We start from the raw sequence: 115,343 nt of genomic DNA on the forward strand, positions 1-115,343 counted from the left end.
CAAAAAAAGCAATGCAGAAGAAATTGAATCTGTATGGAATTTAAAAAAATCGGAAATACCAAATTTACAGGAAGAAAAAGTTCTGCCCAAAAACCACCGCGGGCTGGTTACTGCACCGCACACGTCGCAAACCTTTTATCTTGATTTCGACCGCATATATTCCGGCTACGCCGCATTTACTGTAACAGCGGAGGGCGATTGCCGGATTTCTATAAAAACCTTTGAGGCGCCGGAGAAGGTGCTTTGGGAAGAGGAGCTTCATATAAACGGCAGCATGCCGTATCGCTCGTTCCGCTTAAACTCCATTGGCGGCATGGAACTTACCGTGGAGAACAACAGCGAAACAAACGTTTCTATTTCTGACGCAGGGCTTATTTTCACCTGCTATCCCGTTGATACCGAGGGTTCCTTTTCGTGTTCCGACGAATTGCTCAACAAAATTTATGATGTGGGCAAATGGACAACGAAAATCTGCCGTCAGACCATTCATTTAGACAGTCCCAAGCATCAGGAAAACTTAGGCTGCACGGGGGACTATTATGTGGAAAGCTTAATTTCATATTATTGCTTCGGCGACCCGTATCTCACGCGGTTTGATATTCTGCGGACAGCGGATTTGCTGAAACAGCGGGGTGGGTTTATGTTTCACACCTCTTACAGCCTGATTTGGGTGCAGATGTTATATGACTATTATCTGTTTTCCGGCGACAGCGCCGTTTTCGGCCAAACGAAAGACGCGCTCCACCTGCTGATGGACCGGTTTTTCGGATATGAAGAGAAAGACACGGGTCTGATTGACACTCCGCCCAGCTTTATGTTTATCGACTGGATTCCGGTAGACGCGTATAATCTGCACCATCCGCCGAAAGCGCTGGGGCAAACAGCCCTTTGTGCCTTTTACTACCGTGCCTTATGTTTGGCGGCAAAAATTTCGGACAGTTTACTCGACTCGGAGCACGCCCGAATTTACAGTGACCGGGCAAAGCGGTTAAAAGCGTCTTTCCACAAAGCGTTTTTTGTGCCGGAAAAGGGGCTTTACAAAAGCGGGCTGAACTCCCTCACGCCGGAGGCGCTGGTGAGCCAGTTCATGCCGCAGAATACGGATAAGGTTTATTTTGGAAAGCATGAAAATTCCCTTGCGGTTTTATATGGCCTGTGTCCGGAAAACCTTTCTGCTCCCATTATGGAAACGGTGGTCAACAGCTCTTCTCTTACAGACGTTCAGCCCTATTTTATGCATTTTGTGTTAGATGCGGTGTATAAAGCGGGACTGTTCGCAAACTATGGCCTTTCGCTGATTCGGCAATGGAAAAAACAGGTTGACGAATGCAGCAAGGGCATGAAAGAGATGTGGGGCGACTTTCCCGGATATGGCTACGACTACAGCCACGCCTGGGGCGCAACGCCCTCATACCAGCTTCCCGCAAAGCTTTCGGGGCTGACGATTTTAGAACCGGGGTTTAAAAAAATTACCCTTGCGCCCAACCTGTTTGGGCTTGATTGGGCTGAGATTGACATTCCTACGCCCTTTGGCAGCATTCATATGAAACTAAAGAAAAATGAAACGCCCGTCATTTCTGTGCCGGACGAAATTGAATATCAAGTGATTTAGAAAGGCATTGTGTTTATGAACAATTCTGACAGCCAATATAAGCAAATGATTGAAACGCCCATACCGAAGCTTGTGGGAAGCCTGGCGGTTCCAACGGTTATCAGCATGCTTGTCACCAACATTTATAACATGGCCGATACCTTTTTTGTGAGCCGGTTAGGCACCAGCGCCAGCGGCGCCATTGGCATTACCGCCACGCTGACGTTAATGCTGCAGGCTATTGGCCTCATGTTCGGCCACGGCTCGGGCAGCATAATCAGCCGGGCGCTGGGCAGCCGGGACGAAAACCGGGCCGACAGGCTTGCCTCCACGGCGTTTTTCGTGTCTGTCATTGCCGGGGGCGTAATCGGTATGGGGGGACTGCTTTTTTTAAGCCCGCTTTTGCGGCTTTTGGGCAGCACGGAAACAGTTCTTCCCTATGCCCGCGCCTATGGGTTTTACATTTTAATGGCCGCGCCGTTTATGGTTTCGAGCTTTGTTTTAAACAACATTATGCGCTACGAGGGCAAGGCGCACCTTGCCATGGTGGGGCTGACCACCGGCGCGGTGTTAAACATGGTGTTAGATCCCATTTTTATTTTTGGCCTTAAAATGGGCGTTTATGGCGCCGGTTTAAGCACAGCGCTCAGCCAGGTCATCAGTTTTGCCATTTTGCTCTACATGTATCTCTCCGGCAAAACCCGGTGCCGCATTGCCTGGCGCATGACGGCTGTTTATGAAATCCCGCTGATTTTGAAAAACGGTCTTCCCACTCTGGCGCGGCAGGGTATGAACTGCATCTCCTCCATGCTCTTAAACCAGGCCGCCGCGGTGTATGGCGACACTGCCCTTTCTGCTATCAGCATTGTGAACCAGATTTGTAATTTCATTGCGTCGATTATGATTGGAATCGGCCAGGGATTTCAGCCTGTGGCAGGCTATAACTTTGGGGCGGGGCGCACCGACCGTTTGCGCCGCGGTTTTTATTTCACGTTTCTTTTGGGGGAATGTGTGCTCACGGCGCTTTCCATTCTCTTTTTCTTTGCCGCAAGAAACATTGTTGCAGCGTTCCGCGACGACCCTGAGGTTGTGCGCATTGGCATTTCCATGCTGCGCCTGCAGTGTATTTCCCTCATTGCACAGCCCTATGCCACCTGCGCCAACATGATGTTTCAGAGCATTGGCGAAACCGGCCGGGCAACGCTTTTGGCCACCACGAGAAACGGACTTTACATGATTCCCGCGCTGTTAATTCTGCCCTGGCTGCTGGGCCTTTTCGGAATTCAGATTGCCCAGCCTGCGGCGGACGTTGCGTCTTTGCTTACCGCCGTTCCCCTTGTCACCGGGTTTTTCATTCGGTGCAAACGGTCAGAAACAGCAGAATCGTGAAGGTTCTGACGAACCGTTTAAGTTTGCAACGCTGTCGCGGACAATTAACCGGCTTTTTAACGTGATATCCTGCCGGGCAAAATAAAACTGGTTGTCCATTTTTTTAAAGATTAAATCCACCGCTGTTTCACACAGTTCTTCGGGGTGCGAAACAATGGTGGTGAGCGGAACATCTAAATAGGCCGCGGCGGAAACGTTGTTCATGCCGATAACGGACACGTCTTTTGGAATGCTTAGCCCCGCCTCTTGGGTGTAACGGAGCGCGCCCATTGCCATATAGTCATACGCCGCGATCACCGCGGTGGGGCGGTCTTTTTGTTCCATCAACTGTTTCATGGCGTCAAATCCTGCCATCTGAAACCGCATTTTGCTGTTCACCATATACGCCTCCTCCAGCCGCAGTGCATTCTTTCGCATTGCTTCACAAAACAGGCGGTGTTTCGACGCGGTGAGCGTTTCTCCGATGTATCCGATTTTTCTGTGGCCGTTTGCTTTCAAATATTCCACAGCCTGGTCAATGCCTGAGGCAATGTCGATATCGATATAATCTGCCTTTTCTGTTTTATATTTGCCTCCGATTTGCACAACCGGTATGTTCGGTTCCGTTTTCAGGCGCAGCGAGCCCGATACGAAAATGATGCCGTCGGCGTGTCCGAAAGAGCCGTAATAACGAATTAGGTCTTCTTCCCGTTCGGCGGAAAATCCGCTGACTGACAGCATCATCATGCCGCCTCTTGCTTCAATTTTGTCATTTAGGTCCGCGGCAAAGTCCGCGTAGAATTCCCCCCGAATTTCAGGACAAATCACTGCTACCAATTGTTTTCCGAACTTCCCTTTATAATATTTTTCAAAGCATCCATGCTTTTTTGCAAGCGACAGGATTTGCTCTTTCGTTTCAATGCTGATTTCCCTGCTGTCTGAAAATGCTTTTGAAACGGTGGAAACCGAAACCCCTGCCAGCTTCGCCAGCTTTTGCAGTGTCATTTTTTCGCCCCTTCGCATTTTTGTTTGTTTCATTGTAGCACAAAGTGTCTTTGTCTGCAATGGGTTACGAAAATTTTTCGTTTTTAAATTCATTGACAATATGATAATTTATGCTAAAATAGCATTAGCGAGTTTAAAAACTACGAAAAATTTCGTATTTTTAGGAGGATTCAAAAAGTGGCAAGCCTTTATATCGGAATTATTTTACTCACACGTGTTGCACAGCAGATATGCAGTAAATACAAAAGCATGTTGTTTCCAAAATCAATATACGGCGTGGCAAAGCTTATGGCGTTTACCAATTTACTTTCAGCAATTCCCGCGGTCATTCTCATGCTGCTGGGCGGAAGCATGGCCATAAATCTGAATACCGTAATCACTTCGGCACTTTCCGGAATCAGCATTGTGGTAAGTTCCATCTGCGGGCTGGTATCTATGAAAAGCGGCACCATGGTGTTAAGCTCCATGTTCTCCGCCGCCGGGCTGATTGTGCCGTGCATTGCAGGAGTTTTCCTTTTTGCAGAGCCGATGTCGCGGCTTCAGTGGCTTGGAATTGTGGTGCTCATTGCTTCGTCCCTGCTTTTAATTTCGTCTGCTAAACAAATCAATCCCCAATTTTCATTCAAAACCGTTTTTTGTTTACTCGGCTCGTTTTTGGCCAACGGTCTCACCATGCTAATGCAAATGATTTTTTCCCGCAGTTCGGAAGGCGGCAGCGTGTCAATGTTTTCGTTTTTTACATTTGCCATTCCCTGTCTGGCCATGGTTTTGCTTTCCGTGGTTTTGCACCGGCAGCCCCCGGCAGATAATGAAAAGCTGCCGAAAAAGCTGCTTCTCTTTGCGGCAGGGGCAGGAGTTGCGGTGTTCATTGTGAACCAGCTTGCAACGCTGGCCTCGGGCTTTGTGCCCCCCGCCATTCTGTTTGCCTTTATCAATGGGGGAAACACCATGATTGCTGCATTGGTCGCGGCCATTTTGTTCGGCGAAAAGCTAACGGTGAAAAGCATTACCGGCCTTTTGCTGGGTGTTGCGTCGCTGATTATTATTAAAGCGTTTTAAAGAAATAGCCCGGCCTGAAAAAAGCAGGCCGGGCTTGACTTTTTTATGCTGGTAACTGTATAATAAATATGACATTTGTATGAAAGCAGGTTTTATTATGCAGATGAAAAAAGTTATTATTTTTGCTTCTACCGCTATGATTCTGATTGCTGCAACAATTATTACAATTCGCTATAAAATGCCAATTTACAGATTAAGCAGCACTGCTCCCTATGAAAAGTTTTACGGCAGCGAAACCATAGATGAACTAAAAACCTCCGGCACACAGAAAGACCGTGATGCAGTTACGCCTGTTTTAGAGCAGGCAGAAAATGCGTTTTCTGCTATTGTCCCAACGAACGAGGCGCGCACGGAACGGTTTGGCAAACTTGCACGGTATGCCTGGTCGTTAGAAGACTATCCCGCAATTGTGTCTGAAAAACATAAGCTGAAACTGTATACCGCTCACTGCGAAGGGAACACCGGTTATGTTTGGATTTGCTATTCTCAGATGGCTTATAACGATACGGGAAAAGCTTTGTCCGGCAGCTATGATATTTTATCAAGATGGGAAATCCACAAGGATGTACACGGTAAATGGCATGTAACCCAAATTAGGGAAGCGCCGTAAAGGAACTTACACCACATATTTCCTCGTTATTGGGTTCAGCCGCTTTCCGATTACTGCGGCAACAAGACACGAGATAACATCGCCGGGGATTGTTGCCAAAAAGCAATATAAAAACAAATTCCGAATGGTGATGTTTGTGCCAAGGTACAGATGGCTAATTAGAAAATAATAAACCATGCCAAACAGATAGATAATCGCAAGGCCGGCCAAGTTTGCGCCTACCAGCCGCCGAAACGTGGGCGCCGCTGTTTTGTTTGCAATGGCGCCTGTAACATAAGTGCCCACTGCAAAGCCAATTAAGTAGCCAAAGGTGGGTTTTAGCACATACGTTATGCCGCCGCCCTGGGTGAACACCGGCAATCCTGCAAGTCCAATGGCAACATATACGCATACGCTTATCGCGCCGAGCCTGCCGCCCAGCATAAGCCCTGCAAGCATGGTAAACAGCGTTTGCAGCGTCAGCGGAATGTATGGAATTGGAATTTTAATAAACGCCCCAACTGCAATCAGCGCCGCAAACAGCGCACATAAAACCAGTCGCACGGTTTTCTTAGAATTATTTTTTTCCATTTTTACCCCTCCTTTTATTTGACAATATTTTATCAAATATCGCCCATATTGTCAACCTAATTTAATTAAAATGTTTACAATATTGTGATTATTAACAAAATTGCTTCATTAAAATCAGTAAATCGTAACAAATTCAATTATTTCAAAACGCTTGTATCGAATCACATTTTATGATAAAATAAGTTTATCCTAAAATAAAGGAGAGGAAGAATATGATGAAATTTAAATTGTCCGCGGTTTTTCTTGCGGTAATCATGGCCTTATCCTTGTGTGGCTCTGTTATGGTCTTTGCCGAAGATGGCTGCGTTCAGAAAAAAATTGACAACAACGCCATTCGTTTGGAGATGACAGGGGCCGCTTATACGGATTTTGAGGCAGGCGGAACAAAGACCTTCACCTTCACCGTTCCCACCACCGGAACCTATGGCATGTGGTTTGACAATGCAAACTATACAGCGTCAAAACTGACTGCGGTAGTTCAAAACGGCGATGAAACTGTTTTTAACCAGTCGTACACCTCTGAAACAAAAGAACCGGTATATTCCACCCGTGGTCATGAACGGTTCGGTGATGAAAACAACTTAAATATGAAGCTCACCGCAGGCGTTAGCTATACCCTGTCCCTAACTTCGGAATCGGCATTTTCCGGCATGAATTATATTGATTTCAGGTGTTTAGAGCTTCCGGTACTGTCAGACCTTGGCGCGAAAACTGCCATTCACCCGGCTGATTTTTATACCGGCAGCACACTTTTAAATGTTCACAACCACCAGCAGTATCAAACAGGCTCAGGCTTTGTCAGCGGCACATCGCTTGTCGGGGATTATACCAAAGCGGAAGACGCTTTAAGAACACCCCTGTTTACAGAAAATTCCCTGGCTTCAAAATATTTTGGAATTGTTTTAAACGGGGGACGCACAGCTGTATATCATTTAGTGGCGCCGCAGGCGGGCTGGTATAGCCTCTCTTTTAAGGCAAATGCATATCCCAGCGGAAGGCCCATAGATATCCGCCTTTATGTTGGCGGTGCACGGGCTGCCCTACTCCACTATTCGGGAAACGGCGATGCCGACGTTCAATCTCCTGCGTTTTGGCTGGATGCGGGCGAAAACGAAATTAAACTGCATGCAATTACCAGCGATTTATATGTAAAAAATCTGATTATCACAAGCCTTGGCTCTGTGTATTCCGACACTTCCACAGCCATTGCTCCGGTGGGCGAAACCAATGTAGAGTTAATCAATGCGCACAGTGTCTCCGCCGTTTCTAATTTTGCAGGCGGCTTTAAAGCACAGGCCGGGCACTACAGTGAGCAAGATATTACAATTGCTGAAACAGGCTATTATAATATTTATACTTACATGAAAGCACACCAAGCGTCGTTTAATGTTTTGGTAGGCGAGGTTGGACAAGACGGAGCCGTTGCAGACTATGAAAATGTTACCAGCAGCTTCTATACTGACCGGTCGTCTGCAAACTTAAACTCTACCGGCCGCGGCTGGAGCAGCGACGGTTTTCTGCGGCTTTTAATGTATAACGCCCATCTTTTTGAAGCTGGAAAAACCTATCGAATCCGCATTGAGTTTATCGACGTTGACCCCAGCAAATATACAATTGATTTGGATAAATATCCCGGATATGAAGTTACCACCGATTATGAGGCTTTTGTCAGCGCGCCACTGACCGTGAAGCGTACAGACGGCGTTCTGTCAGACACGGAAACCACCTATTTAAGCGGCTGGGACATCATTCCGGAAAGCAACTGGGGCTATGTTACCTGGTCTCCCGCAGAGCAGGCATATCAAGGCTACAATTCCACCACGCAGCCGGTTTATGACAGTGTGCTTTTTGCGGGCGAAACAGGCAGACTCCGCAATGTATTGTTTAATAAAGGCGGCAATAATACATATAAATTCCGCCTTTTGGCTAAAACCGCCGGCCGTTACAACATCAATGCATTTGTTAATTCCGGAACGACAAACTCCGCAATTTACACCTATCAGATCGACGGAGAGGCCGCCCAGGAAAAAAGCATCACCGACGACGGCAATGTAATGAACAATCCATTTTATGTTGATTCTGTTTATCTGACAGAAGGCGAGCACACCATAACAGTTACACCTGTTTCCAACACCGGCGGCACATGGAGATTTTACGGTTTTGGTGTTGACTATGTAAACGAAACTTTCGTGGCGCTGAACGAAGCAAACAGCCAGTGCACCTACAACGCGGCGCTTTCAGAAACCGACGGCACCGTGATTGTTGCGCTCTATTCCGGCAGCGAGCTTGTGGGAATTGACACGCAGACTGTTACATCTGCGCAAAACAAGGTGAGCGGCACTGTTGCCTATTCCGGCGAAAAACCTGAATATGCAAAAATATTTGTGTGGTCTGATTTGAAAAACGTGACGCCTCTGTTAAAACCTGTTACAATTGACAGCGGCAGCTGGCACTAAAAATTTAAACAATAAAGCGGCACAGCAAATTTGCTGTGCCGCTTTTATTTTACTTGTTCAGGTTCATTTTTCGCCTGATATAATCTTCAATGATATCTGCTGTTGCAATTAGCCCTAAACGGCTGCTGTTAATGGAAAGCTCGTAGTTTCTTGAGTCGCCCCATTGTTTCGTGCAGTAATAATTGTGGTAATTTTTTCTCTTTTTGTTTGTGGAAACCACAATGTTTTCCGCCTTTTGTTCCGAAACCTGATAAAGTTCCATAATGCGGGCGACTTTTGCTTCCATGTCTCCCAGAACAAAAATGGTGGTTAGGGCCGGGTTTCCCTTTAACACTTCCTCTGCACAACGGCCGACAATGATAAACGACGCGCCGCTGTCTGCCTTTTGGCGCAGATAGTCGAACTGCAGATTGGCAATTGCCTCCTCCGGCGAGTTGGAATAACCCATTACGTTTCTTGAAAACAAGCGGTTTTTGGGAATTTCGTCATACTTTTCCAAATGCTTTACATTTAAGCTTTTGCGCTCTGCGATTTCCTCCAGCAGATTACTGTCGTAAAGCGGAAGGTCAAAACGCTTTGCCAGCAGTTCCGCTATGGCGTGTCCGCCGCTGCCAAACTCACGGCCGACAGAAATGATCAACTGTTTTTCCATAAAAATACCTCCCCGTTAAATTTAAATATGAATCAGCCAAATTGCTCCCATTGAAATTGTCAGCACAATCAGCGTGGCTGGCACCATTGCTTTGCAGTATCTGCCCCAGCCAACGGGATATCCTTCCTTTGCGGCAACCGAAGTTCCCACAACGTTGGCCGACGCACCGATCGGTGTGGCACTGCCGCCGATATCCGTTCCCATAGACAGCGACCAGGCCAGAACAGAAAGATCTGCGCCCTGCGTTGCCGCCAGCGATTTGATAATCGGAATCATGGTAGCGGCAAAGGGGATGTTGTCCACAAATGCGCTGGCAATGCCGGACACCCAAACGATAATTGCCACCATTAGATAAAGGTTGCCGCCGCACGCCCTGCCGATAAGGCCTGCCAAAAGCTCTAAAACTCCGGTCTGCTCCAGTCCGCCGACAACAACAAACAGGCCGATGAAGAACAGCAATGTTTTATAGTCCAGTTTTTTCAGCAGCGCAAGGGCCGATCTGCCCGCAGTAATCAGCGTCAACAGCGCGATAAACAAACCGATAAACGCCACAGTAAGCCCCGTGGACCCGTGGGTGATTAACAGCACCACCGCAACGGCAAAAATAATGCAGGACATAACGAAGCTTTTCTTATCCGCAATCATTTCCTTTGGATCCGGATAAGAGTTTTGCTGTGCCTGGGCGGAACGGGGAAAGGATTTGCGGAAAATAAGAAAAAAGTAAAGAACAACCACAATCAGCGAAATTCCCGCAATTACGCCTGTGTTGGTCAGAAAATCGCCGAATGTGTACCCCAAAGACGTTCCGATGATAATGTTCGGAGGGTCTCCGCACATGGTGGCGGAGCCGCCTAAATTCGCACAAAACACCTCGGACAATATCATTGGAATCGGGTCAAACTTTAACAGCTGCGCAAGCTCCACCGTAACCGCCGCCAAAAACAAAATGACGGTAATAGAGTCGATAAACATGGACAAAACCGCAGACATCACCATAAACGTAATGAAAATGGCCGTGGTTTTATAGCGCACCAATTTTGCAATGGCAATGCACAGCCAGCGGAAAAAGCCCGCTTTTGCCATGCCCTCTACCATAACCATCATACCCGCAATAAAAATTATGGTAGCCCAGTTAATTCCGCTGGAGCTTTCCTCGGCCTGTCCTGCCGTGTGCCAGAACGATGACGTAAAAATACTTTTTAAGTTTAATGTTTGTGTAATTGCCGAAAAGCTATGCATGCACACCCCAAAAACAATGACAAGCGTAGCCAGGGCGCAAAGCAGCGTTACAACATGGCGCTCCAGTTTTTCTGAGATAATCAGGCCAAACATGAGCACAAATATTGTTACTGCTAAAATTTGAGACAGCAATGTTGTTTCCCCCTATGGATTTTATTTTAGCTTCATTATTCTATCACAAATCGTGACAAAAATCATGTTCAAAAGTAACTAAAAATTATGTCAAATCCAGGAAATTTTTAGGGGCTTTTTATACACTGTGTCACTTTAAGACAAGCGTGCATATAATGGTATATATCCTATTAGATGCAAGGTGATTCATATGGAAGCTATGAATGATAAAAACAATCCATTCAATCAAAAATGTCAAAGGTGCTGTTGCTGCTGTTGCTGTCCGCACCCTTATCCGCCGCCTCCCCCGCCTTCGGGCCTGGGTTCGTTTACGGCTGTAAAGCGTGACGGCGACACCAACCTGCCGCTTGCAGGCGCGGTATATTCTCTTTACCGCCTAAACAATGCAGAGCTGGCTGCCACAGCTGCCTCTGACATAACCGGCGCACTGCGCTTTACCGATTTAGAGCCGGGGGAATATATCCTTTCTGAAACCACCGCGCCGGAAGGGTATCAGTCGAACCCGGAAACGTTTATGGTCGTTGTTGATGAACAGGGAAATGTTACCATAAACGGTGAAATTGCCGAAGGGTTTTCTATTTACGACACCCTTGCGCCGCAGCCGGCCCGGTTTTTGTTTTTAAAAACTGACGGCCAAACCGGGCAGCCCCTTTCCGGTGCGGTTTTCAGGCTGTCCAGCGGCGAAACTGCCGCATCAGATGATGACGGCGTTGTAGATTTCGGATTTCTTTTGCCGGGAACGTATACTATGACGGAGGTTTCGCCCCCGGATGGGTATGACCCAAACACGGAAGAATATACCGTAACGGTGAACCCGGACGGAAGCATTTATGTAAACGGCGTGCCTCTTGCTGACTTCACCGTTGCCAACACACCATCTCTGCCTTTAAGCCCCACACCGGTTATATATTCTATTACCGAGGGGGATATGTTCATTCTTGGCGAGGGCGTGCCCGGCGCAGAGCTTGTCGTTTTATTGCCCGACGGCACAAAAGTTACTACCACAGTAAACGAAAACGGCATTTGGCTTGTTCCCGTTCCCTCCGGCATTGTGCTTTTTGTCGGCCAAACAGTTTATGCTTATCAAACTGTGCCCGGCTATGCCCCCAGTGAAAATGCTTCTTTCGTTGTTCAGCCAAGAAACTAAAAAATGAAAAACAAAAAGCTCCTGCCTCATTCAGGAGCTTTTTTTGTTTATTGCTCGGGCAAACGCGCCAAAAGCGCAGCCATTTCTCCCCGCGTCAGCGCTCTTTCCGGCCGGAAGGTGTCGTCTTCATATCCGTTTAAAATTCCCGCCTGGGCCAAAGCGGTGATTTCCTGATAAGACCAGCGTTCTTCTAACACGTCGGAAAAGACCGGCCCGGCGCCCTGCACGTCGGTTTGAATCATGCGAAACAGCAAGCTTGCCATCTCCTCCCGGGACATCACCCGCTCCGGCTGGAACGAGCCGTCGGGATAGCCCATGAAAAATCCCGCCTCGGCCGCCGCCGCAATTTCCCTTTCCGCCCAGTGGCCCTTTGTGTCTGAAAAGGCCGTGTTGGAAGAGGGCGAAAGCTTTAAAACACGAGAGGCAATTGTCGCCGCCTGTGCCCGCGTCAGGCTGTCATCCGGCGAAAAATGTGTGTTGGAGGTTCCAATCATGTGCCCTTCTTTCACCGCCTGAATAATATCGTCCTTGGCAAAATGATGAAAAATGTCTTCAAAATATTTGCTGTTCAGCCACAAATCATAATAGTCCCACACGTCCCGGGTTTCCTGCCCGCTGCTCCAGTTACCTGCGCCTTTTAAGTCATATTTGTCTACCAGCGCCAGCTTTTCTTTGATGGAATTGCTGTTTTCATACCAAATTTCATAGTCACCCGGGCCCAGCTTTGTTCCGGTAACGGTTAAACTGTCTGAAGCTGTCAGCGTAAATTCTGCTTTGGGGCTTCTCGCCGTTTCGCTGTATGTTACCTTCCCGCCATATTTGGCAATGATGTCCTCCACTCTGTTAATGGAAACACCAAGCCCTTTTACGCTGCCGTCGGCGGCCCACAGCCTTCCGAAAAACGGAATTCCCAAAACGATTTTTGACGCGGGAACCTGATTGTTCAGAGCATACTGTACAGACCGTTCCACAAAATTTAAGGAGGCAACCGGCCCGTCGGCTCCGCCCTGGTAATGTTCGTCGTAAGACATTATAAACAAATGGTCGGCATATTCCGCCAGGCGGCGGTAGTCGTAGGAGCCGTGCCACCCGGTGTTCCACCCGTTGGGGTTAGCCGCAACGGCCACAGAAACTTCTTTTCCGTTCGGAATTTTTTCGCGCAGCAGCCGCACCAGCTCCGTATATTTATCGCGCTCTGTGTGGGTAACATTTTCAATGTCCACATTTACGCCGTCTAATTGATAGCGTTCAACAGCCAAAGCGATTTCGTCTGTGAGCTGGTCTAACCGGTTTAATGCATTTACGCCGGAAGCGCGGTCCCAATGGTTAGACAGAAACGGAACAACGCGAATTCCCTTGTCGTGAACGGCGTTTACGAAGCTTTCTGAAATATAATTTTGCTTCAAGCTTCCGTCTGCATTTAAGTCGAAGTAGCTGGGGGAGATTACCGCCAGGGTATCCTGTGCCAATGAAATGTATTCCAGCTGCGAGGCGTTTGAGCCAAAGTAGATATATGACATGGCATAACGGGGACCTTTTGCCGCGATTTGGGAAAATGGGATGCTGAAAATCAGCGTGCCGGCTAACACAATTTTAATAAACCGCATTTTTTTATTGTTTAGCCAGCCTTTCTTAAAAACAGAAAGCTCTTTTGCAAATTCAAGCTTAAAATCTTCTGCTTGGTCGATGTATATGACAAGGTCAAACGAACCATCGCTGTTTTGCTGCATAAGGGTTCCATAACGAAGCATTTTGAATCCACCCTTTCTTAAATTTGGCTTCATAGCAATAGCATACCCAAAATGCAGATGATTATATAGATTAGAGGATTCAAACAAAAAAATCCAGGAACATTTTGTTCCTGGATTTTTTTGTTTGTATTTTTTACTGAAAACGTTCACTGTGCCAATCTTAATGCCGTTTATGCTCTTTTTCCGACCTCTTTTAAAATGTCTGCTGCCGGGGCGGGGAGGCGGCCAAGCCCGTCCGGCCCGACGTTTAACAAATAGTTAATGCCCCGGGAATTTAAGTGGTTTTTCAGCCTTAACACCTCGTCTGCGCTTTTCCAGTTATCGTCAAAATATTTAAAGCCCCACGTATCGTTCAGCGTAGTTGGGGCCTCTGCCAAAATGCCGCTCATGTCTTCGTCTGGAATTTCATTGTCGCCCATGGACCGATAGTCCCCCAGGCCGTTTCCGATGCGCGTGTTGATTAAGCAGTTTGGCTGGAGGGATTTCACCAGGTCGTAAAGCTCCTGGCTTTGCGCAGGGGTGATGACGTGGGGCGTGTCGAACCAGATGAGGCACAAATTGCCGTAATTGGTTAAAAGTTCTTTCACCTGGGGCAAAGTTTTTGCCCGAAAGCACTGTTCAAAATTTTTGTGTTCGTTGTCAGGAAAGTCCCAGCAGTTTGTCCAGGACATTTCGCCGCAGTTGGTTTTGCCCGACTTGTAGCCGCCGCCGTTTGGCTCGTGCCAGTCTAACTCCTGGGAATAATAAAGTCCGAACTTTAAACCGTGCTTTCGGCAGGCTTGGGACAATTCCCCGATAACGTCCCGGCCGAAGGGCGTGCTGTCTACCACGTTAAACGTGTCGTATGCAGAATGAAACAGGCAAAACCCCTCGTGGTGCTTGCTGGTTACCACCATATAGTTCATGCCCGCCGCCTTTGCGGCCAGCACCCACTCCTCCGGGTCGAAATAAATGGGGTTGAACGCCTCTGCCAGCTTTTCATATTCCGCATTTGGAATTTCAAAATAAGACTGGGCCCACTCGCCGATATGGGGAATTCGTTTTCCCCGGTATTCCCCTGCAAGCAGGGTGTAAAGCCCCCAATGTATCATCATGCCGAATTTGGCCTCTTCTTGAAACCACTGTTTGTTGTTCATTTGAAAGCGTCCTCTCTTTTAAATGTTTTGTTTATTTTATCACAGGAAAATAACAGCGTCAAGTGCCGGGATTTCGGTTTCTTTCATATAATAAAAAGAAAGGAGGCGTGCAATTTGACTTATCAACGCGCAAAAGCCGTGGCTTATGCCCACAAGTGGGCGTTTTTGCGCAATCCGGCCTATTATAATTTTGACGATTTGGGCGGGGACTGCACAAACTTTATTTCCCAATGCCTTTTTGCCGGGGCGGGCGTGATGAACTACACCCGCGAAACCGGGTGGTATTACAGCTCTGCAAGCAACAGGGCCGCCGCCTGGACGGGGGTGGAATTTTTATTCCGCTTTTTGACAAACAACCGGGGGCCCGGCCCCTTCGCCGAGGAGCTTCCCCTTTCGCATGCCGCGGCAGGGGACGTAATTCAGCTCAGCTTCGACGGCGCGGTGTTTTCGCACTCGCTTTTGATTGTGGAAGAAAGCGGCCTGCTGGTTGCCACCCACACCCAAGACGCCGATTACCGGCCTTTGAACACATATTCCTTTGTCCGCAGCCGTCTGTTACATATTGAGGGGGTTCGGAGGTAAACAAACAGAAAAAGACGCACATGTTTTGTGCGTCTTTTTTATTTTTTGGCGTTTGCAATGTCTTTCGCTATGAATTGCAGGTGCGTGATTTCCTCGTCGGTCAGGTTTGTGATTTCAATGAATTTTCGTGTGTCCAGGCCCAGTAGGCAGTCTGTGCTGACGGAAAACACAGATGATAGTTTCATCAGCATTTCAATGGAGGGTTGAATGTAGTTGTTTTCCCAATTGGAAATGCTTTGTTTGGTAACGCCCAGCTTCCTTCCCAGCTCCACCTGGCTTAATCCCCGTTGGCACCTCAGTTTTTTTATGTTTTCATTCAACATGGCGGTACCTCCCTATGCAAAATATTACTATACTATTATATAATTCTGATTGACTTTTAAAAAATACTATGGTATATTATTAATTGACTTTTAACGAAACGGAGGGGCAGGTTTTGCGGGAAAATTTTTCGGTTTCAGTTTTATTTGCGGCACTCTCCGGGCTTTTTTGCATTGCCGCCGCCCTCCTTGTAACAGTATTATATGAAAAACACGGCAGTTTCATTATGCTTCTTTTGGCATCTGGGCTAACAATGGTGTTTTTTGCGTTTTCTACTGTGCTTGCCAATCGGGCCGCCCGAATTGCAGCCCGCAGGAAAGAGCAGCAAAACAAGGAAAAAGAAAACAGAAAAAAGAGGCTGATGGAAGCCTTTCAAAAATTCAGTTAAAAAAAGCGCCGGCGGCAATATGAATTCCGCCGGCGCTTTTTATTGTTGTTTTACGGTCTGTGTGGTATAATATCTTTATAAGAAAAACCGGGAGGGAGTCAGGATGCACGAAAAACAGGTGAAAGGAATTTTGTCCGCCAAAAACGGCATGAATTTATACCGCGGCTGCTCCCACGGGTGCATTTACTGCGACTCGAGAAGCGCGTGCTATCAGTTTGACCACGCGTTTGAAGATATTGAGGTAAAATCCAATGCGCTGGAGCTTTTGGAACTGGCGCTTCGTAAAAAGCGAAAAAAATGCATGATCGGCACGGGCTCCATGTCGGATCCTTATATTCCCTTAGAAATGGAGCTGGGCCGCACCCGCCGGGCATTAGAGCTGATTTTAAGCTATGGCTTCGGCGCTACGCTGATTACCAAGTCTGACCGGGTGCTGCGGGATTTGGATTTGCTCAAAAAAATAAACGAAACAACAAAGTGCGTTGTGCAGATGACGCTGACCACCTATGACGACGGGCTGTGCAAAATTTTAGAGCCCAACGTGTGCGTCACCAGCCGCCGGGCTGAGGTTTTAAACATTTTGCGGGACAACGGAATCCCCACCGTGGTGTGGCTTTCGCCAGTGCTGCCCTTTATGAACGACACAGAAGAAAACCTTTTGGGGATTTTAAACCTGTGCAGGCAGGCAAAGGTGTTTGGCATTTTGTGCTTCGGCATGGGCGTAACCCTACGGGAGGGAAACAGGGAATATTTTTATCAAAAGCTGGACGAACACTTTCCGGGCATGAAGCAGAAGTATTCCGCCGCCTTTGGAAACCGCTATGAGGCCGCCAGCCCCAACAACCGCGCGCTTATGCCGGTGTTTTACCGGTTTTGCCGCCGGCACGGCATTGTTTCGGACAGTTCGAAAATTTTTGAATTTTTGAGAACTTTTGAAGAAAAAGAAACTGCACGGCAGATGAATTTATTTGAATCATTTGGAGGAAAAGCATGAACATTCGCACAGCATTGAAACGTGATTATGAAACCATTTATGAATTAGTAAAAACCGCCTTTGAAACAGCCCAAGTGTCAGACGGCACCGAGCAGGATTTTGTTTTAAGGCTTCGTGACAGCTCTGCCTTTTTGCCAGAGCTGGAGTTTGTGGCAGAGGAAAACGGTTTGCTGATTGGGCATATTCTGCTGACCAGGCAGCCGGTTTTGCTCAGCGCGGGCACACTTTCGGCGGTTTTGGTGGCGCCGCTTTGTGTGGCGCTTCCCTACCGAAATCAAAACGTTGGGGGCAGGCTTCTGCGCCATGCAGGCGAGCAGGCAGTTAAACTGGGTTTTACCGCGTCGTTTCTGGTGGGAAACCCAGACTATTACGGCCGGTTTGGTTACCGCAGAGTGGGCGATTTTGGCATTCAAAATCAATCGGGTATTCCAGACCAGTTTGTGTTGGGCTGCGAGCTTGTGCCCGGCGCATTTCGGGGTGTTTCGGGAACGCTTTCTGAATTTGCACAGTAACCACGAAAGGAAGTTTTTCCCATGAAGATAGACCGTTTGATTGGAATTTTATCCATTCTGCTCCAGCAGGAGAAAGTGACCGCTCCTTATCTGGCCGAAAAGTTTGAGGTAACGCGCAGAACCATCAGCCGCGACATTGAAAACCTATGCAAGGCCGGAATTCCCATCGTTACCGCCCAGGGAAAGAACGGCGGCATTTCCATTATGGACGGCTACCGGTTCGACCGGACGCTGCTCACCTCCTCGGACATGCAGGCGATTTTGGCGGGGCTCAGAAGTCTGGACAGCGTCAGCGGCACCAGCCGCTATCAGCTTTTGATGGACAAGCTTTCGGTGGGAAACAGCGAAGTGCTCGCCTCCAACAGCCACATTTTAATTGACCTTTCCTCCTGGTATAAATCTTCCCTGGCGCCGAAAATTGAGCTGATTCAGTCGGCCATTGACGCAGGCAAAATGATTTCGTTTACCTATTATGCCCCCGGCGGAAAAAGTCTTCGCACCATTGAGCCCTACTGTTTAGTTTTCCAGTGGGCTTCTTGGTATGTGTGGGGCTATTGCACGGCGCGGACGGATTTCCGCATGTTCAAGCTGAACCGCATGGTGGAGTTAACCTGTCTGAATCAGCGGTTTTCCCCCAGAACGCTGCCGCCTTTTCAGGCAGACGCAGAAACCATATGGCCCCGCAGCATTCAGGCGGAAGTGGAGTTTGCGCCGTCTATGAAATGGCGGCTTGTGGAGGAATATGGTCCGGAGAGCTTTTCTGTTTTGCCCGGAGGGAAGCTTTTGTTTCAGGCCGGATTTTCAGACAAAGAAAACCTGTTTTCCTGGCTGTTAAGCTTTGGAGACTGCGCGGAACTGACTGCTCCCGCCGGCCTTCGGGCAGAATTTTTTGCCCTGCTTCAAAAAATGATGAAATTTTATGATAAAACATGACACATACCTGTCTGGTTTTCTGTGATATGATTTGTCTATCTTAAAAAGAAAGAGGTAAGGCAAATGGATTATGAATTGGTAACATTAAACGAAAAAACGGTTGTGGGTTTGTGTGCAAGAACGTCGAACCGGTCGCCGGACATGGGGGCCGTTATCGGCGGGCTGTGGCAAACCTATTATCAGGGCGGGATTTATCCGCAGATTTCCGGCAAGAAAAACGGAAAGGCCCTCGGAATTTATTCCGATTACACCGGCCCGGACAAAAGCGAATATAAAGTGACTGTGGGCTGCGAGGCAGACGGTTCCTCTCTCCCCCAGGGAACGGAACGCATGGCGATTCCCGCAGGAAGGTATGCCAAATTTGTGGTACGCGGCCATGTGCAAAAGGCCGTGGGGGAATTTTGGGAGCGTCTTTGGACAATGGATTTGCCCCGGTCGTTTGTTTGCGATTTTGAAGAATATCAGGACGGGAACTTTGAAAACGCCGAAATTCATATTTACATCAGCCTGACAGAGTGAGGAGTGAACGTTTATGGCCTCGAAAGCATAAAAAAAACGGTATGGCAAACTGCCATACCGTTTTTAACACCGCTTAATCCGGTTAAAAGTGCTGTAGACATCTGTGTTAACCCCTAAGCTGCTCTAAATATTTTGTAAAGTTTTTGCACACCGGCACGTTCATTCTGCCTGCGTTCTCCAAAACGGAAATCCCCTCGTTTGCTATGTAGAAACCAATTACAATATCCCGTATGCCTGTAATTCCCGCAGCGTTTTCAACCATATGCGCCAAAACCACAATCAGTAAAATAACGACCTTTTTTAATATGCCGCGGAAACCCACTTCGCTGTTGAGCCGCTTTTCATAAAGCGCCGCCAAAACTCCCGTGATATAGTCCACCGCCATGCACACCAGCAGCGCCGTAAACAGCATGTCCAGCCCTCCGAATAAATATGATAATAAACCGGTTATCACACCGGCCACAAGCTTAATCCATGTAATGATATTGTCCATATGTAAAACCCCTACTTTCCCGTGATATACCGCACGACGTTTCTTGCGATAATTGCCGCCTGTGCTCTTGTCACTGGTTCATTCGGGTTAAAATGGGTTTCGTCCACCCCGTTCATAATCCCCATTTCAAACACTTCCCGAATCTGCTTTTCTCCGTAGTGCCCGCTGATGTCTGTAAATTTACATTCTGCCATTTTTATTTCCTCCTTAATCAACTGTTTAAACTTTTCCCACAGCGCCCAGTTATTTGCGCTCATTGAGGCCGGACAGTTCTTCCTGCTTGCATCATAGTGACGCACAACATGGGACGCGCCAATCCCTAACTGCTTCATCAAATATTTCGTCAGCTCCGCAGCTTTCAGGTACGCCGTGTCGTAGTTTCCGTCAGCGTTTACACAAATTTCAATGCCGACGGAATTTGCGTTGGTAATGCCGTATTTGCCCTTGCCGTCCCCCACGTGCCAGGTGTAATATTTTGTGTAATCATTCACCTGCAAAACGGTTTTGTCGTCCACAAAAAAGTCCGCCGAACTGTTTCGGTTTCCGCCGTTAAAATAACGGAAATGGGAGTCCGCATCTGCGCCCTTTGATTTGTTCCCCGTGTCATGGATAACAATATAACATATCGCACTATTTCGTGTGACGCGGTTATATGCGATCTGCTTTTTTTCAATCTGCATGTTTTACTTCCCTCCTAAACCGTGGGAATCCTTACCCACTTTGTGCCGACCCAAATTAAAATATCCCCAGCATGATATATTGTTTCTATTGCCGAAGGTAAGCCCGTCCCGTCGTAAATACCCAAATAAAATGTCACGGTGTCGTCAGCAGACGTTACGCCAAGCTCAGAAAGGCTGAAAAACGGCGGCGCCGAACCGGGTTGAGGATTAATTGACAAATAACCGACGTTAGCCCCGGCCTCATCGTAAATATTAACAATCGTGTCATAATAAGGGGAGTCCATTAATGGCGGCAAACAATATTCAGGCGGGGTAAAATTAAGCGTATCCGACTGAAGCATTTCATTATCATAGATACGAAACAAATCCGAGACTTTTCCGGTATATTTTACACCGTTTGCAATATCCGCCGATACATAACAGTATGTTCCCGCTTGCGGCGATTTTGGAAGCTCTTCATAACTTGAAATGCTCCCGCCCCAGCGAGAAGATGCGCTTATTTTCTCGTTTACCTGCGTTTTGGTGTAATAGTTCTCCCTTGCCTTAGGCCCGGCAATGCAGATCCACTGGTTGTTTTTCATAAACACAAAATCGCCGGCCTGGAACGATTTCAGTGTTTCCGGGCGCGTATTATTTTTATATATGCCCAGATAAAATGTCACGGTGTCGGATGGGCTGGATATTCCAAAAATAGACAGTGGATAACCAATGTCTGATTCCGGCAAAGGATTTAAAATCAACTCCTGAAGATAGTTTCCCGAAGCATCGTATAAAGCTACGATGTTGTAGGTATGGAGATAACTGCCATAATTTAAGTAGCTTTTTCTAATGCAGGATTCAGGCGGGGTAAATTTCAATCCGTGGAACCCGTCCTCTTCAATGTTTAAAAGGTCCGATGCTTTGCCGGAATATTTCACCCAATTGGCCGAGCTTGTCTGAAGCTGGTAGAGGCTGCCGTCAATTGCATCGGGCAGGTCTTCATATTGATTCACGCTGCCTTTCGGGGTCATTTTAGCGCAATGAAAGCTTCGAACATCTTCCCAGCCGGTTCCGTTCCAAACCATGATATGCTCATATTCTGTGTTTTGAAACGTAAGTTTGCTCTTTTTCTGTTTGCAGATGTAAAACGATATGATGTCCGTGTCGTTTCCGTTATAACCGATTGAATAGGCGTCGAATGCAGATAGGGCCGATGTGTTGCCGGCATTCACTTTCACTTCTGCCAGAAATGTGCCGGACGCAGTGTATAAATACGTGGCAGTTTGGTTGTCCGTGCCGGTAAACGTGTAGTTTTTTATGTTGGCAATAATTGAATCACGCAAATTGCACAAAGCGGGCGCAAGGCCGGTTCCTGCCGTTTCGCCTGCACTTGTAAAATAATCGGAGAACATGCCTTTTGCAAACAGGGCGTCCTCCTGCGGTTTTGAAACGGTTTCCATTACGCCGTAAATGTCTCCCGTTTCGGCATATCCCGGCAGGTCGTCTGCACTTGACACACAGCCGCAGTAGCCGGGCAGCCTGGCGGCCGTAATGCTTCCGTCCTGGTCCATAATTCGATAGTCATACACCTGCAATGTGCCCGGCGCTTCGTTTGTGCCTGCTCCAAGCTGAATTGCGTCGATATATTTTCCGTTGCTGCCCAAAGCGACGGCAGCCTGATTGCCTCCCGAAAAGCCTGCCCCGGCCTTTGCCTTGTTCCCAACGGCTCCGCCATAGCCGGTAACAGTCGTTGCACTTCCCACGGCGCCGCCGGCGTTTGCATTTGCATTGCTTCCAATTGCTCCGCCGCCGTTTGTGGAACTGGCCCCCAAGCCTACCGAACCGCCGCCGCCTGTCGCCGCAGCTCCGCTTCCAATCGCTGCTCCGTTTGTTGTGGAGGCGCCTTGTCCTCCCGCGAACCCACCGTCTTCCGTCTGCTTGTCGGCTTTTAATTCCAGCTTGCCGTCTATTAAGCTTTTTGCATCTTCCGTCAGTTTGTTCGCGGCTATAATCTGCTCCTGAATGCGGTTCAAAAGCGTAACATAAACAGATGCGCTTGTCTGCGCCACATTGTCTGCGTCGCCCAGCCCTTCCACAACCGTGGCCAGCAGAACTTTGGCTGTAATGTAGTTTTTCGCGGCATCTGCCAGGGCCACCTCTAAACGAAGCTCTCCTGCTACGGCATAGATGTCGTTTTTTGGAACGAACACGCCCAGGTTGTCTTGCATTTCACCTGCGTCTGCAAGAACCGTTCCGTCAGACCGCTTCGCCTTAACCGTGAGAACGCAATCTGTTAAGTCCACCCGCGCACCGTTGTCATAAAACTCAAACTCTAACCGGTATGCGCCTACATCCCCCGTGACGAACTCCATATCCGAGGTCATTACCCTGGGGTCTTGATAATTGATTTTTAGTTTGTATGTAATCATGTTTTAAGCCTCCTAAAATAATAAGAATGAAAAGCTGATGTCCCCTTGCTCGGTGGAAGTCATTTGAATGGTAAGCAGACCATTTTCGTTGTGCATCTTACAAAATACAAAGCTATCGGCTGCTTCGCCAACCTTTATACACATCCTGTCGTAAAGCCATTTATTTTCATTGTCGTGTCCACTGGAATCTTTGAAAGAATAGTTACTAGCATAAGCAGTATTTTTTCCCATGTCACAAAAGGAATATGCAGAATACTCTCGATTTAAATGATCCTTGCCGGAACATTCGGCAAAGGCGAACCGGTGCTGCCCCTGGTCGTTTAAATTGATGGTGGTTTGTCCAAAATATTCGTTGGGATATATTCTTTCCTCGCATCTTGCATGGACGGTTACGTTCATGATATATCCGGCATTGCTGGCATAGCCGTTATTTTTACATTTTGCAAAGGGCCTGCGGTCTGTAAATTCACCGGATTCTGAAATCTCGGCCAGCGGAATGCAGCTTCCGTCTGTGGCGGGCGCTGTCTGTCCGCAAACAGGAAAACATTCCCCCGACTGCTGCTTTAAATAAACATAGTTTTTTACATTTTGCAAATAGGCGAGCTCATGGCCGCCGGGCTCCACATCCATCACCATGCCGTCTTCAAAGACCGCCGTGCCGGGATTAATTCGCAGTTTGTTTTCTTGCGGAAGTTTCACTGCCTTTAGCGTGTAGCCCGAGTCGCTGATTACGCCCGGGCTGCACAGCGTTTGCGTCAGGGCGTTTAAGTGCGAGGCTTCATATGCGGCCGTTTGACCTTCCGCCCCGGTTTCAGAAAAAACCTGCCCGGCAGAAGGGTTATACATAAGCCTTCTGTAAATGTTGTTTAAATCGGCCGCCTGATAGCTGCCGTTGTCAATAAAACTGTTTTTTATTGGCATGAAAATTTCTCCTTTCTTATATCAGGATAAAGGAAAAGCTGTATGGAAAGCTTTCGGCTGAGGAAAATTCATTTTTAGGATGATACATTATATCAAACGAAAGTTGTTTATCACTGGTATTTACACTGATGGTGGTAGATACATAATCAGAGTCTGTCCTATAATAAAGATACAGCTTTTCAGCAGAATAAGTTTTAGGAACACCTTTGTAATCTAAAACGCTGCATTTATGAGTTAGTTTAACAAGGTCATAAACTCCGGCTGTCCGGTAGAAGCTGTCATCATAAATATAGACAAACCGCCGGTCTTTTAAGTCTTCATCGTCCCCAAACGTTACAGTTGCCTGGCCTTTGGCGCTGAAGTAACGGTAATATTCACCGTTTGCTGACGGTGTGGACTGCGGCTCACACATCACCGTAACCTCATATTGCTTCGGCGCATAGCCGCTGTCTTTCGACGGCAGTTTTCCAACGGCATATTCCCGCCTGTCGGTAATGGCTCCGTCTGTTTCAATTTCTGCCAGCGGCACAAAGTCGCCGGTGGGCGCGTCGGTTGTGCAGACGGGGTAATAGGAGTTGGAAAAGATGTAATCGTTTTTTAAATATACGTAGTGCTTCACTCCCGGCACGTAAGAAAGCACCACGTCGGATTCGGCCGAATCCTCCGGCAGCGTCACCTCAAACAGGGTGCCGTCGTGAAAGAATGCCTTGCCGGGGCAAATGGAAACAGCGCCGTCCTGCCCCTGTGTTTTTACAACCTGCAGAGAGGCGTCGCCGCTTTTTACGCCGGACTGAAACATAAGCGCGCCGTTTTCGTGAAACGAGCTTAAATTATAAGGCGCCTGGCTGTTTTCGGTAAAGGTTTGCGCAATTCCGGCTGTGACGAACCGGCTGGTTATTTTGTTAACGTCTTTGACGCCATAGGTGGCGCCGCTGTCAAAAGTATAATGATATGACATTTATTCATTCCTCCTTAAAAATCAGCTTTTCACCAATATTTCCGTTTTCCCACCAGATTTCCGCGCCGGTTATGCGCTTGGAAACGGTTTCGGCAAAACCGCCCTTTTCTACCTGAACGCGAACGGTGTCTCCCAAACCGTAGTCCGTGCCCAATTTCAGGCGGGAGCTTTCGCCGGAAATCTCATGCCGCCAAATTTTACTTTTTAAGTCGGTCTTTGCCTCCGACTCTGTGGCAGAGGAAAGCACGGCGTCCCATTTGCAAATACCCTCAGCATCGCCGGGCAGATATTCCCACAGCTCCGGCATGTCATTGCACACCTTCCACGTTCCGGTTTCCTTGTCGGCACACACCAGATAAGAACCGGCTGGATATGACTTTTTGGGAGACTGCTCATCCTCATAAGTAATCGTGTAATACCAGCCGTAAGACGACGGACGGCTTGCAGGCACGCTGTTGTCATAAGGGTTCCAGTCCCCCTTATCCACAAGCTCCTTTTTATACCAGCCTGCGGTATAAAAATTCTGGCAGTCGTCTGTTATGGTTACGTTTTTTAAATTGCGGTTGGCCTCTGAAACGATTTCAACCCTGTTTTCCCCCTGATATATTTCAAAATTCCATTTGTTTTCCGTTACGTCCAGCACCACCCGGTGCCCCAGCAAATCGTTATCCAAACGGTCCCGAATCACGTCGCTCACCGGGTTTCTGGTATCTCTCCAAAACTCCTCGCCCTCAAGCCCCAGCGCGGGTAAATCGTGAAACGTAAAGTCGCTTTCATAAATATCTGAAAACCCGGTTTGCAAAACATACTGCACCACCGACGGATAGTCCGTAAACTTTAATTCCGAGGTTTTAAAAGGCCCAATGGTTCTGCGGGACAAAATCCAGTTGGGCGTTTTGCCGTAAATTTTCACGGCGCTGTCCACGGTTTTTCCCGTAATAATGGCCTGAAGCATTTTCCCCTGGGTCAGGAACAAATATTGATGATTCATCAGGATGTTCACCAGCCCGTTTGAGAGGGGAAACGTGCCCTCAAAGGTGCCGATTTCGTTGAAATAGAGCGTCCAGTAGCACGATTTTATGCTGTGCTCAATGTGAAGCAGTTCAAAATTGCCGGTGTCGAACCGGTAAAACCGAATATCTTCCATTAATACATCGCCTCCAGATAGTTGTTTTGAAACAGGATATAGGCGTTAATGCGCACATTTGTTCTGCACTCAATTTCGTTTGCACCGCTTAAGAGAACAAAACTGCTGAAAAAGCTGTCGTCTGAAAGATACTGAAACATTCTTTCCCGCAGGTTGGATGTAATTTCCCGGTTTGGAATGTCAATTTTAATTTGCTCCCCGTAGGAAATTTTGTAATTGAGTTTTAAAAACGCATTGGCCGTTTTGTTCACTATGGTGATGGAGTTGTCGTCGTAGTCCGTATTCTCCGGGTCGTCGCCGAAAATATAAATCACAGGCTCCGACGCCTCTTCTCCGGAAACCACAAGGTCTGTGCTGTTTACGCGTTCAGAAAACGTCACCGGAAGATGGAACGGAAACGTCAGCTTGTCGTTCTTTCGGGATATTACCACCCGCTTCTCTTCACAGTCGTGAAAATAGGGGTTGTCGGCCACAAACTGAAGCGTTGCCTCAAAAAAGGCCGCCTTTTTTTCGGTTTTGGTGAAAGACGTGCATCTGCAGGAAATCGCCCTGTGTTTCGTGCCGTGATGAATGGTCAGCACGCCGTCTGCGTTTAAAATGCAGGCGGCGCGGGACATGGAAATCTGCGGGGAGCGGCAGTCGATATCCACGTTCATGGTAATGGTTCGCGCCAAAACCGAAACGGAAGACAGTTCCTGCCCAGCCACACCGGCAAAGGTGTTATAGGCAAAGCTTTTTTCGGGAATGCCCAGCCCCGTAATCTCCTTAATTTTCCAGGCGGGGCCTTTGCCGCCGCCCGTCATCAGAATTTTTCCAAAATCGTTTTGAAATGTAATGTTCATCAATGTCAATACCCTCCTGCCATTCGGTGTTGCTCAGAAATTGCCTTTGCCGACTGAATTCTTTGAACGTCTGTTTCGCCGCTGCCATATAAGTGATAGGTCGGCGAAAAAACACGGCTTTCGCCGTTAGCCGAAGCCCCCACAACCTGGGGAACCAGCGTAAACGACCAGCCGGTGATCTGCGTTTTTATGTCTTCCATTTGGGTTTGGAGTTCCTCTAAAAAGCTGCGGCTGAACTCCATGGCGGCGTCTTCGCCAATATCCGAAAACGCCTCCGGCACCTCAAAGCCCGCTTCCTTCAGTTCTGAAACAATATCCTCCGTTGCCTCCTTCCACTCCTCGCGGAAGGGATTTTTCGAAACCTCGTCTAGCAAATCCATGTTTTCTTTATAGTCGGCGAGATATTTTTCAAATTCCTCGTCGGTGGCCTTTGTTAAAAGCGCCGCGAAATCAGAAGCCTCCTCCGGCGACATTCCCAAAAGCTCGTCATAAAGCTTTGCAGCCGCGGCTTCGTCTAAGCCCGAGGCCTTCAGCCGCTGGGCCGCCGCAGTGATATTCTCGTTATATTGTCTTAAAAAGTCGTTGTCTTTTGATATATCGTTTAACTCATTGAACTGCAGGTCGCTGCCGTCTTCATAATAGTTTTTCACGGTTACGGTTTTCATCAGGCTGCCATAGCCGTCAAGCTTACCGTAAAGGGCCTCCTGCTTGGAAAGAAGATCGGAAAGCTTCTCGCCGGCATATTCCGCAATTTCGTCATAGGCCTTCTGAATCTGGCTTTTGTTGTAACTGCAAATTTTCTTGGTATATTCCATCCACTCGGCAGAGCCTACGGCAAAGTGCTTGTCGCGGTATTCTAAAAGCTTTTGATAATAATCCTGCTCGGTTAACAGCCCCATGTCATAGTGAAAATCCAGCATGTCCAGCTCGTTTTCCCGTGAGAGCTTGGCAATGTCCTCTGTCATTTCGGCATATTCTTCTGTGCCCTCGGCATAATAACGGTCGCGAAAAGCCGTCAGCTCCGCAATATACTGCGCCTCCGACATAAGTCCCTTGTCGTGCTGCTTGTCCAGCTCGTCTAACGCTTTGTCCCGGACTTCCTCCGCCATTTCTTTTTGGTGGTCATAAATTTTTTCCGTAGCGTCAAACCACTCTTTGGTATAGGCAGTTAAATACTGGTCCCGCAATCGCTCCATTTCAGCATAATAATCTTCGGTAGAAAGGCCCCCGAAAGCCTGCTTATAATCTAAAATCTCCAGCTTATCCTGATATTTTTCCGTGTTCCCCTTGTCGTTTTCCTTAAGTCCATTAATAAAGCTGTCGCTAAGCTTTGCTAAAACGTCGGCGGCCGAAATAGAGGACGCGGCCGAAATGGCAGCATTTGCTACGCCTTCAGCCGCAGAGACAACCTCGTCTTTTCCGTCGGTAATGCCCAGTGCAAGACCCTTTGAAAACATAAGTCCCACTTCGTCACGCATAACGTGTGAAGGGGATTCAATAACGCCTTCGTCTTTCGCGGCATTGATTGCATCCCTTACAATTTTTCTCATAGCCGCGTTTAAAATTCCGGACTCGCTCTGCGCTCCGACCGTGATTCCCTGCACCATGGGCGCGCCCACCTCGCTGGAAAAGGCGTTGGTTGCCGGATTGAGACCGAGCGTTTGTTTGAAGGTATCAACAGACGTTCCGGCAATTGTTGCCAGCGTTTGATATAACTCTTCATCGCTGGTTTCGAACCCAGAAAGCAGTTCCGCCATAGCAGTTCCGCCAATCTCGGCGTAACCGTCGGCGGCATTGATTAAATCTGTTCTATATTTTTCCAATTCCTCAGGACTCAACTTATTTTTCAAAAACATGTCTTTCGCAATTTTATATGCTTCTTTACAATTTTTAAGCCGCAAACCGGCATCATCAATGGCTTTAGAGGAACTTGTTATAACGCTGTCGCCGGATTTCATTGTTTCCTGAAATTCCGAAACTGCTTTATTGATGTCTACCGCCGACCCATTGGCAATGGCCTCTTCAATGGCTCCATACTTTTCTAAGGTATCACCATATGCGTCTGCTTGTGCTTCTGTTTCGTTATATGTCTTCTGTTGGTCTTCGTATACGTCATTTAATTCACTTATAACAGTCCCTAATTCAATCGCTTTGCCAACTTGTCCGTCTTTTTCAAGAATATCTTTTTCAGCTGTAAGCGCAGCTTTAGCTTGAAGTGTATCTTCCATTAAAACCCGTTGTTCTGCAAGTTCAATTATTTTCTGTTCCTGACCCATTTTTGCCGCCAATGCAACAGCCTGATTTGCCTCCAAAACCGCACGCGCCTTACTGGCATCAGATACTTTGCTGATGGTTTGCGCCATAGTTCCATACTGATCAATGACGTTCCCCGTCATGGTGAACTCTGTTCCCAAAGCTTGGTTCATCTCGCCTAAAATATAGCTTGCCCTTGCCTTGTCGGCATTTGAAACTTTACCGGTTTCATCTGCTATTTTGGCAAGTTCCCCTTGCAAGGCAATCGCACGGTCAATTTTAGCTGTTTCAACGGCAGTGTTTTCTTCCGATACTAATTTTAAGTTCTTCCAAGCCTCTTTTTCCTCACCAAGAGCCTGTATTTTATTTTTTTCTGCTTCATAAAAATCGTCAAGCGTGGTCATATTGTCATTTAACTGCACGCTAAGTTCCGTAAAGCCAACGCCGGCGCCTGCTACTAAGGTTGCAAGAGTGGCCAATTCAGGGCCGGCAAGAACAGCAACAGTTGCAAACGTTTTCAACATAGTTGTGGCGGTGTCCGCCAATATCGACATGCCGTCAAATTCCTCCCCGGCCTTGTCAAGCCCTGAGGTTAACTTAGATATGTCTGTGTCTTTATAAATATCTTTGACAAGACCCGCAACGTTGGCCAATCCTTTTGCAGTTGAATTGTTTGAGGTATCCGCCATTTTTTTTAAAAGGTCTACAAAAGCACTCACAGTATTAATCATGGGCTGTTTAGCCTTTTCAGTTCCTTCTGCTGTACTTTTAGATAGCTCAGCAATTCCTTTTTTAAATTCGTCTGTGTTTATTTTAGTGTCAAATTTTATGCTGCCGTCATACTCTGCCAATATATTCACCTCATTTAATAAAATGTTTATAAAACAAAACCGTCCGCGAGTTTCGCGGACGGTTTATAAATATTAATTTAATCTGGCATTCTTGAATTTTCAATATTAAGAGACTTCCCTGTTATTTTTTCGAGCGCGTCACTATATTCTGAAAACAAATTTTTATCTTCACTTGATAATTGTATAATCATATTACCAGAGACAAGCATAGATTCTTGAATTCCAGCTTTATCATTTGCAGTATTTATTGTTTTTGCAAAGTCCACCGCCTCCTCCTCAGAATCCATTACATAGATTGTGCCTGAAGTGGAATTGGCTTTATCTGCAGTATCCCAAAAGATGATATGTTCCGATTTCTGGTTGTAGCTGTATGAATACATTCCGAATTCAATGCTGCCGATCTCTTTTTTCAAAGCCTCATAAGCTTCATTTGCTCCAAAGCCGTTGGGCGGCACAAAGGTCTTTTCCCGCTTCGATTCCTTCGGCGTTGGATTTTTACTATTCCTAAGGCTAACCTCTTCCTTTGTAACCGATTTTAAAGTCTCTGCATATTTTGCTGCTGCATCGGAGGTAACATTTCCGTCAATCCGAAGAAGCACATTCCCGGAAGAATATAGCCAAAACAGATCATTTTCGTATTGACCAACCGACTTCTCCAAATCTTCTTTTGACGGATATACTTCAATGTAACATGCCCACTCCTGATAGGAATTAGCCATCCGCTGTTCCTTTGGCATACGAAAAACAATCATTTCTACATTCGGCACTTTGGCAGAGTTGTAAGACACCGTGTCGTCGTGCTTGGTATCTAAAACCAGCTCCCCCTCTTGCGACAATGCTTCGAACACCTTATCGGCATTTGTTTTTCCAGAATTTTCCTTTTCACCGCACCCAACAAACCCCAAACACATCACCGCGGCCAATACAAACGCAATCACTTTTTTCATAAATAAATCCTCCTAAAAAATAATGATAAAAATATTTTACCATAATTATCCTATAAAAGCAAGGAAAAATTGTTTTCCAATTTAACAAAACCGCCCGCAAAACTCGCGGACGGTATCAATCATTTCTTTAATTTTGATTTTGCGGTATCAATCGGCTGTCCCGTAATTTTTTCGATTTTTTTAACATATTGTGAGAGTCTTTTTTCTGATATATCTCCTAAAAAATCCATATATACGTTTCCGGAAATAATTTTAAAATCTACAGCACCATTTGATTTCATTGCATCATCTATTGTAGCTCCTACACAAATGTTTACAATCACCGTTTTTCCCGCTTCATCTTTCTCAAAAAAAGAAGTATTATCATAATCACGCAGTCTTAAATATGAAAAAAATTCTAAACCATCAAGGTCCTTTTTTAGTTTATCATAAATCTCTCTGCTTCCAACGCCATTTGGCGGAATAAACGTTCGGCTAATCGAATATTTTTCAACAGGTAATTCCTCGCTGTTACGGTAAACAACCTCTTTTCCAATTGCCCTTTGGAACGCTTCGGCATATTTTGATGCCGCATCTTTTGTAAGACTTCCATCCAATCGTAAAAGCGTGCTGCCCGCCGTGTATAATATGTAGGTTCTTTCTTTATACAGTTCTTTCATGTCTTTATTTAAAACGCTGATTGCTTTTTCCAAGTCATCTGCCGAGGGGTAAATCTCAATATAACACGCGTGCTCTCCTGATTTTTCCCTTTTCTCATTAATTATGCGAAAAACCAGTTTTTCTGAAATGGGAACTTCTCCGCCAAAATCAGAAACAACATCTTTATATTTTATTTCAAGCGACAAATTCCCAAACTTCGATAGCTCTTTAAACACCATCTCTGCATTTACGCCAACCGTCTTCCCAACAAATTTCCGCGCAAGCCCCATACCCGGAAGCTCGCACCCAACAAATCCCAGGCACATGACAGCCGCCAACAAAAACGCAATCACTTTTTTCATAAATAATTCCTCCTTAAATTATGATAAAAATATTTTACCATAACTTTTGCGGAAAAACAACTACAAGCGAAACATTTGTCACACCAATTAAATAATCTTTGCCAGACTCTCAATGGTATCCTGTTCAATCTGCTCCGGCGTACGCAGATCCGGCAGCTTGTAAAGGCGTTTCATTTTCCGGTAAAAGGCGCGCTGCTTTGGATCCTTAACGTCCGAAAGGCGCATGGCCCGATACCCCATAATTTCGCTGATTTTGTGCTCTTTCGTAAGCCCCTCAAACATGGCGCGGAATAAAAACCAGTGAGGGTTTTGCGCGGTTAAATCCACGCCATACTGGGCCAGCACGGCCGCGTAAATATAGGGCGCATCTTGGGTAAAGCTGAGCACCCGCTGGGCGGGGGCGTCTTTTTTTCCGTTGCCTGATTTTTGGGCTGAAGAAAAACACGAATAAAAATCAAACAACGCAGAAAGTGTCTTTTCCAAATCCGGCGGAAGCTGTTTTTCGGTGAAACAAAGCGTAAACACTGAAACAATTTTCTGAGGCAAGGGCAAATCGCTTTCCGTCATCAAATGGTCAAAGGCAATCCATGTTTTAAAGTCCGTGCGAACGGGGAACTCCGCGCCGTCCACCGTAACGCACGAAGGCAGCGGATCTGTGAACAAGCTTCTCATTTCTTCCCTTTTTTGCCGGTTTTCTGTGCAACGCCTTCATATTCCGCAAGCTTCTTCATGGTAAAATCATTCACCTGACTCTGCACAAAAAAGTAAAGGTCCATGCAGTCGAAAAAGTTCACCTCGCGGCCGGCAAAAACCGCTGCGCTGGCGCCCTTTCCCAGCATGTCGTCAATCGCGCCGCAAACCGTCTTGCAGGAAGTTTCAATAATATTGCCGTCTAACGTTTCAGCCCCGGCGTTTTTCACAATCTCATTCATCTTTTCCCGGATGGCCGGCGCCTTTGCCTGAACCTCCATAGCGTCAATTTTAAATGGATGGTTCTCAATGTCCAGTTCAATCAAGTTGCTGTTAAATGTAAATTTTGCCATTTTCATTGCTCCTTCTTTGTTTTTATTTTACACAAAGGAGGGCAAAACTGCCCTCCCCTGATGTAAAAAAATGTTATGCGCTTGCGCTGTCTTCTGTAAATGTGCAGGTTTCCCAGTCGTCTTCTGTTGCAGCTGTGCCAACCACCGTGTCGCCGGCTGTTTTCAGCGTGCCGGAATAGGTATAGGCGTCCATAGAGTCGCCCTCGCCGTCAGGAATCACCGCAAAATCGCGTTTTCTCGCAACAAATGTCTTGTCAGTGGAACCCTTCTTTGTGAAATCCACAATGATAATGGAACGAACTGCATCTGTACCCAAAAGCTCGCTGTCGTGAACGGCGGCAATGTCTTCGTGCACCGCGTCGCCAATGTGCTGGTCAAAGCCATAAGACATGGAGGTCGCATACCCCACAACGTCAGTGCGCTCAAACTCCTCGTCCACATACTGCCTGGAATACTCCTTCGGGTTTCTGCTGATGGAAATATCCGTAAATCCTTTCATTCTGTGATACGCAACGGTTTCACCGTTTGCTACGCCGTAAAAGGCCACCTTGTCACTTCTTTTCACTACTTCGCTCATCTTAAAAACACTCCTTCTTTTTCATATAATAATTTACATTGAATTTGATACCGCGCGTCGCCAGACTCCGCCTTGAACAAATACCCGCCGGATACCACCTCAAACCGCAGGGCGCTGAGATGCTCCCCCAAATCCGGAAGCGTCCCCGTGCGGTTCACTTCGTCAATCCAGTCGGAAAAAGCCTCATAAAAGGCCATCACGTCTAAATTGCTCCACACCTGTGCGTCGTAAAACTCCCGGGAGGCAAACACGAAAAGATATTGCCGAAGACTGCCCCCGTCGGGATATTTGCGCACAACAGGATTTGCCGGCACGGTGTCCACCGTGTACGACTGGGGCTTTTCGCCCAGATAATTCACCTTAATTTTTTTCCCCGAAACCAGCGGGCATTCTTCTTCAATAAACTGTTTTAACACATCTAAAATCATGTTTTCGTCACCTCGCCTCCGCAGGCAGCGGCAGTTATGGAGAGCAAATCCCCCAGCCTGTCCGCCTTCATGCGTTCAAACCACATTCTGCCGCGAATACCGCTGTCTTTTCCTTCATAATACTGTTTTCTCGCATAGGGCACGCCATAGCAAACCTCGCCGCTGCCAATCACAGAAGAAGCCGCGCTTTGCATCAGCGCCCCGGTTTTAAACGGCACATAGGGCATGCAAAAGTCAACCGCCGCGCGGTCTAACGCCTGCTGGGCGCGGCCGCCGTCGCTTAATCCCCGCTCCGCCAGCAGTGTGGAAGCATCTTTAAAATCAGAATTTATGTCAAGCACAATGGAAAAGGCCATCTCACTTCGCCTCGATTCTAACATGGGGGTTTGCCCCCCGCAAATTGTGGGAAAAGCCCAAAACTTTGTGGCAGCAGGCCCTGTCCGGCTTGCTGAATTCCGATTTCCCAATAAACACGTAGTCGCCCACGTCCACCTCCACCAAATCAGCACCATCGTTGTAAAATATATCCGTAGCGCTATCCGAAGCTGCCGTGCCGCTGTTCAAACCGGCCGTGCCGGCGGCTTTGCCGGCGATGGGAATTCTAATTTTCACCAAAGAATCCATCACCAGGCCGCCCTCGCTTACCGCGGCCAGAACCGCCTTGTGCACAGAGGCGCGCGGAAAATACACGCGGGAAAAACGCTCGCTTTCCCCGTCATAGTGGTAAAGCGTAATGCTCTTGTTTGTACGCATAAAAAACTCCTTTCCGCCAATAGCTCAGCGGGAACCATCTATGTCAAATCCCCCTGTATAAAAGCCCGGTCTGCTCTAAAAATCCTGCGGCAACGGCGGCGGCAGCTTTTTCCACAGCCGTATTGCTGTAAGAAACGCTGTAGCCGTCGTTGTTCTCCGAGGCAATGCCAAACCGCGCGCTTTTTAAATAGAACAGCTCCGCAATTTCACAGGCGCACCGTGCAAGATTTTCCGTGTCCTTCGCCTCGCCCAGCCGTCCCATGGTCAGGGCGGACAAAAACGCCTCGGCTTTACTGAGACAGGCCGCAAACTTCCCTTCGGGAATCAGGGCCTCCGTGGAAACGTTGTAAAGCTGTTCATAATCGCTGTACGATATGGAAATCATAACGCCCCGCCCCCTTAGGTAGTGGACTTATGAACATAAACGCCGGCTTTTTTGTTGTCGTAAACAAAGCTGTCGTGGTAGAGCCTGAACTGGAACTTCCACATGTCCATTGCCTGGTTCTCGTCAGGAGAGAAAATTTTCGGCATACAGAACTTTTTCGCCTGCAAAACAGCGGAGGGCTGCACAATCATAAAGTTAATGCTCTTCGCACTTGTCGCCTTATCATAACCCCAGTCGGTTGTGCCGTCGTTTAAGGTAACCGCGGTGTAAAACCTGGATTTCGGAACATACACAATGGGCATGTTGTTATAGTTGAACAGCAGGGAATTAATCGCCGCGTCGCTGCCCCAGGTGCGGGAAAACGCCTCGTTAATTTTGGGCTTTAATTCCGAATTGATGAACAAAATTCTGCCGTCCTCCGGCACTTCATTTTCGTCCATTGCACGAACTGCCTCGTCTAACGCCGCCACGATGGTGTCTTTGGTAAGCACCGCCGCGTCGGTTGTCAAAACGTCTTCGGTAGACGCATATTTCGCAAACCGATAGGCGTCTAATTCCGGGCACACCCAGTCGCGCATAAACTGTCCTGTCACAGCGCCAAAGGCAAGCCCTAAGGTCTCCTCGTCGTCCATGCGGTCAATGGAAAACTCCTTGCCGCGTTCCTCCGTAAGCTTTAACGTCTCCCAAACGGCAGTCACATCGCCTTTCGGATATCCTGTTGTTCTGGAGTAATCCCCCAGCCCCGTTGTTGAAACCTTCAGCACCTTCACTTCGTTGGCCCCTGTAAAATCAGCCTGAGAAGCGGTGTCCATCAACGCTGTTGCCGACGCCGCCTTATAGGTTTCGTCAATAACAGGCAGAAATTTTTGTGCCAGTGTAATTGAATTTGCCATAATACATCATCATCCTTTCTAACTGTAATGTTACTTTTTCGTCAGCCCGGCCGCCTCCCGGGCGGAGGCAACAAAGCCGTCCGTCACGGGAAACGCCGCGCCCTGGGCAAGGGCGGTAGAAGCGGCCCCCCTGCCAAACAAAAAACCATTGTCTGCACGAAGAGACTCCAGCTGCTGGGAAAGTCCCGAAAGCCCGCCGTTTTCATCCAGCTCCAAGCTGTCTAAATCCAGCAGCGCACGAACTGCCTTTGTGTTTTTCGCGCCGCTTCTTTCCAGGGCCAAATCCAGCGCGCCGTTAAACTTTGCCTGCTTAAGCTCTGTTTTCAGCGCCTCCGTGTCCTTGTCATACTTTTGTTTCAGCTCTGCCAGCTTTTGCTCCGGCCCGTCCGGGTCGTCCTCAGAATGTTGTGAAGACAGCAGCTCCTTAAGCCGCTTTGCCTCGGCTTCCAAATCGCAAAACTTTGCCTTGCTGACATACTTTCCCTCCGAAAGGTCGGCCAGCTTCACTTGGTTTTCCGGGTGCTCCCGGTTATACCTGCCAATCCTCTCAGAAACGTCGGCGAACGAATCGCCCAACACATTTTTTAAAAACTCCATATGTCCTCCATGCCGCTGTTTTTAAACGTGGTGCCCCCACAGACAGCAAAAGTTTATATCCCATTTTGCAAGGGAAAACTAAATAAAATCTAAAAATTTTTGTAACAAAAATTTTTTTAACGGTTGGTTTTGTTTTTTCCGCCAGTCTTCAAGCCGGCTTTTCCGGTTTTTAACTCGCCTTTGTCTGCATGCAGCCCGGCTGTGCCGGAACTCAAACCGGCCGTGCCGGAACCCAAACTGGCCGCGCTGCTGTCGGCAGACTGTTTTGGCGGCTGCGCCTCACAAAGCGGCCTTGCCGCCCGCTCCCTTGCCTGCTCTTCCGACTCGTTAAACCACCACATGCGAAATTCAAAGGGCTGCATCAGCCCGGCAGAAACCAGCTTTAAGTTCTGTTCGAACTCGGTAGACGTGTCGTGAATAATGCTGTCGTCAAAATCCACCTTCACTGTAAGACCGCGCGTATCCTTGCCGTCTAAAAACAGCACCGCCCGCACAAGATCGCAAATAGCGCGGTTTAAAATAATTTCATGCTTTTTCAGGTTCTGATAAAGGGCGCTCTCCTCTGAAATCACCTCGGTGGCGGTTTTCACACCGCCCCGGTCGTAGGTGTAGCGCTCCGACCCCAAACCGCACAAATCCGACAAAAGATTTAAATTCTGCTTCAACCCCTCGGTGTGCTCCGCGGCCCGAATTTCCATGTTAATCTCTTTTAAATCGGTAATATTCTTATCTGTAAAGGCATAAAACTCGGTGTCGTTGTCGTCAAACACCGGGGCAAAACCAGTATCGCTGCTGTTTAACTGGGCCATGCCCACCGGCACCACAATCCGCTTTTTGCCCAAACGAAACTCGTTCTGATAGCTGTCATAAACCAAATCCACGCCCTTTAACACGTCAACGGCGTTGGCAAACACCGAAATTCCCATGGGATTGTCCAAATTCACGCTGTTCACAATGTTCGGCGTCACAATCTGAAACAACGGCGCCTCCGAGCCGGTGTAAAAATCTGCCTCCACCTGTTTCGGAAGCGGCAGGGGCTGATGGTTTTTCGCGTCAAACAACCGGTTGTGAATCACATAAGCGCCGTCCTCCAGCACATGAATCTGCAAATATAAACTTGTCTTTCCGTCAATCACCTTTAAGCTGCCGAAAGCGCACTCGTTAATCTCACCGTTGTCCCAGGACAAAGGATAAATCATATCGGCCCGAATATAGTCAATGCCAATCGTTCCGTTGTCAATAAACTCCACAAACGCGCCGGTGCCCAAAGCAAAGGAAAGCTCTAAAAGCTGGTTGCCGCACACCCTGAAATTGTTTTCCTCCAAAATCTCTTTTGCCCGAAGGGTCAGCGCCTCGTTTTCTGTGGAAAACTCCACCTTTTCATTTAAAAGCAAATTGGCCCAGTCCTCACAAACCTTTTTGGCCATTCCCAGGGTAGCGCGCTCCCGGCGCACCTTTTTCTTGCCGTTATACTGGCTGTAGCTGTGAAATTTCGCCACCTTCCCCTTATACCACTGAAGCCATTCCGAAATCTGCTCTCCAAAGCCCAAATCAACGGTTTCAAATCCTAATTTTCTTAAACATTCCCGCATTTCTTCACCCCATGTCAATTAAATCGTTCCTATAGTTTTCTGTTGCATACTCCAAAGCGTCCAAGCTGTCCACATTGAAAGACCCGTCGTCCAAACGCCTGTCCTCCAGGCTGTTGTCGTCCCACACGGCGGAGCACAGCGCGTCTGTCACATGCACGCAGTGCTCCAGCACGAAAAACCGCCCGTAAGACATCAAACTGTTAAAAAGCCGAATCCGGTCAACAATCGGCCCTTTGATGGCGTTGCGCACGTTTAAGGCCAACCTTTCTTTCGCCGCGGCGTTTTCCAGCCCGCGAATCAACGTGGTTTCGGCGTTGTCGCACCAGGCGTCGTAAAGCCGATAGCTCTCCTTGCTTTTCCGAATAAAGTTAACAAAATGCTCCTCTAATTCCGCGGGACTGATTTTGTCCTTCAAATAAAACTCGTCCAGCACCACAACCTCTTTTAAACCCTTCGTAAACCCGGTTAAAACAAAGGCCGTGGCCGACTTGTTTCCGCCAAAATCCACCCCAACCGAGGCAAAGGCAATTTCCGGCGGCTCGGCGAGCAAAAACCGATTGGTGCTATCGGCAAACAGTTTATATATCGCACCTTCCGCAGCCACCCAGCGGCCCAAAATGAACCGCTCATAAAACACGCCGGTAAATTCCTTTTTCAGCCCCGCCACATACGCAGGCGGCAAAAAGCTGTTGTCGTCAATCAAAAACTCCTCTAAAAACAAATCCAGCTCCCCGGCCCGGTCCAAATACTTCTTCTTAATATAATGCTGGGGGTTGTCCGGATTGGTGGTGGCAAACAGCTTTGCCCCCGGTTCAGACAACCGGGAAAGCAGCATGGTAAAAAAATCCTCTGCAATCAGCGTCAGCTCGTCCACATAGGCGCCGCCCAGCGTCAAACCGCGGATTTTGCCCTCAGCGCGGGAGTCGCTGGCGCCTTCAAGCACAATCTTCCTGCCAAACAGCCTCCCCTGCTTCAGTGAAAGACTATACGTGAAATTTGCCTCCCCCACCAGCGAAACCAGCAAATCCAAACAGTTCCGCTTCAGCGATGTCAGCGTCTTGGCCGCCATCAGATAAACCCGGTCTTTCGGGCTTACCAAAACCCAAAAGGCCCATAAAACAAGACTGATCCAGGTCTTCCCCGACCGCACCGAGCCGCTTAAAATGTTCAAACGCTTCAGTTTTCCGCTTTTAAAAATTTTGAGCAGCTCCTGCTGTTTTTTTGTAAACGTCAAAGCTCACACAACCCCTTCACAAGCGTTTCCAGGCGGCCTGTGTCGCAAGATGTGCCGTCAGTCTTTACCAGCTCTTTTAAATCCTTCACCGACTGCACAAGCTGCCTCAGCCGCTGTGTGTCAATTTCCCCATCCTTTAAATTGTCAATGGCAAGATTGGTTTTTTCACACAGCTTGTCCGCCAGCAGCCGAATTTCAACCGTCCGGCCGTCCTCCTGAACCTGCTGATGCGCGGCCTGCCTGCAATTGTTTAAAAGGGACTGCTGCTTTAACGCAAACCAGCCCTCCCGCTTCGAGCGGTAGGCAACCTGCCTGGGCGAAACCCCGTTTTTCTTTGCAAGCTCCCGCTGGCCGATGTTGGTAGTAACATATTCATTTTTAATTTTCACCCAGTCAATGGCCAAACAATTCCGCCCCCTTTTTTTCATATGCCCGCCAACCCATCCGACAGCAATTCTCAACTGCCACACTATCTTTTATTACAGTTTAAAGCATATCACAGGCCCGGCATGACAAACAATGACAACGTCGCGGCAAGCTCCACTAAGCTCCATTCCGCTGTTCGCGGAATATCCGCCCGTTTCGCTGCCGTTCCTCTTCCCCGCAAAGCCTGTTTCCCTCCGGGAGCTTTGCAGGGGCCCCATCCTTTCCGGGCAGAACACCGCAGTTGCGCCGGTTCCTCCTCTCTTTCCCACAACGCTTTTTCCCCTTCGGGAGCGTTGCGGGAACCCTGTTTTTCGCAACGCTCCAATAAGCTCCATTCCGCTGTTCGCGGAATATCCACCCGTTTCGCTACCGCTCCTCTTCCCAGCAAAGCCTGTTTCCCCTTAAAAAATCAGCAGTTCCGCCTCCAGCAGCGCGGCCTTATGCAGCCGATAAACATGCCGCACGTCCACCTCCATCTCTTCGGCAATCTGCTCCCACGTAAGATAGCTTAAATACCGCAAAGACAAAAGCGTCCGCAGCTCCCGGCTGTCCACCTGCAAAATCATCTCATATGCTTCAATTTTTACTGCAAACAGTTCCTCTGTCCGCCGTGCAATCCGGTCTGAATAATCCAAATAGCGCACCATAGCATTTTCCGCATAATTTTCTTTCGACGTCTGCACCTTTTCCCCGTCGAACCGCGCCGTAATGCTCAGCGCCAAATCCTTTGCCGCCAGCGCTTCCCGTTTTAATGCACGAATTTCTTTGTCAATCTCCCAGGCGCGGCCAAGCCACTCCTTTGCTGTCATATTCCCCGTCCCCCTCTGTCAATTTGCCTGTCTTCCGCTGCCCTTGCCAATCTCCCCCGAAGCCCCCCGGGGGCAGCCGCCGTTTTGCTGTTCCGTCTGCCTGCGAAACCTGGCCGTCCGCTTTGCATATTCTGCCGCCGTTTCATAAAAGCTGCACGGGCCGTTTTTGCAAACCGGCTCCACCAGCGCCTTACATTCCGTTCCAAAAGGCGCGCACCAATAACAATCCCTATTCATCCGTTTCAAGTTCCATTTCTCCTTCCCGAAGCCGTTTTGTCACACTTAAAAACGTCTTCCGTTCAATGTCGTCATAGTCATACCGGCTGCGAAAAACAGCTTTGTTTCCTTTTGTGCCTTCATTATATTTTGTTATCTTTCTATCTTTATAGGTACGCCCCCAGGCGCACCCGCCGTTTGCCCGCGGGCCAACACCCTGTGGGCCGGGAGGCTCACCCTGGGTATTCCAATGAACAGGCCCCGCGCCGCTTTTCCAACTGTCATAGTTTTTGTTAAAGCGGTAGCGTTTCGGAGCCCGCCCGCCGCCGTCCGGCCCTGGCAAAACCGCCGAAACAAGCCCCAGCTCCTCCAGCCTTCGCATCTGGCGGGAAATGGTAGACTTATTCCCCCGAAGCATTTTTGCAAGATAGGAAAGCGGCAGCGCACACTCTTTGCTGTGATATCCATAACTGTTCCGCCACAAAAGAAGCAAAATCCGAAGCTGGGTGCCGTTTAAAGAAGCCCCCGCCACAGCCTCTAAAATTTCGTTTGAAATGGGTGTAAACCCGTTTTCTTTCTGAGGACTGGCCATAAAAACTCACTCCTTCACCTTCAGGCTCCCGCCAATCCGTTCTAAAAACTCCCTGGTTCCCATGTTCATGTAACACTCGTCGCACAAGGCAATGCACCCCACACAAACATAGGTTTCCAACCTTACAATCCTCCGTTTGCACTTGTCACAAAAAATTGGTCTCAAAACCCCCTCACACCCTTTCTTTCCGGCGCCATTTGCGGCAAACGCCGCTTCAAACTGCCGTTTGTTTCATTTTTGGGACTACATCTCTAAAAAAATAACCCCGTTTCATTTTTGGGACAAGTCAATCATAGCACAATAATATTACATTGTCAACCCATTTTTGAAACTTTTTCCTCCAAAACGAAAAAAGTTGTTGCATTTTTGGGATGAATAAGTTATACTGAACATAAAAGGCGGTGAAACCATGTCAGACATCAGCAAAAAATTATATGAGGTCAGAACTGAAAAAGACGTGAGCCTGTCCAAGCTTTCCAACATGACGGGCATTGCAAAATCCACGCTGCAGCGGTATGAAACAGGCGCCACAAAAAAAATACCCCTAGACGCAATCTACCTAATCGAAAAGGCCCTGAACCTGGCGGCGGGCTGCCTTTTGGGGCTGCTGCCAAACCCCCGGCCGAAAAAGGAGACGTTTGCCAGCCCAAGCATCACACCGGAGGTAACCCAGTTCCCCGTTCTCGGCGACATCGGCGCCGGTTACGACCGGCTTGCCATGGAGGACTGGACCGGCGAAACCGTGGAAATTCCCAACACCTACCTCTGCGGCCGGAAAAAGGAGGACTTCATTGTTCTCCGGGTAAAAGGCGACAGCATGTATCCCCTCTACCACGAGGGCGACAAGGTGCTCATTTTAAAACAAAGCACCCTAAACCACTCCGGCGACATCGGCGCCATTGTGTATAACGACGAGCTTGTCACCATAAAAAAGGTGGAATATGCCCCCGGCGAGAACTGGATGCGGCTGATTCCGATTAATCCGGAATACAAACCCCAGCAAATTGAGGGAGAAGACCTGGCCCACTGCGCCGTCATCGGCATTCCAAAACTGTTAATCCGGGAATTTTAGGCGCAGTTTCATAAAAAAATATACAAAATACGACAATGTTCTACTTGATTTTTATAAAAATTTGTGATACAGTATATAAAAATAACAAAAAAAATATTAGGGGGATTTTAAAATGATTGATTTTAAAAACGCAAGCTTTGCAAAGCTGAAACCAATTCCGGCAGGAAACTGGGAACCGGCAGTTTCACCAATGTTTGTGAGCGGCGAACAGATTATTGAGGCGTTTCAGGGCATTCGAGACGGAGTTATTTTTACCAACAAACGCATTATATCGGTGAACGTTCAGGGCGTTACCGGAAAGAAAAAGGATTTTACATCGCTTCCGTACAGTAAAATTCAGGCCTTTTCTGTTGAAACAGCCGGTGTTTTCGATTTAGACAGCGAGCTCGAGCTGTGGTTCAGCGGGCTGGGCAGCGTAAAGTTTGAATTTGTCAGCAACGCCAATGTGTCGGCCATCTGCCAGACAATCGGCTCATTTGTCCTTTAAAAAAGAAATTCTCCTGCACGCTTTACGGTGCAGGAGAATTTTTTATTGCAAAAAAGTCAGAGCAGCCAAAGCCTATTATCGGCCCGCCGCGGAAACAACAGAAACTAACGTCACAGTAACAGGATGAGAGCAAATCGTTTGTAAAGCCGAAACAGTCGGTGTAGTACACTCCGACCCCAATTGTTATCACAAACCTAAACAGCCGTTACGATGCAGCTCGAGCTATCCATCGCAGCCGGTTGCCGTAAGCTTAAGGTCTGTAAGCAATAAAAGGGCATCGCCCTAAAAATAAAGAAAGAGGGATTCATATGAAAAAATTTATCGGTGGATTTTTGGCAGGCGCCATTCTGTTCGGCACGGCCGGGGCATTGGCGGCAACCTATGTGGCAACCCCCGCAGGTTTTCCTGTGCTGGTGAACGGATCAGAATTTACCTCCGACCCTCCGGCCATGGTCATTAACGACCGCACCTATCTCCCCCTCCGCGCCATGGGTGACGCATTGGGCGTGCCGGTGACGTGGAACGCAGAGCTAAACCGGGCGGAAGTGGGCACATCTTCCCTGCCCCAGGAAAAAACAACCTTTTCAGTTGGCGAAACCTGGACGGTAGACGGCCAGTGGTCTCTCACCATTGATTCCGTCACCGCCACGGAATACCGAAACCAGTTTTCCGACAAAAACCCGGCAGCCGTATATTTCATCAGCTACACCTACAAAAATTTAGGCTATGAAGACCAATTTGGCATTTTAGACGGATTGTTTCTGACCATAGACGACACCGTTGTGGACAGCGCAGGCGTCATGGGATATTCCTATCCTGCGTTGGTTACCAATCAGCCTAAGGAAACACCCGTAGGCGCAGCCTGCAAGGCGGAAACCTGCATCGGCGTAGACAACGCCGGAAACTTTATGTTAATGGTTTCTAAATACGACGGAACCGGCACCAAACAGTCTGCCGCCTTCTCTTTGGAAGTACAGTAAAAAACGAAACCGCCGCGAAAAGCGGCGGTTTTTTTATCGTTTTACAATTTCATAGGCATTTGCAAGGGCATAAGCCGCAAAAAGCGCAGCCAATCGCCGCTTTCAGTTCAAAGCACTTATCATCGTTTTCTCTGATACAAAATTCATTGAGAGGCTAAGTATCAAAACGCTTCATCTCTGTCAGCGTTTTATTGCGGTAAACGATATCCGTTCTTTTCGAAAAGCCTTGTTTTTCCCAAAATAAGTTTCCTGGTGCATTTCGTTCAAAAACGACCAAAGCAACCTTTGTAATACCAATCTGTTTGAATTCCTCTAAAACCGCATGTACCAGTGCTGTACCGATTCCCTGTTTTTGAAAATCCGGCAAAACAGCAGTATGATAGATATACCCTCTTCTTCCATCGTTTCCAGCCATGATTGCACCAACGAGGCGCCCATCTTTTTCTGCAATAAAACACGTATGGGGATTGCGCGCCAGAAAACGGCCAATCCCCTCCTTTGAATCATCTATATCATTCAGCCCCATACCCGTGCAGGACGTCCAAAGCGCATATAAACAAGCATAATCTTCTTCCAACATTGTTCTAATGTTCACTTCATACCTCACCAGCCTTTTTTATATCTTTTGAAAAAGGAACATGCGCTGCACCGCATTCACCAAGTTGTTCCCCTTCCCCATATTTGCCATGAAAATCTGAACCTCCTGTAAGAAAGAGTCCATATTTTTTTGCCAATTCCAGGCACTTCTCGGTGTCTTGTGCATCATTTTTGGGGTGAAACGCTTCAATACCGCCGAGGCCCGCATCCACAAGCCGCGGCAAGGCGCTGAAATTATCATACTGCCCCGGATGTGCCAAAACTGCTTTCCCGCCGGCTGAAACAATACATTCCACCGCATCTTCAGGGCTTGCCGCTAAAAAAGAAAGCGCCGCAATGCCCGGCGTGCCATCCGCCTGTTTTTTAAAGAGGGTTTTGTACAGTGTGCCGTAGAGCTCCGTGCACAGCTCCGCATCAATCAAAACCTGCATAATATATTGCTTGCATAAATCCCCATTTGGGCCCGCCATTGCCTGAACGCGTTCTTCAGATACCGGATATCCGGCGCGCCGCAAGGCTCTGGTGCTTTCCAGAACCGCCTGGTTTCGCGCCAAACGAATTGGACGGCAAAACAGTTCCACTTTTTGCCGTCCATCTGCCGGTATTTCATAGCCAAGCAAATGCAGCGGACGGCCATCCTGCTGGATACAGCTAATCTCAATTCCGCTATAAACGGGAAAATCAAGTTCTTTCCCGGCCCGCTCCAGTTCCTCTATTCCGGATAACGTATCATGATCCGTCAGTGCAATTCCTGATAATCCCTTTTGTATAGCGCTCTGTACCAATTCAAATGGAGAAAGTTCACCGTCTGACCAATGAGAATGCGTATGCAAATCCCACATATTCCGCACCTCCTCTTTTCACAGGAGTTCTGCCAACGCTTCTGAAGCATACTCCATTTTATAATCCTTTGGCACCATTTTTCTCTCCCGCATCTCATACCGCCAGTCAGCCAGCGTCTGTATCGCAATTTCGTCGTGGAAAACGCCCACCATGGCCGTTCCTTCCGCTTTCAAATCGAGAATCATGTTCATAACCCATTCTTTGCTATGGGCATCCAATGATGCAGTCGGCTCATCCAGCAGAAGCAGACGTGGTTTTGTAATCAAAGCATTTGCAATATTAAGCCGCTGCTTTTCTCCGCCGCTGAAAGTAGCGGGATACATATCCCAGAGCTTAGGCGATATGCCCACTTTTTCTAAATACTCGGCAGCCCGTTCCCGTGCAGTTTTCACATCCACTCCGCGCCCGGTTTGCGTATTTGTTAAAATATCCAGCGCTGAAACCCGAGGAATCACACTGAAAAACTGCGATACATAGCCCAGTTCTGTTTCCCGCAGGTGAATCATTTCCCACGGTTCGGCCGTTGCCAAATCTATCACGCTGCCGTCCTTACACGTATAATGAACATGACCGCCAGTGGGCATATAGGTTCGGTAAATACATTTGAGCAAGGAAGATTTTCCGCAGCCGCTCGGCCCGGTAATTGCCACCAGTTCTCCCGGTTTAGCAGAAAAATTCACCGCATCAAATCCATAGATTTCCGCATCCGAGCGGATATGCATGATAAAATTTTTAGATAACTCACATATTTGTAACATGAAATACATTTCCTCCGTTCTCATTGAGTTTTCTGCGTATCTCCTCCGGGAAAAAAGGAAGACACTGGTTATAAAGGGCTTCTGTACGACACGCACAGACAAAATAGCTCTTGTCCGGAAGTGCGGCGGCCGCAATGCGGCACCCTCTGCCAAGAAGTATCGCCTGCGCCGCTGCGAAGTCCCATAATTTTAAATGGGAATTAATATACAAGCCGGATTGTTCCTCCGCAATGCCGCACAGCTCCAGCGAAGCGCAGCCCAAATAACGTACCCCGCGAAACTGTTCCGCCAGCGCAAAAGGGTCAGAACCCTGACGGGCAAAGTCCCGCATGGTTTTAAATCCAATATGTAAAATCCCTTCATTCGCTGTTTCCTCATCATCCGGCGCATGGTTCTGCGGCGAATCGCCGCTTTCGTAAAGCCGCCTGTTTTCTACATCTAAAACATAGCCATACATTGGATTCCCGTTGTGTAAAAGTGCAACCGATATGGCATAATCTCTGCCAAATTGACAATAATTCGTGGTTCCGTCAATGGGATCAATCACCCATTTCCAGCAGGATGTCCCTTCCCTGCACATATTTTCTTCTCCAACAATGCTGTGTTCGGGATACTGTTTCGAAATCTGCTCGCACAGATAACACTGCGCCCAGATGTCATGGTCGGTCACAATATCGCTGTGCCCTGTCTTTTCCTGTATCGAGAAATTATGCTGACGCCGTTTCTCCCTCAATTGTTCACCGCAGCAAAGAACCAATTTCTTTGCAAAGCTATACAAATCAGTCATCGTGAACACCATCTTCTCCGACAAAATCGTTGCGGTAATGGATTTTGGTTACCTCCTCGCCGTTGATAAAGACTGACAATATAACCGGAACGGCTCCTTTCTTGCTGACCAAAAGCAAATCTGCATAGTTGCCCGGTTCTATAGAGCCGAAACGGTCGTTCATTTTAACCGCTTTGGCCGGATTATAGGTCGCCATGTTTACTGCTTCGGGAAGGCTGCATACTCCCTGTTCATACAATTGAAATACAGCATGTAAAATCGCTGCCGGAAAATAATCGGATACCAAAATATCGGCGCAGCCATTTTTGATCGCTTCCAGCGCAGATAAGTTATTGGAATGTGAGCGGCCCATCAAAATATTGGTAGCCCCTACCACCACCTGCATACCTCTGCTATGTGCATCCTTTGCAACTGCAAGCTCAACCGGAAATTCACATATTTGCGCATGCAGGCTATTGGTGACATAGTCCAGTTTTTCCGAGCTGTCATCATCATGGGAAGCAATGGGAATGCCGGCCTCTTCTGCCATATCAGCCGCCTGTGCAAGCTGCTCTGCCGTTAGTTTGGTCTGGTTCATTCTCTCTTGAATCAGCCGTGCTTTTTCCTGATCGCTGTGTTCCGGGCTCATAACCTGATCTTTGAAAAACTCTAAATCACGGTACTGTCCCTGTCCGGGCGTATGGTCCATAAAGGACAGCAGCTGCATATCCCTGTTTCGGATAAAGTCAAGCAGCATTGCATAGCCAACTGTATTGGTAATTTCATATCGGCAGTGAAACCTGTGCCGAATGAGATGGTCTCCCTCATGAAACGTGCGAATCAGCCCAACCAGCCGTTTCAAATTTTCCGGAGAACGCATTTGTGCCTTTTTCGCCGTTTTTTGCTCATCCAAAGCCTCCACATCCATGATTGTCAGGGAATGATACATCGTTGTAATTCCCTGATTGACAAGCTGTTTTTCCTGCTCGCGCATAGCGAGCTCAAAATCAATCATACTTTGCGGCCTGGGCTGTATCACCGTCTCTATGTTGTCAGAATGTATATCAATAAAGCCGGGCATCAGATAGGCGCCTTCCGCGTCTATTTGTTTTGCCAGCGGCGCTTGCTGTGCAAAATCCGGTTTTTCAGAAATTTCCTGAATCCGGTTTCCGTGTATCCAAACGGAACCGGAGTTCAGCACGCGGTCTTTTAGAACCACAGTTGCGTTTCGAATCATTATATCCTGCATATAAAATTCCTCCTGTTAAAGCAGCGAGCTCACAAGTGTCTGAGTATATTCGTGAAGGGGATCCTCCAAAATCTGATCCGTCAGCCCTTCTTCTACTACCCGTCCGCCCAGCATTACCATTGTCCGGTCGGACATCATGCGTATCACCGCCAAATCATGGCTGACTACCATCATGGCAATTCCAAGTTCCTTTTGAATAGAACGGATTAAATCAAGCACCTTGGCCTGTACGCTCAGGTCAAGTCCGGTCGTCACCTCATCCAGCAGCAAAATGGGCGGATTATTGGCGATTGCTTTGGAAATCTGAACGCGCTGCTGCATTCCGCCCGAAAATACCAGCGGCTGGTCTCTCAGCCGCTCTGTCGGTATCTCAACGTGCTGCAAAAGCTCCTGGCTCCGTGCAATCATGCTGTCTGCCTTTCGATTTCCGGCCGCAATCAGTTTTTCCGCTACATTTGCGCCGGAAGAAAGCTTCATACGCAGCCCCAACATAGGATTCTGATATACCATACCCATCAGATGATTGCGCAGATAGCGCTTTTGCTGGCTGCTAACCTCTAAAAAGTTGGTTTTGCCGTCCTGATACAGGGAAAGAAGCGCTTCGCCGGAGGTTGCAGGCTGGTCGAAATAAAGGGTTTTCAGCAGCGTACTTTTCCCGGAGCCGGACTCTCCTACAATTCCTAAAATCTCTCCCGGATAAAGTTGAAAGTTCACATCGCGGACTGCCCATATGGTATGGCAAACCGGACATCTTCCCTTTTCCAGCTCTATATGTTCTCTGCAATATTCACATCCCTCTCCGAAACGTACAGTGATATGTTTTCCTTCCATGACAGGTGTTTTTTTATTCATATACGGTCCTCCCTCTCCATTTGCTCCTGTGCGTTGCGCCGTTTTAAGCAATATCCGGTATCCGAACACTGATAAAAGCGTTCCCCGGTTTTCGCATCGAATATTTCATCAAAATATACGTTTTCTGCGCCGCACAGCCGGCACTTTCTCCCGGACATATCCTCCTGCCGGAAAGGATGATCCTCAAATGCAAGGGATTCTACCTTGGTATGCGGTGGTACAGCATAAATTTTCTTTTCCCGCCCGGCGCCAAACAGATATAGGCACTCTGCCTGATTCAGCTTTGGGTTATCGTAACGGGGAATCGGGCTTGGATTCATCACATAGCGTCCATCTGCCATAACCGGATGATCCGCCCCGCGAAAAGCGGAACCGCGCATGAGAAGCTGTTCAAATAAATTGACCCAGATACCCGTATATTCCGCATCTGCATGAAGCTGCCTTGTCACCGCTTCGTGTGCGTCTACGCTTCGCAGCGGTTCCGGTGTGGGAACCTGCAGCACCAACACCTGATCCTCCCGAAGCGGTTCCTCCGGAATACGGTGGCGCGACTGAATAATATTTGCCTCTGCCGAGTCCGCAGTGGTTTTCACGCCGGTGGTGGCGCCAATCAGCCGTTTGATGCTGACCGCATTGACACTGTCATCATTGCCCTGGTCAATCACCTTCAGCATATCATCGGGGCCAATCAAAGACATCGTAAGCTGAATTCCGCCAGTTCCCCAGCCCCTCCCAATGGGAAGCTCACGCGAACCAAAGGGCACCTGATAGCCGGGAATTGCAATCGCATGCAAAATGGAACGTCTAATCTCTCTTTTTGAGCCTTCATCCAAAAAGGCAAAATTGTAATCGTTTTTATCAGTCATTTTTTCCATCTTCAAGGCTCCTTTTCCGATTTCTTAACCCATCCAGTTTGGACTGGAACGTAACATAATGCGGCAATTTCAAATGAGAGATGAAACCGTTCATTTCGAGGCAATCTCCATGCAGCAGCACAAATTCCATATCGCTCGTCGGGCTGTCCAGATCTAATGTCAGAGCACGGTCCAATACAGACATTGCAATTGCCTTGGTATCATTGCGGCCAATGACGCAGCCATATCCCACACCAATGCCCTCTTTTCCCGGGCGGGTACCCATCAGACCCTCTACCTCAGTGATAAAAATGTCTCCGACATACCACCCTTCGCCTTCCTCCAGAGGATAATCAACGATAATCTCCAGACTGCCGTAGCGCAGTTCGCCAATCGTTGGATGCGACATTCCAAATCCACGGATATCGCTATATGCCAATCCTGAAACAAAGCCCGTATCTGCGCGCGTCAGCGTTTGCAAAATCGCACTGCGCGGCGCAGGCAGAGGAAGGTTTTCCATTGTAACGTCGCAGGGTTCTGTGTGGTCCTCCTCAACTTCTTCCAGCAGGCCCTCCTCACGCAAAAGATCCAGTACGCGCGGCGCTTGGTCTGAAAGCGCAGCCGGTTCAGCCTTTTGTGTTTTTTCTTCGAATTCTTTACACCATGCTTTTAGCTCCGCTTCCGCTTCATCCGCCAAATTGAAATTCAGAAGCCTATGTACATAATCGTAGGTAGGACCGAGTATTTGTCCGCCGGGAATATCTTTAAAAGCAGAACTGATGCGACGGCGTATATGCATCTCTTCGCCGCGCACCGTCCGGGACGTATAGTTTCTCGAAAGTGTGCTTCGGTATGCACGCAATAAAAATACGGCTTCCTCCGGACTGCCCTCACACTGCTTGAGCGCCAGCGCAGCGTAATCCGGTGCATAAAAACCTGCTTCCGACATAATTCGGTCAATTAAAAGCCCCATGCGGTCCCGTATTACACCGATTTCGACCGGCATATCTCCAACAGAACGATATTCTTTCAGCAGCTCAATAGAAGCGTCAATTGCCTCCTGACCGCCGGTAACCGCTACATATCCCATTTGCTAACCCCTCCTATTCTTGTTTTTCTGGGCACGCCCATCAAATCTCCCTGTGGGGTGACAAAATAAAGTTCTAAGCCGCACGGAAACTCAAACTCCATTTTCTGGCGTTCCTCAATCCACATCCGTCCTTCATCCGGCAGGGTAATTCGAATCATTCCATCTATGCCTGGGCCGCTCAGTTCCCTCTCTTCTCCGCCTTCCAAACTGTCTGTCATAACAAAAACGGCCGCGCTTTTATGGGGTTCTGCCAGCGTTCCAATCTTGGCCTGAGACAAGATCTGACGGCAAACAGACAGGCTTGTACTTTCTTTCGGCATAAAGATATAGTCCGCTTCTGCCACTGTCCCAGGTTGCCCATAGCTCATTTCATGCAGTTTCTCCTGCAGCTGCGGCGCATCACACACAAAGAATTTCTTCCAGTTATCCAACAGGGTAAGACCAGCCGCTATTAAAGGAGCATTTTTTTCTCCTATCTTTTCTGCATTTTCTGAAATAGAAAAAATTTTTCCTGGCCGGGCCAGCGCATTCATTAACGCTTTAAAAACCTGCTGGCAGTCAAACACCATGTCAAATTGGTTTTCTGTTATCATATTAGGTTTCCTCCCATGTTTTTCAGTTAATAATCCACGTCAAGCGTGTTAAATTGAACCTTGGAAGCGGCATGTTTTTGAATCTCCCGTACCTGCTTTTCAGCAATCACCTGTTCCTCGGCCTTGAGTGCTTCCAGTACTTTTGCTCTCTCAGGCAGGTCCGTTTTACATACTGCATCCAATACGGCAGCGCAAAGGACTTTTTGCGTATCATCACCCGCCATAAGCGCAAATCCTTTTTTCCCTTCCAGCTCAACCAATGCTTCACAGGCCAGCATCTCACCCAGATAAAATTCCGCTTTTGCCACGGTTTCCTGCATACGAACCATTACCAAAGTCTTGGAAGGCTTCCGGATTACGGTAACAGGATACCGCTGCATAATCGGCTCCGCCAAAGACGCAATGGTTTCCTTGGAACATTTTCCTAAAATTTTTGACAGTCTTATCGTTTCCATGAAAAATTTGATCCTCCTATTTAATTTTTCCATTTCTCTCCTTTACAGCAGTAAAGGCCAACTCCATGATGTACGTAAATGCCAGCACTATGACAATTGCAACAACCGCCTGTCCATACGCATATCGCGTCATGCAGTTGGAAATAACATAACCAATTCCGCCTGCGCCTACCGTACCCAGCACGGCAGAAGCGCCAAAGTTATTTTCAAAGCTGATTGACGTCCATGCCAGTATGCTGGTAAATGCCGACGGAAGCACCGCGCTGAAGAAAACCTTAATTCGTCCTGCACCCATTGCGTGCAATGCCTCCAAGGTTTCTTCCGGTACTTCCTCAAAACATTGCGCAAACGAACGCGCAAAAAATGATGTGCTGAAAATGCAGATGCCGATAATACCGGCCGAAGGACCAAATCCCACGCAGATCAGCACCAGCAAAACCCAGATAATAGAAGGAATGGCTCTTAGAAAAGTTAAAACAGCAGAAAGAATTACAGACAGCCACCGAAATGGAGCAAGATTTTTTGCCAAAAATACAGCCAGAAACATCCCGCCAACCATGCTATACACCGTAGCTAAAATCGTAACGCCAATCGATTCCAGTAAAGATGTCAGCGTGATTTGCAGCGCGCTAAAATCAATTTTTGCAAGTTTGCCTACCGCTTCCGGAATGTGCATTACGCCGTCCCACAACTGTGCCCAGTCAAGATTCATAATAAACAGCGATGCAACACCCAATATTGCGAAAATAATTAAAAAATATTTTAAAGTCCTGTCGCGCATTGGGTCTTTGGTGCGAATATGGCCTTTTTTATCCCGAAGCAGCCCGTCTTCCTCGCGGCAGGCCGCCGAAGATGGCGGTGCCACCCCTCGTTGTTTTAGAACTCCAGTCATCTCCGTCATGCAAGTACCTTCTTTCTCAAATAGTTCGTCAGCATATCAACTAAAATAACAACTGCTGCAATCAGCAAGATTACGCCCATTGCAGAGTGATATCGAAACTGTTTGATATACCCCATCATAATCAGTCCAATTCCGCCGCCGCCAACCGCGCCGACCAGCGTGGAAGAACGGATATTTACTTCAAGGGAATAGAGCAGCCACGATATAAATCCCGGCAAAGAACCTGGAATAATCACCTGTGTGATAACAGAAAGCCGGCATGCCCCCACAGACTGCAACGCCTCCAGGCTCTCGTTCCCAACTTCGTCAATCGTTTCGATAAAAGACCGAATCAGAAAACCGCAGGTTGTAATAAAAAGCGCAAGCACACCGACTACATTTCCGATTCCAAATGCCATGATCAAAATAAAGGTCCAGATCATGCTGGGGATATTCCGCTGTATGGATGCCAAAAAACGGATTATTTTTTTCATGCCTTTCCATGGCGCGGTCGTATTGGAACCTAAAAAAGCAAGTATCAAAGATATAATTGCCGAAAATAAGCTTGCTGCGATTGCCATACAAATGGTTTGCAGCAGCCCCTGTGCGATTGTGCTGAAATCGCTGATTTTCGGCGGAAGCAAATCTTTAAAAATAAACAGCCAAAAATTTTCCATTTTGATTAAAAATTCAAAAGGCTGATACTGTGTCTGTATTGTGGCGGCCAAAAACAGAATTGTAACCGCCAAAAAGGCAGCCAGCGTTGCCCGCTTCTCTTTTTTAGGAACGAGGGCAATCTTTTCCTGCTCCTTATGCATGCAAGGCCACCCCTTCCTCCAGTCCGATGGTAAGCTTATCAATTGGCGCATCATAAATGGTTTCAATCATGGAGGCTGTCAATTTATCGGGGACATCATCGAATACAATGCGTCCCTGATGAATCCCTATAATTCGGTCGGCATATGCCATTGCAACATCCACTTGATGCAGATTGACAATGCATGCAATGTTTCTTGTTTTCGCCATTTCTTGAATTTGGTTCATAATGACGCGGGAAGAACTGGGGTCTAACGACGCAATTGGTTCATCGCAGAGAAGAAGCGTCGGGTCCTGCATCAAGGCGCGTGCAATGCCCACTCTTTGCTTCTGTCCGCCGGAAAGCTCCCCGGCTTTTTTATAAATCATATCTTTTAAACCAATCATATTTAAAAGCTGTACGGCTTTGTGCTTGTCTTCCTCCGAATAACGTCCCATCACCGCATTCGGCGCAGACATATATCCCAGGCGGCCGTGCAGAACATTTTGAAATACAGATAAACGGTATACCAAATTAAATGATTGAAAAATCATTCCGATTTTCCGCCGTGCCGTCTTTAGCTCCTTTTCCTTTTGGAGCTTGGCCATATCCTGTCCGTCAAAAAGAATGCTGCCGCCGGTCGGTTCAATCATGCGGTTGATACAACGCAAAACCGTGGATTTTCCCGCGCCTGACGGTCCGATAATTGCAACTACCTCACCGGCATCTACATGAAAGCTCACATCTTCAACCGCTTTTGTCTGCCCATAATATTTTTTTAAATGCACAAGTTCCAGTATATGTTCCATTCTTTGCAATCCTTTCCTTTTGGTGCTTAATCGTTGAGTTTGTATTTCTCTTTCAGGCTTTGCAGGTAATCGTAATCACTGTCTTTTATTTCGATGAAGCGTTCCGGCTCTTTCCCTGCTTCGTCATTGAAAAACTCTGCGTCATCATAACTGAACAAAAATGCTTTTACCTTATCCTTAAATTCCTGTGGTAAATCCTTTTTAATCGCAATCGGATCACTGGGAATCACAGGGGATTCATAAATAATTTTCAAATCTTCAGCTTTGATGTTCCCAGCCGCAATCTGATTTTCCAGGGTAGTGGAAGCAACGGCCGCAGCGTCTACATTTCCTTGGGCAACCGCCTGCATCGCGCCGGGATGGGTGCCTGCATACATCGCAGACTTAAAGAATTTTCCATCTGTGTGCAGGTCATCAAACGTCAGGTTAAGTTCCGGCATAGCAGTTAATATCTCATCCGTTGGAATGATATTGCCCGAGGTGGATTCCGGATCTACAAACGCAAAGGTCTTTCCCTGTAAATCCTTCAGCGTTTCAATTTCGCTGTCTGCCCTTACCACAATTTGAGAAGTGTACCCGCTTACCCCATCTTTCGTACCGCGTACTGCTATTGCTTCCGCACCGGCTCTTTCCCTTGCTGTTACATAGGAAAACGGACCGTATTCTGCCATCTGCGCATTTCCTGTGCGCATCGCTTCTACCGCTGCGCTGTAATCTGTCGCACGGTAGACCGTGCAGGGAATCCCAAGCGCCGCAGTCATATCTGCTGCCAAATTGTCTTCCAGTTTAACGCTCTTTTCTGAATCTTCACCCGGTATCATCACCATTACAAACTTGTCCAGGCCATAGTTATTCTCGCCAGAAGGATTCACGTTAGCCGTCTTTTGAGAAGTGCAGCCCGCCGTCATCATCACGGCCAGTATAAACACCAGTCCTGCCGCCATCATTTTTCTTGCTCTCATACTTAATTTTCCTCGCTTTCTCATAATGTTCCAATTTTACTTTTTATAAGATTCTGCTTTTTCATTATATAGCACCTGCAATTTATTCGAAACCATGGCCGGGTAAAACCTTCGTAAAACTTATGTTACAAAGCGGCCACTTTTGTAAAATTTATTCAAACAAAGCCTCAATCAATTACGGAGAAAAAGCCGTATTACCGCAATAAAAAAAACACGTCTATGGCAATAAAACCTCAGACGTGCTTTTCATTCTATCTTGCTATTCTTCATGCTACGCTTTTCTTTCTGCTGCTTTGCAAGCCCGATTGTCTTCACAAAGCAATTAAGGGTCTGCTCTTTCGTAAGTACACCCGCCTGATAAAGCGTAAAAGTCGTATATACATCATCATTTGCAACCAGGCCGTAAATTATGTCGTACTCCTTTTCCGTCACTCTCACGCTTCGTTATTGGCAAACGAGGGAATTAACATTCCGGAAACTGCCCGCCGTCTGGGACATTCAAACATTGAAATCATATGGAACACATATTCACACCTGTATCCCCGCGAAGAAGAAAGAGCGGTCGCTGTTTTAAACAAAATCATGTAAAAAACGTGTATAAATAAAAACAAACCGCTTCATAAAGCGGTTTGTCAATATTATGGGAAGAGTGAACAATTTAGATATATTTTGCGCCGCAGACGCACTCGCAAAAAGGTGGTAGCGACCGCGAGCCGTCGCGAGGGCGTTTACAACCGAGCAGGCGAGCCGAGCGTGCCTTTTTGCGAAAGAGGAGACGCAGCAGAATGAGCGCACGGTGACTTTTGTAAAAAAGTCGCCGCAAGCGATATGACACTTGCGGCGACGTGGTGGAAGAGGATGGATTCGAACCATCGAAGCTGAAAGCAACAGATTTACAGTCTGCCCCCTTTGGCCACTCGGGAACTCTTCCATATAGAATTGTCATAAAAAGCAGTGAAATCGTGGAGCTGGCGATGGGACTCGAACCCGCGACCTGCTGATTACAAATCAGCTGCTCTACCAACTGAGCTACGCCAGCGCATAATGGTCGGGGTTGAGGGATTTGAACCCCCGGCCCCATGGTCCCAAACCATGTGCGCTACCAAACTGCGCTAAACCCCGTCCTATTGACGGCACTTGTTCAGTATAACACTTTTTTAAATCCAGTGCAAACCGAAAAACAGGGTATTTTTCACTATTTTGTCAAATTAAATTTTGTTTTCTTTAAATTTCTCACTGTAAATGCTAAAATCTATTGTTTTCTCAAAATTGATTTTACAATTCCCAAAATTAAAACCAAACCGCAAACCCCAAAAGCGGAATACATGGTCTTCACCAAAACGTCAAAGGGCACAAACGAGGCGGCAAAAGCTGCGGCACAGAGAACGGCTGCATATTTTCCGGTGAATTTCGGCTTCACCCGCGCCAGCACCGAAACACCGGAAGAAGCGGCGGTGGTGAGCATGGCACCGTAAAGCAAGCCGGCGCAGGCCAGCTTCAGTTTTGGATGCATGGCGCAAATCAGCGCAAAAAAGGGGAGCTGTTCGGTATGAAACGCAGGAAACAGTGTTAAAACCAAAGACAGCAGCACAAGGGGCACAGCCACCAAAATGCCGCCCAAAGCGCCGCCCAGCCCCGCCTGACGCTTCGACTTTGCAATGGCCGCGCTGGGCGCCAAAACCGCCGCGGCAGACACCAGGTTATAGCTTAAATAAAGCGCGCCGGAAAAAGCGGCCTTTTGCGGCCTTCCCTGCTCCAAAAGGGAAAAATCCACGTCTGTGCGGGTCAGCACCACACAGCACAGTGCCACCACGCCCAAAAACATAAACGGCGTAATCACCGCGTTAAACCGCGCCAGGCCGCCCACTCTGTTTTTAATAATTTTATAGCAAATTACCAGAGAAAACAAAGAGCCAATCATGGGCCGAAGCGAGAACTGTTCTTTAAATAGTGTTCCGCAGCCGGCAATCATTATGCAGAAAGATACTACCAAAAACGCCATGCAAATGAAATGCAAAAGGCCGGACACCGCTTTTGGGAACAGAAAATCGAAATATTCTTTTGCGCTGTTTAACCCAAATTCTTTGGCTTTGGAACAAACCGCATATCCGAAAAAAGAAAACAGAAAACCGACAAAAACCGACAGAACCACGCCCCACAAAAAATGGGACGAAAAGAAGCTCACAATCTCCTGTCCGGAGGCAAAACCCGCGCCGAAAACCGTGCCGCAATAAATTAGTGCAATGGATAAAATATGTATCATACTTTTTATCAAGTTATCATCAACTCCCCTGTAATATAATTATGTAAACCAAATGTTTTAACTGTGTTAACGCACCTTTACAGGCACATTACACAGCCCTTCAACAAAGGCCAAAACCTGTTGATAACCTGTTGATAGTGTGCATAACCTTGCCAAAAAAGCTTAATTTCACCATTTTGCTTGTTCATAACCCTGTTGGAAATGTTAATAACTAATGTTAACTAATCGTGCATGGTTTACATAATATTTTTAAAAATCTTTTAATTTTGCCGGTTTCGTTCATAAAAAATTTCCTTCCGGCATCTTGAAATTCAATGGCAGCTATAGTATAATATTAAGTGAGATTGCAAAATATGATGGAGGTTGCCGTGAATATTCATCTGCCATTTACAAAGGATGTCATTAAAACCCTGAAAGCCGGGGATAATATCTCAGTGAGCGGCGTAATGTTCACCGCCCGGGACGCGGCGCACAAGCGCATGGCAGAGGCGCTGGCTGCGGGCAAACCCCTTCCGTTCGATTTGACCGGCCAAACCATTTATTACGCCGGCCCGTGCCCGGCAAAGCCCGGCAGGGTGATCGGCTCCTGCGGACCCACCACCAGCTGCCGCATGGACCAGTTTGCCCCCGCCCTGCTTGATTTGGGGCTGCTTGCCATGGTCGGCAAGGGCGACAGAAACGACGCGGTGGCCGACGCAATCAAACGAAACGGCGCGGTTTACCTGGCGGCAATCGGCGGCGCAGGCGCTTTATATGCCAGCGCCATCAAACAGGCGGACGTAATCGCATATGAGGACTTGGGCCCCGAATCCGTGAAACGGCTGGTGGTTGAGAACATGCCGCTGACCGTGGTGATCGACTGTTTCGGCAACAACCTTTATCGCAGAACCTCATAAAACGCATATCCAAACCCACTGTGCCCCGCTTGCCTGGGCGGCCGGCGCAAGTTAAAATAACTATGAAACAGGCGGAAAGGCAGGAAAAAATAATGGCAAAACAAGTAACGAAAGACACAATCATTGTTGATGTGTTAAAATTAAATCCAGACACAGCGCAGTTCTTCTTTGAAATTGGAATGCACTGCCTGGGCTGCCCGTCAGCAAGTGGCGAATCGATCGCCCAGGCCTGCGCAGTCCACGGTGAGGACGCAGACGCGCTGGTTGAGCGCATTAACGCGTTTTTGGCAGATAACGAATAAGAAAAAAACACAAAAAGCAGCCGTTTTTCTAAACGGCTGCTTTTTTCTTTCCCTTTTTTCAATCAGCAGGCCCGGGGAATTAAAATCTTCTTTCCGCTGCTGAACCGGTCTGTTTCAATGCCGTTGGCAGACTGAATTTTCTCCACCGTGGTGCCATATTTCTTGGCAACGTCCCACAAGGTGTCGCCGTCTTCGGTGAAATAAATTACCAGGCTGGGGCGGTTTTCCTCCGCTTCGTCTGTTTCCACCGCGGTGCATCCGGTAATAATGTCAATTTCACTTTTTTTCAAAACCTTTGCGTTCAGCCCCATGGTGGCTTTCACTTCCGCTTCGTCTGCGCTGAGCTTCGTTGCCGCAATGTCTTCCACCCAAAGGTCGCAGTCGGCGAAAAGCCCTTGGCCGGGAACGTTCTTCTGCCAGTCGAAATCGGTTTCCGTCACGGCGCATTTAATCTGTCCGTCCTCTTTATCCTCCCGATATAACAGGAAAGAAACCAGCGTGCCGCGCATGTGAAGAGCGCCGTCTTCCACGCAGGTCTCCCGCAAAATGGGTTTTGCGGTTACGTTTATCACATTTTTCATCTTCACGTTTTTGGGCATCTCCACCGACTGTGTTTCCGTAAATTCAGTGTTTTCTGAGGTAACATATTCTAACAGTTCCATTTTTTCGGTTTCCGTTTCCATTGCGCCGTGAATTGCGTAGCAGTCGTCGCAAATGGTCTCCTGCACGGTTTTTGAAGCTTTCACCCTGGCGTTTACTAAAATCTCCGCGCTGATAATTTTTGTGTCGCCGTTAATGTCGCCCTTGGCGCTGGCCAAAACGTCCTTCACAGAGAAGATTACGCCTGCGGCACAGTTTTCGTCCACACCTTCGGCCTCCACAATTTCCGTAAACGGAATTTCATGGCACACCAGCTCTGTGGTGTAGCCGTCCTGAGCGGCAGTATAAAGGGTTTTTAAGTGGAGCGTGCCCTTCACCATCACCTTGCCGTTCATAATTTTGCAGTCGCCCCCTGAGGCCCATGCGTCCACCTTTAAAATTTCGTCAATGTCCGGCATGTCGGCAGGCACGGTTAAAAAGTCGGAAACGGTAATGTCCGACTGCTCGTCTGCCACCGGCATGTAAATGTTAAACCGCTTTTCGCGGCACTGCACATCGTCGCCTGTTACAGACGTAACAGGCGCAAAGCTGCGCTCCCGGTATCCGTTAATCCCCAAAGCTGCAATCACCTTCATAGACAGCTTTCTGGAGTTCACAAGGGTAAATCCAATGTGCTCGGTTGAGGCGCAGACAAAAAACGTTAAATCCTCTCCGGAGGGAATGTCCACGCTGTCGGAAAATTCGAAAGATGCGTCCAGCGATTTTAATTCGCAGCCCTCTCCCTCAGAATCCGGACGGTATAAAATCTTGAAAAACACATTCCCGGAAACATAAAGCTTTCCGCCGCGATATTCAGACGACTGCGTCACCACGTTTGCGTCCGCCAGCAAAATCTCGCGAATGTCGGGCTTAATGTCGGGCACAATGATATCGCCCTCCACCATAACGTTAGAGTTCAGCTTCACGTTTCTCTCGGTTAAATTTATGTTTTCCTTTTTTATTTCCATATACGCACACCTGCTTTCTTAATTTCTTGTTAAACTGTATGCGCAAGAATATAAATATATTCCAAAAATAAAAAAAATCCGGCCAAGCAGCCGAATTTTTTTATCGTTTGTTCTCCTCCCGGTTCACCATGATAATGCCAACGGTAATCAACACCAGCGCCGCCAGACTTTGCAGGCTTGCCGCCTGGGCCCCTTCCTTTAAAATAATTGCAGAGAGAATGGTTCCGAAAACCGGAATGGCAAAGCTGTAAACCGTAACCGAAGCCACAGAGTTATATTTTAAAAGCAGCCCCCACAGGCTATATGCCGCGGCAGACAAAAACGCCAGATATAAAATCAGCCCCGCGGCAGGAAGCGTAAGGGAAAACCGCCCGCCCAGGCAAAGGCCGATTGCGCAAAGCGCCAGCCCGCCGAGAAAAAATTGCCAGCCGCTTAACGTAAACGGGTGCTCGTTTTTTGCATAAATTTTAATCAGGGCTGAAGAAAAAGCATAGGCCACGGTAGAAAGAATGATAAATCCTTCGCCGGCAAGCCGAAATCCGCTGCCAAAGCTGCCCCCGGCCAGATTAATGATGATAACGCCCAAAAATCCCACGGCTGAGCCAGCCACTTTTTTCACGGTAAGCCGCTCCATTTTAAAAACCAGCGCCGCCACAAACAGGGCAATGAACGCGTTCGCCCCCTGAATTACCGCGGCGCGCACCCCGGTTGTGTTGGAAAGCGCCACATAAAAGAAAAAATATTGCACCACGGTCTGTACCAGGGCCAAAACACAAACGGAGGGAAACGTCTTTTTCGTGGGAACCAATTTTCTGTGAAACAACAGGCTCCCTGCCGCCACGGTGATAATGCCCGCCAGGGTGAATCTTACGCCGGCAAACAAAAGCTGTGCGCCCACGTCGGCGGAAGAAATGCCCAGCCAGTCATACCCCGTTTTAATACAGGGCGAGGCGCTGCCCCACAGCAGGCACGACACCAAAGCCAGCAGGCACACGTTTATTTTATTTTGAAGAACCTGCTCCTGGGACTTCCTCATAACACGTCGTTCTTCACTAAATCTTCATAGGTTTCGCGTCTTACAATCACCCGGGCCGACCCGCCGTCAGTCAGCACCACCGCCGGATTGGGCAAACGGTTATAGTGGCTGGCCATAGAATAGTTATAGGCTCCCGTGGCCATCACTGCCAAAATGTCCCCCGGACGAACCGGCTGAATCGCTACGTGCTCGCCTAAAAGGTCGCCGCTCTCACAGCACTTGCCCGCCACGGTGACAACCTCTGTCTTATCGCTGCCCGCCGCTCCGGCGTTTAAAAAGTCATACTCCGCCTGATACAAGATATAGCGCGGATTGTCCGCCATGCCGCCGTCAACGGAAACATACGTCCGAACACCCGGAATTTCCTTCACATTCCCAACGGTGTAAAGGGTCACACCTGCAGGGCCGATAATGCTCCTGCCCGGCTCCATTAAAATGAAAGGCAGCGCAACGCCATGCTTTTCCGCCTCTTCATGAATCACGCGGCTCACCGCCTCCATAAACGTTCCATAGGGCAGCGGATCGTCCGCCTCTGTGTAAGAAATGCCAAAGCCGCCGCCTAAATTCAGTTCGCGCACATCTGCGCCGCACTCTGTTTTAATTTCCTTAATAAAGCCCATCATAACAGACGCCGCCTCGCAGAAAGGTGCTAAATCAAAAATCTGCGAGCCAATGTGGCAGTGAATTCCGCAAAACGCAATGTTTTCCGCACAAACCGCCTTTTTCACAATGGCAAGCGCCTCTCCGGTTTCCAGTGCAACGCCGAATTTCGAGTCGATTTGCCCCGTGCGGATAAAGTCGTGGGTGTGGGCGTCAACCCCGGGCTTAATGCGGAACAAAACAGAAGCCGTTTTGCCCTTTTCCTTTGCCAGACGGCTTAAAGCGCTCAGTTCCTGCTCATTGTCCACAACAAACCGGCCCACGCCAAAATCCAGCGCCATGCGAAGCTCGTCTTCCGACTTGTTGTTGCCGTGAAAATATACCTTTTCCATGGGAAAACCGGCCTTGTGCGCGGTATAAAGTTCCCCGCCGGACACAACATCCAGCCCCAGGCCCTCCTCGTTTGCAATTTTTAACACGCCGCCGGCGCACAGAGCCTTGCTGGCATATAAAATCATTCCGTTTCCGTTATAAAACTTGTTCACCGAGTCCACATAGCGTCTGCAGTTTTCACGGATAACCGCTTCGTCCAGCACATAAAGGGGCGTGCCGAATTTCTTTGCCAAATCAAGGCTGTCGCAGCCTCCAATGGACAGATGGTTTTTCTCATTCACATTTATATGGTTAGAAACAAACATAAAATGCCTCCTTGTCTACCGTATTCTGCTATTATTTTAACAAAATTTTTGCAATGTGTCAATTTATATTTGACTTTTTAGCGTTTTGTGCTACAATTAAAAGTTGGAGATCATAAAAAACATGAAATATATATATCGGAGGAATTTTTTTGGAAAACAGCAACAACATTCGAAACATTGCCATTATTGCCCACGTTGACCACGGCAAAACCACATTGGTGGACGCAATGTTTAAAAACAGCGGCATTTTCCGCGAAAACGAGCAGGTGGCAGAGCGCGTAATGGACTCGAACGACTTAGAGCGCGAGCGCGGCATCACCATTCTTTCTAAAAACACCAGCGTCATGCACGAGGGCGTGAAAATTAACATTGTGGACACACCGGGACACGCCGACTTCGGCGGCGAGGTTGAGCGCGTGCTGGGCATGGTTGAGGGCGTGCTTTTGGTGGTAGACGCATTTGAAGGCGCCATGCCCCAAACCAGGTTTGTTTTAAAAAAGGCGTTAGAGCTAAATTTAAAACCCATTGTGGTAATTAATAAAATCGACCGTCCCCAGGCCCGGTGCGAACAGGTAATCGACGAGGTGCTGGACTTGTTCATCGACCTGGGCGCAACCGACGAGCAGGCGGACTTTCCCGTGGTTTACACCTCGGCAAAACAGGGTATTTGCGGCCTGGAACAAGACGATTTAAAAAACGATTTAACCCCGCTTTTTAACGTGATTTTAGACTATGTCCCCGCGCCGGCAGGCGACCCCGAGGGTCCGCTTCAGGTGCGCATTGCCAACATCGACTATGATGAATATATCGGCAAAATCGCCGTGGGCAAAATTGCCCGGGGCACGGCGCGCTATAACCAAACCGTGGCGCTGTGCCACACCGACGGCACAACGTCCAACGTGAAAGCCGGCAGAATTTACACCTTTGAGGGCCTCGCAAGGCAGGAGGTGCAAGAGGTTCCGGCAGGGGACATCATCTGCATTTCCGGCCTGGGAGACATTAACATTGGCGAAACCATCTGTGACACCGGCTGCATCGACCCCCTGCCCGTCATTGAGGTGGACGAGCCGACCATTTCCATGAACTTCATGGTAAACAACAGCCCCTTTGCCGGACAGGAGGGCGAGTTCGTCACCAGCCGCCACATCCGCGACAGGCTGTTCCGGGAGCTGGAAACCAACGTGAGCCTAAAGGTTGAGGAAACCGACAGCGCAGACTGTTTTAAGGTTTCCGGCCGGGGCGAGCTGCACCTTTCCATTTTAATCGAAACCATGCGGCGCGAGGGATATGAATTTCAGGTATCGCGCCCACAGGTTATTTTTAAAGAGAAAAACGGTAAAAAACTGGAGCCTATGGAGCGTTTAATCATCGACGTGCCGGAGGAGTTTTCCGGCAGCGTCATTGAAAAGCTGGGAATCCGCAAGGCGCAGATGGAAAACATGCAGCCCACGGCAGACGGCTATATGCGTTTAGAGTTCACCATTCCCTCCCGTGGCTTAATCGGCTACCGCAACGAGTTTTTAACCGACACCAAGGGCAACGGCATTATGAACTCCATTTTAGAAGGGTTCGACGAATTTAAAGGCGAAATGCAAACGAGAAACCGCGGCTCCATGATTGCGTGGGAAAGCGGCACCACCGTGGCCTATGGCCTGCTGAATGCAGAGCTGCGCGGCGCGCTGTTTTTAGGCCCCGGCGTTAAGGTGTACGAGGGCATGATTGTAGGCGAAAACGCCAAAGGGGAAGACCTTACGGTAAACGTCTGCAAAAAGAAGCACGTCACCAACATGCGCGCCTCGGGCAGCGACGACACGGTGAAGCTCACCCCGCCCATCAACATGAGCTTAGAGCAGTGCTTAGAGTTCATTTCCGACGACGAGCTGGTTGAAGTTACGCCGAAAAGCATTCGCTTAAGAAAACGGATTTTATCAAAGTCCGACCGGGACAAGCTGGCCGGAAGAATGAAAAAACAGGGCTGACGGAGGACAAAACGTGATTTACCGCAAGCTTTCGGAACAAGAAATTTGCCGGCAGCTGTTTGCCGGGTTCCAGCGCCGCCAGGTTGTTACCAACTGCTGGCGCAAACAGGACGGGCAGTGGCAAATTCAGGCCGCGCCCTTCATCGACCAATGGAGCGAAGAGGACTATGCCTTTTTGGTCTCCTGCTTAAAAAACACGGTTCAAACAGGGGGCGTTGTGTTCGGCGCATTTTTGAGTGAAACGCTCAAGGGCTTTTCCTCGGTGGAAAGCCGGCCGCTGGGAAAGGCCCGCGACTATCTGGACTTATCCAGCCTTCACGTGTCGGCAGAACTGCGCGGCCGCGGAACAGGCAGGGAGCTGTTTGCCCGCGCCGCAGAATGGGCCCGGGAACGCGGCGCGAAAAAGCTTTATATTTCGGCCCACTCCGCCGTGGAAACCCAGGCGTTTTATAAAGCGCTGGGCTGTGTGGAGGCGGAGGAATACAATCCGGAACACGTGGAACAAGAACCGTTCGACTGCCAAATGGAATTTGTGCTGTAAAAATAAAACCCCCGCTGCGGAAGCAACTTCGCAGCGGGGGTTTTATGTGCTTTAAGCCAATTCAAACTTGTCGTGAATGGCTTTAATCGCTTTGTTTTCCATGCCCTGGTCAATCAAAACAGAAACCTTAATTTCCGAGGTGGCAATCATATGAATGTTGATGTGCGCGTCGTAAAGCGCCTCAAACATTTTTGCCGCAACGCCGGCGTTTGTCACCATGCCCGCGCCCACAATGGATACCTTTGAAACTTCGGTGTTATAGCTCAATTCGCCGTAGCCGATAAGGTCTTTGTTGTTCTCAATTAAATCAAGCGCCTCTTTTAAATTTCCTTCCGACACGGTAAAGCTGATGTCTTTCGTGTTTTCCCTGCCAATGGACTGAATAATCAAATCCACATTAATGTTATATTTTGCCAAAAGGGAGAAAATGCGAAACGCCTTTCCCGGCGTATCCTCTATGTGGCAGAGGGAAATCCTCGCAACGTCGTTATCCTTTGTCACACCTCTGACTACCATCGATTCCATATTAACAACCTCCTTAACAAATGTTCCCTCCGCACGGGTAATGCTGGAACGAACGCACATGTTCACATTATATTTTTTTGCCATTTCCACCGAACGGTTGTGGAGCACATTGGCGCCCAGACTTGCCAGCTCCAGCATTTCGTCAAACGAAATTTCCGAAAGCTTCTTCGCGTCGGGAACAATCCGCGGGTCGGTGGTGTAAACCCCGTCCACGTCGGTGTAAATTTCGCACAAATCCGCATGGCACGCCGCGGCCAGCGCCACGGCCGACGTGTCAGACCCGCCGCGGCCCAAAGTGGTAATGTCGTCATATTTATTCAGGCCCTGAAAGCCCGTAACAATCACAATGCGCTTTTTGTCAAGCTCGGCAGACAGCCGCTCTGTGTCAATCTTTTTAATTCTGCTGGCAGAATAGTTCGAGTCTGTCGCAATGCCGGCCTGCCACCCGGTGAGGGAAATCACAGGAAATCCCATGCTTTCAATGGTCATGGCTAAAAGAGAAGCCGAAATCTGCTCGCCTGTGGAAAGCAGCATGTCCATCTCACGCTTGGAAGGATTTGTGTTCACTTCCCTTGCTTTTTCAATCAAATCGTCGGTGGTGTCGCCCTGAGCGCTCACCACAACAATCACGCCGTTTCCGGCCTTGTAGGTGTCGGTCACAATTTTCGCCACGTTCTTTAAACGCTCCGTGTTGGCAACCGACGTGCCCCCAAATTTTTGAACAATTAAACCCAAATTCAAAACCTCCTGTTAAATCACCTTCACGCCCTCGTTGTCCGCATCCAACAGCTTTACGGTCCAGGTGGGGTGGGCTTTTTGCATATATTCATAAATGTCTTCATAAAAAAGTTCCGCGTCGTCGGCCTCCACAACCGAAACCAGCGTTGGCCCCGAGCCGCTGATATAGGTGCCCAAAGACCCGTAAGACTTTAATTTATTATAAATTTTCGGATATCCGTCAATAAACACTTTGCGGTAAGGCTCGTGCACCCGGTCGTCCATGGCGCAGAGCAAATTCTCATAATTTCCCGAAACCATGGAGGCAACCAGGAGCGACGCGTGGGAAATGTTAAACGACACGTCCCGCCGGGGATAATAGCCCGGCAGGGTGTTCCGCGCCTTTTGCGTGGTCACCGCATAGTCGGGAATGAGCACTAAAAATTTTAAGTCGCCGTTCATCTTGTGGGAATAGTAAAAAATTTCGTCCTTCTGAAAAACCGAAACGGTAAACCCGCCGCTCACTGCGGCGCACACATTGTCAGAATGGCCCTCAATCTGCGTGGCCATGGCCATAATCTCCCGGGAAGAAAACGGTTTTCCCGAAAGCTCGTTGGCGCACGCCAGGCCGCCCACAATGCAGGCGGAGCTTGAGCCTAAGCCCCTGGTTACGGGAACCTCGCTGTTTAAAACAAGCTTTAAGCCTTTGGGGCGGTAATCTGCCTTGTCGAACAAATATTTCATAGACTTGTAAACCAAATTTTTTTCATCGGTGGGAAGGAACTCCTTCGTTTCCGCGTCCAAAACCTCAATGCACAGACCCGATTCTGTCTCTTCCGCCTCTATGTAATTGTAAATGGACAGCGCCAGCCCAATGGAATCGAACCCCGGCCCCATGTTGGCAGAGGTACCCGGCACCCGCACTTTCACCTTTCCCATCTTTTTCCCTCCCGGTTTCGTTTCAGCTAACTATCAGATGTCCCCCGCCGCATGCAGAAGCGGGAAACGTCTTCAGCGAGGTTATAGAATTCGGATATACGCACACTTTCCGCCTGCTGTCTGCATAAAATCCTTCTCTTTCATTTCGCCGGTGGTGAAAACCGTTTCGCCCTCCAGCGTTCCAATCACGTCCACGCCGGGCAAATTCTCTGCCAAAGCCTTATTGGAGGTGCGCACAAAATAACAGTAAACACATTCGCCTGGATTTTGCATAATATCGCCCTCGGCCTCCGACCAAATCACCCATTTGTTAATGTGAATGTGCTTGGCCGCGTCAATCACGTCTGCCACAACGGCGCTGGCGGTGGGCAGCTTGCCCGCGCCCCGGCCGTAAAACATCACGTCGCCCAGCGAGTCGCCGTGAACCAAAATGGCGTTAAACACGCCGTTTACATCTGCAAGCTGACTGTCTTTTGAAACAAGGCGGGGCGCAACAATGGCCTGCACCTTGCCGTCCGGCCCAACCTCCGCCGAACCAATGAGCTTAATTACATAGCCAATCTTTCCGGCAAAAAACACGTCTGCCGTGGAAATTTTTGTAATGCCCTCGGTGGGAATGTCATGGTAGTCTACAAATTTTCCGGTTGCCAAAGAGGCCAAAATCGCAGTTTTCCGGCAGGCGTCGTGGCCCTCCACGTCGGCCTCGGGATTGCGCTCCGCATAGCCTAAGCTCTGGGCCTCCCTCAAAGAGCTTTCAAAGGTCGCGCCCTCTTCAAACATCTTGGTTAAAATAAAGTTGGTGGTGCCGTTTAAAATGCCGTGCACCTCGTCAATTTCGTTGGCGGTGAGGCACTGGTTTAAAGGCCTGATAATGGGAATTCCGCCGCCCACAGAAGCTTCAAAGAAATAGTTGGCGTCGTGCTCTTTTGCCAGGCGAATCAGCTCTGTGCCGTGGGTGGCCACCAGCTCCTTGTTTGAAGTTACCACACTTTTGCCCTTTAAAAGCGCAGATTTTGAAAACGAATAAGCCGGCTCTAAGCCGCCCATTACCTCAACAACAATAGAAACCTCGTCGTCGTTTAAAATGTCGTCAAAATTTTTGGTAAACAAATGCTTTTCCGGGTGGTCGTCGAACTCCCTGATATCTAAAATATATTTTATTTCAATGGAATCCCCCGCCTTTTTAGCAATGGACGGCGGATTTTTTTTCAAAATTTCATAAACGCCGGAACCGACGGTGCCATATCCCAATATTGCGATTTTTACCATGAAACAAGCCCCCTTGTAAATAATTACATAATTGTATTATATAGCACTTGAGATTTCAGGTCAACACTTTTTTGTAAAAACTGTAAAAAAAGCGCGGATTTCACAAAATCCGCGCTTTTTTTCTCAAAAATCTTGTCTTTTAGCCCAGTAAAACCGCCTGCACATCAGCCGCCTGCACGTCACGGGGTTTTTGACCGCTTTTCGCCGCGATTGCCGCAATTGCGCCTGCCGCCGCGCCTGTTCCCACACAAATGGGCATTACCCTGAAATTGGAATGTGCCATGTGCGTGCCTGAAATGTTCCTGCCAGACAGCACCAGCCCGTCTATGCGCTTCGGAATGAGGCAGCCAATGGGAATGTCGTAGCCCTTCTGCTGGCTAAAGTGCTTTTGCGCCCCGGTTTCGTCCAGCCCGCTGCCCGAAATGTTGTGCACATCAAAATTAAAGTGGGCGTCTTTCACCACCCAGTCGGGAAACTGGCGCGCCTCTAAAATATCCTGCTCCGTCAGCCTGGCCATGCCCTCAAAATGCCTGGTTTCCCGCACGCCCATAAACGACGCAGACGTGATTAAAAAGCAGTTTTCAAAGCCTGGAACAAATTCCCGCAGAAACGCCACAATCTTTTCCATCTGCTTCCGGCACACAACGGTCGCCTTTGTCAGGTCGCCGGAGTCGGTGCCGTCCGCCCCTGTCACGTTGGTCATGTTTACCGTAACAATGCCGGGCAAAATGTTTTCATACAGCAAAACATGGCCCGCCGGATGGGGCAAAAGCTGTTTTGCCAACGCCTGCAGCTCCCCTTTTTCTGTTTCCACCAGCGATTCAAAAGAGCCGGGAAGGGCTGCGTTTTCCACATCCACGCCGCCCACCTTAAACATCAGCGTCATGGGCTGCATTTTTTTGTCGTTCTCACGGCCCAGCTGAAACTCCGCCCCGGCCCGGGCCGCCACATCGCCGTCCCCTGTGGCGTCTACCACCGTTTTGGCCAGAATTGCCTGCCTGCCCGCCTTATTTTCCACAATCAGGCCGGTCACCGCGCCGTTATCCGTAATTACATCACTGACAAAGGTATAAAGCATCAGGCGTGCGTGAACCTCCTCCAGCATTTCCAAATACAGCGTTTTCAGTTCCTCGGTGTTGATCAGCCTTGTCTGCACGCCCTGATACGCGCCGGGGTTCCGGTCTGCACTGCGCCTTAAAATTTCGTGGTAAAGCTTGCTGTCTGCCCGGCCGACCCAATGGCTCATCAGGCCGATGGTAGACATGCCTCCCACATCTCCCCCCTGTTCTAACAGCAAAACGGAAGCCCCGTTTTTCGCCGCGGTATAGGCGGCTGCAAACCCGGCAGGCCCGCCGCCTGCCACCAAAACGTCGACCTCCGCCGCAACGGGAATTTCCCGTGCCTTTTCTGTGTAAGTCTTCATGTTTCATCACTCCTTGACTTTCTTTCCCCTCTATCATATAATATACACAGCGCAAATTCCTTTGAAATCCTGCAAAAAAACTTTAAATTCATGCAAGGAGATGGCTTTATGATTTTAGAACTGGAAACCGCCGTGGAAAACTATATCCGGCTGCTTCGCGCAAAGGGCTATTATGTCACCTTTTGCTTCCGCCGCGACACCGGCTTTTGCGCCCTGCCTGCAAAATATAACATTCACTACCACCCCTATTGCCTGGCTTTAAAAACCAGCCCTGAAGCCTGGGACCAATGCATACACAGCCAGAAAAAGGTGTATGAGCGTTTGAAGAACGGCGCATTTTTCGGCATGTGCCACGCCGGGGTAGAAGAATTTGTGTTTCCCATACCGGGAGGCGCACAGCAGGACAAAATCATTGGTTTCGTCAGCGTCAGCGGATTTAAAACCCGTGAAACCGAGGCGAAAAAGCGGGTGCGCCGCGTTGCAGAAGAATATCTCATCTCCAAAGAAACCCTTTTCGGACTTTACCAAAAGCTTTCTCCCCAGCCGCCTGAATTTGCCTCGCTCCGGGCGGAAATTGAGCCGCTGTGCTTTCTGCTGTCATACCTTTCAGCGCTTACCGAAAGCGACGGAGCCGACAATTCCGAGCGTTCCCTCTACAGCCGGCTGCTGACCTATGTAAACCGCCATTTTGCAGACGGCATCACCCTGCGGGACATCAGCAAAAACTGTTTTTGCTCCCTTTCCGCCGTAAGCCACGTGTTTGTAAAACACCAGGGCGTGCCGGTGATGAAATATATTCAGGAAAAACGCCTCACCGAGGCGAAAACCCTGCTTTTAGACTCCGACTTTTCTGTGAAAACCATTTCGGAAATGACGGGTTTTTCCGACTCGAACTATTTCATTGCCTGCTTTAAAAAGGCCTATGGCCTGCCCCCGGCGGCCTTTCGAAAAAAGTCGAAAAAAAGCGTTTAAAATTTGTTCATGAAAGTTATTAATTTTATTTACAAATTCTATGAAATTTTGTCACAAATTTGGGTTATAATAATCTTAGAAACAAAAAAGGAGATGGTTTCAATGGGAACCATAAAATGAAGCGTTTCAATGAAAAATAAAAATAAAATGAATTGGAGGAGATTGTATGTTTGATTTAATTCCATTTGGACGCAAGGAAAAAGATTTGTACCGCTATTTTAACGATTTTGAAAAGAGCTTTTTCGGTGACTCAGGCAGCTATCTTTCTGCCTTCAAAACCGATATCATTGACAAAGACGGCGCATATGTCCTGCAGGCGGAGCTGCCGGGATTTGCCAAGGAGGATATCCATATCGACCTAAACGGCGACTATCTCACCATTTCGGCAGAGCACAAGGAAGAAACTGAGGACAAAAGCGGCCAGTATATCCGCAAGGAACGCAGATTCGGCTCGTTTGCAAGGAGCTTCAATGTTTCCGACGTGGATACCGATAAAATCACCGCAAGCTATAAAGACGGCGTTTTAGAGCTCTCCATGCCGAAGCAAACGGAGGAAAAAGCGAAAGTAAGCCAGATTGAAATTCAATAATCCCCTCACTTTAGATACCCCATTTACCCCCCATTTTGAAAGCGGGCCGCCAAACAGTTTGGCAGCCCGCTTTTTCCTGTCTTTATTTTGTTTAACGTGCGTATGCACAGATGGGAGTGCAGTTTGTAAGGTCTTTCCACATCATAACCTTCACAGTGTCCCCCTCGCCAGGCGAAAATTCCGCCGGAACGGTTTCTTCAAATTTTCCTTCTTCAAACACCGCGTCGGTTACAGCAAACGACGTGAGCTGCCCCCCATTGTAGGAGGCGTAAAGAATTGTTGCAGACGCCCCGCTGCAGCCGGCAGTCACTTTTCCTGCCGCCGCGTCGTAGACGATATAATCCGTTGCCGCGCCGACGGTGAACGTTGCGCGGTTGCCGATTAGGCCTGCGGTGCTGATGGGGATAATTTCAAAGGTGATATCCTGTCCTGCCGCGCAGCTTGGCACAGTAAATGCCTGGTCCGGCGCAAAGGTGCCATAGTTGCGGATTTCGCCGCCGGGAAGCACAGAATATGCCTTAATCACCGTTGCCGCCTTGTTTTCTTCTTCGCTGTATTTCGGAACATAGGTGTAGGAAAGGGAAATTTCACTTCCCGGCACCGCTGTGCCTGTGGCGGAAATGTCTGCCACATCTGCGTCCAGCCCATTTTTCAAATCATCCATCAGGTTGCTGTTGCCCATTTCCTCAACCTTAAAGTCGTCCAAATAAAGCACCGTTCCTTCCGGATTGGTCGATTTATTCACACGGAAATACAGCATTGGGCGCCGCGGCACAAGGTTGGCGATGCTGGCATCTTCTTTTCCCTCAATCCGCGGGAAGTTCACTTTATACCAGCCGGAAAATTCTTTCCAATCGTTAGAAATTGTCCACTCCGTCTTAGCATTGTCAAAGCTTTCAGGGCCAACCATATATTCAAAGTTGGGCACCTTATAAACTTCTGTTGTTCCGGGGTCTTTATTTGTGTATCTGTCAAAGATAAGGGAAATCGGAACTTCTGCGTTTTCCTCCAGCCCCTCGGTTTTTGCCTTGAAGCTGATGCGGTAAAGTTTGCCCTGCTCGAAGGTAGCACTGGTTTTCATGTCGCCGTAATTGCCGGTGGAGGTCATTTTCATGCTCTGCCCCTCGCCGCTGGCCGTGTCAGTGCTGACTTCGGCCGTGGCATTGTTGGCAGTCCAGCCCGGGAACGTCTGCGTAACCTCACCGATGTTTTTAAACACCTTTAATCCGTCACCGCTGATTTCCATGTCACCGTTGCCGATAACACCTAAGTCAAACACCTGCAGCTTGTCAAATCCAAACGTTCCGGCACCTGCCGGGTCGTCGGTTGCATACGTGCCTTCCTCTGCTTTTTCAGGACAGATACGGAAGCCCACATGGAAGTTGTTGTTGTCATATGCTTGATATTCATAATAGTAGTAATACTCTACCTTTGTCCACTGGCCCTTAGGAATAACCGCAGGGTACACACTGGGATAACCGCTTGTGAAAGAGTTTTTATCCTCCGGATCCCTTTTGGTAGCGTAAATAATTTGCCTAATTTTTGCGGTGTCGCCATATAAGCCCTCGTCGCCTTCAATTCCATCATAGCGGAACCAGCCCGAAACCTTGTAAAGGTGGCCCATTTTCAGATAGACGTTACTAAATGTTGAGTCTGCAAAATTCTTGCCGTGGGTGCCCTTGCCATCCGTTACAACGGGGCTTAACACCTGCCTGTAACCCGGCGAGCAGTCGTCGCTGCGGCCGTCTAATTCACCGGTAACAGAGGAAGTGTCATAATCGTCATTTATCACGTAGGTTCCCGCCGTGCCGGTGTTCACACCCATTCTGTCGCTGTCAGGATATTCAAAAATAAAATCGTCAATCTGATAGTCCAAAACTGTTGCATCGGGGTCTGCCAATGCCTGAATGCCTGCCTCGCCGGTAACTCTCAGGCTCACCGTTTTCAGCTGAATGCTGCCAATGGACGCGCCGCTGCCGATAGACATGGCGTCTTCCCATTCAATGTCCTTTTCCACCTTCACCCACTGGTCTTTCACCAAAACATTTGTGATGTCATACTGTTTCCAGCCGGTGCTGGAATACGCCTCGCCAACGGTAACATCGGTTCTGTTTCCTGCATTCGTTACAATTCCGGTGCCGTGAAAAATAAAGCTGAACACGTTACAGTTTTTTCCGTTAAACTGGTCTAAAATTTCAGAATTCAGCTTCACCCATGCAGACATATGAATTTTCTGCCCCTTAGCAGGCGCCAAACCTTCGCACGCATATGTCATGTCAAAAAATCCCTTGTTCTTCTGGTGCACCTGAAGGCTGCCCCCGCTGCCGTTTACACCGCCTTTTGCAATACTTACGGTTGCCCGTGATGCATCCGGCTTGTTAAGCCCGTTTAAACTTTCCTCTGTCTCAAAGGTTTCAAACAAATAGGGATAGCCCTCGTTGCTTCCCAGCGCTGAGACCTGCATCAAGCCTGCGCCAAGCAGCATTGCGAAAGACAGCACCGTTGCTAAAAATTTTTTCATATTCTTTCCTCCTCGCATATTTTGTTAATTTGCACAAATATTAAAAATTTTCTGAACCTTATCTGTACTAATTATATAATAAACAACAGAAAATTGCAACACAAATCTTGCACGGCGTCCCTGTTTTTTCTGCGAAAAGTTGTATTTTTAAATGATTTTTTCCGCCTCCGCAAACCCTTCATATTCGTTTAAAAAGTCCTCTGCGCTTTTGGCGCAGTAAAGCCCGGCCTTTCCGCTGCCGTCAAACCCAATGGTAATGCCCAGATTGCCGAAATATTTGTCAATAATCTGCACCTTTAAAAACAGCTTTTTCGGCTCAATCCACGCCGCTGATGCGGCGCACCGGTAAAAATGCCCCTTGGTTTTCACCGTTCCCACTTCGTCTGCATACCCCTCCTGGGGAAACGCACCAAACGCATTTTCACACATCCGAAAGGCAATTGCTTTGTCACCCTGGGCGTTGGTAAAGCCGAATTGCCCCCCGCCGTTACCGTCGAACTCCAGTTTGAATTTCGTAATCCCCATGGGATTATCCCGCACCGCAAACGTCACGCCGTTCACTTCCCGCTCAAAATCGCTGTGTTTGCTGCCCTTTGCCGCCGCAAGCGTTAAGCCGGCGCAATATGCATCCAGCCGCTCCTGCGAAGCGGCATTCTCTGCCAGAGGGACGCCCTGCATGCTGTCTGCAATGTGGGTAAAAAACGCTTCAAATATCACGTTCTTTGCCAAATTCTTGCCCTGATTGTCGCCGTTGTAAACCAAAATCAAGTCTAAATCGGGAACGCACACCGCAAACTGACAGCCCATGCCGTTAAAAAAGAACGAGTTTCGCCAGGTGCGCCAAAACTGGAATCCATAGCCCTGGGTGTCAAAATCGTTCAAACCCCAGGGGTTGTTGTCAATCTGCTTTGCCGTGGCTTCGGTCACATAGCGTTCATTTAAAATCTGCTCGCCGTTCCACGTTCCGCCGTTTAACAGAAACCGCGCAATTTTCAGCAAGTCCCGGGGCGTGCAAATCACGCCCGAGTCCCCCCACGAATGGCCGCCGGGGCATTTCAGGCAAAACGCCTCTTTTGAAACGCCGATTTTGTCGAACAGCTTCTCTCTCAAATATTCCATAAACGGCAGTTTTGTCAGCCGTTCAACCAGCGCCGCTAAAACAAACGAGCCGCTGCTGTCGTAGTTATAAATTGTGCCCGACGGCCGCGACTGCACCCCGTCATTTTCAAAATAAAACCGCACGCGGTCGTCCGGCGCGGCGGCAAACCAGTTCTGCGCCGGCTTTGCCGTTGCCATCATCAGCATATGGCGAACGGTCTGATTTTTCAGGTTTTCGTCCGTTGCCCGTTTTGCCTCCTCGGGAAAATACTTTGAAATTTTGTCGTCAAGGCACAAAAGCCCGTCCTGCTCGCAAAACCCAACCGCAATGGAAACAATGCTCTTGCTGACGGAATACATCCGGTGGCCGAAGCTTTTGTCAAAGGGCGGCCAGTAGTGTTCAAAGAAAACATCCTCCCCCCGGGCTAAAATCACGTTGTGGGTCGAAAGATTTCTGTTTTCAAGGCTCTGAACAAACTTCAGCACCTGCTCTGAGGAGATTCCCGCCTTTTCCGGTGATACATGGTTCACGTTCTTGCCCTCCTAAATTCGTTTTATTTTTGATAAACCCGAACCCAGTCAATCACATACCGCTGAGGAAAAACCGTGGTTTCGTCCGGCGCGCCCGGCCAGTCGCCCCCAACGGCCAAACTCAGCAAAACCCGGTGGGGTTCGGTAAAATATTTCTTGTTTTCCTCTGTTAGCTGCGTTCGGTAATATTCCCGCCCGTCTAAAAACCAAATAATTTCCGTGTCCGTCCACTCTGCGGCATATACGTGAAATTCGTCGGATAACGTTCCGCTTAAAAGCGTGGTCTTTCCGCTTTCCGAGTAAGACGTTCCCTGATATTCCCCCCAGTGAATGGTGCCGTGGCAGGTGTTTTCCCGGCCTGTGCCGCCCACCATTTCAAACACGTCAATTTCGCCGCCCGAGGGCCAATAGTTTTGGTCCCCCATGGTCCAAAACGCCGGGAGCAAGCCCTGCCCCCTGGGCAGCTTTGCCCGAACCGCAAACACGCCCTGGTGAAACGACTTTTTGTGCCGTGTGGTGAGGCTGGCAGAGGTATATGCAAACCCCGGAAACTTGCTTTCCTTTCTGGCCTCTAACACCAAACACCCGTCTTCCATCCAGGCGTTGTCTTTCGTATAATATTGCAGCTCGTTGTTCCGTTTATAGCCCTCTTCAAAACTCCACACGGTTTCGTCCACCGCGCCTGTTTCAAACTCGTCGCTCCACACGAGCCGGTATTGGCCCGATTTTAACAACACCCGTTCCGCTATGCTGCTGCCGCAAAGAAATTGCCGCAGCAAGCTTTTTGCCGGGTCTTTATACATAGAAATCCCGCCTGACGCGCCCTGGTTTTCCGCACCTGCCATGCTTATGCCAAAACCGAACAAAACAACCGCCGACACCGCCGCGCAGGCCCTATGCCCGAATTTCATCTGCTTTTCTCCTTCAACAAAAATTAATCCACCGTGCAGTCGTCACCCACAAAGTCGTCGTAAACAATGTTTGGAACGTCCACGTCGTAAAGCTCAATGTGGTTTTTCCCGGTAATGCGAAGCAGGTTGTCCACCATGTCTGCATAAACGCCGTTAATTTTAAAGTTAAACCCGTGAATATCCCGCATGTTGCACACCGCCCGGTAGGGATAAAAATGCTCCCCGGGGAACAGGGGCGTTTCAATATAGTCCGGCTTCCGCACCTCTTCAATGGGATAGGGCGCCTGCCTGGGGTCAAACTTCACGTTGCAAAGATAAATGTTGTTATATTCCAGTGTTTTCCCGCAGCCCACCGCCGCGCCACCGTCAGACCGCATTGTGATGTCTGAAATGGTAATGTCCTGCACGGAAGACACAAGCTCCACCGCACACGCGCCCCGGGAAACCACGTTTTTCACCGACATATTCCGTGTTTCGCCAAGACGCGCCGGGCAAAACCCATAAACCGTTTCCCCAATGGACACTGCCGCCCCGGCGCGGTATGAGGCGCCCTCCCGGGACAAATCGGTCACGCCGTCCACCAACGCGCCGGAAAGCAAATTCCCGTCTCCGTTTACAAAACGGACGTTGGAAAACACAGAACAGTCCGACCGCACGTTTTTAATATAAATATCCCGCACGGCACTTGTGTTCACCAACGTGCCGCTGCAAGGCGGCGTGCTGCCATACTGCGGTGAGCTGCCACAATGCGGCGAGCCGCCCCCGGAAAAGGTGGTAACCTCCACAGTGTCGCCGAGGGTGGCTCCAAAAATGTTTTCAACGGTCACACTGTCACAGCCGCAGGCCACTGTAATGCCCTTTGCGTTTCCCGGCAGCTCGCCGGGCAGCACCGGCGCCAAATCATTGAAAAACCAAATGTCACGAATTACGGCAAGTGAAACGCCGCGGCACAAAATCCCCCGGGTGTGCCGATTTTGAAGGGAGAGGCCGCAAACCGTAACCTGCCTTGCGTTTTCAATGAAAATCAGCGGCCGGCCGGCCTTTTCTCCGCCGCTTATGCAGGCGTTTCCCGTTCCAACAAGACGAACCCGCTCAGCCGGCGTTTCCTCCCCGCCGCAAACGTCAAACCCGCCGTCGCCTGTTAACTCCACCTGGCAGTTATCCAGCTCCAGCACAAAATCAGAGGGAATTGTCACAGGCGCGTCCACAACCCAGCGGCAGGCGCCTGCACCCCTGTTGTAGCGGGGAATTACCGTTTTGTTCAGCCCCGTTTCCTTTGCCAGGTCGATGGCTGCCTGAATACGCGCCGCGTCTGCCGATTCGTTGTTTTCCGGCTGTGTGTAACCCAGTTCATATATGTCATGCATAAAAAATCTCCATTCTGCCGCCCTGCGCCGGCTCATACAGCAACGAAATCTCTATATCCACAGGGCAAAGAATGATAAGAGATTTTTTCGCCCGTGTGCGTTTCGTCCGCAGGACGATAATTTCGCACGGGCAGTTAAATCCGCCGGAGGCATAAATGTGAACGGAACTTTCACGTTTACGCTCCTTTACTTGTTTCGAAACTCCTTGGGCGACCTGCCCGTAACCTTTTTAAAATAGTTTGAAAAATAGCTGATGTCGCAAAAGCCCACCTCCTGAGCGATTTGCGTAACCGAAAAATGAGTGGTTTCCAGCAGCGTCACAGCCTTCGCAATGCGAATATTCAGCAAATAACTGCGCAGAGACATGCCGGTTTTCGCCCGAATTAAACTGTTGATATAATTGGGGTGATAGTGAAACAGCTCGGCAAGCTGGCTGTTTGTAATGGCGCCGCTAAAGTTTTCATGCAGATAAGAAATGATTTTATCCGCCGCAGAAGACCCCGAACCGCTTGCCCCCTCAGACAGAAAACGCGCACATTCCGCCAGAAACAAAGAAAGATATGCGCCGGCGGCTGCATTGGAATAAATCAGGTTTTGCCCGAACTCACTGTGGGCTTTTAACAGCAAATCTTCAAACCGGCCCATGCCAGAAATTGCCGCCGCCCGGTTAAACGCCGAAGCGTCTTCAAAGGTGACGCGCTCTAAAACATTGCTTTCCACAAATTTTTCCGGTGAATCCGGGGGAATGGGAACGTCGTGCGCCGCCTGCCGAAAGGTGAAATCAAAGTTCACGGCAAGCACCTTTGCGTCCTCAGCCGTGCGCAGCACACGATATGTCACGCCGGAAGGAATGACAATTCCGTCCGTTTCGCGGAGAACGTGCTCTTTTCCGCCGGCAAACACAGAAACAGACCCTTTTTTCACATAAAACAGCCGGCAGTCGTAGGGACAAAGGAAAGGCCCCGTGTCGTTCGGCTGCAAAAATCTTGAAAACCGCACAAAGGGATGAATTTCACAAAACCGCACCGTTTGCCCTCCAATCTTTGATTTACACAAAAATAACTTGAAATCATTATAGATTATAGCACGCTTTTGTTATATAATCAAGAAAAATTAAAAAAGAAAGGTGTAAATGATACATGATAGAACGACTCACCCCAAGAACTGCCAAAATTGCCATTTTTGCCGTGGCCCACGCCACCTACTGGGACCAGTTCCCCGGCCTTTATGAAAAAATTATGGGCTACCACGCAGATTTGGTTGCCAAGGTGCGGGCAAACGGCGCAGAGGTTCTCGATTTCGGCATGGTGGACAGCTCGGAAAAAGCGTTTTCCGCGGCGGAAAAAATAGCCGGCTCCGGGGCCGACCTGCTGTTTTGCAACATGGCCACCTATGCCACCTCGTCTGTGTTCGCCCCCATTTTAAAAGAAACAAACCTGCCCATGGTTTTGGTGGCGCTGCAGCCGCGAAAGGCCATGGACTACACAAAGGCCAGCACGTTCATGCAGCTTGAAAACGACAACATCTGCTCCGTGCCGGAGTTCACAGGCGTTGCAAACCGTTTGGGCAAGCCGGTGACAGACGTAATTCTCGGCGCGCTTTACGACGACAAAGAGGCGGAAGCAGAGCTTTCCGAGTGGTGCGAAATCGCCAAGGTGCTCCACAGCTTAAAGGGTGCGCGCATTGGCTTAATGGGCCACGTTTTAGAGGCCATGTACGACATGCACGCCGACCCCACGGCGGCCTTTTCCGCCTTCGGCGTGCATGTTCCGCTTTTAGAAATTGACGATTTGCTGACAGAATATCACAAGGTAACGGAAGCAGAAATCCAGGAAAAAATCAAGCTGATAAAGGCCGAGTTCGACATGCCGGAGCCAAAGTCCGACCCCGTTACCAAAAAGCTTACGGAGGAGGACTTAATTCAGTCCGCCAAATCTGCCTGCGCACTGGACCGGTTCATAAAAACCTACAACCTCACCGGCCTGGCCTATTACTACGAGGGGCAGGAGGGTTCCCTGGCCCGCAGCCTGGCCACCACGCTCATTGTGGGAAACTCCATTTTAAACGCCCAGGGCGTGCCCATGTGCGGTGAATTTGACTTAAAAACCTGTATTGCCATGCTGATTTTAGACCGCTTAAACATCGGCGGCAGCTTTGCAGAGTTTCACCCCTTCGATTTTAACGAGGATTTCATTCTGGTGGGCCACGACGGCCCCCACCACATTGCCATTGCGGAGGGGAAACCAATTCTGCGCAGCCTGATTAAATTTCACGGAAAACCCGGCCGCGGCGCGTCGGTGGAATTTAAAATTAAAGAAGGCCCCATCACCATGCTTGGCATTACCCAAACCGCCGGCGGCTCGTTTAAGTTTGTCATTGGCGAGGGCATTTCCAAAAAGGGCGCAATCCCGCCTACCGGCAACACCAACACCAGAGGCTTTTTTGCGCCCACAACAAAGGAGTTCATAAAAAAATGGGTCATGGAAGGCCCCACCCATCACTACGCGCTGGGCGTTGGCCATCACGGAAAAACGCTGGAAAAAATCGGTAAAATTTTAGGAATTGAAACTGTGTTTGTAAAATAAAAGGAGGACTTGTTCATGGTAATCCATACGGAACCGCCCGAAACGGCGGACAGCTTCCGCGCAGACTACGCCGCCGGAGTGGAACGGTTCATAAAAGAACAAAACGCTTTGGCGAAACAGGCCCGCACCGCATTTATGCCCCCGGAGAACTTTCCCGCAAAAATAGAACATTACCGGGAAATGTTTTTGCAGATGCTGGGCATTTCCCGCCTGCCGGACAGCGGCAGCCCCCAGTTAAAACAGGAGTTTTCCGCCGCAGATGATGTGTGCAGCATTTACCGCGTAACCGTCACCGTTTTAGGCTGCATCCCCTTCTATGGCCTGCTGATGGTGCCCCACGGCGTTTCCGGCGCGGCAAAAGCCCCGCTGATCATTGCCCAGCACGGCGGTGGCGGCACGCCGGAGCTTGCCGCGGACTTTCACGGCAAAAACAATTACGGGCACCTGATTCAAAGGCTCCTGGCCCGGGGAGCGGTGGTGTTTGCGCCCCAGCTCCTTTTGTGGAACCAGGGAGAAACATTCGACACCTGCCCCGGCCACAAGGTGCCCTATGACCGCACTGTGACGGATGTGAACTTAAAGCGTATGGGGCTCAGCATAACGGGGCTTGAAATTTACTGCATTTCGCAGTCTGTCACCGCCCTGTCGGCCTTAGATGCAGTTGACGAAACCGCCGTTGGCATGGCGGGCCTTTCCTACGGCGGATATTACACCCTTTACACCATGGCGGCTGACACAAGAATAAAGTCCGGCCTGGCCTGCGGTTGCTTTAACGACCGGGATTGCTATCCCTGGCAGGACATGACCTATTTTCAGTCCGGCACAACGTTTCAAGACGCAGAGGTGGCGGCCCTGTGCGCGCCCAGACGATTGTATGTGTCCATCGGCGAAAAAGACCCGGTGTTCACTTTTCAAACCGCCCTGCCCGAAGCAAAGCGGGTAAAACCTTACTATCAAGCCTTCGGCGCGGAACAAAATTTTGTGTTTGAAACCTGGAGCGGGGAACACACCGTAAATCCTGCGCCAGACGGGTTTGACTTTTTGTTTTCTGCATTCAAATAAAAAGAAAAGGAGAAATAAAAATGAACACACCCATTTACGCCTATTACTTTCCTAACTGGCACGTTACACCCCAAAACGAAATCTGGCACGGCAAAGGCTGGACAGAGTGGCAGTGTGTAAAATATGCCACGCCGCGCTTTCCCGGTCACGTACAGCCAAAGGTGCCCCTGTGGGGCTATGAAGACGAGTCCGACCCAAACGTTGCGGCAAAGAAAATTGCCTGCGCGTTAAAATTCGGCATCAGCGGTTTCATTTTCGACTGGTATTGGTATCCCGAAATCGGGCCATACCGCATTGACTGCCTGGAAAAGGGCTTTTTCGGCGCGGAAAACTTTAACGACTTCCAGTTTGCCGTGATGTGGTGTAACCACACTCCCATTGCCGCCCATCCCTCTCCTTACTTTTTCCGCAATCAGCCCCTAACCGCCGGCAGCGTAACAAAAGAGAGCTTTTTCGACTTAACCGAGCACTGCATTCACCGCTACTTTAAAATGGATCAATATATCCGGGTAGACGGCAAGCCCTACTTTTGCATTTATTCCCTGAGCGAGCTGGTCAACTCCCTGGGTGCAGATACGGCAAAAAACATAATTTCCGATTTTAGAAACCGCGCACGGGCGGCCGGCGTGGGCGAGCTGACGATTGCCGTGTGCGCGCCTGTAAGCAACGAACCGGGACAGGAGAAATTCGGCCGGCTCTGCAAAGAAATCGGCGTCGACATGCTCACAACTCACGCCTGGTATAAATCCCATGAAAATGCGCTGACCTATGAGTATAACGATTACATTGAACCCACCATAGACCGCATGAAGTATGTGCAGAACACCTGGGGGCTTCCGCTGTGCCCATCAGTAATGGTTGGTGAAGACAACAGCCCCAGAACCGTGCAGTCAGAAATTTTTGACCCTGCCCGGGGATACCCCTACTCCCCCATTGCGGTGAATAACAAGCCGGAATCTGTCGGAGGCGCCGTGTCGAAAATGCTTGAATGCATGCATAACGGCACATTTCACAACGCGTTTTTAGTAATCGAAAGCTGGAACGAGTGGACGGAAGGAAGCTATTTAGAGCCCTGTGAAGAATATGGATATCAAATGTTAGAAGCCATCCGCAGCGCGGCTTCTCAAACCTAAATAAAAAAACGCCCTGGCGGGCGTTTTTTTGTTGACACAGCCTGCATTCCGTGCTAAACTTTAGGCGAGGTGAAAAGCATGAACATTGAAAAACTGGATAAAAACATGAAAGTAAACACAAAGATACAAGAAAAAAACCTGTGCGTTTACAATATTGACGACGAACCCTTTGAGCTTTTAGGCGTTCAGCGGGACGGCGACATCTATGTGCGCATGGATTTAAACGTGGCAAAATCGGTAAGCCAAAGCGTTTACGACCTGGCAAAACACACCTCCGGCGGCAGGGTGCGTTTTAAAACGGACTCGAAATTTATCGCCCTGTTCTGCAAGGTTCCGGCTGTGGGCACCATGCGTCACATGCCGAAAACAGGCCAGTGCGGCTTCGACGTGTTTGCCGACGGCATTTTTACCACCTTTGTTGCGCCGGACGACGAAACACCGGAAGAGTTTGAAGGAATTCACTACTTTCCCGACAAAAAAATGCGGGAAATCGTCATTGGCTTTCCCCTTTATAACACAACAAACCACTTATATTTAGGCCTTGAAAACGGGGCGGCTGTTGAAAAATGCCCGCCTTATGAAAAAAAAGTGGTGTTTTACGGCTCCTCCATCACCCAGGGGGCCTGTGCCTCCCGTCCCGGCAGCAGCTACCCTTCCATAACGGCCCGCAGCCTGGGGTGGGACTTTTTAAACCTGGGATTTTCCGGCAACGCCAAGGGCGAAACGGCCATGGCAAACTACATAAAAAACCTGAAAATGGACGTGTTTGTGTATGACTACGACCACAACGCGCCAGACAGCGCGCATTTAGAAAAAACTCACAAGCCGTTTTTCGACATTATCCGGGCGCAAAACCCCTCGCTCCCCGTAATTTTCATGTCGCGGCCAGACTTTCACAACGGCTCTTTGGAGGACAACATAAAACGCAAAGCCGTAATATTTAACACCTTTGCCAAGGCTATGGCTGACGGCGATAAAAACGTATATTTTATAGACGGCAACTCCCTCTGGGGCGAATATGGCTACGACTGCTGCACCGTAGACGGCTGCCACCCCACAGATTTGGGCATGTGGCGCATGGCGGAAATGGTGACAAACACCATCCGCAGAATAAAGTTTTAGGAGGGTTCTCCATGGCGAAACGTTTGCACCATCACTTTGAGCCGGAAAAAGGCTGGATAAACGACCCCAACGGGCTGGTGTTCTTCTGTGGAGAATACCATGCGTTTTTCCAGCATAATCCCTACGAGCCGAAATGGGGACCCATGCATTGGGGCCACGCGGTCAGCCGCGACCTCATTCACTGGAACGAGCTGCCCATTGCCCTCTCGCCCGACCAGCCTTACGAAAACAGCGGCGGGTGCTTTTCCGGCGGCGCTTTGGTGAAAGACAATGTGCTCTATGTGTTTTACACCGCGGTGTCAGAGGAACTGGGGCAAACGCAGTGTTTGGCAATGAGCCGCGACGGGGTGCACTTTGAAAAATATCCCGGCAATCCAATTATAAAATCTTACCCCTCAGACGGCAGCGAAGATTTCCGCGACCCTCACGTTTTTGAATACGGCGGCGCCTATTTCATGGTAATCGGCTCCGGTAAAAACGGCGTGGGCAAAATTTTGCTCTACCGCTCGGAAGACTTAACAAACTGGGACTACCGGGGCGTGCTGTTTGAAGGAGCAAAATATGGCGGTGTGCTGGAGTGCCCGGACTTTTTTGCGCTGGACGGGAAATTTGTTCTGATGTTCTCGCAAATGGGCCGCAAAACCCATTCTACAGCCTTCATCACAGGGCAGTTCGACGGGGAGCGGTTTTTGCCCGAAGCGGAATTTTATCCCGAAGCCGGCCCTCATTTTTATGCGCCGCAAACCTTCCACGACGAAACCGGCCGCAGAATATTAATCGCCTGGCTCTATTCCTGGGATAAAACGCCGGATGAAACCGTGCCCTACGCCGGGGCGCTGACCATTCCGCGGGAAGTGTTTTTCTGCCCGGGAAACGGCGCGCTTTGCACCTATCCCGTAAAAGAAGCCTGGCCGCTTTTTGCAAAAAGCGACGAGCATGTTGAAATTTCAGAAAACTGCGTAAAAATAAAAACAAAGAAAGACGAACCGCCCTTACGGTTCAGCGGCCATGTAAAACAGGTAGACATTTTGGCCGACACCAAAACCATTGAAGTTTTCATAAACGGCGGCGAATCCTCATTTTCCTACTGGTTTTAGACGAATAAAAAGCGGGCCTGTGAAAGGCCCGCTTTATTGATATCAATCTTATTCAATTACCTTGTCGCGCACATCACCTGCCGGCGCGGTTTCGCTTTCCGGCGGCTCTAATTCCTCTTCCCCGCCGATTTCGTCCACCTGCCGGGCGTAGAGACGCTGCCCCTTAATTCCTGTGTTGTCCAGCGCCGCACAAACAGCCGCAAACTGTTCTTCCGTCAGCCTGCCGGCGTCTGTCATGTTCCTTGCGGCAAGCTCAGAAACTGTACGCCACTGGGAAAAGTTTGCCCCTTTCGTCATTAGACACAGCGACCGGAAACAAAGCTCGCCCAGCGCACCGGTGTCCACCCCGTTGGCGTTCATCTGATACACGGCGTGGGAAACAACGGTGGAATAGCGGTAACATTCGGCAATGTCTTTCATCTCCACGGCACCAGAAAGCTTCGTTACAAACCCGCTTTCCGGCGCGGCCAAATTCCTGCTTCCATGAATCCAGTCTGCCGTGCCGCCGGCAAAATGCGCTTCGCAAAGCTCGCCGAACACGTCGGCCAGCCCCTCCGCCACAGCCGCGTTTTCACTGAAATTGCGGGTGCCGTCAAACTGGGCAACATGATACATCACACCGTGGGCAAATTCATGCGCCGCCACATTTACGTCCAGCTCGCCGGAGGTCAGGTCCTCCCGGATAAACATCAGCACATCGCCGGAATACAGCGCCTTTTCCGGCGGAAGCTTGTCTTTTAAATATTCATTGGAATTTAAATATACCTTAAAATTCCCGTTTTTCCCGTTTAAACCCGCATAGCCAAAGCTGTCTTTAAAATAGGCATATGCCCTGTCCACAGAAGCTTTCGTTCCGGCAACATAGGCCGACATGTTCCCTGCGTCAATGTCTTCCCTGCGAATTTCCTCCAGGGCGCTGGTTTTTGTTTTATCGTTCCAGTTAAATTTGTCGTTCACCGTAAACATGGTCATGGCAGATTCCGCAGCCGACGGCGGCACGCTGCTGTCTGCTGCGGGAACCTCCGCGCTGTCCGTTTCCGGCAGCGCCGCTTCCTCCCCGCCGTTTTCATAGCTCGACGTAGCGCAAATATAAATTCCCGAGCCTGCGTCGGCGTCCACAAACGCGTCATACGCCACATATTCGCCCTTTTCGTTGTAGCCCGACACGTTGGAAACATAGGCCAAATAGGTTTTCCCCTCAAAATTGCAAACAACCTTTTCCGCAACAGTGACGTTTGCGCCCTCGGTTATGCGATAGTCGCCGGACAGCTTGTTCACATATTCACTCACAGCGTTCGAGGCGCCGCCGGCGTCTAACGCCGCGTTTAAATCCAGACCGTCCGTTTCAACAACCCTGCCGTTTAGTGCGATTGGTGTTCCGTTTTGTGCTGCCGCCAAAACTACCTCGCCGCCATAAACCTTAAGTCCGCCGCAGGTCTGGCTGAAGCGGTAATAGGTGTCGTTGCCAACGGCTGTTTTGCTTTTCATCACAAAGCTTGTGTTTGCATCCGTTATGCTAAGCTGATCTTTCACGCTGTGAATGGCATCTTCCGCCGTGGCCCCGTCTAAAATTTTTACCTGGGTAAAGCCGCTGCCCAAAAGCGTTTCTTTCACCTCGCCCGCCACGCCGGAGGTAGCCGGCGCGGAAGACACCTCGCCCCCCACAGGCTGAACCGGCTTTCTTTGGTCCTTCAAATAGTTCATGCCAAACCAAACGCCGGCGGCACAGGCCACAATAAGAATAACAGAAACCAGCACGCGCCGTTTTCTGTGTTTCGACTTTTCCCTCATTTCTGCAATGCGGTCTAACTCGTCGTGCAGTTCCGGCAAAGCGTCAATCATATCCGCGGTGCCCTTTTCCTCCGGTTCAACAGCGCCGACAAAAGCCTCCTGCTCCTTTCCGCAGAATTCACAAAAATTTGCGCCATCCTTTAACTCTTCGCCGCAAAATTTACATTTCATATGATGTTGCCCCTTTTCTTTTTCATCAGTGTTCCAACTTATATTTTACCAAATCGGACACGTTCTGTCAAATAAAAAGTCCCCACCGGCCCGCAGCGGAAAACGCAACGTTTTTAATGTTAGAAACCATGCTGCCCTCGCTGCTCATTTTGGGGCGGGTGGTAATCCTCTTTTCATACGTTTCATCGAAAAACGCAGTTTTAAAAATTTTAAAAATCCGTTCCCGCTCCTTTTCGTGGGCATTTCCAATGCGAATCAGCGCCATGGCCGCCTCTGATACGAACTGAAAATATTCATACCGGAACCCGCTGATTCGATACCGCGCGCCGTTGGAAAACCGGCCGGAATATGCGTCCCGCAAAGGCTCGTTTTCGTCTGTTATGATCTCTGCCAGCGTGCCGATTGCCGCAGTGTCTGCGAACCGTCCCAGATAATAAATTGCCATGGCGCCCCGCTGCTCGTTGTTTTTCCGGCAGTCCCGCAGCATCACCGGGTCCCGCGCCGCGGCCATTTCCCGAAGCAGTTCAATCGCGCCCTTGTCCCCTGTGGCAGACAGCGCAAAGGCCGCGTGTTTTTTCGTGTTTTCGTCTTTTGAAGCAATTAACTGATATAAAGCCGGCCTTGCCTTTTCCCCCATGCGCCTGGCAGACCAAATGGCCTCGCCGGGCGTTAAACTAGAAAGCGGCGCAGCCAGCTGTTCAGGCTCGGTAATCCACGAAACGCCGCGGGGAACAAGCTCGTTCCCGTCGCAGTCAAAGCGCCCGTCCACCCGCACGCCGCGGCAATATGCCTCGTTTAAGCATCCGCTTTTTGTAAGCATTTGCTTCAGCTCGCCATAAGGAATTTCCGTAAGGGGGCACCCGTGCTGAATGGAAAGCGCGGCAACACACGCCGCGGCCTCCCCTGCTTTTTTCATGTCTAAAATCATTCGGGACAGGCTGGAGATGTTCCTGTCAACGCCAAATGCCCTGCAGGCGCACAAAAGCCCGTCATAACCTTTCGGAATCAGCGCCCGAAACGGCATGGGCACCGTCAGGTTATAGGCTCCCAGGTTTGCGCCCACCGTCCAATCACCCAGGGTTTCTCCGTCAAAGGCGGTGTCCCAGCCGTGCTTGTCTAAGTCCGAATAGGAGTAGAACATGGGCGTGTCGGTCACGGTTTCTGCAAAAACGTCTTCCAGCCGAACGGTTTCCTCCGCTATAATGCGCCGTCCCTCCCGCACGCCAATTAAGGGCATATGTGCCACAAAGGTGCCGGCCCGGTCCTCCGGCATTTCATAGGAACGGGAAAAAATCAGCGCCTCGCTTAGGCTTTTGTCGTCCCGCTGGTCCACACGGCCAAAATCGAAGTTGGTTGTGCGCACAGCGTTGTTTTCGTCTACCATCACGCTCACCATGCTATAGGGCTGTGTCAGTCCGTCGGCCTCTCTGCCGAACTCCATTTCGCACCCTGCCATAAAGCAGGCCGTTCCGTCCCCTGTGGCGTCAATCAGCACAGAGCACGCAAAATCCTCCATAATTCCGCCGGTTAAAACCCGAGCGCCGCACACCCTGGTGCCGCTTAAATAAATGCCGCAAAGCACGGTTTCATACATAAGCTTCGCGCCGCTTTCCTGCAAAATTTCCTCTGTCACAATTTTTCTGCTCTCCAGTACCGTTTCCGTGTGACTGTTTTGATATTCCTCCACCCGCCGGTCGAATTCTGTGTAAAGCCCGCCCGGTGTTCCGAAATAATAGCCCCGAATTCCGCCAATGGTGGTTGTGCCTCCCGGGCAGGTGCACTGTTCTATTCCCAAAACCGAAAGCCCTTTTTGCCCTGCGGCGGCCGCGGCCACGCTGCCGGCAGTTCCCAGTCCGCAGACAATTACATCAAACCGGCGGGAAAAGCAAACGCCGTCTGCCGGCACGCATTTCACCGCTCCTTCTTCCATAAAAAAGCGTTCCATGTTAAAACATTCCCCTTTCCGCAAACCGAACTCCTGCGTCAAAAGCCAGCAGAGGATTTTGAAAACCGCAGGAGGGCATTTGCACAATTCCTCCCGTTTCAAAAACCCCTGTTTTCTTCGGCGTTAGTGCAAAACAGTCTGCCGACAGCCCCAGGCGAAAGCCTGAAAGCTCGTTTTTTAAAACATCGCTTAATCGCTGCCTCGCTTCTGGATAGGTGCAGTCCTTTTCCACGGGCAGCTTTACGATATAGCTGTTTTCAAACGCGCCGAACAGCGGCTCTAACTGCACTGAATCCGGCGCAGCGGCCCCTTTTGCCGCCGGGCGCACCCATGCGTGAAACGATTTTTTAAAAATGTTGCCCTCCTCGCACAGCGTGTTAACAAGTTCGGTTGCCCGAAAAGTGCGAAACCCCTTCACGCCGTGGGTTGTAACGCAAAACCCGTCCGCCTCCGGGCGAATATCCACAATGCTGGTGTTGAGCAAAACGTTTTTGTTTAACAGCTTTGCGTTCAGCAGGCTGGCACAGTCGAACAGGCAGCCTTTGCCCCGGTGCATTGCTCCCTTTTCCTGAAACTGCTGATAAAACTCAGCAGCTTCGGTTGTGAAAAGCGGCTCGCCGTAGCCGGTGCCAAATGCAAGCGCACCTAAAAATTCGTGCCCTGCCGAGGGTTTTGGCTCAATCACCAGGCAGTCTCCGCCGGACTTTGTCAGCAGTCCTGCGGCGGCAAATGTGGCGCCGAGAATGAGTTTGTGATATGTCATAAGCCTGCGGCCTCCTTTTTTTCTTTCTATTATAGCACGTTTTAAAAATAAAGCAAGACGATTTGCCTGAACCTTATTGACAAATTCGGCATTTCTGATAAAATAAAACACAAAAGAAGGGGGCATCACCATGGGCAAACAACATAAATTTTGCGGGAAGTGGATAACGTGCGAAGACATGGCGGCCCTTCCCGCAATCAACGTTTTTCACCGCCAGCTTGACGGCAAAACCGTTCCGGACAGCAAGTTTCAAAACAAACACATGCTGTTTCGGAAAAAATTCATTGCCGAAACCACAAAAGGAACAACATTGTTTCTTTCTGCCGACGATTATTATAAGCTTTATATCAACGGCCGGTTTGTCACCCAGGGGCCCTGCCCGGGCTACCCGTTTCACTATTACTATAACGAACTTGATATCAGCGCCTATTTAAAAAAAGGGGAAAACACCATAGCGGTGCACGTATTTTACCAGGGGCTGATTAACCGCGTTTGGGTCAGCGGCGACAACCGTTCCGGTCTGATTTTAGACATTGTTTCGTGCGGGAAAACCGTTTTGTCCAGCGACGAAAGCTTTCTTGCCTCAGACCAAACCGCATTTTCCGCCATTGGCAACGTTTGCGGACTCAACACCCAATATTGCGAGCGTTTTAACGCCGGCCATCCAAATGTGCTGTTTGATCAGCCGGACTTTGACGACAGCAATTGGCGCCCTGCCGCCTTGCGCGCGTTTCCCGACTATACACTCTATTCGCAGCCCACAAAACAGCTTGTGTTTGAACCCATCCGCCCCGCCGCCTTAAAGAAAAATGAACAGGGTTACCTTATTGATTTTGGCGCCATGTATGTGGGGTATCTTTCTTTTTCCGCTTCCGGTTCCCGCGGCAGTGTGATTGCCGTGAAAAGCGGGCAGGAACTGTGTGACGGCGGCACGGATGTTATGTTTCATCTTCGTGCCAACTGCGTCTATAAAGATGAAATGGTGCTTTCAGGAAACAGAGACTTCTACTGCCAATTCGATTATAAATCTATCCGTTATGTGCAGCTTGATTTGCCGCCGGACTGCGTGCTGGACGAAAACAGCATTTGTCTTACCGCCCGGCATTATCCGTTTTGCGAGCAGGCAGCATGTAACACAGACGACCCGGAGCTTCATGCGGTATGGTCGCTCTGCGCCCATTCTTTAAAATATGGCGTGCAGGAGGTCATTCAAGATTGTATGGAGCGGGAAAAGGGCCAGTATGTGGGCGACGGCTGTTTTACCAGCCTGTCTTACGCGCTGCTCACAAAAGACTTTTCCATCATGGAAAAACTGATAGACGACGCATTGCGGTCACAGTTTGTAAACAAGGGCCTTTTAACGTGCACCACCTGTTCTTTTATGCAGGAAATAGCTGAATATCCGCTGATGCTGGTTATGCTGCTTTTCGCCCATTATCATATAAAAAAGGATAAGGAATTCATTGCACAGCGGTATGACGCACTGCTGGACATTTTAATATTTTATCAAAAATCCTACGGAAAAGCAGATGGCCTGCTCTATGATTTAGACAAATGGTGCGTGGTGGAGTGGCCGCAAAAATGGCGGGACGGCTATGACGTTGACTTGACAGAAGGACAGATTTGCCGCGGCACCCACAACGTGATAAACGCCTATTTCATTGGCGCGGCAAAGGCGCTGAACCGCTTAGCCTCCATTGTTGGAAAAAGGCCGGCTTTTGACACGGTATTTTTAACAGACGCATATCGAAACGCTTTTTACGACCCGGCGCAGGGCTTTTTCTGCGACAGCGCCGAATCCCGCCACATCTCGTTTCCCTCAAACGCCACAGCCTTGGCGTTTGGCCTTTGCCCGGACCGTGCATGCGAGGAGCGCATCATTCAAATGATGGACAAACGGCGCCTATCCGGCTGTATGCTGTTTATGACGTTTGCGGCCTTTTGCGGTCTGGTGCGGTGCGGCAGACGCGATTTGGTTTATGAGATGATGAAAGACAAAGGCGGTTGGCTCAGAATGATAAACGAAGGTGCAACCGCCACCTTTGAGGGCTGGGGGAAAAGTGAAAAACACAATATTTCTCTGTTTCACCTGTGCCTGACCTATCCGATTGTCTTTTTAACAGACTGGAATATGGAACAAATTTTTAAATAAAAAGGAGTATGCAGCATGTTTTCAGAAAAGTATGTTGGCACAAATCAGCTAACGCAATCCATCAAAGGCGGCTTTTCCATAGTGCGGCCCCTGTCCGACAGGGACTATTGGGAGAGCATAAAGAAAACGGCATATCAGCAGGTGACAAGCTACATAAACGGCATTGGCGCGTTTGATTTTTCCCTGCCCGCCTCCATGTATCTGGATTTCGTAAGGAACGGAAACCGCACCCGGTATGAAGGCGTGTGCTTTGAAAGACGAAAGGCCCTTTCGGCATATGCCCTTTTAGAGGCCATGGAAAACAAAGGGAACTACACCGACAAGGTTTTGGATTTTACCTGGCTGATTTTAGAGGAAACCACCTGGTGTGTTCCGGCTCACGGTTATTTAAGGCCGGAGGCGGATGGGCTTCCCAATGACGAGCACCCCTGCCTTGACTTGTTCCAAGCGGAAACAGGATGTTTGCTGTCGTTTGTGTTGCGCCTGTTTCAAGAAAAATTTGAACAAATCAGCAAAAACATTGTCCCTCGTATCAAACGGGAAATCGATATTCGTGTTATCGATAATTTTTTAATCCATGACGACTACTGGTGGCAGGGCTTTTTAATACGTAAAAATGAAGACGGCAAGCGCTATGTGGTGAACAACTGGAACCCGTGGATTTTGTCCAACGTGCTGCTGTGCGCCGCCGCAGTCACACCGCCGGGCGAACGGCTGCAAAGCTTGGTGGAAAAGGTTATGCGGTCCTTAGACAACTATGCAGACGCCTACCCGCAGGACGGCGCCTGCGACGAAGGCCCCAGCTATTGGAACAGGGCCGGCCTCTCCCTTTTAGACTGCGCCTATTTTCTGAACCAAATTACCGGCGGCTATGTAAACGAATTTGAAAATGAAAAAATTAAAAACACCGCCGAATATATCACAAAGGTGCACATTGGAAACGGCTTTTTTGTAAACTTTGCAGACTGCTCGCCCCGCCTCGCCGCAAATTACGGCACAATTTATAAATATGGCAGGCTTCTTGGCAGTGAAACAATGGTTTCATTTGCCAAAGAATGTTTTCGTCTTGACAAAAGCAATGCGTTTACCCTGTGGCAAATGCCCCGGGCACTTGAGCTTTATGAGGCAATGCCCGCCCTCTCACACCTTTCTGCGCCTGCCCGGGCCTTTCAAGACGTATATTTTTCCAGCACCCAGGTTATGGCCGCCCGGGAGCGGGACGGGGCCGACGGCCTGTTTTTGGCGGCAAAAGGCGGCCACAACGCCGAAAGCCACAATCACAATGATGTGGGCAGCTTTATTGTTTACAAAGATGCGGAGCCGTTTTTTATTGACCCCGCCCACGAGGCCTACTGCGCCAAAACCTTTTCTGACCAGCGGTATGAAATTTGGAATAACCAGTCCTGCTTTCACAACACCCCCACCATCGGTGGGAAAGACCAGCCGGCAGGAGCTGGCTTTAGCGCGTCCTGCGTTTCGTACGAAGCAAAAGAGGACGAAACCCGCTTTTCGCTGGACATAAAAAACGCCTATGAAAACAAAGACGAAATTCAAAAATGGAAACGAACGTTTACGCTGTCACGAAAAAACAAGGAAATCACCATAACAGAAGATTTTGCCTTAAACGCCCCTGAAAAAATCGTGCTGAACCTGATGACGGTCTGTGATGTAGCCGTAACGCCGCACGAACTGATTTTCACTGCAGACAGCGGCAAAACCCTGTCGCTGGCAGCCGACTTTTCAAAGTTTCACGTCATCTGTGAGCCGGTTGAAACAACCGACAGCAAACTGCTCAGCGATTGGGGAAAAGCGCCCACAAGAATTCGGCTGGAGTTAAAGACAGAAACAGATAAAGGCAAATTCACATTTACCATAAAATAAAACTGATCCCGCTTATATAAAGCGGGATCAGTTTTATTTTAAGCTTATTTACATTACTTAGCGTCATTTTTGTATGCTCGCCTTTTTATTTAAGAAAAATTATCTCTTATCGCGTAGGAACCACGGAATTTCAACCTCACTTGGTGTCTGCTGAGCGGGCTTCTGTTCTGCTGGGCGCTGTGCTGCGCCAAAGGATCTAGAGGAAAGCGAGCCGCCCTTTAAAGCCGGGTTGCCTGAAAACAGGTTAGAAGAATTTCTGTCTGCCGCGGCAGAGGAAACGCCTTCAAATCCGGTTGCAATAACCGTAATAGAAATTTCGTCTTTCATATCCGGGTCAACTGTTGCACCAAAGATGATGTTTGCGTTCGGGTCTGCAGCTTCCGTTACCATCATTGCCGCATTGTTAATCTCGAACAGGCCGAGGTCAGCACCGCCGGTTACGTTAATTAAAACGCCCCGGGCGCCGTCGATGGTGGTTTCTAAAAGCGGGCTGGAAATTGCCATTTTAACAGCGTCTTCCGCACGTTTTTCGCCGGACGCTTTGCCCACGCCCATGTGCGCAACGCCAGTGTCTTTCATAATGGTAACAACGTCGGCAAAGTCAAGGTTTACAACCGCGTTGCCGGTAATTAAGTCGGAAATACCTTTCACACCTTTTAAAAGAACTTCATCGGCCATTTTAAATGCGTCGATAAAGGTTGTGTGCTGGTTGGAAATTTGGAGCAATCGATCGTTCGGAATGGTTACAATTGCGTCAACAGCACCTTTTAAGGATGAAATTCCCTCCTCGGCACGCACCATTCTCTGTCTGCCTTCAAACAAAAACGGTTTTGTCACAATGCCCAGCGTTAAAATGCCCATGTCCTTTGCAATCTGTGCAACAACAGGTGCAGCACCTGTTCCCGTTCCGCCGCCCATGCCGGCTGTTACGAACACCATGTCGCTGCCGCTGATGGCCTGAGCAATTTCGTCGTAGCTTTCTTCTGCCGCTTTCGAGCCCATGTCCGGGTTCGCACCTGCGCCAAGACCTTTTGTTAATTTTTCACCTATCTGTATTTTTTGATTTGCCTGTGATGACAAAAGCGCCTGTTTATCCGTATTAATTGATACAAATTCCACCCCACCGAGACCTGCATCAATCATGCGGTTCACGGCATTATTGCCGCCGCCGCCGACACCAATCACTTTAATCTGGGCAACATTCATTGACCCGTTATCAAAATCGAACACTCCTGTTTCCTCCTCTTTCGTATGTAATCACAACTCGTTTATAATATCAAATTTAATTACTATTTATTATAACATACTGCCGTATGGAATTACAAGTAAAAAATTGAATTTTCGCTAAATTTTTTTGTAAATTTTTTGTGTAAAACCACGACAGTCTGTTAATCTACGCCAGATTCTTTTTTCGCCTTGCTGCTTGCGCTGGCCTTTGCATCTTCTTTCGTCTGGTCTGAATTTGCCTTTGCGCTTGCACTGGCGGAGGGCGATGCAGAGGTTTTCTTCCTGACAGAATCCTCGTCGTCCTCTTCCGGCTCCGACGATTTGCTTGGCTTGCTGCTAGGTTTAGCAGAGCTTCCCGACGTTTTTTGCGAGCTCTCCGAGCTGCTGTCTTCATCGTTTTTACTGTTATCATCAGAATCCGACTTTTTAGCATCCGAGCTGTCATCTGTCTGATTGCCTGACGTTTTGTCGTCCCCGCCGATTATGCCGGTGTTGCCGCTTTCCTCCCATTTTCTCATTTCTTCCAGTTCGGCATCGGTATATTCCCCAAAATACCCCTTATCGGTGGTTAAATCCAAATAGCTTTTTTCCGTTTGCTGAACCTGCGGCAGAATTTGCGCCATCATTTTAATTTTGCGCTGAAGGCTTTCCGTGCTGTCAATGCTGCCAAACGTCACCTTCATGCCCGATTTCATAATCATAATAAAATTCGACACGTCAGAAACGCGGAACTCGTCAATGTCACCCCAATAATCTGTTTCATAAAAACAGCCGATTCGTTCTAAATTCATGTTTAAAATCTCGTCGTCAGACGTTTCTATTTTTTTTGCAGGCTCCGATTTAGTAACCTCAATGCCATAAATAATCGGCGCGGTTAAGCTGGTCACATCGTCGGTTTTTTCCAAAACCCTGCCCGCAACCGTTGTCACCACAAACTCCTGGGGCGTGTCGATTATAATGTCCTGCTTCGCCTCGTCAATCTCAATCACAATTTTTGCGGGAAACTTTCGTTTTATTTTTGCACTCTCTATGTATGCAACTGAGGCTAAAGCCTTTTCTGCTTTTTTCCTGCTGATTCGAAATACATTTTCGCCCTTTTCAATGCCCGAAGCCGCAATTACATCTTCTGCGGCAAGCAAGGTGTTGCCCGTTACAGAAATTTGCGTAATGCCAAAAATCGGCGTGAAAAGACAGATACACAAAAGCACAACTGCGGCGAACACGCTTAAAACAAAAATCCGCCGCTGCTTAATTCGTCGTTTATACCGTTCACTGCTGGTTTCCCTTTTCCTTTGCATGTTTGCTGCTCCTTTATCTGTAGCGTATAATATCCGCCCCCAACTGGGCAAGGTTTGCTTCAAAATTTTCATATCCCCGGTCGATAAATTCCGGCGTATTAATTACCGTTGTGCCGTCGGCCATTAAAGCTGCAATGACCAAAGCCGCCCCGCCGCGCAAATCTGAAGCGTTCACCTCTGTGCCTGAAAGCCTTTCCGTGCCGCAGACAACCGCCACTCTGCCGTCTACGCTGATTTTTGCACCCATTCGGCACAGCTCCGGCACGGGCTTAAACCTGCTTTCAAAAATTGTTTCCGTAATGATGGACGTGCCGTCGGCACAGCACAGCATTGCTAAAAACAGCGACTGCGCGTCTGTGGGAAATCCCGGGTAGGGCATGGTTTTAATGCTGCCCGGGGCCAAAAGCCGTTTCGGCGCCTTCAACAGAACTGTGTCCTCTGTGGAGAAAAGATAGCACCCGCAGTCTGCCAAAACAGACAGCACCGCCGATATATGTTCCGGGCACATGTGCGTTACGGCGACTTCCCCGCCGGTTGCAGCCGCGGCGCAAAGATAGGTCGCCGCCACAATTCTGTCGGGCATAACGGTATATTGTGCGGGAACAAGCTCTTTTTTCCCTACAATTTTTATGGTGGAGGTTCCCGCGCCTTGCACATCTGCGCCCATGTTGTTTAAAAAGCAGGCCAAATCATCAATTTCAGGTTCCCGCGCCGCGTTTGAAATCACCGTTTCGCCGTCTGCCATTGCTGCGGCAAGCAGCAGATTTTCTGTTGCGCCAACGCTGGGGAAATCCAAGTGTATGATTTTTCCCGTAAGCTTTTCCGCCTTGCAGATTAAATATCCATGCTCCTCTTTAATTTCAGCGCCCAATTGCGCAAGCGTTTTCAGATGTAAGTCAATGGGCCTGGGGCCAAGCTCGCAGCCGCCGGGCGTGGATATTTTTGCCTCGTTGTTCCGCGCCAGCACTGCGCCCATGAAAATGACGGAAGAACGGAGCTTTCTCATCAAATGCTCCGGAATAAAGTTTCCCAGCGCACCGCTGGTGTCAACCGTCAATGTATTTCCATCGCGCGTAACTTTCGCGCCCAGGCTTTTTAAAATTTCAATGGTAATCACAACATCTGAAAAATCAGGACAGTTATGAATGATATGTACTCCTCCCACCATGACAGTTGCTGCCAAAATAGGAAGAACGGCATTTTTCGCGCCGTGAATTCTGACGTCTCCCGCAAGCGGGAGACCGCCGTTTACGATTATTTTACCCAAAATGCGCACCTCCTGATAACGATTAAAAGTCATTACCATAGTATGCGCGCGGTAAGTTTTGGTTACTTTCGGGCAAGCTCTGCCACAATGTCGCAAATTCGTTTCGTGCCGTCGGTAATGGCAAGTTTTTTTGCCTCTTTGGACATTTGCATTCGCTTTTCCTGGTTAATAATCAACGATTTTACCGTATCGGAAACAATGTTGTTTTGAATGTCACGCTCGCAAATCATCACCGCCGCACCGCGGTCTGCAATGGATTTTGCGTTATATTCCTGATGGTTGTGGGTCACGTTGGGCGACGGGATTAAAACCGACGGCCGTCCCAGCGCGCACAGCTCGCTGACAGTAATTGCACCGGAACGGGCAATAACCAAATCCGCCGCAGGAAGCACCACGTCCATGTTATAAATGTATGGGACGATTGCAATGTTGTCGCCCAGCTTGCTTTTGTCAATCTTTTCGTTTACTTCGTCAAAAAAACGTTCCCCGGTGCCGCCTAAAAGCCGAAATTCCACATTGTCTAAACAATTTACAATTTCAACCAGCGCCTCGTTAATGGTTCTTGCGCCAAGCGAGCCGCCTACCGTCACAATAAAGGGCCTGCCGTCAATTCCCAAAGTTTTTCTGGCTTCCTCATAAGACAAGTCCAGCATGTTTTCACGCAAGGGGTTTCCCGTTAATACGCAGACCTTTTTGGCCTTTTCGCTGACATAGGAAATGGTGTCTTCAAAGCTCACCGCCACACAGTCTGCAAACCGTGCCGCCATTTTCACCGTCATGCCGGGGAACACATTCTGCTCGTGCACCAGCACCGGAATTTTCAGACTGTGGGCCGCAGACAGCACAGGAGCACAGACGTATCCGCCTGTTCCCACAACAACGTCCGGAGAAAATTCCCGAATCATTCGTTTTGCGTCGCCAATTGCCCGAAGATATTTCAGCGCTACCGTCACATTTTTTAGCGTCAGCTTTCGAACTAAGCCCTCAACGTCGATATATTTTATGTCAAATCCCTCTTTTGGAACAAGGGTTTTCTCCAAACCGGTTTCCTTGCCCACAAAAAGGATTTCTGCGCCATATTCTTTTTTCATTCTTTTGGCTATGGCAATGGCCGGATTAATATGTCCCGCCGTACCGCCGCCTGAAATTAAAACTTTCACCTTAGACTAAACATTCCTTTCTGAATTACCGCAAATCTACCACCTGTTTTTTAAACTTTGATACGTTCAGCACCATTCCCATTGCCGCCATTAAAAATACCAGAGACGAGCCGCCGGCGGAAAAGAACGGAAGCGAAATGCCTGTTGTGGGAATCATTTTCGTCACAACGGCAATGTTTAAAAAGGTCTGAATGCCAACCAGCGAGACAATCCCCGTTACCAGCAGGCTTCCAAAAGTATCCGGCGCATTCATGGCAATTTTAATGCCCCGCCAGATTAAAATGCCGAACAGTGCAATTACTACAACCGCGCCAACAATGCCCAGCTCCTCGCACACAATGGCAAAAATAAAGTCGTTCTGCGGCTCAGATACATACATATATTTCTGTCTGGAGTTACCAAATCCAAGGCCAAACAGCCCGCCGGAACCGATTGCAAAAAGCGATTGAATAATCTGCCAGCCGTCGCCCTGACGGTCGGCAAAGGGGTCAAAAAACGTGGTCAGGCGGTCCATTCGGTACTGCTCCTTCATTGCAACGGCAATGAGGGCCGGAATGGCGGCAACAGAAGCAATGGCAAAATGCTTTAATCTTGCCCCTGCAACCAGCAGCATAATAACCGCTACAAACCCGATGATAATGCACACGCTAAAGTGCGGCTCTAAAATTAAAAGCCCCAGCACCACCAAAAGCATGGCCCAATAGCGCACCAGATATTTAAACTCACGAATTTTGTCTTTCGTAACAGAAAGACTTGCGGCAAAATAAATAATAACTGCAATTTTTGCCGCCTCTGAGGGCTGAATGGTGAAAGAACCAAACCCCAGCCATCGCCTGGAACCTTTAATCGGCGTGCTGAACAACACCAAAATCAGCAGGGCAATGGTTACCATGGCAATGGGAAGCGCAAACTTTTTATATAGCCGATAGTCGAACTTCATGGTAAAAATCATAGCGCCAACGCCTAAAACCGCCCACATTGCCTGTTTTTGAATAAAGTATAAGCCATTTCCATATTTTGCATTTGCAGATGGATAGCTGGCGCTGAATACCATAATAAGGCCAAATACCAGCAGCAGAATGACTACAGATAAAAATCCTACATCTACACTTGTTTTTTTTATCACAGCATGTTCCGAACTTCCGGCACGCCTGAGTTTTGCACCTCTCTGCGCCCTCGCCGCCATATTTGCATTCCCCGCTTTCAACAGCCCTTTGGCCAAGAATTAAAACACTACAATGTAACTGATTGCGCACAGCACAACCGTAACGAAAGAAAACAGCAAAACAATTTTTTTCTCGTTTAACCCACACAGTTCAAAATGATGATGAATGGGACTCATTTTAAATACGCGTTTTCCTGTGGTTTTAAACGAAACTACCTGTATCATAACGGAGAGCGTTTCAATTAAATAAATGCCCCCGGCAATAATCAAAATCAGCGGCATTTTAAGCCCGATGGCCCCAACCGCAATCGCCCCGCCCAAAAAGAGAGAACCTGTGTCGCCCATGAACACCTTGGCGGGATTGGCGTTAAAGAACAAAAATCCCAAGCAGGCCGCCGCCACCGCGCCCATAAACACAGCGATAGAGGTGTTTCCCACTTTGATTGCACAAATCATAAAGAACAACGAAACAATCAGCGTCACAGAAGACGCTAAACCGTCTAACCCGTCGGTTAAATTTACGCTGTTCACGACAGCAAGCTGAACAAAAACCGCAAGGGGAATCGTCCAAAGCCCAATATCAATAGAGGCTTTCACAAACGGAACAACAATTTCTCCGCCAATGACCCCTGTGTGGCTCATAAACACAGTGACAACAACTGCCGCAATCAGCTGCGCCAAAAACTTTTGCTTTGAAGTAAGCCCCAAATTCCGTTTTTTTACCACTTTTATATAGTCGTCGGCAAAGCCGATGATGCCAAACAACAGCGAACCCACAACCAGGCTGATTTCTGTCACGCCAAAATTTCCTGAAATGAAATATGCGGCCAGCGGCCCAAAAACCACCGCGCAAATAATGGCCAAACCGCCCATCGTGGGGGTGCCGCTCTTTTTCTGATGCCAGGCAGGCCCCTCCTCGCGAATGCTCTGGCCAAATTTCAGCCTTGTAAGCAGCGGTATTAAAATCGGTGTTATAATAATGCATGCAAGAAGCGACAGTCCGCTTCCAATCAGCAAGGTGTTCAAACAACCAGCTCCCTTTTCCTAAGCTTCTTTAAAAATTATTTTTTAAAAATTCCGTTACACGCTCCAAGCCCATAACGCGGGAGGCTTTCACCAGCACCACGTCGTTTTCTTTAATGGAGGACGACAAATAGGGATAAATTTCTTCAACCGTATCAACAGAAATGATATTCATGCTGTCCATTCCGTTTTCAAAGGCTCCCTCTGCTATGAACCTTGCATTTTCCCCAACCGTAATTAAAAGGTCAATGCCGTTTTTTGTCACCTCTGCGCCCAGCTCCCGGTGCGCATTATAACTATATGCGCCTAAAGCTGCAATATCTCCTAAAACCGCAACTTTTCTGTCCCTCCGTTTGGAAAGCACAGACAATGCCGCCGAAACAGAGGCGGGAGCCGCGTTATAGCAGTCGTTAATAACGGTGATGCTGCCGCACCGGATAATGTCCATCCGCATACCGGTCAGTGTAAATTTTTGCAGTGCTTCTGCAATTTTTGCGTCGGGCACGCCGAAATAAATTCCTGCCGCGCAGGCAAACAGCGCGTCTGATACGTTGTGCTCCCCGGGAACCGGCAATTCTACCTTAAATTCGTGTCCCAGGCCCGAAAACCGGAACGTCACGCTGTCTTCCTCTGCTTTTATATCAGAAGCAGTAAAGTCTGCCGTGGGGTTTTTCACCCCAACCGTTATCACTTTCTGCGAAATCTCATCTTTATGAGCCATTAAAATTTTGTCGTCGCCGTTTAAAATAACCACACCATCTTTCTTTGTGTGGGCAAACAGCTCTGATTTTGCCCGATATATGTTTTCCTGCGAGCCTAAACGCTCAATGTGCGACATGCCAATGTTGGTAACGATTGCCGCGTTCGGCTGAACAATGGCAGAAAGCCTGTCTATTTCGCCGAAATTGTCCATTCCCATTTCAATCACCGCGGCGGTAATTGTTTCATCCGCTTCAAAAACCGTCAGCGGAACGCCAATTTCGTTGTTAAAGTTGTTTTTGTTTTTTAAGGTGTTAAATTTGGCGGATAAGACTGCATGCGTCATGTCCCGTGTGGTGGTCTTTCCTACGCTGCCCGTTATTCCCACAGTCGGCACACAAAGCCGCTTCATCACCAGCTGCGCCAGCGCTCCCATGGCCCGAACCGTGTTTTCAACAAAAATAACGGGGTGATTCAAGCTTATTTCAACCTCCCGTTCCACAAGGGCACAAACAGCGCCCTGTGCAAAGGCCTTTTCAACAAATGCGTGACCGTCTGCATTTTCACCGGGAATTGCCACAAACAGCGTGTTTTCTGCAGCCTTTCTGCTGTCGGTTACCACTGAAGTCACCGTGCCCGCCGGCGTGCCGTGAAGCAAACGTCCGCCAACAACCTGCAAAATTTCTGAAACTGAAACAGGAATCATATTCACACCTCTGCCTTTTTCATTGCCGCAAGACACTCTGCAATAACTTCACGCTCGTCAAAATGGTTTTTCGTCTTGCCAATAATCTGATAGGTTTCGTGGCCCTTGCCTGCCAAAATCACACAGTCGCCGTGCTTTGCAAACGACAGCGCATAGCCGATTGCCTCCCGCCGGTTTTCAATCACAATATGTTCGCAGTCGGTTTCTTTCACGCCTGCCATAATATCTTCAATAATGGCCGCAGGATTTTCTGTTCTGGGATTGTCAGAGGTCACAATGCAGTAGTCGGAAAGCTCGCCTGCAACCTTTCCCATAATGGGGCGTTTTGTTCTGTCACGGTCTCCGCCGCAGCCAAACAGGGTAATCACTCTGCCCTCTGCAAATTCTTTCACGGTTTTTATAATGTTTTCTAACCCGTCCGGCGTGTGGGCATAGTCAATAATCACCGTGAAATCGGTATTCGTATAAACCGTCTCACACCGCCCCATAACGCCTTTGGCAAAGGTCAGCGCCTCCACCGCCCGGCCTATTTCAATTCCTGCCGCTACAACGGCACCGATAGCCGTCAGCGCATTGTAAACAGAAAATCTGCCGGGAATCCCCAGCCGCACGGTGTAATCCTTTTGCTCATAACAAATGTTAAATATCACGCCCCGGGCCGAAATCCGAATGTCAGATGCTTTAATGTCCGCCTCGCTGTCAATCCCATAGGACGTCATCGGACAGACGCTGTCGGCCAGAATGCTTCTTCCTGCTTTGTCATCAGCGTTTACCACGCCGCATTTGCTTTGCAGAAAAAGCTTTTTCTTGGCGTTTAAATAGTTTTCCATGGTAACGTGAAAATCAAGATGATCCTGAGTCAGGTTTGTAAACGCCCCAACAGAAAACTCAATGCCGTAAACCCGGAATAAATCCAAAGAGTGAGAGGAAACCTCCATCACTACATATTCCACACCCTCTTCCACCATCTCATGGAACAGCTCAAACAGTTCCAACGACTCCGGTGTGGTGCGCTCTGTAGGTAGGGTTCTTCCGCAAATCATGTTGGCGTTTGTTCCGATTAAGCCGGTGGTTTTGCCCTCAAACTCCAAAATAGATTTAATCAGCGTTGTCACTGTTGTTTTGCCGTTTGTTCCCGTGACGCCGATTATTTTAAGCTTTTTCTGTGGGTTTTTGTAAAAGGAAGCACCCAGCTGAGCAAGCACTTGTCTGGTGTTTTTTGCAACAATCAGCGTTATGGTTTCAGGAATGTCGGGAAGCTTTGCCCCCTCCTGCACAACAATGGCAGACGCACCGGCAGAAATTGCCCCGGCGATGTATTTGTGCCCATCTGTTTCAAAACCTACAATGCAGACAAACACATAACCCGGCTTCACTTTTCTGGAATCATAACAAATTCCTTTCATATCACGGTCTGTGTCGCCGACAATTTTAGAAACCGCGGCGTCTTTCAACAATGACGATAGTTTCATGGTGTAAACTCCTTTCGGAACGCGTCAATAACTTCAATCAATTTGTGCCTTCAACATCTAAGAATCTGAATTCTACCTGAACGACACTTCCGCGTTCAACCTCTGTTCCAGCCTCAGGCGTTTGCTTTTCCGCCACGGTGCGGTCGGAATCGGAGCCTGTGGCCCCTGCTCCAACAATGCTCAAGTTTAGCCCTTTTGACGAAAGAATGGACTTTACGCTGGCCAACGACTTGTTTTTCACATCAGGCACCGCAACCTTTTCATCACCCGCAGAGCTTTCCGTGTAAAGCACAATCACAGAGCCGGAGCTTACGGTTGCCCCGGAGGACGGCATTTGGCTCAAAACCTTTTCCCCGCTGCCGATAACCGTATGTTTTAATCCCATGTCTTCCAGCTTTTTCTTTGCCACAGACACCTCAAGTCCTGTCACGTCCGGAACAGATATGTCAATGGTTGTTTTTTCTTCTGTTGTATATTGCGGCTCAACGCCTAAGTATTTTAATGTATCCTCCAAAATTTTACCAACAACGGGGGCCGCAACAGCGCCGCCGTAGTAAGAACCCAGCGAGGGTTCGTCAACAACTACCAGGCAGGCTACTTTCGGGTCGTTTGCCGGCGCAAATCCTAAAAACGATGCAACATATTTGCCCTGCCCTCTGGGAATTTTCTCCGACGTACCGGTTTTTCCCGCCACCCGGTAGCCCTTAATGTAGGCATTTTGTCCGGAACCAACGTTAACCGCGTTTTCCAAAAGCTCGCGAACGGTTTTTGACGTTTCCTCCGACACAATCTGGCGCACCAGCGTAGGCTCAATTTTTTTCACAACCGTGCCTTCGTCGTTTGTCAGTTCTTTCACCACGTGGGGTTTCATCAGGTTTCCGCCGTTTGCAACCGCACTGACAGCTGAAATCAGCTGCAGCGGCGTAACTTTCGGCCCCTGGCCGAACGACGCTGTGGCAAGCTCAACGGTTTTAAACTGTTCGTCTGTGTAGAACACGCCGTTTGCCTCGCCGGGCAGGTCAAATCCGGTTTTATCGTTAAAGCCAAAGGCTTTGTAATACTGCTTAAACTTGTCAATCCCAACGCGCTGTCCAACCTCAATAAACACCGGGTTGCAGGAGTTTTTCACACCGTCTTTAAAGGTTTCCGCACCGTGGCCGCTCCTTTCGGCACAGCTAATTCTTCTGTCTTCAACAATTTTATATCCGGGACAGAAAAAATGGTCCTCCGGCGTGACAACGCCTTCCTCCAGCGCCATAGACATGGTCATAATTTTAAAGCATGAACCGGGCTCATAAGAGTCCACCACCGCTTTATTCCGCCACATTTTATTTTTCGCGTTGGTAAGCGCCTTTTCATATTCTTCCCCGGAACCAAGTTTTTTAAGTCTGTTCAGGGTAACTTTGTCAATTAATTCGTTGGGGCTGTTCAAGTCAAAATTCGGCAGGGCGGCCATGGCCAAAACCTCGCCGGTTTTCACGTCCATCACGATGCAGGCGGCGCCCTCTGCCGCCTCCGTTTCGTTATACACGTTTTCCAAATGCTTTTCCGCAAAATGCTGAATGGCCTCGTCAATAGTCAAAACCACGTTTAAGCCGTTTTCAGAGTCGATGTGCCGCTCTTCCTGAAACGGCATATCTGTTCCGTGGGCGTTTTTCAGCGTAACCACTCTGCCCGGCACGCCGGATAGTTCGTCGTCATACACCATTTCAATGCCGCCCAAACCCTGGTTGTCTCGGCCGGTAAAGCCGATAACGTGGGAGGCAAATGTGCCGTAAGGGTAATATCGTTTGGTATCCTCTTTAAAATATACGCCTTTTAAATTGAGTTCACGAATTTTGTCGGCTACCTCTGTTTCCACTTTCCGTTTAATCTCAACGTCCTGGGCGTTTTTGGTCAGTTTCGGTTTTACATCTTCTGCATTAAGTTCTAAAATTTCTGCAAACTTGTTGGCAAGTCCGTCAACGTCATATCCTGCCGCCGCAATCTCTTTCGGGTTCACCGTAATGGTTTCCGCCGAGGAGCTGACCGCCAGCGTTTTGCCGTTTCTGTCGTAAATTGTGCCCCTGGCAGACGACACCTGATAGTCTCTGGTTTGCTGCTCAATTGCGCCGGTTCTTAGTTTTTCTCCGTCTACAATGTTCAGTTTTAATATATAAAGCACAAGCATAATGAGAAGTGTTGTAAAAAACAACAGAACGTAAAACATTCGTTTCCGCAAGCTTGTTTTTGGCCCGGTAATCGCCATATCTATCCACTCCCTTCGGCGAGGTTGACTTAAATTTGATTTCTGCTTTTACAAAAGTTAGTGTGAAAGACACCTCTCTCACACTAACAATAAATTCTTTATCATGTTATGTATCGCTTCATGCGAAATATTCCACAATGCCGCTAAAAAAATTCTTCACAGCGTCGATAAGGGAATTGCCGCTCCGCACCTTTTTCACCTCGTTTGACTGTTCCAGGTTGATGTAAATGGTCTGAGATTTTGAGGGCTGTCCCATATTGAACGTATTTTGCGCAATTTTTTCAATATTTTTTAAATCCAGGGTTTGGTCAATTTTAAACTGCAGTTTCTGGTTTTCTGCAATGGTTTCAGACAGCATGGTATTTTTTTTCTCAAGCTGTTCATATCCCGACGTAATCATCAATCCGCGGAACAGCACCAAAAAAGCCATTGACGCAAGCACAATCACAGAAATCACCGTCCCGCGGTTAATCCGCGATTTTGGGCGGCGGTTTCTGCCCGCGGCAGTATTCACTTTTCTTTTTTGTCCGCTGCCTGTTTTAATCATGACTCCACCTGTTGAACGTATATTTGTAATTTTTCTGATTTCCCGGTTGTCGTGAATCTTGCGGTACCTGTCGTCTGCATGATATGCCAAATTGTTGTTTCTCATATGCCAGGTCTCCCTCCCGAAAATCTTGTTAGAACCTTTCAAATATGCGAAGATGCGCACTTCTGGCCCGCGGATTTTCCGAAAGCTCCGCTTCGTCCGGAACCATTGGCTTTCTCGTAATCACTTTTCCCTCGGGCTTTTTGCCGCAAATGCAAACCGGCAAATCCGGCGGGCAAACGCAGCCCTTAGCCGCCTGGGCAAAAACTGTTTTCACAATTCTGTCTTCCAGCGAATGGAAGGTAATTACGCAAAGTCTTCCGCCCGGCTTCAAGCAGGAAATAAAATCAAAAAGCGCCTGTTTCAGCCCGGAAAGTTCGCCATTTACCTCAATCCGAATTGCCTGAAAGGTGCGTTTTGCCGGGTGCGGCCCGTCTGACCGGGCCCCCTTTGGCACCGCTTTTTTAATAATGCTCACAAGCTGCCCGGTGGTTTCAACCGGCGCATTTTCGCGCTCCTGCACAATAAATTCTGCAATCCGTTTTGCCCAGCGTTCCTCGCCATATGTAAAAATTACATCCGCCAGCTTATCCCTGTCATACTCGTTCACCACATGAAACGCAGAAAACGAACTGGTTTTGTCCATCCTCATGTCAAGGGGCGCGTCGTGATTGTAAGAAAATCCGCGTTCTGCGCAGTCTAACTGATAGGACGAAACGCCCAAATCCAGAACCGCGCCGTCTATTTTTTCCATTCCAAGCTCTGCTAAAACCTGTAAGATGTCGTTAAAATTTCTGTTTACAAAAGTGATATGGTCTGAAAATTCCGACAGTCTGTTTTTACAAACCGCAATTGCTTCGCTGTCTCTGTCAAAGCCGATGAGCTTTCCCGTTGTCAGCTGTTTTAAAATTTCCCGGCTGTGGCCGCCGCCGCCCATCGTCCCGTCCACATAAACCCCGTCAGGGTGAATGGAAAGGCCCGACACAGCCTCGTTAAGAAGGACAGATATGTGATGAAACTCCATGTTTGCCTCCTTAATTTAAAATCCCAAAAGTTCCATTTTTTCAGAAAATTCGTCCGGGCTAAAGTTTTCAATGCTGTGTTCCTTTTCCCAGTCTTCCGTGTTCCAAAGCTCAATACGGCCGGAAACCCCCACAACGGTAACATCCTTTTCCAGCCTTGCATAGGTTCTCAGTTTTTGCGGCAGCATAATTCTTCCCTGTTTGTCAAGCTCGCACTCGCCGGCCCCGGCAAAGAAAAATCGGGTAAAGTTGCGTGCGTCCCTGTTGGCTAAGGAAATTGCGTCAAGCTTTTCCTTATATATCTGAAAGGTTTCGGTCGGAAATACAAAGAGGCACCGGTCAAGTCCGATGGTAACGATAAACTTCTCGCCCAGCTCGTCGCGGAACTTTGCAGGCATAAACATTCTGCCCTTTGCGTCCAACACATGGCTGTATTCTCCAATAAACATGTTTCCGGCCTCCTTTCAACCTTTTTCCACCACATTAAACCACTTTTATTTCATTTTAAACCATTTGGGCTGATATTGCAAGTACTTTTTTCAATTTTTTTAATTTTTTTGAAATCTAAATTTAATATACAAGATATTGTGTGTAATAAATTTATCATACAAATAAAAGGGCATAGCAGGGAAATGTCTATTTTTCCCAATGCTATGCCCTTTTTCCGTTTTTTTCGATATTCTTTTTTCTGCTCTTTTTTCAACGTCTAAATATAGTATTGTTAACGTAATATTTCAATCATATTACACAAAATAGCGTTATTGCGACCTTTTTGCACCTCACTGTCAGCTTTCGATTTGCGCCTCCACCAGCCGTTCGCCGCAAAACCGGTCGCGGAGCACCGGCTTTTCAATTTTTCCGGTGGGATTTCTGGGAATGTCGTCAAAAATAATTTTTCTGGGCCGCTTATACCGGGGCAAATCCATGCAGAACTCGTTGATCTCGTCCTCCGTGCAGGTCATGCCCGGTTTCAGTTCAATAATGGCCGCCGCAATTTCACCCAGGCGCTTGTCGGGCAGGCCAATCACCGCCGCGTCTTTAATCGCCTGATGTTTTCTTAAAAAGTCCTCAATCTGCACGGGATAAATATTTTCGCCGCCCGTTATGATAACGTCCTTCTTACGGTCTACCAGATAAATAAACCCGTCTTCGTCGCACCGGGCCATGTCCCCCGTCATCAGCCAGCCGTCTTTCAGCGATTCGTTGGTGGCTTTTTCATTTTTATAATAACACAGCATCACGCCGGGACCTTTCACCGCAAGCTCGCCAACCTCGCCGTTTGCAGCCGGCCGGCCGGCGTCGTCCACAATTTTGGCCTCCCATTTGTAGCCGGGCTTGCCAATGGCGCCCACCTTATGTATGTTTTCCACGCCCAAATGCACGCACCCCGGCCCTAAAGACTCGCTCAAGCCATAGTTGGTATCATACTGATGATTGGGAAACTTTTCTTTCCACCGCTGCACCAGGCTTGGCGGCACGGGCTGTGCGCCGATGTGCATCAGCCTCCACTGGGAAAGACGGTATTCCGACAAGTCAATGTCGCCGCGGTCAATGGCGTCTAAAATGTCCTGCACCCACGGCACCAACAGCCACACAATGGTGGCCGCCTCGTCCGACACGGCTTTCATAATCCATTCCGGTTTCACGCCCCGCAGCAAAACCGCCCGGCTGCCGGAAAGCAGGCTTCCGAACCAGTGCATTTTTGCACCTGTGTGGTAAAGCGGCGGGATACACAAAAACACGTCGTCCCTGGTTTGGGAGTGGTGGTTCTGTTCTGTTTCGCACGCGGACATCACCGCGGCGTGGGAATGGAGAATGGCCTTCGGAAACCCTGTGGTGCCGGAAGAAAAATAAATGGCCGCATAGTCGTCTTCTTTTATCTCAATTTCCGGCGCCCGCTCGCAGCAATAGGTCACCAGCCGGTCGTAGCTGTCTGCAAAGGTGGGCACATTTTCCCCTACGTAAAAGAGCGAGTCCACACCCTTAAGCTTGGGAAAAATGGTTTCCACACGGCCGATAAATTCGGGGCCGAACACCAAAACGCTTGCATCAGAAAGCTCCAAACAATATTTTATTTCGTCCGCCGTGTAGCGGTAATTCATGGGCACGGCCAGCGCCCCCATTTTTAAAATACCAAAATAAATCGGAAGCCACTCTAAGCAGTTCATTAACAAAATTGCCACCTTGTCGCCCTTTTTTACGCCCCTTGTCAGCAAAAGGTTGGCAAACCGGTTGGCTTTCTCGTCAAACTCTTTCCAGGTCATCTCCCGGCGGTAGCCGCCGCTGGGGGCTGCTTCAATCAGCTCATATTCCCGCCATGTAACAGGCTTGTGATTTTCCCACTCCGTGGGGTTAATTTCAACCAGACTCACATCGTCCGGATACAGTTGTGCATTTCTCTCCAGCACCTTTGTAATAATCATGTTACGTTCCTTTCTCCCCGTTATAGTTTCTGCCCTTACGCGCCACGGGACTGCGAAAGAAAGGGCCTTCATCCCGGGAAGTGCTTTTAAAATAAAAAAACCCGTCCTCAGGATAAACCTGAGGACGAGAAAAATTCCCGCGGTACCACCTCAATTGCCTGCTTTTACAACAGACCCCTTTCGGCACGGCAAAAACACGCTTATGCCAAAGTGCTGTAACGGGCACGCCCGCCGCAGCCTACTGGGCAAAACGCCGTTGGGTGCGGAGCTCGCAGAATGTATTCAAACATGCCTTCCCCACTGTCTTGCACCAACCGACAGCTCTCTTAAGGTTCTAAACACGTTCTACTTGTTTCCGGTCATCACTTTTATTGAAGCTTTATTCACTTAAACTTTATTTTAACACTTTATTTTTCAAAAGTCAACAATATTTTTGCTCAATCAAAGCAGAATATTCTTTTGTTTGAAAGGTCCAGCGTTTGGCTGGCTTTTTCTTTCAAGCTCTGCCAAATTTCCACCGCCTTAAACGCCGGCTTTACTTGAATGTTTTCGTCTGAAATCATTTGATATTCTGCGCTGCCCATCAGTTCCGACAGTTTTTCTTTGTTCTCGTCTGAAACGGCGCCTTTTGCGCTGTCGGTGAAACACAGTGGCGGATACATCACACACCACCAGTTCTGCCCGCTGCCCGTGCCCAAAACCACACGGACAGCGTCGTAATCTCCCTCCGGCAGGGTGATGTTTTCATAAGATTTCGTGGGAAAATGAAAGTTTCCGGTTACCACTTCGCAGGAATAATTGCAGCCGTGTTCTAACAGCACTGCGTTTGCCGCAGCGGTAAGCTCGGCCTTGTGCTCGTCTGCAAAAGCTAAGCTCAGTTCCGAGTTTCCTGAAAGCTCCTCCGACAGGCTCAATAACGCGTCCCGCACGGCAAGCTTCACCGTTTGGTCTTTCTCGCTGTCGCTGTTAGCAATCACATGCAGCCGAACAATTCCGCTGGAAATGTCCACCGAAATTGCCTCGCAAATTCCCATAAACACCACGGCAACTAAAAATACTGCAAAAAATAGTTTTGAAATCGTCTTTCGTTTCATTGTTTTCCGCTCCTGTTTCTTTGGTATATTACACATTATAGACAAATTTACCATGGATTAAACAGCAAATTTAGATAAATATGGTATTGCATTTTTATACAAATAGATGTATAATAATACATATTTCAAATGGAAGGAAGTTATTTTATGATTCGAGCAGGTGTTTTGGGTGCAACCGGTTACGCAGGCGCAGAGCTTGTCAGACTGCTTGCTTCCCATAAAGATACAGAAATTGCAATGCTGGCTTCAAAAACATATGCCGGGCAGAAAATGTCGGAGGTTTATCCGTCCCTGCGGGGCGTGTGCGATGTTGTTTTAGAAGAAGCTGACGCAGAAACCGCGGCACAAAAATGCGACGTGGTGTTCACCGCCCTTCCCCACGGCGTTTCCAACGAGGTAATTTCCGCACTCTATGAAAAAGGCCTTAAGGTAATTGACCTTTCGGGCGATTTTCGCTATAACGACATTGAAACCTATGAAAAATGGTATCAGGTAAAGCACTCCTGTCCGGAGCTGTTAAAGGTTTCGGTTTACGGCCTGTGCGAGCTGCACCGGGAAGAAATTAAAAAGGCGCGGCTTGTGGGCAATCCCGGCTGTTACACCACCTGTTCCATTTTAGGATTGGCGCCGCTGTTAAAAAACAATGCCATTGATACAAAAAATATTATCATTGATGCGAAATCCGGCGTGTCCGGTGCGGGCCGCGGCTTAGGGCAGGCCTATCACTTCTGCGAGTGCACCGAAACCATGAAAGCCTATAAGGTGGCAACCCACCGCCACACCTCGGAAATTGAGCAGGAGCTTTCGCTGATTGCCGGAGAGGAAATTACCCTGTCCTTCACGCCCCATCTGGTTCCTATGAAACGGGGAATTTTCGCCACGGAATATGCAAACTTGAAAAAGCCTTATACAAAAGAAGAACTGCTCAAAATGTATCACGATTTTTATCAGAATGAAAAATTTGTGCGCATTTACGACAACGCCCTGCCGGAAAACAACCACGTAACCGGCTCGAACTTTGTGGACATTGGCCTGACGGTTGACGAGCGGCTGGGCCGGGTAATTGTCATTTCCAACATTGACAATTTAATCAAAGGCGCAGCGGGCCAGGCCGTTCAGAACATGAACCTGATGTTTGGCCTGACGGAAGACGAAGGCCTGTCCGGCGCAGGCTATTACCTGTAATATACGCCCTGCGGGCAGAAAGGAAACAAGCATGAACACAATCGACGAGCGGATTGAGCGCGCCGGCATTTTAACCGAGGCGCTTCCTTATATCCAAAAGCTTTACAGCAAAACCATTGTGATTAAATATGGCGGCAACGCCATGATTAACGAAGATTTAAAGCGTTCCGTCATGGAGGACATTACCCTTTTAAAATATGTGGGCATGAACCCGGTAATTGTCCACGGCGGCGGACCGGACATTTCAGAGTCCTTAAAAACCTACCACATTGAAAGCAAATTTGTCAGCGGCCTGAGGGTGACAGACGCAGAAACCATGCGCATAGCCCAAATGGTTTTGGTGGGCAAAACCAACAAAGAGGTGGTTTCAAACGTCAACCGAAACGGCGGCAAGGCCATTGGCCTGTGCGGAATTGACGGAAAAATCATCGAGTGCGAGCCTTTGACGGAGGACTCCGAGGGAAACAAAATTGACGTTGGCTTTGTGGGTAAAATTAAAAAGGTAAACACCGGAATCCTCAAATCCCTGTGCGAAGACGAATATATTCCCGTAATTGCCCCCATTGGCACGGACGACAGCGGCCAGAGCTATAATATCAACGCCGACACGGTTGCCAGCGCGGTTGCAACCGCTATGAGCGCAGAAAAACTGATTTTCTTAACCGACGTTGAAGGCGTGAAAGACGCCAAAGGCGACATTATTTTTGAAATTACCACCAGCAGCGCAGAGGAGCTGATTCATGTCGGCACCATAAACGGCGGCATGATTCCAAAGGTCCGCGCCTGCGTGAAGGCTGTTTTAGAGGGCGTTAACCGTGTGCACATTATCGACGGCCGCGTGCTCCACTCCATTCTTTTAGAAATTTTCACCGACACCGGTATCGGCACCATGTTTAAAAAAGGTTAAAGAAAAAAATTTCAAAAGAGTTGATAAATGCATGTTTATCAACTCTTTTTTTTGTTACAGCAGTGATAAAGACGAACAGAATTCTAGAAGTTACGTCATGCAATATTGACAAATGTATGACTTTGTGATAATATTGGTTTGTATGTTGGGAGGTGACACTGTGAGTCAAAAAAAAGATTGTCGTATTGCAATGCGTTTGTCAGAAGACCTAAACAATGAAATTAATAGAACCGTTAATTTGTTTCGGGATAAGACGAAAGTAGACGTCAATAGGACAAGCATCATAACATCCGCGATAGCTGAGGGCCTAAAGGTTTTACAGCAGCGGATTGATGATGGGAAATAAGAAAGAGAAGCGGCTCTCCACACATAGACAAGCCACTTCTCTCCGCCCACAACCATCTGAAATGATAGATGCGACATTAATATTATACACGATGTGCGCTCAATTTTCAAGGGGTTGTGGAAAATTTTAAAGAAAGGAAAATAATTATGTTTGACACCTTTGAAACCAATTTTGAAACCTTATTGGAAGAAACAATCAGCGCCGCCCACGCACGTTCTTTCAATCACGACCCCGAATACCAAAAAAAATCATACCGAATGTCTGAAATCCACGAGGAATTGGAAGCCCTGTTTGAAAATAAAAATGCAAAACCAACCTCCCGTCACTGGAAATTGGTGCGCGAATACTTTCAATTGGAACAGGAAACATACTATCCCGAACACACCGCCACATATATGCAGGCGATATTCGATTGTGTAAGAGTGTTTACAAAATATGGATGGCTGAAAGAATAGGGATTCGATACATAACGAAATCATTCGGAGGCGGGAAATATCCCGCCTCCAAATTTTTTTATATTCGTGTATATTTCCCCGGCGTTTTTCCCGTAAAGCTTTTAAAGGCGCGGATAAAATAATATTCGTTTTCATACCCCACCAGTTCCGCAATTTCCCTGACAGAACGCCTGCCCTCTGCAAGCAAAACCTTTGCGTGCTCCAGGCGGATTACCTGCAAATCTGCCTTCGGCGTTACGCCGAACACGGCTTTATACAGGCTGTAAAACCTTGAGGGCGACATATGCGCAAGCTTTGCCATTTCGTCCACTTTCCAGCCGCGGCTGTAATCCATATGGATTTTTGCCCGAACCTCCAGCATGGCGCTGCGCATTTCCGGCATGATGATTTCCGCCTTTTCATTTTCTACTTCCCGCATCATTTTAATCACAAGCTCCGTCATTTTCATGGTGCATATATCCTCGGCGTGCGGCCGGCTGTGGAGCACCTCAAGCTCGGCGGCCTGCATGATTTCCGTGATAAAACTGCCTTCACTCATCTGATAAATTTTATTGAATTGAAATCCAAATTGCAATGCAATTTTATGAAAATCCCCTGTAATGTGTGCCCAGTCATGCACCAGTCCCTGCTTTCCATGAGCCGCAAGAAACTGATAGGAATGCGGCTCGTAGCAAATGCAGCTTCCCGCCGGGCAAACAGAAATGCCGTTGTCCGACGAAAGAGCGGCCGTGGTTAACATGTGAATAAAAATATATTGCTCGCCCGTGTCAAGCCGCTCCAGCTGAAAATCTTCGTTTTCCGGCCAAAGCGTTTTGATTTGTGTAATCTTCATCACCGTTCACCTCTCATTAATCGTACCGCAAATTGTAGAAAAAGTCAATTTTAAAATAGAAAATTGTATTTACTTTTTCACACCGGTTTCATACAATAAACCTACAATTTGAAAAGGAGCGTGTTTTTAAAATGGAACTACCCAGAAAGGAATATCCCCGGCCGCAGCTGGTCCGTAAAGACTGGAGAAACTTAAACGGCCAATGGGGGTTTGAAATCGACAACGCAATGGTGGGAAAAGAAAAAGAATTTTACCTGCGCAGCAGCTTAAACCAAACCATAACCGTGCCGTTTTGTCCGGAAAGCAAGCTTTCCGGCATTGAAAACAAAGATTTTATGAACTGTGTGTGGTACCGCCGCGAACTGGAAATTCCCAAAGAGTGGGCAGGAAAAGAAATCATTCTGCATTTCGGCGCCGTAGATTACCACGCCACCGTTTACATAAACGGCCAACAGGTTTGCACCCACAAGGGCGGTTACACTTGTTTTTCAGCCAACATTACAAAATTCTTAAAGGAAAGCGGAAACGTAATTACGCTGTGCGCTGAAGACGACACAAGGTCCGGCAACCAGCCCTGCGGAAAGCAGAGCAGCAAGCTGAATTCCTATGGCTGCTGCTACACCAGAACAACCGGAATCTGGCAGACGGTTTGGATGGAGGCGGTAGACGCCGCCCACATTCAAAA

The 115,343-nt window shown here is 48.7% G+C and carries 111 protein-coding genes, 3 tRNA genes and 1 other annotated feature (1 of these 115 running past the window's edge); of the genes, 32 read left to right on the forward strand and 82 right to left on the reverse strand.

Features of this window, described 5'->3' with window-relative positions; all coding sequences use genetic code 11:
* A partial coding sequence (locus tag WIG73_RS04400; RefSeq protein ID WP_337399436.1) for a hypothetical protein occupies nt 1–1,612 on the forward strand: 1,612 nt, incomplete at its 5' end.
* Between the two features lie 15 nt (nt 1,613–1,627).
* On the forward strand, nt 1,628–2,980 hold the full coding sequence (locus WIG73_RS04405; protein ID WP_337399437.1) for an MATE family efflux transporter: 1,353 nt from the start codon (nt 1,628–1,630) through the stop codon (nt 2,978–2,980).
* Here WIG73_RS04405 and WIG73_RS04410 read toward each other — a convergent pair.
* Nucleotides 2,960–4,057 (reverse strand): LacI family DNA-binding transcriptional regulator, encoded by a 1,098-nt coding sequence (locus WIG73_RS04410; protein WP_337399438.1) that lies wholly within the window; start codon nt 4,055–4,057, stop codon nt 2,960–2,962. The two genes, WIG73_RS04405 and WIG73_RS04410, sit on opposite strands and share 21 nt — an antisense overlap.
* An 84-nt stretch (nt 4,058–4,141) precedes the next feature.
* Here WIG73_RS04410 and WIG73_RS04415 point away from each other — a divergent pair, with 84 nt between their 5' ends.
* Complete coding sequence (locus tag WIG73_RS04415; protein ID WP_337399439.1) at nt 4,142–5,023, forward strand: hypothetical protein; 882 nt, start codon at nt 4,142–4,144, stop codon at nt 5,021–5,023.
* Between the two features lie 97 nt (nt 5,024–5,120).
* A complete protein-coding gene (locus WIG73_RS04420) occupies nt 5,121–5,633 on the forward strand; it encodes a hypothetical protein (RefSeq protein ID WP_337399440.1) in 513 nt (170 codons plus the stop codon).
* Between the two features lie 6 nt (nt 5,634–5,639).
* Here the strand turns inward: WIG73_RS04420 and WIG73_RS04425 are convergent, their stop codons facing one another.
* Entirely contained in the window at nt 5,640–6,203 is a 564-nt protein-coding gene (locus tag WIG73_RS04425) for a biotin transporter BioY (RefSeq protein WP_337399441.1), read from the reverse strand.
* 212 nt (nt 6,204–6,415) lie between these two features.
* Here WIG73_RS04425 and WIG73_RS04430 point away from each other — a divergent pair, with 212 nt between their 5' ends.
* Nucleotides 6,416–8,659, forward strand: coding sequence for a hypothetical protein (locus WIG73_RS04430; RefSeq protein ID WP_337399442.1), 2,244 nt, complete (start codon nt 6,416–6,418; stop codon nt 8,657–8,659).
* Nucleotides 8,660–8,708: 49 nt separating this feature from the next.
* On the opposite strand, the gene WIG73_RS04435 is transcribed toward WIG73_RS04430, so the two are convergent.
* A complete protein-coding gene (locus WIG73_RS04435; protein ID WP_177680499.1) occupies nt 8,709–9,311 on the reverse strand; it encodes a cytidylate kinase-like family protein in 603 nt (200 codons plus the stop codon).
* A 21-nt stretch (nt 9,312–9,332) separates the two neighbouring features.
* Nucleotides 9,333–10,682, reverse strand: a complete 1,350-nt coding sequence (locus tag WIG73_RS04440; protein ID WP_337399443.1) for an SLC13 family permease — start codon at nt 10,680–10,682, stop codon at nt 9,333–9,335.
* Between the two features lie 190 nt (nt 10,683–10,872).
* On the opposite strand from WIG73_RS04440, the gene WIG73_RS04445 reads away from it, so the two are divergent.
* Nucleotides 10,873–11,829 (forward strand): SpaA isopeptide-forming pilin-related protein, encoded by a 957-nt coding sequence (locus WIG73_RS04445; protein WP_337399445.1) that lies wholly within the window; start codon nt 10,873–10,875, stop codon nt 11,827–11,829.
* Between the two features lie 47 nt (nt 11,830–11,876).
* Here WIG73_RS04445 and WIG73_RS04450 read toward each other — a convergent pair whose 3' ends face one another.
* Both WIG73_RS04450 and WIG73_RS04455 read right to left on the reverse strand, forming a co-directional pair.
* Nucleotides 11,877–13,580, reverse strand: a complete 1,704-nt coding sequence (locus WIG73_RS04450; protein ID WP_337399447.1) for an S-layer homology domain-containing protein — start codon at nt 13,578–13,580, stop codon at nt 11,877–11,879.
* Nucleotides 13,581–13,750: 170 nt separating this feature from the next.
* Nucleotides 13,751–14,716 carry an alpha-L-fucosidase gene (locus WIG73_RS04455; RefSeq protein ID WP_337399449.1) on the reverse strand — a complete coding sequence of 322 codons (966 nt, stop codon included), beginning with the start codon at nt 14,714–14,716 and terminating at the stop codon, nt 13,751–13,753.
* A 114-nt stretch (nt 14,717–14,830) separates the two neighbouring features.
* Here WIG73_RS04455 and WIG73_RS04460 point away from each other — a divergent pair, with 114 nt between their 5' ends.
* A complete protein-coding gene (locus WIG73_RS04460) occupies nt 14,831–15,298 on the forward strand; it encodes an amidase domain-containing protein (protein WP_337399450.1) in 468 nt (155 codons plus the stop codon).
* Nucleotides 15,299–15,336: 38 nt separating this feature from the next.
* On the opposite strand, the gene WIG73_RS04465 is transcribed toward WIG73_RS04460, so the two are convergent.
* Entirely contained in the window at nt 15,337–15,621 is a 285-nt protein-coding gene (locus WIG73_RS04465) for a helix-turn-helix transcriptional regulator (RefSeq protein ID WP_177680009.1), read from the reverse strand.
* 113 nt (nt 15,622–15,734) lie between these two features.
* On the opposite strand from WIG73_RS04465, the gene WIG73_RS04470 reads away from it, so the two are divergent.
* The 5 genes from WIG73_RS04470 (at nt 15,735) to WIG73_RS04490 (ending at nt 18,965) form a co-directional block, all read left to right on the forward strand.
* The gene (locus WIG73_RS04470) at nt 15,735–16,007 is read left to right on the forward strand and encodes a hypothetical protein (RefSeq protein ID WP_249311289.1); all 273 of its coding nucleotides are present in this window, start codon (nt 15,735–15,737) and stop codon (nt 16,005–16,007) included.
* Nucleotides 16,008–16,110: 103 nt separating this feature from the next.
* On the forward strand, nt 16,111–17,001 hold the full coding sequence (locus WIG73_RS04475; protein ID WP_337399451.1) for a radical SAM protein: 891 nt from the start codon (nt 16,111–16,113) through the stop codon (nt 16,999–17,001).
* Nucleotides 16,998–17,513: an N-acetyltransferase gene (locus WIG73_RS04480; protein ID WP_337399452.1), complete on the forward strand. Its 516-nt coding sequence runs from the start codon at nt 16,998–17,000 to the stop codon at nt 17,511–17,513. The genes WIG73_RS04475 and WIG73_RS04480 overlap by 4 nt, the downstream gene beginning before the upstream one ends.
* A 21-nt stretch (nt 17,514–17,534) precedes the next feature.
* On the forward strand, nt 17,535–18,446 hold the full coding sequence (locus WIG73_RS04485; RefSeq protein ID WP_337399453.1) for a YafY family protein: 912 nt from the start codon (nt 17,535–17,537) through the stop codon (nt 18,444–18,446).
* A 63-nt stretch (nt 18,447–18,509) separates the two neighbouring features.
* Complete coding sequence (locus WIG73_RS04490) at nt 18,510–18,965, forward strand: effector binding domain-containing protein (protein WP_177679158.1); 456 nt, start codon at nt 18,510–18,512, stop codon at nt 18,963–18,965.
* A gap of 106 nt (nt 18,966–19,071) precedes the next feature.
* Here the strand turns inward: WIG73_RS04490 and WIG73_RS04495 are convergent, their stop codons facing one another.
* The 26 genes from WIG73_RS04495 to WIG73_RS04620 form a co-directional block, all read right to left on the reverse strand.
* Nucleotides 19,072–19,458 carry a phage holin family protein gene (locus tag WIG73_RS04495; RefSeq protein WP_337399454.1) on the reverse strand — a complete coding sequence of 129 codons (387 nt, stop codon included), beginning with the start codon at nt 19,456–19,458 and terminating at the stop codon, nt 19,072–19,074.
* A gap of 11 nt (nt 19,459–19,469) precedes the next feature.
* Nucleotides 19,470–20,138 carry an N-acetylmuramoyl-L-alanine amidase gene (locus WIG73_RS04500; protein ID WP_337399455.1) on the reverse strand — a complete coding sequence of 223 codons (669 nt, stop codon included), beginning with the start codon at nt 20,136–20,138 and terminating at the stop codon, nt 19,470–19,472.
* A gap of 14 nt (nt 20,139–20,152) precedes the next feature.
* A complete protein-coding gene (locus WIG73_RS04505) occupies nt 20,153–22,546 on the reverse strand; it encodes a BppU family phage baseplate upper protein (RefSeq protein ID WP_337399456.1) in 2,394 nt (797 codons plus the stop codon).
* A 12-nt stretch (nt 22,547–22,558) separates the two neighbouring features.
* Nucleotides 22,559–23,467 carry a hypothetical protein gene (locus WIG73_RS04510; RefSeq protein ID WP_337399457.1) on the reverse strand — a complete coding sequence of 303 codons (909 nt, stop codon included), beginning with the start codon at nt 23,465–23,467 and terminating at the stop codon, nt 22,559–22,561.
* Nucleotides 23,468–23,483: 16 nt separating this feature from the next.
* Nucleotides 23,484–24,425, reverse strand: a complete 942-nt coding sequence (locus tag WIG73_RS04515) for a hypothetical protein (RefSeq protein ID WP_337399458.1) — start codon at nt 24,423–24,425, stop codon at nt 23,484–23,486.
* Between the two features lie 4 nt (nt 24,426–24,429).
* Nucleotides 24,430–25,572: a hypothetical protein gene (locus WIG73_RS04520; RefSeq protein WP_337399459.1), complete on the reverse strand. Its 1,143-nt coding sequence runs from the start codon at nt 25,570–25,572 to the stop codon at nt 24,430–24,432.
* Complete coding sequence (locus tag WIG73_RS04525) at nt 25,572–26,417, reverse strand: phage tail domain-containing protein (RefSeq protein WP_177677625.1); 846 nt, start codon at nt 26,415–26,417, stop codon at nt 25,572–25,574. The genes WIG73_RS04520 and WIG73_RS04525 overlap by 1 nt, the downstream gene beginning before the upstream one ends.
* A 2-nt stretch (nt 26,418–26,419) precedes the next feature.
* Entirely contained in the window at nt 26,420–29,518 is a 3,099-nt protein-coding gene (locus WIG73_RS04530) for a hypothetical protein (RefSeq protein WP_337399461.1), read from the reverse strand.
* A gap of 77 nt (nt 29,519–29,595) precedes the next feature.
* Nucleotides 29,596–30,465 (reverse strand): hypothetical protein, encoded by an 870-nt coding sequence (locus WIG73_RS04535; RefSeq protein WP_337399462.1) that lies wholly within the window; start codon nt 30,463–30,465, stop codon nt 29,596–29,598.
* Nucleotides 30,466–30,584: 119 nt separating this feature from the next.
* Complete coding sequence (locus tag WIG73_RS04540) at nt 30,585–31,466, reverse strand: hypothetical protein (protein ID WP_337399463.1); 882 nt, start codon at nt 31,464–31,466, stop codon at nt 30,585–30,587.
* Between the two features lie 87 nt (nt 31,467–31,553).
* Nucleotides 31,554–32,138, reverse strand: coding sequence for a bacteriophage Gp15 family protein (locus WIG73_RS04545; RefSeq protein WP_337399464.1), 585 nt, complete (start codon nt 32,136–32,138; stop codon nt 31,554–31,556).
* A complete protein-coding gene (locus WIG73_RS04550) occupies nt 32,135–32,509 on the reverse strand; it encodes a DUF6673 family protein (RefSeq protein ID WP_249311306.1) in 375 nt (124 codons plus the stop codon). Before WIG73_RS04550 ends, WIG73_RS04545 begins: the two co-directional genes overlap by 4 nt.
* A gap of 73 nt (nt 32,510–32,582) precedes the next feature.
* Nucleotides 32,583–33,086: a hypothetical protein gene (locus WIG73_RS04555; RefSeq protein ID WP_337399465.1), complete on the reverse strand. Its 504-nt coding sequence runs from the start codon at nt 33,084–33,086 to the stop codon at nt 32,583–32,585.
* On the reverse strand, nt 33,083–33,514 hold the full coding sequence (locus WIG73_RS04560; RefSeq protein WP_177677639.1) for a hypothetical protein: 432 nt from the start codon (nt 33,512–33,514) through the stop codon (nt 33,083–33,085). The genes WIG73_RS04555 and WIG73_RS04560 overlap by 4 nt, the downstream gene beginning before the upstream one ends.
* Nucleotides 33,511–33,894 (reverse strand): minor capsid protein, encoded by a 384-nt coding sequence (locus WIG73_RS04565; protein WP_337399467.1) that lies wholly within the window; start codon nt 33,892–33,894, stop codon nt 33,511–33,513. Before WIG73_RS04565 ends, WIG73_RS04560 begins: the two co-directional genes overlap by 4 nt.
* Nucleotides 33,872–34,267, reverse strand: coding sequence for a hypothetical protein (locus WIG73_RS04570; RefSeq protein ID WP_337399468.1), 396 nt, complete (start codon nt 34,265–34,267; stop codon nt 33,872–33,874). Before WIG73_RS04570 ends, WIG73_RS04565 begins: the two co-directional genes overlap by 23 nt.
* Nucleotides 34,268–34,310: 43 nt before the next feature.
* Complete coding sequence (locus tag WIG73_RS04575) at nt 34,311–34,652, reverse strand: hypothetical protein (RefSeq protein WP_249311309.1); 342 nt, start codon at nt 34,650–34,652, stop codon at nt 34,311–34,313.
* Nucleotides 34,653–34,666: 14 nt separating this feature from the next.
* Nucleotides 34,667–35,545, reverse strand: a complete 879-nt coding sequence (locus WIG73_RS04580) for a hypothetical protein (RefSeq protein WP_177677645.1) — start codon at nt 35,543–35,545, stop codon at nt 34,667–34,669.
* Nucleotides 35,546–35,575: 30 nt separating this feature from the next.
* A complete protein-coding gene (locus WIG73_RS04585) occupies nt 35,576–36,142 on the reverse strand; it encodes a phage scaffolding protein (RefSeq protein WP_177677647.1) in 567 nt (188 codons plus the stop codon).
* Between the two features lie 116 nt (nt 36,143–36,258).
* A complete protein-coding gene (locus WIG73_RS04590) occupies nt 36,259–37,734 on the reverse strand; it encodes a phage portal protein (protein ID WP_337399469.1) in 1,476 nt (491 codons plus the stop codon).
* Between the two features lie 4 nt (nt 37,735–37,738).
* Entirely contained in the window at nt 37,739–38,968 is a 1,230-nt protein-coding gene (locus tag WIG73_RS04595) for a PBSX family phage terminase large subunit (protein WP_337399470.1), read from the reverse strand.
* Nucleotides 38,965–39,372: a hypothetical protein gene (locus WIG73_RS04600; protein WP_337399472.1), complete on the reverse strand. Its 408-nt coding sequence runs from the start codon at nt 39,370–39,372 to the stop codon at nt 38,965–38,967. Before WIG73_RS04600 ends, WIG73_RS04595 begins: the two co-directional genes overlap by 4 nt.
* 75 nt (nt 39,373–39,447) lie before the next feature.
* Nucleotides 39,448–39,663 (reverse strand): hypothetical protein, encoded by a 216-nt coding sequence (locus WIG73_RS04605; protein WP_337399473.1) that lies wholly within the window; start codon nt 39,661–39,663, stop codon nt 39,448–39,450.
* A gap of 132 nt (nt 39,664–39,795) precedes the next feature.
* A complete protein-coding gene (locus WIG73_RS04610) occupies nt 39,796–40,203 on the reverse strand; it encodes a DUF1492 domain-containing protein (protein ID WP_337399475.1) in 408 nt (135 codons plus the stop codon).
* Between the two features lie 18 nt (nt 40,204–40,221).
* A complete protein-coding gene (locus WIG73_RS04615; protein WP_337399476.1) occupies nt 40,222–40,449 on the reverse strand; it encodes a hypothetical protein in 228 nt (75 codons plus the stop codon).
* Complete coding sequence (locus tag WIG73_RS04620) at nt 40,433–41,011, reverse strand: replication protein (protein WP_337399477.1); 579 nt, start codon at nt 41,009–41,011, stop codon at nt 40,433–40,435. The genes WIG73_RS04615 and WIG73_RS04620 overlap by 17 nt, the downstream gene beginning before the upstream one ends.
* A 409-nt stretch (nt 41,012–41,420) precedes the next feature.
* Between WIG73_RS04620 and WIG73_RS04625 the strand changes: the two genes are divergently transcribed.
* The 3 genes from WIG73_RS04625 to WIG73_RS04635 all read left to right on the forward strand — a co-directional run bounded on the left by WIG73_RS04625 (nt 41,421) and on the right by WIG73_RS04635 (nt 43,550).
* On the forward strand, nt 41,421–42,083 hold the full coding sequence (locus tag WIG73_RS04625) for an XRE family transcriptional regulator (RefSeq protein ID WP_249311317.1): 663 nt from the start codon (nt 41,421–41,423) through the stop codon (nt 42,081–42,083).
* Nucleotides 42,084–42,195: 112 nt separating this feature from the next.
* The gene (locus WIG73_RS04630) at nt 42,196–42,570 is read left to right on the forward strand and encodes a PH domain-containing protein (RefSeq protein ID WP_337399478.1); all 375 of its coding nucleotides are present in this window, start codon (nt 42,196–42,198) and stop codon (nt 42,568–42,570) included.
* Nucleotides 42,571–42,878: 308 nt separating this feature from the next.
* Nucleotides 42,879–43,550: a stalk domain-containing protein gene (locus WIG73_RS04635; protein ID WP_177677665.1), complete on the forward strand. Its 672-nt coding sequence runs from the start codon at nt 42,879–42,881 to the stop codon at nt 43,548–43,550.
* A gap of 154 nt (nt 43,551–43,704) precedes the next feature.
* Here WIG73_RS04635 and WIG73_RS04640 read toward each other — a convergent pair whose 3' ends face one another.
* From WIG73_RS04640 to WIG73_RS04730, 19 genes are all read right to left on the reverse strand, one after another.
* Complete coding sequence (locus WIG73_RS04640; RefSeq protein WP_337399479.1) at nt 43,705–44,145, reverse strand: GNAT family N-acetyltransferase; 441 nt, start codon at nt 44,143–44,145, stop codon at nt 43,705–43,707.
* 1 nt (nt 44,146) lies between these two features.
* The gene (locus WIG73_RS04645) at nt 44,147–44,989 is read right to left on the reverse strand and encodes a PHP domain-containing protein (protein ID WP_337399480.1); all 843 of its coding nucleotides are present in this window, start codon (nt 44,987–44,989) and stop codon (nt 44,147–44,149) included.
* An 18-nt stretch (nt 44,990–45,007) separates the two neighbouring features.
* Complete coding sequence (locus WIG73_RS04650; protein ID WP_337399481.1) at nt 45,008–45,748, reverse strand: ATP-binding cassette domain-containing protein; 741 nt, start codon at nt 45,746–45,748, stop codon at nt 45,008–45,010.
* Nucleotides 45,732–46,535, reverse strand: coding sequence for an inositol monophosphatase family protein (locus WIG73_RS04655; RefSeq protein ID WP_337399482.1), 804 nt, complete (start codon nt 46,533–46,535; stop codon nt 45,732–45,734). Before WIG73_RS04655 ends, WIG73_RS04650 begins: the two co-directional genes overlap by 17 nt.
* Nucleotides 46,528–47,763, reverse strand: a complete 1,236-nt coding sequence (locus WIG73_RS04660; RefSeq protein ID WP_337399483.1) for an alpha-D-ribose 1-methylphosphonate 5-triphosphate diphosphatase — start codon at nt 47,761–47,763, stop codon at nt 46,528–46,530. The genes WIG73_RS04655 and WIG73_RS04660 overlap by 8 nt, the downstream gene beginning before the upstream one ends.
* A 15-nt stretch (nt 47,764–47,778) precedes the next feature.
* Nucleotides 47,779–48,615, reverse strand: a complete 837-nt coding sequence (locus WIG73_RS04665; RefSeq protein WP_337399484.1) for an ATP-binding cassette domain-containing protein — start codon at nt 48,613–48,615, stop codon at nt 47,779–47,781.
* The gene (locus WIG73_RS04670; RefSeq protein WP_337399485.1) at nt 48,612–49,490 is read right to left on the reverse strand and encodes an alpha-D-ribose 1-methylphosphonate 5-phosphate C-P-lyase PhnJ; all 879 of its coding nucleotides are present in this window, start codon (nt 49,488–49,490) and stop codon (nt 48,612–48,614) included. The genes WIG73_RS04665 and WIG73_RS04670 overlap by 4 nt, the downstream gene beginning before the upstream one ends.
* Entirely contained in the window at nt 49,474–50,559 is a 1,086-nt protein-coding gene (locus WIG73_RS04675; RefSeq protein ID WP_337399486.1) for a carbon-phosphorus lyase complex subunit PhnI, read from the reverse strand. Before WIG73_RS04675 ends, WIG73_RS04670 begins: the two co-directional genes overlap by 17 nt.
* A complete protein-coding gene (gene phnH / locus WIG73_RS04680; protein ID WP_337399487.1) occupies nt 50,547–51,152 on the reverse strand; it encodes a phosphonate C-P lyase system protein PhnH in 606 nt (201 codons plus the stop codon). The genes WIG73_RS04675 and phnH overlap by 13 nt, the downstream gene beginning before the upstream one ends.
* A 26-nt stretch (nt 51,153–51,178) precedes the next feature.
* Nucleotides 51,179–51,607 (reverse strand): phosphonate C-P lyase system protein PhnG, encoded by a 429-nt coding sequence (gene phnG, locus WIG73_RS04685; protein WP_177462354.1) that lies wholly within the window; start codon nt 51,605–51,607, stop codon nt 51,179–51,181.
* Nucleotides 51,608–51,623: 16 nt separating this feature from the next.
* Nucleotides 51,624–52,508, reverse strand: a complete 885-nt coding sequence (locus WIG73_RS04690) for an ABC transporter permease subunit (RefSeq protein ID WP_177462355.1) — start codon at nt 52,506–52,508, stop codon at nt 51,624–51,626.
* On the reverse strand, nt 52,505–53,305 hold the full coding sequence (gene phnE / locus WIG73_RS04695; RefSeq protein WP_337399489.1) for a phosphonate ABC transporter, permease protein PhnE: 801 nt from the start codon (nt 53,303–53,305) through the stop codon (nt 52,505–52,507). The genes WIG73_RS04690 and phnE overlap by 4 nt, the downstream gene beginning before the upstream one ends.
* Nucleotides 53,298–54,092 carry a phosphonate ABC transporter ATP-binding protein gene (gene phnC / locus WIG73_RS04700; RefSeq protein WP_249311323.1) on the reverse strand — a complete coding sequence of 265 codons (795 nt, stop codon included), beginning with the start codon at nt 54,090–54,092 and terminating at the stop codon, nt 53,298–53,300. The genes phnE and phnC overlap by 8 nt, the downstream gene beginning before the upstream one ends.
* Before the next feature lie 26 nt (nt 54,093–54,118).
* A complete protein-coding gene (gene phnD / locus WIG73_RS04705) occupies nt 54,119–55,054 on the reverse strand; it encodes a phosphate/phosphite/phosphonate ABC transporter substrate-binding protein (protein WP_337399490.1) in 936 nt (311 codons plus the stop codon).
* 246 nt (nt 55,055–55,300) lie between these two features.
* Complete coding sequence (locus WIG73_RS04710) at nt 55,301–55,486, reverse strand: DUF3990 domain-containing protein (RefSeq protein WP_337399491.1); 186 nt, start codon at nt 55,484–55,486, stop codon at nt 55,301–55,303.
* Between the two features lie 414 nt (nt 55,487–55,900).
* A tRNA-Tyr gene (locus tag WIG73_RS04715) sits at nt 55,901–55,985 on the reverse strand.
* A gap of 32 nt (nt 55,986–56,017) precedes the next feature.
* A tRNA-Thr gene (locus tag WIG73_RS04720) sits at nt 56,018–56,093 on the reverse strand.
* A gap of 6 nt (nt 56,094–56,099) precedes the next feature.
* Nucleotides 56,100–56,176, reverse strand: a tRNA-Pro gene (locus WIG73_RS04725).
* 130 nt (nt 56,177–56,306) lie between these two features.
* Nucleotides 56,307–57,329 (reverse strand): hypothetical protein, encoded by a 1,023-nt coding sequence (locus WIG73_RS04730; RefSeq protein ID WP_337399492.1) that lies wholly within the window; start codon nt 57,327–57,329, stop codon nt 56,307–56,309.
* Between the two features lie 344 nt (nt 57,330–57,673).
* On the opposite strand from WIG73_RS04730, the gene WIG73_RS04735 reads away from it, so the two are divergent.
* Nucleotides 57,674–58,213, forward strand: a complete 540-nt coding sequence (locus tag WIG73_RS04735; protein WP_337399575.1) for a Fe-S-containing hydro-lyase — start codon at nt 57,674–57,676, stop codon at nt 58,211–58,213.
* Between the two features lie 92 nt (nt 58,214–58,305).
* Nucleotides 58,306–58,515, forward strand: coding sequence for a DUF1858 domain-containing protein (locus tag WIG73_RS04740; protein ID WP_177677671.1), 210 nt, complete (start codon nt 58,306–58,308; stop codon nt 58,513–58,515).
* Nucleotides 58,516–58,577: 62 nt separating this feature from the next.
* Here WIG73_RS04740 and WIG73_RS04745 read toward each other — a convergent pair whose 3' ends face one another.
* The 3 genes from WIG73_RS04745 to lysA all read right to left on the reverse strand — a co-directional run bounded on the left by WIG73_RS04745 (nt 58,578) and on the right by lysA (nt 62,456).
* Nucleotides 58,578–60,122, reverse strand: a complete 1,545-nt coding sequence (locus WIG73_RS04745; RefSeq protein WP_337399493.1) for an SPOCS domain-containing protein — start codon at nt 60,120–60,122, stop codon at nt 58,578–58,580.
* A gap of 100 nt (nt 60,123–60,222) precedes the next feature.
* A complete protein-coding gene (locus tag WIG73_RS04750; protein ID WP_337399494.1) occupies nt 60,223–61,158 on the reverse strand; it encodes a DMT family transporter in 936 nt (311 codons plus the stop codon).
* Nucleotides 61,155–62,456, reverse strand: coding sequence for a diaminopimelate decarboxylase (gene lysA / locus WIG73_RS04755; RefSeq protein ID WP_337399495.1), 1,302 nt, complete (start codon nt 62,454–62,456; stop codon nt 61,155–61,157). Before lysA ends, WIG73_RS04750 begins: the two co-directional genes overlap by 4 nt.
* 149 nt (nt 62,457–62,605) lie before the next feature.
* On the opposite strand from lysA, the gene typA reads away from it, so the two are divergent.
* Together typA and WIG73_RS04765 are read left to right on the forward strand one after the other, a co-directional pair.
* On the forward strand, nt 62,606–64,435 hold the full coding sequence (gene typA, locus WIG73_RS04760; RefSeq protein ID WP_177678772.1) for a translational GTPase TypA: 1,830 nt from the start codon (nt 62,606–62,608) through the stop codon (nt 64,433–64,435).
* A 13-nt stretch (nt 64,436–64,448) separates the two neighbouring features.
* Nucleotides 64,449–64,976, forward strand: a complete 528-nt coding sequence (locus WIG73_RS04765) for a GNAT family N-acetyltransferase (RefSeq protein WP_337399496.1) — start codon at nt 64,449–64,451, stop codon at nt 64,974–64,976.
* Between the two features lie 51 nt (nt 64,977–65,027).
* Here WIG73_RS04765 and WIG73_RS04770 read toward each other — a convergent pair whose 3' ends face one another.
* From WIG73_RS04770 to WIG73_RS04785, 4 genes are all read right to left on the reverse strand, one after another.
* Nucleotides 65,028–66,236, reverse strand: a complete 1,209-nt coding sequence (locus WIG73_RS04770) for an aspartate kinase (protein WP_177678768.1) — start codon at nt 66,234–66,236, stop codon at nt 65,028–65,030.
* Nucleotides 66,237–66,251: 15 nt separating this feature from the next.
* Nucleotides 66,252–67,157 carry a homoserine kinase gene (gene thrB / locus WIG73_RS04775; protein ID WP_249311333.1) on the reverse strand — a complete coding sequence of 302 codons (906 nt, stop codon included), beginning with the start codon at nt 67,155–67,157 and terminating at the stop codon, nt 66,252–66,254.
* Nucleotides 67,158–67,238: 81 nt separating this feature from the next.
* Entirely contained in the window at nt 67,239–68,426 is a 1,188-nt protein-coding gene (locus WIG73_RS04780) for a homoserine dehydrogenase (protein ID WP_337399497.1), read from the reverse strand.
* Between the two features lie 139 nt (nt 68,427–68,565).
* Nucleotides 68,566–69,849, reverse strand: coding sequence for an FAD-dependent oxidoreductase (locus tag WIG73_RS04785; RefSeq protein WP_337399498.1), 1,284 nt, complete (start codon nt 69,847–69,849; stop codon nt 68,566–68,568).
* Nucleotides 69,850–69,957: 108 nt separating this feature from the next.
* On the opposite strand from WIG73_RS04785, the gene WIG73_RS04790 reads away from it, so the two are divergent.
* Both WIG73_RS04790 and WIG73_RS04795 read left to right on the forward strand, forming a co-directional pair.
* Nucleotides 69,958–70,821, forward strand: coding sequence for a helix-turn-helix domain-containing protein (locus WIG73_RS04790; RefSeq protein WP_337399499.1), 864 nt, complete (start codon nt 69,958–69,960; stop codon nt 70,819–70,821).
* 166 nt (nt 70,822–70,987) lie between these two features.
* Nucleotides 70,988–71,410, forward strand: a complete 423-nt coding sequence (locus WIG73_RS04795; protein WP_177679941.1) for an Hsp20/alpha crystallin family protein — start codon at nt 70,988–70,990, stop codon at nt 71,408–71,410.
* Nucleotides 71,411–71,501: 91 nt separating this feature from the next.
* Here WIG73_RS04795 and WIG73_RS04800 read toward each other — a convergent pair whose 3' ends face one another.
* The 5 genes from WIG73_RS04800 to WIG73_RS04820 form a co-directional block, all read right to left on the reverse strand.
* Nucleotides 71,502–73,931: a hypothetical protein gene (locus WIG73_RS04800; RefSeq protein ID WP_337399500.1), complete on the reverse strand. Its 2,430-nt coding sequence runs from the start codon at nt 73,929–73,931 to the stop codon at nt 71,502–71,504.
* Between the two features lie 147 nt (nt 73,932–74,078).
* A complete protein-coding gene (locus WIG73_RS04805; RefSeq protein WP_337399501.1) occupies nt 74,079–75,560 on the reverse strand; it encodes a serine hydrolase in 1,482 nt (493 codons plus the stop codon).
* A 23-nt stretch (nt 75,561–75,583) separates the two neighbouring features.
* Nucleotides 75,584–76,471, reverse strand: a complete 888-nt coding sequence (locus WIG73_RS04810; protein ID WP_337399502.1) for a glycoside hydrolase family 16 protein — start codon at nt 76,469–76,471, stop codon at nt 75,584–75,586.
* 23 nt (nt 76,472–76,494) lie between these two features.
* Entirely contained in the window at nt 76,495–77,838 is a 1,344-nt protein-coding gene (locus tag WIG73_RS04815; protein WP_337399503.1) for a hypothetical protein, read from the reverse strand.
* Between the two features lie 186 nt (nt 77,839–78,024).
* The gene (locus WIG73_RS04820) at nt 78,025–78,864 is read right to left on the reverse strand and encodes an AraC family transcriptional regulator (RefSeq protein ID WP_337399504.1); all 840 of its coding nucleotides are present in this window, start codon (nt 78,862–78,864) and stop codon (nt 78,025–78,027) included.
* Nucleotides 78,865–78,977: 113 nt separating this feature from the next.
* Between WIG73_RS04820 and WIG73_RS04825 the strand changes: the two genes are divergently transcribed.
* From WIG73_RS04825 to WIG73_RS04845, 5 genes are all read left to right on the forward strand, one after another.
* Complete coding sequence (locus tag WIG73_RS04825) at nt 78,978–80,423, forward strand: L-fucose/L-arabinose isomerase family protein (RefSeq protein ID WP_249311340.1); 1,446 nt, start codon at nt 78,978–78,980, stop codon at nt 80,421–80,423.
* A gap of 15 nt (nt 80,424–80,438) precedes the next feature.
* The gene (locus WIG73_RS04830) at nt 80,439–81,485 is read left to right on the forward strand and encodes a hypothetical protein (RefSeq protein ID WP_337399505.1); all 1,047 of its coding nucleotides are present in this window, start codon (nt 80,439–80,441) and stop codon (nt 81,483–81,485) included.
* Nucleotides 81,486–81,505: 20 nt separating this feature from the next.
* Nucleotides 81,506–82,618, forward strand: a complete 1,113-nt coding sequence (locus tag WIG73_RS04835) for a glycoside hydrolase family 99-like domain-containing protein (RefSeq protein ID WP_337399506.1) — start codon at nt 81,506–81,508, stop codon at nt 82,616–82,618.
* Between the two features lie 78 nt (nt 82,619–82,696).
* Nucleotides 82,697–83,740: an SGNH/GDSL hydrolase family protein gene (locus WIG73_RS04840; protein ID WP_337399508.1), complete on the forward strand. Its 1,044-nt coding sequence runs from the start codon at nt 82,697–82,699 to the stop codon at nt 83,738–83,740.
* 11 nt (nt 83,741–83,751) lie between these two features.
* Entirely contained in the window at nt 83,752–84,837 is a 1,086-nt protein-coding gene (locus WIG73_RS04845) for a glycoside hydrolase family 32 protein (protein WP_337399509.1), read from the forward strand.
* Between the two features lie 48 nt (nt 84,838–84,885).
* Here WIG73_RS04845 and WIG73_RS04850 read toward each other — a convergent pair whose 3' ends face one another.
* The 3 genes from WIG73_RS04850 to WIG73_RS04860 all read right to left on the reverse strand — a co-directional run bounded on the left by WIG73_RS04850 (nt 84,886) and on the right by WIG73_RS04860 (nt 89,507).
* On the reverse strand, nt 84,886–86,799 hold the full coding sequence (locus WIG73_RS04850; protein ID WP_337399510.1) for a hypothetical protein: 1,914 nt from the start codon (nt 86,797–86,799) through the stop codon (nt 84,886–84,888).
* Between the two features lie 67 nt (nt 86,800–86,866).
* Complete coding sequence (locus WIG73_RS04855; RefSeq protein WP_337399511.1) at nt 86,867–88,744, reverse strand: FAD-dependent oxidoreductase; 1,878 nt, start codon at nt 88,742–88,744, stop codon at nt 86,867–86,869.
* A gap of 1 nt (nt 88,745) precedes the next feature.
* Entirely contained in the window at nt 88,746–89,507 is a 762-nt protein-coding gene (locus WIG73_RS04860; protein WP_337399513.1) for a hypothetical protein, read from the reverse strand.
* Between the two features lie 130 nt (nt 89,508–89,637).
* Here WIG73_RS04860 and WIG73_RS04865 point away from each other — a divergent pair, with 130 nt between their 5' ends.
* Both WIG73_RS04865 and WIG73_RS04870 read left to right on the forward strand, forming a co-directional pair.
* Nucleotides 89,638–91,659, forward strand: coding sequence for a family 78 glycoside hydrolase catalytic domain (locus WIG73_RS04865; protein ID WP_337399515.1), 2,022 nt, complete (start codon nt 89,638–89,640; stop codon nt 91,657–91,659).
* 15 nt (nt 91,660–91,674) lie between these two features.
* Nucleotides 91,675–93,540, forward strand: coding sequence for a heparinase II/III family protein (locus WIG73_RS04870; protein WP_337399517.1), 1,866 nt, complete (start codon nt 91,675–91,677; stop codon nt 93,538–93,540).
* A 99-nt stretch (nt 93,541–93,639) separates the two neighbouring features.
* On the opposite strand, the gene ftsZ is transcribed toward WIG73_RS04870, so the two are convergent.
* The 14 genes from ftsZ to spoIIR form a co-directional block, all read right to left on the reverse strand.
* A complete protein-coding gene (gene ftsZ / locus WIG73_RS04875) occupies nt 93,640–94,746 on the reverse strand; it encodes a cell division protein FtsZ (RefSeq protein ID WP_177679637.1) in 1,107 nt (368 codons plus the stop codon).
* A 182-nt stretch (nt 94,747–94,928) separates the two neighbouring features.
* Nucleotides 94,929–96,065 carry an FtsQ-type POTRA domain-containing protein gene (locus tag WIG73_RS04880; RefSeq protein ID WP_337399518.1) on the reverse strand — a complete coding sequence of 379 codons (1,137 nt, stop codon included), beginning with the start codon at nt 96,063–96,065 and terminating at the stop codon, nt 94,929–94,931.
* A gap of 13 nt (nt 96,066–96,078) precedes the next feature.
* Nucleotides 96,079–97,332: a UDP-N-acetylglucosamine 1-carboxyvinyltransferase gene (gene murA / locus WIG73_RS04885; protein WP_337399520.1), complete on the reverse strand. Its 1,254-nt coding sequence runs from the start codon at nt 97,330–97,332 to the stop codon at nt 96,079–96,081.
* A gap of 62 nt (nt 97,333–97,394) precedes the next feature.
* On the reverse strand, nt 97,395–98,492 hold the full coding sequence (gene murG, locus WIG73_RS04890) for an undecaprenyldiphospho-muramoylpentapeptide beta-N-acetylglucosaminyltransferase (RefSeq protein WP_177679629.1): 1,098 nt from the start codon (nt 98,490–98,492) through the stop codon (nt 97,395–97,397).
* Between the two features lie 25 nt (nt 98,493–98,517).
* Nucleotides 98,518–99,678, reverse strand: a complete 1,161-nt coding sequence (ftsW, locus tag WIG73_RS04895) for a putative lipid II flippase FtsW (RefSeq protein WP_249311352.1) — start codon at nt 99,676–99,678, stop codon at nt 98,518–98,520.
* 39 nt (nt 99,679–99,717) lie between these two features.
* Nucleotides 99,718–100,683 carry a phospho-N-acetylmuramoyl-pentapeptide-transferase gene (mraY, locus tag WIG73_RS04900; RefSeq protein WP_337399521.1) on the reverse strand — a complete coding sequence of 322 codons (966 nt, stop codon included), beginning with the start codon at nt 100,681–100,683 and terminating at the stop codon, nt 99,718–99,720.
* Between the two features lie 28 nt (nt 100,684–100,711).
* Nucleotides 100,712–102,085, reverse strand: coding sequence for a UDP-N-acetylmuramoyl-tripeptide--D-alanyl-D-alanine ligase (gene murF / locus WIG73_RS04905; RefSeq protein WP_337399522.1), 1,374 nt, complete (start codon nt 102,083–102,085; stop codon nt 100,712–100,714).
* 2 nt (nt 102,086–102,087) lie between these two features.
* Complete coding sequence (locus tag WIG73_RS04910; RefSeq protein ID WP_249311354.1) at nt 102,088–103,557, reverse strand: UDP-N-acetylmuramoyl-L-alanyl-D-glutamate--2,6-diaminopimelate ligase; 1,470 nt, start codon at nt 103,555–103,557, stop codon at nt 102,088–102,090.
* A 37-nt stretch (nt 103,558–103,594) separates the two neighbouring features.
* Nucleotides 103,595–105,805, reverse strand: a complete 2,211-nt coding sequence (locus tag WIG73_RS04915) for a penicillin-binding transpeptidase domain-containing protein (protein ID WP_177679003.1) — start codon at nt 105,803–105,805, stop codon at nt 103,595–103,597.
* A gap of 118 nt (nt 105,806–105,923) precedes the next feature.
* Nucleotides 105,924–106,457, reverse strand: a complete 534-nt coding sequence (locus tag WIG73_RS04920) for a hypothetical protein (RefSeq protein ID WP_337399523.1) — start codon at nt 106,455–106,457, stop codon at nt 105,924–105,926.
* 28 nt (nt 106,458–106,485) lie between these two features.
* Entirely contained in the window at nt 106,486–107,418 is a 933-nt protein-coding gene (rsmH, locus tag WIG73_RS04925; RefSeq protein WP_337399524.1) for a 16S rRNA (cytosine(1402)-N(4))-methyltransferase RsmH, read from the reverse strand.
* A 15-nt stretch (nt 107,419–107,433) separates the two neighbouring features.
* Nucleotides 107,434–107,865 carry a division/cell wall cluster transcriptional repressor MraZ gene (gene mraZ / locus WIG73_RS04930; protein WP_177678998.1) on the reverse strand — a complete coding sequence of 144 codons (432 nt, stop codon included), beginning with the start codon at nt 107,863–107,865 and terminating at the stop codon, nt 107,434–107,436.
* Nucleotides 107,866–108,201: 336 nt separating this feature from the next.
* On the reverse strand, nt 108,202–109,839 hold the full coding sequence (locus WIG73_RS04935; RefSeq protein ID WP_337399525.1) for a class I adenylate-forming enzyme family protein: 1,638 nt from the start codon (nt 109,837–109,839) through the stop codon (nt 108,202–108,204).
* A 117-nt stretch (nt 109,840–109,956) separates the two neighbouring features.
* Nucleotides 109,957–110,211: a binding site (T-box leader), on the reverse strand.
* Nucleotides 110,212–110,276: 65 nt separating this feature from the next.
* Nucleotides 110,277–110,933 (reverse strand): stage II sporulation protein R, encoded by a 657-nt coding sequence (spoIIR, locus tag WIG73_RS04940; protein WP_249311359.1) that lies wholly within the window; start codon nt 110,931–110,933, stop codon nt 110,277–110,279.
* 147 nt (nt 110,934–111,080) lie between these two features.
* On the opposite strand from spoIIR, the gene argC reads away from it, so the two are divergent.
* The 3 genes from argC to WIG73_RS04955 all read left to right on the forward strand — a co-directional run bounded on the left by argC (nt 111,081) and on the right by WIG73_RS04955 (nt 113,826).
* Nucleotides 111,081–112,118, forward strand: coding sequence for an N-acetyl-gamma-glutamyl-phosphate reductase (gene argC, locus WIG73_RS04945; protein WP_337399526.1), 1,038 nt, complete (start codon nt 111,081–111,083; stop codon nt 112,116–112,118).
* Nucleotides 112,119–112,149: 31 nt separating this feature from the next.
* Nucleotides 112,150–113,025 carry an acetylglutamate kinase gene (gene argB / locus WIG73_RS04950; RefSeq protein WP_337399527.1) on the forward strand — a complete coding sequence of 292 codons (876 nt, stop codon included), beginning with the start codon at nt 112,150–112,152 and terminating at the stop codon, nt 113,023–113,025.
* A 492-nt stretch (nt 113,026–113,517) separates the two neighbouring features.
* A complete protein-coding gene (locus tag WIG73_RS04955; protein ID WP_249311364.1) occupies nt 113,518–113,826 on the forward strand; it encodes a hypothetical protein in 309 nt (102 codons plus the stop codon).
* A gap of 58 nt (nt 113,827–113,884) precedes the next feature.
* On the opposite strand, the gene WIG73_RS04960 is transcribed toward WIG73_RS04955, so the two are convergent.
* Nucleotides 113,885–114,658 (reverse strand): AraC family transcriptional regulator, encoded by a 774-nt coding sequence (locus WIG73_RS04960; protein WP_337399528.1) that lies wholly within the window; start codon nt 114,656–114,658, stop codon nt 113,885–113,887.
* A 131-nt stretch (nt 114,659–114,789) separates the two neighbouring features.
* On the opposite strand from WIG73_RS04960, the gene WIG73_RS04965 reads away from it, so the two are divergent.
* Nucleotides 114,790–115,343, forward strand: partial view of a sugar-binding domain-containing protein gene (locus WIG73_RS04965; protein ID WP_337399529.1) — the 5' end (the start) only. Its footprint extends 1,198 nt past the window's final position; the window shows 554 of its 1,752 coding nt (coding positions 1–554); it begins with the start codon at nt 114,790–114,792; the stop codon falls past the right edge of the window.

This window comes from Congzhengia sp., assembly GCF_037235575.1.
Classification (GTDB): domain Bacteria; phylum Bacillota; class Clostridia; order UBA1381; family UBA9506; genus Congzhengia; species Congzhengia minquanensis.

Excerpts from the sequence above, each read along its gene's own strand:
- WIG73_RS04855 (WP_337399511.1), bottom strand. The coding sequence starts at position 88,744 with ATGGAACGCTTTTTTATGGAAGAAGGAGCGGTGAAATGCGTGCCGGCA.
- thrB (WP_249311333.1), bottom strand. The coding sequence starts at position 67,157 with ATGGGAAAGGTGAAAGTGCGGGTGCCGGGTACCTCTGCCAACATGGGG.
- lysA (WP_337399495.1), bottom strand. The coding sequence starts at position 62,456 with ATGTTTGTTTCTAACCATATAAATGTGAATGAGAAAAACCATCTGTCC.
- WIG73_RS04410 (WP_337399438.1), bottom strand. The coding sequence starts at position 4,057 with ATGAATTTAAAAACGAAAAATTTTCGTAACCCATTGCAGACAAAGACA.
- WIG73_RS04795 (WP_177679941.1), top strand. The coding sequence starts at position 70,988 with ATGTTTGATTTAATTCCATTTGGACGCAAGGAAAAAGATTTGTACCGC.
- WIG73_RS04430 (WP_337399442.1), top strand. The coding sequence starts at position 6,416 with ATGATGAAATTTAAATTGTCCGCGGTTTTTCTTGCGGTAATCATGGCC.
- WIG73_RS04935 (WP_337399525.1), bottom strand. The coding sequence starts at position 109,839 with ATGATTATTACAAAGGTGCTGGAGAGAAATGCACAACTGTATCCGGAC.
- WIG73_RS04810 (WP_337399502.1), bottom strand. The coding sequence starts at position 76,471 with ATGAAATTCGGGCATAGGGCCTGCGCGGCGGTGTCGGCGGTTGTTTTG.
- WIG73_RS04750 (WP_337399494.1), bottom strand. The coding sequence starts at position 61,158 with ATGAGGAAGTCCCAGGAGCAGGTTCTTCAAAATAAAATAAACGTGTGC.
- WIG73_RS04490 (WP_177679158.1), top strand. The coding sequence starts at position 18,510 with ATGGATTATGAATTGGTAACATTAAACGAAAAAACGGTTGTGGGTTTG.
- WIG73_RS04675 (WP_337399486.1), bottom strand. The coding sequence starts at position 50,559 with ATGGGATATGTAGCGGTTACCGGCGGTCAGGAGGCAATTGACGCTTCT.
- ftsW (WP_249311352.1), bottom strand. The coding sequence starts at position 99,678 with ATGGCGGCGAGGGCGCAGAGAGGTGCAAAACTCAGGCGTGCCGGAAGT.
- WIG73_RS04690 (WP_177462355.1), bottom strand. The coding sequence starts at position 52,508 with ATGACGGAGATGACTGGAGTTCTAAAACAACGAGGGGTGGCACCGCCA.
- WIG73_RS04860 (WP_337399513.1), bottom strand. The coding sequence starts at position 89,507 with ATGACATATCACAAACTCATTCTCGGCGCCACATTTGCCGCCGCAGGA.
- WIG73_RS04425 (WP_337399441.1), bottom strand. The coding sequence starts at position 6,203 with ATGGAAAAAAATAATTCTAAGAAAACCGTGCGACTGGTTTTATGTGCG.
- WIG73_RS04825 (WP_249311340.1), top strand. The coding sequence starts at position 78,978 with ATGATAGAACGACTCACCCCAAGAACTGCCAAAATTGCCATTTTTGCC.
- WIG73_RS04520 (WP_337399459.1), bottom strand. The coding sequence starts at position 25,572 with ATGGAAGATATTCGGTTTTACCGGTTCGACACCGGCAATTTTGAACTG.
- WIG73_RS04910 (WP_249311354.1), bottom strand. The coding sequence starts at position 103,557 with ATGAAACTATCGTCATTGTTGAAAGACGCCGCGGTTTCTAAAATTGTC.
- WIG73_RS04590 (WP_337399469.1), bottom strand. The coding sequence starts at position 37,734 with ATGCGGGAATGTTTAAGAAAATTAGGATTTGAAACCGTTGATTTGGGC.
- WIG73_RS04610 (WP_337399475.1), bottom strand. The coding sequence starts at position 40,203 with ATGACAGCAAAGGAGTGGCTTGGCCGCGCCTGGGAGATTGACAAAGAA.
- WIG73_RS04565 (WP_337399467.1), bottom strand. The coding sequence starts at position 33,894 with ATGTTAGAATCGAGGCGAAGTGAGATGGCCTTTTCCATTGTGCTTGAC.
- WIG73_RS04585 (WP_177677647.1), bottom strand. The coding sequence starts at position 36,142 with ATGGAGTTTTTAAAAAATGTGTTGGGCGATTCGTTCGCCGACGTTTCT.
- WIG73_RS04915 (WP_177679003.1), bottom strand. The coding sequence starts at position 105,805 with ATGGCGATTACCGGGCCAAAAACAAGCTTGCGGAAACGAATGTTTTAC.
- WIG73_RS04535 (WP_337399462.1), bottom strand. The coding sequence starts at position 30,465 with ATGAAAAAAGTGATTGCGTTTGTATTGGCCGCGGTGATGTGTTTGGGG.
- WIG73_RS04960 (WP_337399528.1), bottom strand. The coding sequence starts at position 114,658 with ATGAAGATTACACAAATCAAAACGCTTTGGCCGGAAAACGAAGATTTT.
- WIG73_RS04540 (WP_337399463.1), bottom strand. The coding sequence starts at position 31,466 with ATGAAAAAAGTGATTGCGTTTTTGTTGGCGGCTGTCATGTGCCTGGGA.
- WIG73_RS04575 (WP_249311309.1), bottom strand. The coding sequence starts at position 34,652 with ATGATTTCCATATCGTACAGCGATTATGAACAGCTTTACAACGTTTCC.
- WIG73_RS04815 (WP_337399503.1), bottom strand. The coding sequence starts at position 77,838 with ATGCATGACATATATGAACTGGGTTACACACAGCCGGAAAACAACGAA.
- WIG73_RS04545 (WP_337399464.1), bottom strand. The coding sequence starts at position 32,138 with ATGAGAAGCTTGTTCACAGATCCGCTGCCTTCGTGCGTTACGGTGGAC.
- WIG73_RS04555 (WP_337399465.1), bottom strand. The coding sequence starts at position 33,086 with ATGAGCGAAGTAGTGAAAAGAAGTGACAAGGTGGCCTTTTACGGCGTA.
- WIG73_RS04620 (WP_337399477.1), bottom strand. The coding sequence starts at position 41,011 with ATGGCCAGTCCTCAGAAAGAAAACGGGTTTACACCCATTTCAAACGAA.
- argB (WP_337399527.1), top strand. The coding sequence starts at position 112,150 with ATGAACACAATCGACGAGCGGATTGAGCGCGCCGGCATTTTAACCGAG.
- mraZ (WP_177678998.1), bottom strand. The coding sequence starts at position 107,865 with ATGTTTATTGGAGAATACAGCCATGTGTTGGACGCAAAGGGCAGAATG.
- WIG73_RS04865 (WP_337399515.1), top strand. The coding sequence starts at position 89,638 with ATGGGCAAACAACATAAATTTTGCGGGAAGTGGATAACGTGCGAAGAC.
- WIG73_RS04580 (WP_177677645.1), bottom strand. The coding sequence starts at position 35,545 with ATGGCAAATTCAATTACACTGGCACAAAAATTTCTGCCTGTTATTGAC.
- WIG73_RS04500 (WP_337399455.1), bottom strand. The coding sequence starts at position 20,138 with ATGCAGATTGAAAAAAAGCAGATCGCATATAACCGCGTCACACGAAAT.
- WIG73_RS04785 (WP_337399498.1), bottom strand. The coding sequence starts at position 69,849 with ATGAAGACTTACACAGAAAAGGCACGGGAAATTCCCGTTGCGGCGGAG.
- WIG73_RS04880 (WP_337399518.1), bottom strand. The coding sequence starts at position 96,065 with ATGCAAAGGAAAAGGGAAACCAGCAGTGAACGGTATAAACGACGAATT.
- WIG73_RS04475 (WP_337399451.1), top strand. The coding sequence starts at position 16,111 with ATGCACGAAAAACAGGTGAAAGGAATTTTGTCCGCCAAAAACGGCATG.
- WIG73_RS04445 (WP_337399445.1), top strand. The coding sequence starts at position 10,873 with ATGGAAGCTATGAATGATAAAAACAATCCATTCAATCAAAAATGTCAA.
- WIG73_RS04505 (WP_337399456.1), bottom strand. The coding sequence starts at position 22,546 with ATGATTACATACAAACTAAAAATCAATTATCAAGACCCCAGGGTAATG.
- WIG73_RS04780 (WP_337399497.1), bottom strand. The coding sequence starts at position 68,426 with ATGGTAAAAATCGCAATATTGGGATATGGCACCGTCGGTTCCGGCGTT.
- WIG73_RS04625 (WP_249311317.1), top strand. The coding sequence starts at position 41,421 with ATGTCAGACATCAGCAAAAAATTATATGAGGTCAGAACTGAAAAAGAC.
- phnE (WP_337399489.1), bottom strand. The coding sequence starts at position 53,305 with ATGCATAAGGAGCAGGAAAAGATTGCCCTCGTTCCTAAAAAAGAGAAG.
- WIG73_RS04650 (WP_337399481.1), bottom strand. The coding sequence starts at position 45,748 with ATGTTACAAATATGTGAGTTATCTAAAAATTTTATCATGCATATCCGC.
- phnC (WP_249311323.1), bottom strand. The coding sequence starts at position 54,092 with ATGGAACATATACTGGAACTTGTGCATTTAAAAAAATATTATGGGCAG.
- phnD (WP_337399490.1), bottom strand. The coding sequence starts at position 55,054 with ATGAGAGCAAGAAAAATGATGGCGGCAGGACTGGTGTTTATACTGGCC.
- WIG73_RS04645 (WP_337399480.1), bottom strand. The coding sequence starts at position 44,989 with ATGTGGGATTTGCATACGCATTCTCATTGGTCAGACGGTGAACTTTCT.
- WIG73_RS04455 (WP_337399449.1), bottom strand. The coding sequence starts at position 14,716 with ATGAACAACAAACAGTGGTTTCAAGAAGAGGCCAAATTCGGCATGATG.
- WIG73_RS04840 (WP_337399508.1), top strand. The coding sequence starts at position 82,697 with ATGAACATTGAAAAACTGGATAAAAACATGAAAGTAAACACAAAGATA.
- WIG73_RS04920 (WP_337399523.1), bottom strand. The coding sequence starts at position 106,457 with ATGAGAAACAACAATTTGGCATATCATGCAGACGACAGGTACCGCAAG.
- spoIIR (WP_249311359.1), bottom strand. The coding sequence starts at position 110,933 with ATGAAACGAAAGACGATTTCAAAACTATTTTTTGCAGTATTTTTAGTT.
- WIG73_RS04870 (WP_337399517.1), top strand. The coding sequence starts at position 91,675 with ATGTTTTCAGAAAAGTATGTTGGCACAAATCAGCTAACGCAATCCATC.
- WIG73_RS04480 (WP_337399452.1), top strand. The coding sequence starts at position 16,998 with ATGAACATTCGCACAGCATTGAAACGTGATTATGAAACCATTTATGAA.
- WIG73_RS04660 (WP_337399483.1), bottom strand. The coding sequence starts at position 47,763 with ATGCAGGATATAATGATTCGAAACGCAACTGTGGTTCTAAAAGACCGC.
- WIG73_RS04420 (WP_337399440.1), top strand. The coding sequence starts at position 5,121 with ATGCAGATGAAAAAAGTTATTATTTTTGCTTCTACCGCTATGATTCTG.
- WIG73_RS04635 (WP_177677665.1), top strand. The coding sequence starts at position 42,879 with ATGAAAAAATTTATCGGTGGATTTTTGGCAGGCGCCATTCTGTTCGGC.
- WIG73_RS04655 (WP_337399482.1), bottom strand. The coding sequence starts at position 46,535 with ATGACTGATTTGTATAGCTTTGCAAAGAAATTGGTTCTTTGCTGCGGT.
- WIG73_RS04550 (WP_249311306.1), bottom strand. The coding sequence starts at position 32,509 with ATGGCAAAATTTACATTTAACAGCAACTTGATTGAACTGGACATTGAG.
- murF (WP_337399522.1), bottom strand. The coding sequence starts at position 102,085 with ATGATTCCTGTTTCAGTTTCAGAAATTTTGCAGGTTGTTGGCGGACGT.
- WIG73_RS04790 (WP_337399499.1), top strand. The coding sequence starts at position 69,958 with ATGATTTTAGAACTGGAAACCGCCGTGGAAAACTATATCCGGCTGCTT.
- WIG73_RS04740 (WP_177677671.1), top strand. The coding sequence starts at position 58,306 with ATGGCAAAACAAGTAACGAAAGACACAATCATTGTTGATGTGTTAAAA.
- WIG73_RS04800 (WP_337399500.1), bottom strand. The coding sequence starts at position 73,931 with ATGAAAAAATTTTTAGCAACGGTGCTGTCTTTCGCAATGCTGCTTGGC.
- argC (WP_337399526.1), top strand. The coding sequence starts at position 111,081 with ATGATTCGAGCAGGTGTTTTGGGTGCAACCGGTTACGCAGGCGCAGAG.
- WIG73_RS04670 (WP_337399485.1), bottom strand. The coding sequence starts at position 49,490 with ATGGAAAAAATGACTGATAAAAACGATTACAATTTTGCCTTTTTGGAT.
- WIG73_RS04735 (WP_337399575.1), top strand. The coding sequence starts at position 57,674 with ATGGAGGTTGCCGTGAATATTCATCTGCCATTTACAAAGGATGTCATT.
- phnG (WP_177462354.1), bottom strand. The coding sequence starts at position 51,607 with ATGGAAACGATAAGACTGTCAAAAATTTTAGGAAAATGTTCCAAGGAA.
- WIG73_RS04665 (WP_337399484.1), bottom strand. The coding sequence starts at position 48,615 with ATGAATAAAAAAACACCTGTCATGGAAGGAAAACATATCACTGTACGT.
- WIG73_RS04450 (WP_337399447.1), bottom strand. The coding sequence starts at position 13,580 with ATGCTTCGTTATGGAACCCTTATGCAGCAAAACAGCGATGGTTCGTTT.
- WIG73_RS04745 (WP_337399493.1), bottom strand. The coding sequence starts at position 60,122 with ATGGAAATAAAAAAGGAAAACATAAATTTAACCGAGAGAAACGTGAAG.
- rsmH (WP_337399524.1), bottom strand. The coding sequence starts at position 107,418 with ATGGAGTTTCATCACATATCTGTCCTTCTTAACGAGGCTGTGTCGGGC.
- WIG73_RS04830 (WP_337399505.1), top strand. The coding sequence starts at position 80,439 with ATGGTAATCCATACGGAACCGCCCGAAACGGCGGACAGCTTCCGCGCA.
- WIG73_RS04485 (WP_337399453.1), top strand. The coding sequence starts at position 17,535 with ATGAAGATAGACCGTTTGATTGGAATTTTATCCATTCTGCTCCAGCAG.
- WIG73_RS04630 (WP_337399478.1), top strand. The coding sequence starts at position 42,196 with ATGATTGATTTTAAAAACGCAAGCTTTGCAAAGCTGAAACCAATTCCG.
- WIG73_RS04495 (WP_337399454.1), bottom strand. The coding sequence starts at position 19,458 with ATGGACAATATCATTACATGGATTAAGCTTGTGGCCGGTGTGATAACC.
- WIG73_RS04570 (WP_337399468.1), bottom strand. The coding sequence starts at position 34,267 with ATGCGTACAAACAAGAGCATTACGCTTTACCACTATGACGGGGAAAGC.
- WIG73_RS04835 (WP_337399506.1), top strand. The coding sequence starts at position 81,506 with ATGAACACACCCATTTACGCCTATTACTTTCCTAACTGGCACGTTACA.
- WIG73_RS04435 (WP_177680499.1), bottom strand. The coding sequence starts at position 9,311 with ATGGAAAAACAGTTGATCATTTCTGTCGGCCGTGAGTTTGGCAGCGGC.
- WIG73_RS04955 (WP_249311364.1), top strand. The coding sequence starts at position 113,518 with ATGTTTGACACCTTTGAAACCAATTTTGAAACCTTATTGGAAGAAACA.
- WIG73_RS04845 (WP_337399509.1), top strand. The coding sequence starts at position 83,752 with ATGGCGAAACGTTTGCACCATCACTTTGAGCCGGAAAAAGGCTGGATA.
- WIG73_RS04405 (WP_337399437.1), top strand. The coding sequence starts at position 1,628 with ATGAACAATTCTGACAGCCAATATAAGCAAATGATTGAAACGCCCATA.
- WIG73_RS04515 (WP_337399458.1), bottom strand. The coding sequence starts at position 24,425 with ATGTCATATCATTATACTTTTGACAGCGGCGCCACCTATGGCGTCAAA.
- WIG73_RS04560 (WP_177677639.1), bottom strand. The coding sequence starts at position 33,514 with ATGATTTTAGATGTGTTAAAACAGTTTATTGAAGAAGAATGCCCGCTG.
- WIG73_RS04465 (WP_177680009.1), bottom strand. The coding sequence starts at position 15,621 with ATGTTGAATGAAAACATAAAAAAACTGAGGTGCCAACGGGGATTAAGC.
- WIG73_RS04510 (WP_337399457.1), bottom strand. The coding sequence starts at position 23,467 with ATGCCAATAAAAAACAGTTTTATTGACAACGGCAGCTATCAGGCGGCC.
- ftsZ (WP_177679637.1), bottom strand. The coding sequence starts at position 94,746 with ATGAATGTTGCCCAGATTAAAGTGATTGGTGTCGGCGGCGGCGGCAAT.
- phnH (WP_337399487.1), bottom strand. The coding sequence starts at position 51,152 with ATGATAACAGAAAACCAATTTGACATGGTGTTTGACTGCCAGCAGGTT.
- WIG73_RS04850 (WP_337399510.1), bottom strand. The coding sequence starts at position 86,799 with ATGAAATGTAAATTTTGCGGCGAAGAGTTAAAGGATGGCGCAAATTTT.